This is a genomic window from Kribbella swartbergensis (genome assembly GCF_054784135.1).
Genome location: NZ_BAAGPM010000018.1, coordinates 167,827 through 281,277 on the forward strand (window position 1 = coordinate 167,827; position 113,451 = coordinate 281,277).

Consider the following 113,451-nt stretch of genomic DNA (forward strand, 5'->3'; position numbering starts at 1 on the left):
GCACGGTCACGGGTGTCGTACCTCCTGCGTCAGTACGTCGAGTTCATGAGACAAGGACATCAGCGCTGCGTCGCTGAGTGGTGGAAGACCGTACAAGAGCTCGTAGAGCATGGCCGGGTCGCGTCCGGTGCGCGCGGCAACAGTCGCCACCACCGCGGACGGCTCGGCACGTCGCGGGATCCCGTGGGCCTTGTGGAGCTTGCCGAGAGCAGACTCGCGCAGAGCGGCCGCAGCCCGGTCCCGCGCGCGTGAGCGGCGGTAGAGCCGTGCCCGGCCCTCTGTGGTCTCCGCAGCGTGCACGATGACCGGCAGCCGTTCGGCCACCACAGGGCCGAGGCGGCGACCTCTCCAGAGTGCTACGACGAGTACAGCGAACGCCGCGGCCCAAGCGATGTAGCGGACCTCCGGCGGGATCAGCGGCGGAGCGTCCTCGTCGCGGTCGTCGTACCCGCTGGACTCCCACTGCGGCAGGTACCAGGTCAGCTCCTGGTGTGTGCCGATCAGGTTGAGGGCGAGAGCGGCGTTGCCGTCGTCGGCGAGGAGGTCGTTGGTGAACGAGCGTTGCGAGCCCACGACGTCGACGATGCGGCCGTCGGTCTCCAACCGGATCACCGTGTTCGTGATGCCGTCCCCGTAGCAGGCCTGAGCTGTGGAGGGCGCCGAGTACGTCGACCCGCCGACCGTCACCGTACCGGCCTTGACCGCGGCGGGCAGGTCGCAACCCGGCTGACGACTGCCGGTGGACAAGATCTGCCCGGTGTCCTCCACTCCGGGCGCGAGCACCTCCAGCGCCCGCGAGCCGGGGCGGATGAGGATGACGTGGCTCCAACCCGCGTTGGCGATGCGCTGCCAGTCGGAGCGGTCCAGTTGGCCCATCGGACCGATCAGCAAGGCCTTGCCTTCTCCTGGCTTCACGGCGTCGTCCAGCACCTCGGTGCCCCGCACGGTGACGCCGTGCTTCTCCAGCAGTGCCGCCAGAGCACGTGCTCCGCTGGGCTCGGTCGAGTCGGGGCTGAACGGTCCCGAGGTCCGAGCCGTCGTGGCGATCATGATGACGATCGCGGCCAGCACGATGACACCGGTGACGAGCATCGGTGTCCTCAGCGCTCGCCAGCTCTCGCCCGCGCTGCGGCCTACCGCGGTGGTGCTCACACGAACACCCGGGCGGATCGCGCGGCCTCGTCAGCCCTGACCACGACGGCGTACCGCTCCGGCGTCCCAGGACGGTTGCCGTAGACAACCTCGGTGAAGGCCAGCGCGGCAGGTTGCAGCGGGTCCCGCAACGACGGCACCGCACGCGCGGCGTCGGCCACCACTTCGTACGCCGTCCGGCCCGCCCGCTCGTCCAGGATGGTCCGCTCGGTCAGCTCGGCGACACAGGCACGGAAGCGACTGCGGATGGCAAGCGCGTAGTCGCCGGCTGCGGCCTCCTGCTCGGCCTGGGCCCGGTACTCGGCCGCACGACGCGGTTTGGCGGTGTCGAAGACCACCTGCTTCTCCCGGTGGCTGGTGCGCAGTACACCGGCCCGCCACAGCACCACGACGGCGATGAGCACGATCAGCCCGATCAGCATGGCCAGGCCGGCGCGGCCGTTCGGTGAGGACCCGGACAGGCTGTCCAGCAGATCGCCGATCCACTCCATCACCTTGCCGAGCGCCCGCTCGATGAGCGAGTTGCCGGACTGGCGGTACGCCGGCTTCGACAACTCCTCGGCCGCCTCGGCAGCCGCTTGGTCCCGGCCGATGTCGACCGGTGGCTCGAGGATGATCACCGCATCCCTCCCGGGCCCGGCAGCGCACGCAGGGCCGGCCGCATCCACAGGTCGAGGCCTTCTCGCCGTACCCGGAGATCGAGGTAGATCAGGGCCTGGACGGCGGACATGAAGGCCAGGCTGGCGATCAGCGTCATGGCGGTCGCCAGTCCCGCGGCCACACCGAGCACGATCGCGGCCACCGTCGCGCTGCTGCTGTCGCTGCCGTCGGCCCACGAGCCGACCGTCATCACCAGCGTGGTGACGCCGAACTGCAGGGCGTAGCTGACGATGTTCACCACCAGCCCCGCGAACAGCAGGATGCCGAACACCCGCCAGAACTTGCCCTTCACCAGCTGCCAGGACCGCTTCAGCGCACCCCAGATGCCCACCCTGGCGGGGATGTACAGGCCGATGTCCGGTGAGTGCCGGCCTTCCATCAGCACAACGGTCCCGGCCAGCACCAGCCGGATACCGAAGATCAGCACCAGCACCGCACCGACCAGCATCATCACGATCGCCACCGCACCGGCCACGTCGGACGAGACGGCCGACTCGGCCCCGGACCCGATGCCGAACACGGCCAGGCCCCAGCCGCCGATCAGGATGACGAATGACAGCGACTGCACCAGCCCGACCGCGGCCAGTGCGGGCAGTGCGGGCCGGACCAGGCGCAGCAGCTCCCGTGGGCCGACCCCGTGCGCCAGCTGACTGCGTACGGCGGCCAGCGCGATGATTCCGGCCAGCATGCTCGACACCACGGTGAACAGCACGAGCTGGACGCCGTACGTCAGCAGCAACGCCGCGCCGGCCTGCTGGAACGGGTCATCCGCCCCGAAGAACCCGCTGATCCCACCCGGTACGGCGATTTCCGTCAGCACGGCCTGGACCGCGAGCAGGGCGACGGCGGCCAGCACCGGGAGGCCCAGCATGATCGTCTTGTTCTCGGAGATGGTCCGGGCCGCGTTGTCGAGCAGGTCCGCGGGCAGCCACGGCCGCAGCGGCTCTCCCGCCGGGTCCTCGTGCAGACCGAGGTCGTCCACTGCCACCTCCCCTCCTCGAAGCCCTGGTGAACTGCTGACCGGCCCGGGCCGTGTAGTGCGTAAGTTGTCCCGGGCACGGGCTGTGCACCATGATCACAGCCCAACTCGGGGTCACCCGGCGATCCGGCGTGTGCACTACCCGGGGAATGGGACACTATCCGTAGTGCGTACGGTCAGCATCCGCTGGGCGCACAACGATCGGACGGCAAGGAGCAGGGCGTGGCAGATGGTAACCGGACGACGAGGGGCCGCATCCTCATCGTCGACGACGACACGGCGTTGTCGGAAATGCTCAGCATCGTGCTGCGCAACGAGGGCTACGACACCTATCTGTGCGCGACCGGTGACAAAGCGGTAGCGGCTTTCCGCGAGTTCAAGCCGGACCTGCTGCTGCTCGACCTGATGCTGCCCGGGATGGACGGGATCGACGTCTGCCGGGCGATCCGGGCCGAGTCCGGTGTGCCGATCGTGATGCTGACGGCCAAGAGCGACACCGTGGACGTGGTGCTGGGCCTGGAGTCCGGCGCCGACGACTACGTGGTGAAGCCGTTCAAGCCGAAGGAACTGGTGGCCCGGATCCGGGCCCGGCTGCGCCGGATGGACGAGCCCGGGCCGGAGTCGCTGACCATCGGCGACCTCACCATCGACGTGGCCGGGCACTCCGTGAAGCGGGCCGGTGAGACGATCCAGCTGACCCCGCTGGAGTTCGACCTGCTGGTCTGCCTGGCCTCCAAGCCCTGGCAGGTGTTCACCCGCGAGGTGCTGCTGGAGCAGGTCTGGGGCTACCGGCACGCGGCCGACACCCGGCTGGTCAACGTGCACGTCCAGAGGCTGCGCTCCAAGATCGAGAAAGACCCCGAACACCCCGAGATCGTCGTCACGGTCCGAGGTGTCGGCTACAAGGCGGGTGCGGACTGATCGAGTACGGACGCGACCAAGAGTCGCAGGCGGCCGCCGACGCCCCGGCCGCCACGGCAGGGACCGAGCAGCAGCCGGCCCCGGCCGAGCAGGAGACGGCCGAGAGCCGCGGGACGGAGCTGGAGCTCACCGCCGCCGTGGCGGACTGGCCTGCGTACCCGCAGCCGCTGTGGCGTACGCACCCGAAACACTGGCCGGACATCTGGCGCCGGTCCATCCAGGCCCGGATCGTCACCGGCACCCTGCTGATGTCGACCGTCGTCCTGATCCTGGTCGGCTGGGTGATGATGAGCCAGGTCACCGACGGCGTGCTGGAGTCCCGCCGTACCAGCGCCCAGGCGGAGGCGCTCGCCCAGCTGGCCTCGCTGTCCAACACCATCAACGCCGCCGACCCGAACACGATCAACCAGCGGCTATCCGAGCTGGTCCTGGGCTCCAACCGTCCAGGCCTGTACGACGTCCTGCTGGTGCCGGCGGACTCGTCCACGACCAACGCGATCCGCTACACCGGGCTCGTCGACAGCGACTCGATCCCGACCGAGCTGGCGTCGTCGGTGATGAGCGACGACACCAAGCTGTGGGACACCTACACGGTCATCCACTACCGCGACGGGCCCAGCGTCCCCGGCCTGGTGATCGGGTCCCAGCTCCGGGTCCCGACAGCTCCCACCGAGCGCTACGCCGTCTACTTCCTCTTCCCGCTCACCCCGCAGCAGGAGACGCTGGACGTCGTCCAGCGGGCACTGGTCACCGCCGGTCTGTTGCTGGTCGTCCTGCTCGGTGCGGTGGCCTGGCTGGTCACCCGTCAGGTGGTCACCCCGGTCCGGATGGCGCGGCGGATCGCGGAACGGCTGGCGGCCGGCAAGCTCGAGGAGCGGATGCAGGTCCGTGGTACCGACGACCTGGCCCGGCTGGCGGTCTCCTTCAACAAGATGGCCGGAAACCTGCAACGGCAGATCCGCCGGCTGGAGGAGCTGTCCCGGCTGCAGCGCCGGTTCGTCTCCGACGTCTCGCACGAACTGCGGACGCCGCTGACCACCGTGCGGATGGCGGCCGACCTGCTGCACGAGAGCCGCGACCAGTTCGACCCGATCAGCCGGCGCTCGGTCGAGCTGCTGCAGAACGAGCTCAACCGGTTCGAGGAGCTGCTCGCCGACCTGCTCGAGATCAGCAGGTTCGACGCGGGTGCGGCCGCCCTCGACCTGGAGGACGTGGACCTGCGCGACATCGTCAACCGGGTGCTGGAGAACCACGAGACCTTGCTGCAGCGCAAGGGCTGCGAGGTCCAGCTCGACATGCCCGAGCCCTGCCGGGCGAAGGTTGACTCGCGCCGGATCGAGCGCATCCTGCGCAACCTGATCGGCAACGCGATCGAGCACAGCGAGGGCCTGCCGATCCGGATCAGTACGGCGTTCGACGACGACGCGGCGGCCGTGGCCGTCCGCGACCGCGGTGTCGGCTTCCGGCCGGAGGAGGCCGAGATGGTGTTCAGCCGGTTCTGGCGGGCCGACCCGGCCCGGGCCAGAACCACCGGCGGCACCGGGCTCGGCCTGTCCATCGCCCTCGAGGACGCGCGGCTGCACGGCGGCCGGCTGGACGCCTGGGGCTCGCCGGGTGAGGGCGCCTACTTCCGGCTCACGCTGCCGCGGCGGCCGGACGTCACGTTGTCCGGCTCGCCGTTGCCGGCCCGCCCGCCGGACGCCAGCCGGGTGGTGGCGGAGAAGTCCCTGGTCGACGTCGGAGCGCCGTACCAGAAACTGACCGGTGGTGAGGAGCGGTGAGGCGCAGGCTGTTCGCGGTCGTGCTGGCGGTCCTGCTGCTGGCCACCGGGTGTGCGACCGTGCCGACCAAGGGCACGATCCGCAACGGCAGCCGGGAGGGCCTGGCGCCCAACTTCGGCGGCGTCGGCGTGGAGGCGAAACCGCCGCGGGACGACGCCGAGCCGCTGCAGCTGGTCAACGGGTTCCTGGAGGCGATGTCGGACTCGCGGGCCTTCGACGTGGCACGGCAGTACATGACGCCGGAAGCCTCGGCCGCGTGGAAGCCGGAGTCGCGGACGGTGGTGTACGAGCAGGAGAGCGGCGCCGTCACCAGGCTCGGCGCCGACCGGGTCCAGCTGAAGGCCCGCAAGATCGCGACCATCGACGACCGCGGGTCGTGGATCCCGGCGAGGGTCGACGAGCCGGCCGACTTCGTCTTCCGGCTGGTCAAGCTGGAAGGGCAGTGGCGGATCGCGACGGCGCCGCAAGGGGTGTACCTGGGCAGCAACCAGCTGGACCCGAAGCTTGCCCCGCGCAACCTCTACTTCTTCACCCCCGACCGGGACATGCTCGTGCCCGACCCGGTCTACCTGCCGGTGAACCTCTCGGCCGGACAGGCGGCCACGCAACTGGTCCAGGAGTTGCTCAGAGGCCCGACCCGCCGGCTCGGCAACGGAGTGGTCTCCCTGGCGCCGCCCGGCACCGAGGTCCAGGTGTCGGTGCCGGTCGAGCTGGGCGTGGCCACGGTGGCCCTGAACGACGCCGCCGCCCCGCTGCGGGACACCGAACGCCGGCTGCTCGCGGCCCAGATCGTCTGGACCCTGAACCAGCTCAACCTGCGGGTCAAGATCACCGTCAGCGGCGCGCCGCTGCTACCCGACGATCCCGACGTGCTGCCGTTGACCAACTTCGCCCAGTACGACCCGTCCGTCCCCAATGGGGCGATGAACGAGCTGTACGGCGTACGGCTGGGCAAGGTCCAGCGGATCGAGGGGCTGGACGGGGCCTCCGACATCGCGGCGCGGCCGCTGAAGAACAGCATGCTGTACGAGTACAACGCGGATTCGTTCGCGATGAACCTGCGCGGCGACGCCGGTGCGATCGTCACCACCGACGAAGGCGACAAGGTGGTGGCGTACTCCTGGCTGGACTCCACCGACAAGTCCGACCAGGTCCGCAAGATCCCGGCACAGGGCACAGTGCTGCAGCCGAGCTACGACAACCAGGACAACCTCTGGATCCTCGACCGGGCCGACAGCGCCACGCCGCGGCTGCGGGTCCGCGACCGCGACGGCAACGTCACGGCGGTGGCGACCAGCTTCCACGGCGACACCCCGGTGGTGCTGCGGATGGCACCCGACGGCGTTCGCGCCCTGCTGGTGATGCGGTCCAAGACCACCGGCGAGAACTACGTCCAGACCGGGACCATCCAGACCGCCACCGGCGGCAATCTGATCCTCGGGCAGCTTCGGCAGCTTCAGTTGCCGTTGGAGGACATCACCGACGCGGCGTGGAACAAGCAGGGCATCCTGGTCGCCGGCACCTCGACGACGACGGCGGTCAAGAAGGCACCCTGGCTGGTCAACACCGACGGCTCCCGGCTGCAGCTCCTTCCCGGCGCCCCGGACCGGATCGAAACCGACCGCCTGGCGTCGAACGTGAACCTGGACACGCTTCCGGTGATCACGGACGTCAAGGGCGGCCTCCACTGGCAGACCCGCGACCTCACCTGGCTCACCATGGACGACAGCGCCCCACCCATCAAGCCCACCTACCCAGGCTGACCCCCACACCACGGCTGGGCGCCCGCAGCACCATCCCACTCCCGCCGAGCGGAGCGAGGTGTGGCGGGGCTGGGTTGTCGACGGGACGGTTGCGGCGCGCTTCTACTTCCGCCGAGCGGAGCGAGGCGTGGGGGCGAGTTGTCCACAGGTGGGGGGAGTGGCGGTTGCGGGGGGTGGGGATGTCGCGGAGGGTGGAGCGGTGCCGGTGCGGGACGCGTTCGTGGACCTCGTGCTGGGTGGGCGGTGTGCCGGATGCGACCGGCCCGGCATCACTCTCTGTGCCGGCTGCCGGGAACTACTGACCTCGGTGACTCCGTTCCGTGCCTGGCCGGACCCGCGGCCGGCCGGACTCCCCCCGCCCACCGCGAGTGCGCCGTACGCCGACGAATTCCGGAAGCTGATCGTCGCGCACAAGGAGGACGCCCGGTACGCACTGGCGCGTCCACTCGGCGCCGTCCTGGCCGCCGCCGTACGCACCGCCCTCGACGGCCGCCGCGCCGTCTGGTTGTGCCCGGTCCCGTCGGCCCCGTCCACTGTCCGGCAGCGCGGGCACGACCCACTGCGCCGCATCACGCGCGCCGCCGTCCGTGTCCTGCGGCGGCAGGGAATCGACGCCCGCCCGGCCCGTGCGCTGACCGTCGTACGGCGTCCCGACGACCAGGCCGGGTTGTCCGCGGAGCGCCGAACCGCCAACCTGGCAGGCGCTTTCGCGGCTCGTTCGCGCTGGGCTGAAAGACTGACGGATCAGCCGGTCCTGCTGGTCGACGACGTGATCACCACCGGTTCCACGCTGGCCGAGGCGTGCCGGGCCTTGGAATCCCGGGGAATTCCGGTGCTCGGCTGCGCGGTGATCGCCGCGACCCGGCGGCACCGGCCGTCTGGTTCATGAGAACTTCCCTACCGGTTTTCGCCGAAGCCGACTAGCGTTGGCCTATGACACCCGCTAGGGCTTGTCGGGCAGGGATGTGGTGCAGGGCCGGATCAGCCGGAATCCTCACCACGGAGTCCGACCGGTCCGATGGCGGGTGTTGTCGTTTCGGGCGCCCCAACCGCAATCGACACCACGCGGCAGACAGGAAAGACGGGGGTCCGGAGACGTAACAAGAAGTCGCCGATCGATGGAGGTTTCCGTGGACGTCGTTGTCAAGGGTCATCACTGCGAGGTCAGTGACCGCTTCCGGCAGTACGTCGAGGAAAAACTCGAGCGGATCGAGAAGGTCGATCACCGGGTACTGCGGTGCGAGGTAGAAGTCAGCCAGGAGAAGAACCCGCGACAGCACGATCGGGCGATGCGTGTCGAGCTCACCATGTACACCAAGGGGCCGGTGGTTCGCGCCGAGGCCTCCGGCGAGACCAAGCAGGCGGCGTTCGACGTCTGCCTTGACCGGCTGCGGGCGCAGGTCCGCAAGGCGGCCGACCGTCGCCGGGTGCACCGTGGTGAGCGTACGCCGGAAGGCCTGCGGCACGTGAACGCGAAACAGCCGCTCAACGGCACCACACCAGCAGTGGAGGAGACAGCCGCCGAGGACGAGGTGGCGACGCATAGGTACGGATCTCTCGTGGTCACCGGTGACGGACCGCTGGTGATGCGGGAGAAGACCCACACCGCCAAGCCGATGACCCTGGACCAGGCGCTCTACGAGCTCGAACTGGTCGGGCACGACTTCTACCTGTTCGTCGACGCCGACGAGAACCAGCCGAGTGTCGTCTACCGCCGTCGCGGGTACGACTACGGTGTGATCCGTCTGGCCGTCTGACACCCGCTCCGGACGATCGAACAGCGTGAGGCCGATCGCGAAGCCGGGGAGGAGCACCCACGAGGGGCCGGGCATCAGCCCGGCCCCTCCTCCTTCCCCCTGTGAAGGTTCCGGCTAACTGTTGATCTGCGCCTGTAGAGCTGAGGCGTAGGTGGCGACCTCGGCGTAGACGCCCGGGTTGCCGGGGTCGGCGCAGCCGACGCCCCAGGAGACGACGCCGAACAGGCGGCCGTTCAGGACGAGCGGCCCACCGGAGTCGCCCTGGCAGGAGTCCTTGCCGCCCTCCTCGTACCCGGCGCAGATCTCGCCGTCCGCGGTGTAGCCCTCGCTCGCGTACGCCTTCTCGCAGTACGCGTCACCCAGCACCGGTACGCCGACCTTCTGGAAGGTGTTCGCCGGACCCGTGCCCTCGGTCTCGCCCCAGCCGTAGACCACCGACGCCGCCCCGGCCGCGTCCGCGGCCTTGTCCGTCTCCAGCGCCAGTGTCGGTACGCCGTCGAACGGCGTCGTCAGCGTCATCACCGCGACGTCGTGGCCGGGTTCCTTGCCGTAGGCGGGATCGACCCAGATGCTGCTGATCTTCGACTCCTTGCCGGTCGAGGTGTTGCTCAGCACGTCCCGGCCCTGGATCGCGGTGTAGGTCGAGATCGCCTCCTGCGAGCAGTGCGCCGCGGTGACGATCTTGTTCGGCGCGACCAGCGTCGCGCCGCACCATTCTCCGGTCGGGTCCGGGGAGCCGGTGTTCGACAGCTGGATGGCCCAGGGGGTGTCCGCGGTGTGGGCGACGGTGCCGCCGACGATGCGGGTCTTCGGTGCGTCGGGTGCCTGCGCGGCGGACGCGGAGCCGGCCACGGCCACCGCACCCAGGGACGCCACGGTCAGGATGCCGGCCGCCAGAGCGGCACGGACCATCTGCACTCTTCCTCTCATGCCTCACTCCAGGTTGATAGGGGCCGCCCGGGCGGGGCGGCCTCCGTCGGAGCGTCTCCTGAATACCGTCTGTAGCGCACCTCCCACTTGCGGTAACTCACGAGTTATGGCCTCGGCGCCCACTACAGTGCGGTCGTGCAGCCACCTTTCCCGGTTCCTCAGCCACGGGCCCGCACGGACTGGAAGACGGTGTTCCAGAAGCTGGGTGGCGCGGCGGTGCCGGTGGTGACACTCGGGGCGGGCAGTCCGGTGATGTTCGGCATCCTCGCCGTACGACGCCGCAGCTTCCGGCTGGCGGCGTCCGCCGGCGTCTACCTGGCCACGGCGGTCGGCTTCTGGGGGACCGACTGGAACGACGACGTCGACTCGACGAAAGCCGACGTCGTCATGACGTGCCTCGTGCTCAGCGTGGTGGCGGCCAGCGTTCAGGCGGCCGTGGTGATCGGCGCCCCGCGGGTGGACCGCCGCGCGGCCGGGCGCCGGCTCGAAGCGCGGCGACTGGCGGCCGAGCGACCTGACACCGCGCGCATCCTCGGCATCGGCCGGCCGGATCTGCCGCGGACGTACGACGACGGCGGCCTGGTCGACCTCAACGACGCCCCGGTCGAAGTTCTCTGCGGTGTGCCGGGGCTGAATCCGCAGCTCGCGGCCGCCATCGTGTCCAGCCGGACCCTGTCCGGCCGCTTCCGCCGGGTCGACGAGTTGTGGACCCGCGGCCTGCTGACCGCTCCACCCGGCCCGGACCTGTTCGACCGGCTGATCGTCATCGACGTCCAGGACCGGCGATGAAGATCCTCCTGACCGGGGCGCGGGTGGGGACCGAAAAGTGTCCGAGGCGCCCGGCAGAATTCGGGACGTGACTCTACCGATGCCACACCTCCGGCGCGGCGGATCCTGGAGCTCTGGCTCCCGGCCTTCCCCCGTCGCTCCGCTCCTCAGTCCAGGTCGGGAGGCCGCATGACCGGACAGGTGTTGTCGACGGCCCAGGCGCGGCGGGTGGCGCTGGCCGCGCAGGGCTTCATGGACCCGCGGCCGAAGGGTGTGCCGGACGCGCGGGCGCTGTCGCGGGTGCTCGGCCGGATCGGCCTGATCCAGATCGACTCGGTCAACGTGCTGAGCCGGGCCCAGTACCTGCCGCTGTACTCCCGCCTCGGCCCGTATCCCCGCGACCTGCTCGACCGGGCCGCCGGCAAGGCCCCGCGCCGCCTGGTGGAGTACTGGGCCCATGAGGCCTCCTTCATCCCGGTCGAGACGCACCCGCTGATGCGCTGGCGGATGGCTCGGGCGACGAGCGAGGCGTGGGGCGGCCCGCGGTCGATCGCGAAGGAGCGGCCGGATCTGCTGAAGCAGGTGCTGGCCGACGTCCGCGAGCACGGCCCGCTGACCGCGCGGGAGATCGACGACGACGTCGAGCGGTCCAAGGAGAACTGGGGCTGGAACTGGTCCGACGTGAAGCGGGCGCTGGAGTTCCTCTTCTTCGCCGGCGAGATCACGGTGGCCCGGCGCAACCAGCAGTTCGAGCGGATGTACGACGTCCCCGAGCGGGTGCTGCCGCGCGCCGTACTCGAGACTCCGACGCCGTCGCTGGAGGAGGCGCACCGCGGGCTGGTGTCGATCGCGGCGAGGGCGCACGGGGTGTCGACCGCGCAATGCCTGAAGGACTACTTCCGGACCGCGCCAGAGCCGACCGTCCGGGCGATCCACGAGTTGGTCGAGGACGGTGAGCTGATCCCGGTCCGGATCGACGGGTGGAAGCGGCAGGCGTACCTGCACCGCGACGCGCGGCTGCCGCGGCGGGTGAACGCGCGGGCGCTGGTCAGCCCGTTCGACTCGCTGGTGTTCGAGCGGACCCGGACCGAGGTGCTGTTCGACTTCCGGTACCGGATCGAGATCTACGTCCCGGCCGAGAAGCGCATTTACGGGTACTACGTCCTGCCGTTCCTGCTCGGGGACCGGCTGGTCGCCCGGGTGGACCTGAAGGCGGACCGGATCGCCGGGGTGCTGCTGGTCCAGTCGGCGCATGCGGAGCCGAAGGCGCCGGTGGAGACCGCGGACGAGCTGGCCGCCGAGCTGATCCAGTTGGCCGGCTTCCTCGGCCTGGACCAGGTCCGGGTGGCCGGTGGCGGTGACCTCTCACCTGCGCTGAGTGACGCTCTGCGCGGTTCCTGACTCCGCAGGCAGGTCGGTTCCGGAAGCGGCGGGCGGAACTTTCCCGCGGCCTGGATCGTGGGACGGACAGGCCCTACGGCACGCAGCGGGCGTGGCTTGGCACACCCCGCCCCGTACCATGGGTGGCGCGCGCCTGCCCACGGGTGGCTCGTGCCCCGTCGGCGTCGGCCGCACCAAGGCTTCAGCAGCAAGGAGAGAACTCCCCACCATGAAGGTGATCGACAAGGTCCTGCGGATCGGCGAGGGCAAGATCCTGCGCCAGCTCCAGGGCATCGCGAAGATGGTCAACTCGATCGAGGACGACTTCGTCAAGATGTCCGACGAGGAGCTTCGCGGCCAGACCGCGGAGTTCAAGCAGCGGCACGAGAACGGGGAGTCGCTCGACGCGCTGCTGCCGGAGGCGTTCGCGGTCGTCCGCGAGGCGGCCAAGCGGACCCTGCACCAGCGCCACTACGACGTGCAGATCATGGGTGGCGCCGCGCTGCACCTGGGCAACATCGCCGAGATGAAGACCGGTGAGGGCAAGACGCTGGTCGGCACGCTGCCGACGTACCTGAACGCGCTGTCCGGCAAGGGCGTGCACGTGGTCACGGTGAACGACTACCTGGCCAAGTTCCAGGCCGAGTGGATGGGCCGGGTGTACCACTTCCTCGGCCTCGACTACGGCGTGATCCTGCCGCAGATGACGCCGGCCGAGCGCCGGATCGCCTACGCCAAGGACATCACCTACGGCACCAACAACGAGTTCGGATTCGACTACCTGCGCGACAACATGGCCTCCAACATCGAGGACCTGGTCCAGCGCGAGCACAACTACGCGATCGTGGACGAGGTGGACTCGATCCTGGTCGACGAGGCGCGGACCCCGCTGATCATCTCCGGCCCGGCCGAGGACTCGCAGCGCTGGTACGTCGAGATGGCCCGGATCGCCGCGACGCTGAAGCCGCGACTGGTGGACGACAAGGTGCCCGAGGACCAGCGCCCGGTGGCCGACTACGAGGTGGACGAGAAGAAGCGCACGGTCGCGATCCTCGAGCGCGGTATCGAGAAGGTCGAGGACCGGCTCGGCATCGACAACCTGTACGAGTCGGCCAACACCCCGCTGATCAGCTACCTGAACAACGCGCTGAAGGCGAAGGACCTGTTCAAGCGCGACAAGGACTACGTGGTGGTCGACGGTGAGGTGCTGATCGTCGACGAGCACACCGGCCGCACGCTGCACGGCCGTCGCTACAACGAGGGACTCCACCAGGCGATCGAGGCCAAGGAAGGCGTCGAGATCAAGGAGGAGTACCAGACGCTCGCCACCATCACGCTGCAGAACTACTTCCGGCTCTACGAGAAGCTGGCCGGCATGACCGGTACGGCGATGACCGAGGCGGCCGAGTTCCAGAAGATCTACGGCCTGGGCGTGGTCCCGATCCCGACCAACAAGCCGATGATCCGCGCCGACGAGCGGGACCTGATCTTCCGCACCGAGGACGCCAAGTTCGACGCGGTGGTCAAGGACATCGTCGAGGTGCACAAGAGCGGGCAGCCGATCCTGGTCGGCACCACCAGCGTGGAGAAGTCGGAGCGGCTGTCCGCCCAGCTGCGCAAGGAGAACATCCCGCACGAGGTGCTGAACGCGAAGCAGCACGCGCGGGAGGCGGCGATCATCGCCGAGGCCGGCCGCAAGGGCGCGGTCACGGTGGCCACCAACATGGCCGGCCGTGGGACCGACATCATCCTCGGCGGCAACCCTGAGTTCCTGGCCGACAAGGACCTGCGGGCCCGCGGGATCGACCCGGCCGAGTCGCCGGAGGAGTACGAGGCGGAGTACCCGAAGGTCCTGGAGAAGTTCGAGCAGCAGGTCAAGGAGGAGCAGGAGGAGGTCCGCGCGCTCGGCGGCCTCTACGTGCTCGGCACCGAGCGGCACGAGTCCCGCCGGATCGACAACCAGCTGCGCGGCCGGTCCGGCCGTCAGGGCGACCCGGGCAAGTCCCGGTTCTACCTGTCGCTGGAGGACGACCTGATGCGGCTGTTCAAGCGCGAGATGGTCGACTGGGCGATGTCGCGCAACAACGACGACAGCCAGCCGCTGGAGAACAAGGTCGTCACCAAGGCGATCGCGTCGGCGCAGTCCCAGGTCGAGGCGCAGAACTTCGAGACCCGGAAGAACATCCTCAAGTACGACGACGTGATGAACCGGCAGCGGCACGTCGTGTACGCCGAGCGCCGCCGGGTGCTCGAGGGCGCCGACCTGCGCGACCAGGTGCAGGACATGCTCGAGGAGACCGTCACCGGGTACGTGCAGGGCGCGACCGCCGAGGGCTTCGCCGAGGACTGGGACCTGGACGCCCTGTTCACCGCGATGAAGACGCTGTACTCGACCGAGCTGACCGAGGAGGAGCTGATCGAGCAGGCCGGCGGCGACAAGTCCGGCCTGACCCAGGACTTCCTGATCGAGGCCTTCCTCGCCGACGCCAAGGCGGCGTACGAACGCCGCGAGGAGCTGCTCGGCGCGGACGCGATGCGCGAGCTCGAGCGCCAGGTCGTGCTCAGTGTGCTGGACCGCAAGTGGCGTGAGCACCTGTACGAGATGGACTACCTGCGCGAGGGCATCGGCCTGCGCGCGATGGCGCAGCGCGACCCCCTGGTCGAGTACCAGCGCGAGGGCTACGACATGTTCGCCGCGATGATGGAGTCGATCAAGGAGGAGTCGGTCGGCTTCATCTTCAACGTCGACGTCCAGGTGATGCAGGCCCAGATGGCGCTGCAGGACGAGCCCCAGGCCGCCGACACCGAGGCGCCCGAGGACGTTCTCACCCCGAACGCGCCGGTGGCGGAGTTCCCGGGCCGGGTCCAGGACGAGGTGCGGCCGCGCGACACCCCGCGGGTGCGCGCCAAGGGGCTGACCGGTGACAGCCGTCCGCAGCGGCTGTCGTACTCGGCGCCGACGATCGACGGCGACGAGGAGGTCTCGGTCCGCCAGGACACCGCCGAGGAGGGTGACCTGATGTACGCCGGTACTCCGCGCAACGTGGCCTGCCCGTGCGGCTCGGGCAAGAAGTACAAGCGTTGCCACGGCGACCCGCAGTCGGACGTCTACAAGTTCTGAGTCACGCCTTCTGAGTCACACCGCGAACGGCCGGCCCTTTCGAGGGCCGGCCGTTCGGTGTGTCTGGCGCCATGGCGGCCGGCGGGCCGGGTGTGGTGCCCTGGGTCCATGTGGCTGACGGAGAAGTTCGGGTTGTCCGTTCCGGTGGTGGGCGCGCCGATGGCGAACGTGAGCGGAGGCACGCTGACCGCCGCGATCTCGGCGGCCGGGGGACTGGGCATGCTCGGCGCCGGCTCCGCGGTGAGTGCCGACTGGATCCGGACCGAGGGTGCGGTCGCCGCGGCGAGCGGGAAACCGTACGGCGTCGGCCTGATGGCCTGGTCGGTCAAGGGCCGGCCCGAGCACCTCGACGCGGTGCTCGAACTCAGGCCTGCTCTGGTCGCTCTCAGCTTCGGCGACTATGCGCCGTACGTCGGGACACTGCAGAAGGAAGGCATCGTCGTCGCCACCCAGGCCGGGACGGTCGCCGATGCGCGGGAGGCGATCGACGCCGGTGTCGACGTGATCGTCGCCCGCGGGGCCGAGGCCGGTGGCCACGGCCGGAACGCGGTCGCCACCCTCCCGTTGCTGCAGGCGATCCTCGACCTCACCGATCTCCCGGTACTCGCCGCCGGTGGCATCTCGGGACCGCGCGGGCTGGCCGCCGTACTGGCCGCGGGGGCCGCCGGCGGCTGGATCGGTACGGCGTTCCTGACGTGCGTGGAGGCGATGACGCCGGAGTCGGTGCGGCAGCGGGTGATCGAGGCGGACGAGACCGACACCGTCTACGGGACGGTGTTCGACGCGGCGTCGCGGGCCGGCTGGCCGGACGAGTTCGGCGGGCGGGCGCTGCGGAACGCGTACTTCGATGCGTGGGAAGGCCGCGAGGACGAACTCAAGTCCGATGACGCCGGCCACGCGGATTACGTCGCCGGAGTCCGCGCCGCCGACCCGGCTCGTACCTCGATCTACGCGGGCCAGGGCGTCGGCGAGCTGACCGGCCAACCGACGGCGGCCGAGGTACTCGGCTCCTTCTCCGCCTACCGGACCTACCTCCAGGCAGCCCTCGGCCGGTAGGGCGGCGGTGGTGGCCGGGTCGGCCATCACGGCGTGCAAGTTGCTGACTGAGCAGCGTCTCAGGTCTTGACGGACGAGGTTTTAACCGGTTTAGATGGCGTTTAAACCGGTTTAAACCCTGTCAAGTGAGGTGTCTGTGAGCAAACAGCGGCCGACGATCGCCGATGTGGCGAGCCGGGCGGGTGTGTCCAAGGGCGCGGTCTCGTTCGCGCTGAACGGGCGTCCCGGGCTGGCCCAGTCGACCGTGGACAAGATCCTCGCGGCGGCCGACGAGCTCGGCTGGCGGCCGAGCAACCGGGCCCGGTCGCTGTCGGTGTCGAAGGCGTTCGCCCTCGGCCTGGTGATCACCCGGGATCCGGCCGTGCTGTCGTCGGACCCGTTCTTCCCGGCCTTCATCGCCGGTGTGGAGAGTGTCCTGTCCGCCCGCGGGCAGGCGCTGGTCCTGCAGGTCGTCACCGCCGGTGAGGACGAGGAGGCCGGCTACCGGCGTCTGGCGCAGGACGCCCGCGTGGACGGGGTCTTCCTGTCCGACCTGCGGCACGACGATCCGCGGATCGACCTCCTGGTCGAGCTCGGTCTGCCCGCCGTGACCCTGAACCGCCCCGACGGCGCGTCGCCGTTCCCGGCCGTCGTCCTGGACGACCGGCCCGGCACCGCCGCGGTCGTCGAACATCTGCTGTCGCTCGGTCATCGCCGGATCGCGCATGTCGCCGGTCCGCCGGCGTTCGTGCACGCGACGGCCCGGTCCAACGCCTTCCTGTCGACGCTGTCCGCCGCCGGACTGGAGCCGGTGGCGATCGAGACCAGCGACTTCACCGCCGCCGGCGGGATCGAGGCCACCCGCCGGCTGCTCGCACTGGCCGAGCCGCCGACCGCGATCGTCTACGCGAACGACCGGATGGCGATCGCCGGCCTCGGCGCCGCCCAGGCGGCCGGGTTGGCCGTCCCGGGCGACCTGAGCATCGCCGGCTTCGACGACAGCGAACTGGCCGAGTACGTCCACCCCGGCCTGACCACCGTGCGCGCCGACCCGTTCCGCTTCGGCGAGGCGGCCGCCCGCACTCTCAACCAGGTTGTCGACGGCGAGGCCGACGTACCCGACGTCGAGCTGCCCCCCGCGCAACTCGTCATCCGGCACTCCACCGCCGCACCCCCTGTACAGCTGGAGGAATCATGAAGTTGCAAGCTGGACTGCTGGCCCTGGTGCTGGCCGGCTCACTCGCCGCGTGTGGCGACGGCGGAGGCGGCGCTGGTGACGCCGACGCCGCGCCCAAGGCGACCGGGCCGATCACCGTCTGGTACTCGAACAACGCCGAGGAAGTGGCCTGGGGCAAGCAGATGGTCGCGGCCTGGAACGCGGCGCATCCGGACCAGAAGGTCACCGCCCAGGAGATCCCGACCGGGAAGAGCTCCGAGGAGGTCATCGGTGCCGCGATCACCGCGGGCAACGCGCCGTGCCTGATCTTCAACACCTCGCCGGCCTCGGTCTCGCAGTTCCAGAAGCAGGGCGGTCTGGTGCCGCTCGACTCCTTCGCGGACGGTACGTCGTACATCGAGGACCGCTCGGGTGACGTCGCGAAGCAGTACAAGTCGAACGACGGCAAGTACTACCAGCTGCCGTGGAAGTCGAACCCGGTGATGATCTTCTACAACAAGTCGGCCTTCGCCAAGGCGGGGCTCGACCCCGCGAAGCCGCCGCTGGCGACGTACGACGAGTTCCTGGCCACGTCCCGGAAGCTGGTCGCGGCGAAGGCGGCCAAGTTCGCGATCTACCCGGCGCCGAGCAACGAGTTCTACCAGTCCTGGTTCGACTTCTACCCGCTGTTCGCGGCCGAGACCGGCGGCAAGCAGTTGGTTGCCGACGGCAAGGCCACGTTCAATTCCGACGAGGGCAGGAAGGTCGCGCAATTCTGGCGGACGATGTACGCCGACAAACTGGCGTCGCAGGAGAAGTACACCGGTGACGCGTTCGTCGACGGCACCGCCGCGATGGCGGTCGTGGGCCCGTGGGCAGTCGCGACGTACAAGGGCAAGGTCGACTGGGGCGTCGTACCCGTCCCCACCTCGTCCGGCAAGCCGGCGAACGAGATCCACACCTTCTCCGACGCGAAGAACGTAGCCATGTACTCCGCGTGCAAGAACCGCGGCACCGCGTGGGAGGTGCTGAAGTTCGCCACCAGCCAGGAGCAGGACGGCAAGTTCCTGGAGACGACCGGTCAGATGCCGCTGCGCAAGGACGTGGCCGCGGCGTACCCGGACTACTTCGCCAAGAACCCCGACTACAAGGTGTTCGCGGACCAGGCGGCCCGCACGGTCGAGGTGCCGAACGTGCCGAACTCGATCACCATCTGGCAGACCTTCCGGGACGCGTACTCCAAGTCCGTCATCTTCGGCCAGGAGGACCCGGGCGCGGCGCTGGACGGCGCGGCGCAGAAGGTCGATCAGCTCGCCTCGCAGTCATGAGCCGACTGGCCTCGCCGGAAACCCGCCGGCGGCGTGGCGCTCTCGGCCGGGTCCTCGGTGAGCATCCGGCCGGGACCGCGTTCGTCACGCCGTACGTCGTGTTCCTGGCGGCCGTGTTCGCCTACCCGCTCGGGTTCGCGGTCTACATGTCGTTCCACGACTACTTCTTCACCGCGCCCGGCGCGATCGTGGAACGGCCGTTCGTGGGGTTCGAGAACTACGTCACCGTGCTCTCGGATCCCGCGGTACGGCGGTCCTTCGGGAACGTGCTCGTGTTCCTGGTGATCAACGTGCCGCTGACCGTCGTGCTGGCGCTCGGTCTGGCGACTGCGCTGAACGCCGCGATCCGCTGGCGGACCTTCTTCCGGGTCAGCTACTACGTGCCGTACGTGACGGCGAGTGTCGCGGTCGTGGGCGTCTGGTTGTTCCTGTTCAACTCCAACGGGTTGGTGAACTCGATCCTCGGACCGCTCGCGCCGGATCCGTCCTGGCTGGTCAACTCGACGCTGGCGATGCCGACGGTCGCGATCTACGTGACCTGGAAACAGCTCGGGTTCTTCATCCTGCTGTATCTGGCCGCGCTGCAGAACGTGTCCAAGGATCTGTACGAGGCGGCCGCGATGGACGGCGCCGGACGGTGGAAGTCGTTCCTCAACGTGACCGTTCCCGGCGTCCGGCCGGCGACGACCCTCGTCGTACTGCTCGCGACCGTGACCGGGGCCAACCTGTTCACCGAGCCGTATCTGCTCACCGGTGGTGGCGGACCCGACGGCGCGTCGGCGTCGCCGGTGCTGGTGATGTACCAGAAGGGCATCGAGCAGGGGAACCCGGACATCGGCGCCGCGATCGGGGTGCTGCTGGTGATCGCCGTCCTCGTGCTCGCCTTGATCGAACGCCGGTTCGTGGGGAGGGAAGACTGATGAAACTGCGCTTCGCCGCGTTGCTGGTCGGCGCGTTCGTGTTCTTGTTCCCCTTCTACTACATGCTGATCGGCTCGCTGCAGGCCGAACCCGACCCGTCGGTCGGCGGCGCGTTCCCGTCGCCGGGCAACCTGACCGGCCACAACTACGTCGAGATCAACCGGGCGATCGACCTCGGCCGGTCGCTGATCAACTCCGGCGTCTTCACCGGCGGGGTCATCCTCGGCACGCTGGTGTTCGGCGTGCTCGCCGGCTATGCGCTGGCCCGGCTGCACTTCCGCGGTCGCGGTCTGGTGTTCAACCTGATGCTGCTGGTCCAGGTGGTGCCGTTCCAGTTGCTGACGATTCCGCTGTACGTGCTGATCGTCCGCAGCTACGGGCTGGCCGACTCCTACCTCGGGATGATCCTGCCGTTCGCGATCAACTCGACCGCGGTCTTCGTGTTCCGGCAGTACTTCCTGCAGCTTCCGCAGGAGTTGTTCGACGCGGCCCGGATCGACGGCGCGGGCGAGCTCGGCATCCTGTGGCGGGTGGCCATCCCGTTGGTGAAGCCCGCGCTGCTGACCGGCGTACTGCTGACGTTCATCGGGCCGTGGAACGAGTTCCTCTGGCCGTTCCTGATCACCAAGCAGCAGGACCTGCAGCCGCTCGCGGTGTCCCTGTCGAACTACCTGACCACGGTGTCGGCGCGGGCCGCGAACCCGTTCGGCGCCGTGCTCGCCGGGGCGTGTGTGCTGGCCGCGCCGGCGGTGACGTTGTTCCTGATCTTCCAGCGCCGCTTCATCGCCACGAACCTCGAGTCCGGGGTCAAGGGCTAACTCCTCTGTGTGGAAAGGCTTGTTGTCGTGACTGTTCCCTACACCCTGACCCGTGTCGGCGTACTGATGACGCCGGAGCCCGGTAACGAGTTCGAGGTCGAGGGGGTGCTGAACCCGGCCACCGGCCACACGCCGGACGGACAATTGTACCTGCTCCCGCGCCTGGTTGCCGCAGGCAACGTCTCGCGGGTCGGCCTGGCCGCCGTGGAGGTGAAGGACGGTGTCCCGGTCGGGGTACGGCGGGAGGGCGTCGTCCTGGCTCCGGACGAGGGCTGGGAGCGCGGGCTGAACAACGCCGGCGTCGAGGACCCGCGGGTGACGTGGATCCCGTCGCTCGGCACCCACGTGATGACGTACGTCGCCTACGGTCCGCTCGGCCCCAAACCGGCGCTCGCGGTGTCGTCGGATCTGCGGGACTGGCGGCGGCTCGGGCCACTGCACTTCGAGTACCAACCAGACCTCGACACCGACCTGAACCTCTTCCCCAACAAGGACACGGTGTTCTTCCCGGAGCCGGTGCCCGGTCCCGACGGCGAGCCGTCGTACGCGATGCTGCACCGGCCGATGTGGGACCTCGGCTGGTTCCGCGAAGGCGAAGGCGTTCACCTGCCTGCCGGGATCACCGACGATCGGCCGGGGATCTGGGTGTCGTTCGTGCCGGTCGCCGACGTCGAGCGTGACCTCCGGAATCTGGTCCACCTGCGCCACCACCGGCTGGTTGCCATGTCGGAGTACCCCTTCGAGGAGTTGAAGATCGGGGCCGGGCCGGCGCCGCTGCGGGTGCCCGAGGGCTGGCTGGTGATTCACCACGGCGTCACCGGTGAGCAGCCGAAGGGGTTCGACCCGACCACGCAGAAGGTCAGCTACGCGGCGGGCGCGTTGCTCCTGGACGCCGACGACGTGACGCGGGTGATCGCGCGGACGCCGGAACCGCTCCTGGTGCCCGAGACCGAGGAGGAGCGGATCGGAACCGTCGGGAACGTGGTGTTCCCGACCGCCATCGAGGAGGTCGAAGGAGTGCGGTACGTCTTCTACGGGATGGCCGACGCGGCCATCGGTGTCGCCAGACTGGACCGGCTGTCATGACGAGCGGGGTGAGGCGCCGCGCTTTCCTGGGCGGAGCGGTGGCAGCGGCGGCCGCTTCGACTGTCTCGCTGCCGACGTCGGCATCCGCTTCTCCTTCGGGCAGGTTGAGCAACCTCGCGCACCTCGACTTCCTGCGCACGACGGTCACACCACCTCCCGCCGCCGGTCACAGCACCTACGGCTCCGGCCCACTAGGGGTGCTGTGGACGTATGCGGACCGGCAGCCGGACGGCTCGTACAAGCGCATCGGCGGCGGGGCGTACGACGCTGTCACCAACACCTACGGCCAGGGCGCCTACAACGCGGACGACATCTCGCGTGCTGCCGTCGTCTACCTCCGTGCTGAGCGGCTGGACGTCGCACGGGACCTGTTGCGCGGTCTCACCTACCTGCAATCGCCCAACGGCAACGTAGTGCTGTGGATGCAGCCGGATGGGACCCTCAACCCGAGTGCCGAGCCCGTCGAACTCCCCGACCCGTCCGACTCCGGGCCGTCCTACTGGCTCGCCCGTACTGTGTGGGCGCTGGGGGAGGGGTACGCGGCCTTCCGCGGTGTCGACCGCCGGTTCGCCGAGTTCCTCCGGGATCGACTCGAGTTGGCTCTCGCTGCGCTGGAGCGGCAGGTGCTGGTGCGCTACGGCGACTGGAACGTCGTCGACGGTCGGCGTGTGCCTGCTTGGCTCATCGTGAACGGTGCCGACGCGACATCCGAGGCCGTTCTCGGGTTGGCGGCGTACGTGCGGGCCGGTGGATCGCCGCGGGCTCGACGTGCCTTGACGCAGTTCGCTGAGGGCATCAGCTACCTGGCCTCAGGCTCCAGCCGGGTGTGGCCGTTCCGGGCGTTGCTGCCGTGGGGTGAGTCGATCTCGGTGTGGCACGCGTGGGGTGCGCAGATGCCGTCTGCACTGGCCGCGGCCTCGTCTGTCGTGTCCACTCCACTCGGCGCTGCCGTTGGGGACACCGCCGGTTTCACTCCGTTGCTGATGACCGCAGGTGGGCCTGACAACGGTTGGTTGCCGGCGCCGATCGACCGCACCCAGATCGCGTATGGCGTCGACGCCCGCCTGCAAGGGCTGCTGGCCGTCGGACTGCCTGGCCTGAAGCAGGTCGCCGCTTTCGTCGCGGCCTGGTACTTCGGCGCGAACCGGGCCGGCTCACCGATGTACGACCCGGCCACCGGCCGCACGTACGACGGCATCTCCGGCGACGGCGTGGTGAACCGCAACTCCGGTGCTGAATCCACCATCCACGGCCAACTCTCCATGCTCGCCCTCGACGCGAACCCGGGCCTCGCCCGGCTGGCGCAGCGACTGGGAGCGGGTCCACTGAGCCGCGCCGGCCTGCACATGGTCGAAGGCGAGTCCTCCGTCGGTGGGCAGATCGTGACGCCGCCGTCCGCGTGGACGGGCGAATCCCAATGGAGCAACGGCTCCTACATTTCGCTCAGCGCGGGCGACAGCGCGCAGTGGACCCTGCCCGCGTCGACCCAGCCTCGCCTCGTGCTCCCGGTCGTCAACCTCCACGAACCCGGGCGGACAACCTGGACGACGGGCTCGTTGAGACTGGGCACGATCGACCACACCGCTCCGGGACCGCAAGGTATTTCGGCAGCCCCCGGCGTTCTCCAACCCATCACGTTGCCCACGCCGCTTCCGCCGTACGCGACGAGCCTCAGGGCGGTTGCCACAACGGGCGCGGCCGAGATCGACGCACTCATCCTGATCCCGGCGATCAGCACCCTCACTGTGGGCAGTGGAGTCTTGCTGAGCAGCGTCGACCAGCAGCCACGGACCTTCCGCCTCGCGGTTGCTGACGGGACGACCGCCTACAGCTACACCTCCAACGGCAAGTTGCACTCACGCCGTCGCCTGACTGGTGGAACCTCCGACGTCTTGGTCCAGCCGGGCGGTTTCGCAGTCGTGCTCTGAACTGCGGGCGGCATCAGCTCAGTAGGGTGCGGGGTGGGAGGCCGGTGAGGGCTTTGACGTCTCGGGTGAAATGGGCCTGGTCGGCGTACCCGGTCAGCACGGCGACGTCGGCAAGGGGAAGTCCGGTGCGGGCTCGGTCGAGGGCGGCGTTCATCCGGAGTACCCGGTCGAGCATCTTCGGCCCGTAGCCGAACGCGTGCAGGCACCGGCGATGCAACTGCCGCTCGCTGAGCCCGACGCTGGCGGCAAGCGCGAGCACACCGGCGCCACCCCGCAGCACTCCGCTGCGTACCGCGCGCAGCACCTGCGTGACCAACCGGTCGGGCGGCTCCTCGTTCAGTCCCGCGGCCGCCTTTTCCAGCGCGAGGGCCGGATCCGGCGCCGACCTCACCCGGTCGGCCAGCCGCCGAGCCCGGGCGGGCGACCACACGTCGCTCAGGGGAACGCGCTCGTTCAGCAGTTCACGCGCCGGTACGCCGAGGAATCGCGGCGCCGACCCGGGGGCGAACCGGATCCCGGCGTACCGCATCCCGGCCTCGGACGATCCGACCCACGCCCGGTCGTCGGGGCCGGCGACGACCAGCTCGTCGTCCACCAGCATCAGGTCCATGCAGCCGTCCGGGAGCACCCGGTACTCCCCACGCTCCGCGGTCCGCGTCCACAGCACGGCACCGGGCACCCGGGTGGGACGCTCGCGATACGGTTCGAACTCACTCACCCCATCAGTCTGCAACGCCCCACCGACAATCCCGGCCGCGGTCCGGGCGGGTGGTGGCTCGGGGGTGGAGCAGGTGTTGGTAGCGGGGCGCGTCAGCCGATTTCCAGGGCGGTGCAGACCCAGCGGTTGCGGCGGACCTCGAGGCGGAAGGCGAGGGCGCGGGAACGGTCGCCGTGGCGGACGTGGGCGGAGACCTCGGCGATGTCCTTGGCCGGCGTGCAGACGCGGACCGAGCGGACGGCGCTGCGTTCCTTGGCGCCGCGGGCGGTCGCTGTGGTCGTCAGGCCCAGGAGGCGCACCCGCCGGTTGAGGTCGGCGAACACCGCTTCATCCGTGAACCGCACCAGCTGCGAGATCGGCCGATCGCCGGCCAGCACCTCCGACACGGCCTGAGCCAGCCGCGCACCCCAAGCCCAAGCGTCCGGCAACCGCGGCCCCGCAAACGAACCCGCTGCCGGCGCCCCAGGAGCGGGGTCGGCGGATGCGATGCCAAGGCGGGCCAAGGCTCTGTGTCGGGTGGTCAGGACGTCGGAGGTGAGGGTGGCGGCGTGGCGGAGGGTGGCTGGGACTGTGTGCTGTGATGGCCGGGCGTCGACAGCGCGGAGTCGAGGGGTTGCCGCCTCGGACGGGTCGGAGTGAGGGCCGGCCTCGGGGAGGGGTGGGACGGCGGCCAGGGTCGGGTTCGTCCGGGGTTGGTGCTGGACCGCGGGCAGGTTCTGGCTCATGTCACTTCTCCTGGTGGGTGGGCGGCACGGTGTTGCCGGTCGCGGCTGCCGGGGTTCGCAGCACCTGGCCGGGAAGGATCAGGTCGGGGTCGGGCCCGATCGACTGGCGGTTGGCGGCGTACCAGGCGGGCCAGCGGACGGCGATGTCCTCGGCGGTCGCGTTCGGGCCGAGTTCGGCGGCCGCGATGCTCCAGAGGGTGTCGCCGGGCTTCACGACGACCCGTGCGGGCACTCGCACCGGCTGACCCGACCGCACGTCGGTGTAGCGAGTCGCCGCCCCCGACGTCGGCCGATCCGGCACACCAACCCGGACCCGAGGCGAGGTAGTGCGCGGCCCCGGTACGACGTCCTGCGGGCGAGCGTCCCGTCGTACGTCCTGCGGGCGAGCGTCCTGCGGGCGGTCAACGCGGGTCTCAGCGGTCGCACCGGTGAGGACGGATGACGGCGGCTCCGTCGTGCGCCACGGCGCATCGCCGGGCTGGACGGTGGAGCGAGGCTCGACCTGGGTCCATGGGCGAAGGGTGCTGCCGTCGCCCGGCGACGCGTGAGCCACGCCGACCGTCAGAGGGGTGACCGCCGCGAGGCCCAAAGCAGACCTCAGCAGCGTGCGGGACGTCTGCGAGGTGATCCGACCGGCGACCGCTGACGCGGCTGCCCCGATCACACCCGGGATCTGCTCCAGGACCGTCGCCATCACCGCCAGCGCGAGCCACCCGTACGCCATCCACGCCACGGTCCCGACTGCGAGCACAGCCATCGAGTCCAGGTCCCGGCGGTTCGCCGCGCCGAACGTACCGGCTGTCATCCAACGCAGACCGAGGCCCAGACCGGCCAGGGCCACCAGCGCCAGCGTGCCCTTCAGTCCCCGGATCGTCGCGTTCATCCCGTTGGCCTCTGATCTATGAGTTTGCTTTGGTTTGCTTCGGCTTGATCACTATAGACCCGTACTACGGTCAGTTCGCAAGTGGAAAGTCACGCAGCGTCGGCTTGCCGCACGGAAGGTGAGCAGGATCCGGTAGGTTCGCCGCCATGCGGTGGGATGCGTTGTTCGCGGATCTGGAGTCGCAGTTCGACGCGCTCCAGGAGGGGGATCTGTACGGCGAGGTCGCGGACCGGATCCGCACCGAGGTCGGCAAGATCACCGTGCTCGACCGGCTCCGCGGTGCTGTCGACACCGTCGTACGCGTGGAACTCACCACCGCGGAGCCCGTCCAGGGGCTGCTCACGCGGGTCGGGAAGGACTGCCTGCTGATCGAGGCCGAGCGCTACGAGGAGTGGCTGATCCCGGTGCACGCGCTGGTCGGGGTCCATCGGCTGGGGCCGTGGGCGGAGCCGGCTGTCGGGGCGGTGGCTGGGAAGCTGGGGCTGGGGCACCTGCTGCGCGGGATCGCGCGGGACCGTTCACCGGTGACGCTGTTCTGCGGCGGCGTACCGGTCACCGGGACGATCGATCGGGTCGGTGCGGACTTTCTGGAGATCGCAGAGCACCCGCTGGATGCGCCGCGGCGGCGGACCGAGGTTTACAACGTGCGCCTGGTGCCGACCCAGGCGCTCTGTGCCGTACGGCGCCGCTAGGACACGACCTACTGGCGCACGTCCTCCGGCTGCTCGGCGTCCTCTCCGAACGGGTGGGTCTCGATGAACTCGCGGGTCTCGGTGTAGAGCCGCTCGATGTACTTCTCCAGCTCGGTCGCCTCGACCCGCCACTGCCCGCGTCCGCCGATCTTGACCGCGGGGATGTCGCCGCGGCGAACCAGGGCGTACACCTGGTTCGCGGAGATGTTCAGCACCTCGGCGACGTCGGCGAGCTGGAGGAATCGCGGAGCCGGCATCCGTTCTGCCCCTTCGGGTAGTGGCTGGTTCTTTCAGTTTGCCACGGTTGGTGGCCGGATGAGCTCGTTTGTCCCCAGCCTGACCCCCTGTGGATAGTCGTTCACACGGAGGTACTCCGGCACGGCAGAATGTCGGCTCCGAGAGCGATCGAGTGACTGGAGTTCGACGTGGTCGACACAGCAGTGCGTGGGACCGGGTTCGGGGCACCGTCCGTCCCGGCCCAGCGCAACCGTCGGGCCCGGTGGAAGGACGGGCGGTTGGTGCTCGGCGTATTGCTCGTCGCCGTCACCGCACTGACCGGCGCCAAACTGCTGTCGGCCGCCGACGACACCACCACGATCTGGGCCGCCAAGCACGACATCCCGGCCGGCCGGAAGCTGACGAACGACGACCTGACCACCGCGCGGGTGCGGTTCACCACCACCGAGGACGCCGAGAGGTACGTCGCCGCGGCCGCCGATCTGAACGGGCTCGTTCTCACCCGGGCTGTCGACGCGGGCGAGTTCGTGCCGCGGGACGCGGCGGTCACCGAGGCGGACAACGAACGCACCGAGTTGCCGCTGTCGATCGCCTCCGGCCGCCTGCCGTCGGACATCGCGGCCGGGGACGAGGTCGACATCTGGGTGGTGCCGAAGGACGCGGACCAGCCGGCGAAGTTGCTGTGGGCAGAGGTTCGGGTGCTTCAGGTCGACGCGGTGAAGGGTGTCGCGGGTGGCTCGGCGCGCAGACAGGTCCTGGTCGGCCTGGCGCGCAAGGACGTGCAACGGTTGCCGGCCACGCTGTCGCTGATGAGCGCGGGCGAGCCGGTCCTGGTCCGGCGGGGCAACTGATGTCGGTACCGGTTCTGCTGGCGGTGACCGGGGCGCCGTGGGAGGCGGACGTCGTACGGCGTGCCGAGCGCGCGCCGGGGATCCGGGTGGTACGGCGATGTGTCGACATCGCCGACGTGATGGCGGCCGCCGCGAGCGGGCAGGCGCGGGCGGTGCTGCTCGCCGACGATCTGCCACGGCTGACGTCCGACGCGGTCGCCGCGCTGCACGCGCGCCGGATCGCGGTGGTCGCACTGGTCGACCCGACCGAGAACGGTGAGCCCTTCGGCACCGAGGACCGGCTCAGCCGGATGGGCATCGAGCGGATCCTCCCGGCGGACGTGAGCCCGGAGGACCTCGGCCGGGCCATCACCGACGCGGTCGAGTCCGGTCCGCCGATGTCCGCGTCGCATTTCGCGGGCGGTTTCGTGCCGATGCCGACCGAGGCGACCGGTCAACCGCAGCCGGTCTATACCCAGGGCAGCGGCCGGATGCTCGCGGTCTGGGGTCCGACAGGCGCGCCTGGACGTACGACGGTCGCCGTCGGGCTGGCATGCGAGCTCGCGGTGAAGGGCGTGCCGACGCTGCTGGCCGACGCCGACGTGTACGGCGGGACCGTCGCGCAACACCTCGGCATGCTCGACGAGACCTCGGGCCTGGCCGCCGCGGCGCGATCGGCGGCGAGTGGTGCGCTCGACCTGGCGATGCTCGCGAAGCATGCGCGGCAGGTCGAGCCGCATCTGCTGGTGCTGACCGGGCTCAGCCGCGCGGATCGCTGGACCGAGTTGCGCCCGGCCGCGATCGAGTCGATCTGGTCGACGGCGCGGATGCTCGCGCCGTGCACGGTCGTGGACGTCGGGTTCTGCATCGAGAGCGACGAGGAGATCTCGTTCGACTCGCTGGCGCCGCGCCGCAACGGCGCGACGCTGGCAACGCTCGAGGAGGCCGACGAGGTGATCGTCGTCGGTACAGCGGACCCGGTCGGGCTGACCCGGTTGATCCGCGCGATCCACGAACTGCGGGCGGTCGTGCCGTCGGTCAGCACCCGGGTCGTGGTGAACCGCCTCCGCTCCGGCTCGCTCGGCAGCTCTCCGTCGGACGCGATCGCGGAGGCGCTCGGCCGGTACGCCGGGGTGGAGGCCGCCGCACTGCTGCCGTTCGACCAGGCCGCGGTCGACGCCGCCATGTCCCACGGCCGCAGCCTCGCCGAGTCCGCCAAGTCCAGCAAGCTCCGCAAATCCCTGCAACAGCTGGCCACGACCATCAGCAAGGAGTTCTGAGCCTGTTCGGGTCGGGGTCAGGGTCGGGTCGGTGGGATGTCGGGGAAAACCCCACCGACAGCGGGCCGGGGATATGTCAGGGTGGTCGGTAGTCAACGCGTCCTGAGGGAGAAGGATGTCCGAGGTCCAGGGTCGGCCGCCGAGCACGTTGAGTACGGAGCGGCGGTACGGGATCGCCATCTCCGTCGCGCTCATTCTCGGCGGGGTGTACTGGGCCCTGACCGGTCTGACCGAGGACACGAAGGTCAGTCATGACAGCTACCCGGTGGTCGGGCAGGCGCTGACGATCGAGGTGCGGTCGGCGGATGTCGAAGTACGGTCCGGGGACGGGTCGGAGATCAGGATCGAGCGGCGGTTCGAGCGCAACATCTTCGGGTCGGACCCGAAGGAGAGCTACGAGGACGGGAAGCTGGAGCTGCGGGACACCGCCTGCGGGTTCCTGTCGTTCGGCTGCGACACGAACTACGTCCTCACCGTGCCGAAGGACGTCAAGGTGACGCTCGAGAGCAGCAGCGGGGACCTGAAGGTGTCCGGGGTGCCGGCCGGCGCGGATCTGAAGTCGAGCTCGGGCAGCATCGAGGTGCACGACGTCGGTGGGGCGCTGCAGATGGAGTCCAGCTCGGGTGATCTCGAGGCGCACGGGCTGACCGCGACGACGGTGAGCACGCAGAGCAGTTCGGGCAGTGTGGATCTCGACTTCGCTACCGCGCCGCAGTCCGTCGAATCGGAGTCCAGCTCGGGTGACGTGACGATCCAGGTCCCGTCCGGGCCGGAGTCGTACAAGCTGGAGACCGACACGTCGTCAGGCGACGAGACCACCAACGTCCGCAGCGACCCGGCTGCCACCCGCACCATCAAGGCCAAGACGTCCTCCGGCGACGTCAAGGTCGAGTACACCCACTGACCATCACGGTCGGTGAGGGGGAGGGTGGTGAGGGTTAGGTCGAGTTTGTGCTGAGTAGGCTTGCGCGCATGTCTTTGGAGCCGGGTGTGCCGCGTGGGTTGCTGGTGGACTGGGGCGGCGTGCTGACCTCCGGGCTGGAGGACGCGCTGCGGCGGTGGGCCGAGCTGGACGGGTTCGACTTCGACTCGTACCTGCAGGCCGTGATGGCGTGGCTGCCGGCCGAGGGCCCTGCCGACGCCGCCGCGGAGGCCGAGCTGAACCCGGTCCACGCGCTCGAGCGCGGCCAGCTCGCCGTACCCGACTTCGAGCGCAAACTCGCCTCGATCCTGGTCCGCCGGGACGGTACGCCGGTGCCCGCGGAAGGGCTGATCGAGCGGATGTTCGCGCATTTCGAGCACCAGCCGGCGATGTCCGCGCTGGTCCGGCGGGCCCGCTCGCACGGGGTCCGGACCGCCCTGCTGTCGAACTCCTGGGGCAACACCTACCCCCGGGACACCTGGGACGGCATGTTCGACGACATCGTCATCTCCGGCGAGGTCGGGCTGCGCAAACCGGAGCCGGAGATCTTCCTGCTGGCCGCCCGGCGGCTGGACCTGAAGCCCGAAGACTGCGTCTTCGTCGACGATCTCGAGCTGAACGTGGAGGGTGCCAGGGCCCTCGGCATGACCGGCATCCTGCACACCTCGTACGACGAGACCCGGCGCGCACTGGAATCCCTGTTCGGAGTCGACCTGACGTGACCGTGATGACCTCCACCACCCCTGCCTCCCGCCCCGCCGTTCCCCGCAGGCTCGTCCTCGGCATCCTCGCCTGCGCCGCGCTGGTCGCGCTCGGCGCCTGGGCCTACGGGCTGTTCGGCGGCATGATCGACCTCCGCGTCTACCGGATGGGCGGCTCGGTGCTGCTCGACGGCGGTTCGCTGTACGACGCCAAGCTGCCAGGGTCCGGGTTGCCGTTCACCTACCCGCCGTTCGCCGCGATCGCGATGGTGCCGCTGGCCGCCGTACCGTGGGGTGTCGCGCTGGTCGTGTGGACCACGATCTCGGTGCTGTGCATCGCGGCGTTGTGGCGGACGAGCCTGCCGAAGACCGCCTGGTCGTTCTTCACCCAGCGCAAGCGCACCGCGTTGCTGGTCGCGCTCACCGCGTTGTCGCTGCTGCTCGAGCCGGTCTGGCAGACGATCCAGTTCGGCCAGATCAACCTGTTGCTGACGGCAATGATCCTGTTGGACCTGGTCCGGCCGGCGAACGCGCGGATGCGTGGCTTCTGGCTCGGTGTGACGATCGGCGTCAAACTCACGCCGCTGCCGTTCCTGGCGCTGCTGGTGGTCACCAAGCAGTGGCTGGCGCTGCGCAACGCCGTACTGGGTCTGCTGGCGACGATGGCGATCGGGTTCGTGGTCGTGCCGAACCAGTCCTGGCGGTACTGGACCGAGGTGATCCTGGACGCCAACCGCGTCGGCGGACTCGCGTACACCGGCAACCAGTCCTTCAACGGCTTCCTGCACCGGCTGGGCGACGAGGCGAATTGGGTGCAGCCGACGTGGTTCGCACTCTCGGCTGTCTTCGGCCTGCTGGTGCTGTGGATGGCGCGTCGGTACTGGCTGGCCGGCGAGCGGGTGACTGCGATCTCCGTGATGGCTCTGGCCGTCCTGTACGCCTCACCGGTCACCTGGAGCCACCACTGGGTCTGGGTCATCCCGCTCGGCGTGAGCCTGATCCGCGCGGTCAACCGGGTGTGGGGTCTCAACCCGGCAGTCGCGACCGGAGTGCTCTTCTACGGCCTGTTCGTGCTGCGTTCGATCTGGTGGGTGCCGTACCGCGACGACCGTGAGCTGGACTGGACCTTCTGGCAGTCCATCCCCGGCAACTCACACCTGATCCTCGGCATGATCGCGTTCATCGTCCTGGCGGTCACCAGCCGCAGTCTCCCCAAACCAGCTCCCGCGACGGCCGATCAACCCTGACAGCGAGCTCAGCACATCAGGAAGAGAACAGGAGCAGCAGGCCGCCGGTGGTGTAGCCGACCATGACGACCAGCAAGGGCAGCTGACCGAGGAGAGCCTTCTGGCGCGGGAAGAGTGCGACGGCACGGTCGTGCGCCGAGATGACACCCAGCAGGTGGCCACACACCACGGCCAGCACCTGGATGACTGCGATCGTCCCGCTGTAGTTGGTGATGCCGGTGTTCACCGCCAGCAGCCCGGTGCCGAAGATGTTCGCGCCGTTGCTGAGCGGGTCACTCAGGTAGATGAGCGTCCGTTGCCCCTCGAGGATCAGCAGGGTCAAGTAGTGCGCGACGACGTACCCAAGGACGATGGGGACGACGGAATGCGCGAACAACCCCGGGAGCGCGCGGCGCGAGCTGTGCGACAGCCGCCCGGCCAGCAGCGTGGCACCTGCGTACGTCACCAGCACGAACAGGATGAACACCGTCAGCGCAACTGTGCCGAGCAGCGTCATCGAGTAGTCGGTGTTCTGCGCCCAGCCGATCCACGCCGACGAGTTCGAGAATCCGTCGTACGCCGTCGAGCCGAGCAGCGCGGCGACCATGCCGACGAGCCCCGGCTGCGGTTCGAGGCCGTCCAGGTTCTCCAGCGGCCGGCGTACCACCAACGCTCCGTCGGTCCGGCGGCCCCACGGTGACAGCCGGGCCATCAGGGACGCGTAGACCTCGAACGGGTCGCCGGTCGAGAACCAGCGGTCGCCGAACAGGATCGCGCCGAACAGCGTGATCACGACGTACAGCGCGATCCAGGCCTGCAGCACCGGGATGGTGGCGCGGTCCGGGGCGACGAGTTCGAGCCAGGTGAAGGCGAAGATGCCCAGTGCGGCCGGCCAGAGACCGAGCCAGGGCGGCAGCTCCAGCAAGCCTCTCGACGGAGGTTGGCGGAGCGCCTTGCAGAGCACCAGGTGGATGGTCCGCAGCGGGTTGAGCGTCCGCCAGACCGGGCCGAGGGCGATCGAGATCGGCACCAGCCCGACCCAGACCAGGATGTAGATGAAGCCGAAGATCGGGTTGGTCAGCCGGTCGACGCCGAACAGCAGCGCGACCATCGCGTACAGGAAGATGGCCAGCCCCGCCAGCCGGACGATCCAGCGGAACCAGCCCGCGTCGACCGTCCGGGTGATTGCGGCGGGCAACGGAGTTCCGGACCCGTCGCCGCGGTACTTCGGGTTCCGCCAGGCCAGGCCGAGGACGACGAACGACAGCGCGATCGCGACCGCCGCACCACCGACGGCCAGCCGGAACGGGATCGGCAGGTCCTGCCGTCCACCGATCCCGTGCAGCGGCAGCAGCAGCGGCGCAAGGGTGAGCTGCACGCTCACGACACGACGAGCTTGGCGACCAGCTTGCCGCTCTCGTGGGTCTCGATCTCGAAGGTGCCCTTCATGTTCGCGGTGAACTTCACCGAGCCGGTCTTGCCCGGCACCAGGTCCAGCTCCTTGTCGTAACCGTGGATGTGCAGCTGGTCCGGCGCGTCGCTGACCGCGGTCACCAGCACGGTCTGGCCGGCCTTCACCTTGATCGTCGAGCCGCTCGGGTTGACCTTGCCGTTGGCAACGGTGACGTTGACGGTCACGTCGGCCTGCTCACCGGAGGGGTCCGCGGTGTTCGACGGAGTGCTGGTGTTCGGCTTGCCCGGCGACGGGGTGGTGGCCGGCAGGTCGGACGGCGTACTGGAGGGAGCGGTCGCCGAGGGGGTGGTGCTCGGACTCGCGCCGCCGTCGGATTCGTTCCCGCAGCCGGCCAGGACGAGCATGGCGAGGGCGGGCAGGAGAGCGGTGGCGGTGCCGCGAGTGAGCGTCGAACGCATCGGTCGGAGGGCCTTTCGAAGGTCTTGTGAAGTTCTCGTGGCGCGGACCGCGCCCTCTTGCCTGACGAACACGATTGGCTCAGTGTTCCCGTTGAGCCAGTGTCGCAGCCCACTGTCGGCGGCGGCCGCTAGGGTGACGGGACAAGCTGATCTCCTGAGAGGAAGGTGACCCGATGCCGGACCGGCTGACGTCGCTGGACCTCACCTTTCTCAAGGCCGAGTCGCCGGCCACCCCGATGCACGTCGGGACGGTCGACATCTTCGAGCCGCCGGTGCACGGTGACGACGGGTTCGACTACGAGAGCCTGGTCGCGCTGATCCGGGACCGGATCGCTTTCGTGCCGCGGTACCGGCAGCGGGTCCAGCAGGTGCCCGGCCGGTTCGCCGGGCCGGTCTGGGTGGACGACGAAGAGTTCGACATCACGTTCCACGTACGGCGCTCGGCCCTGCCCCGGCCGGGCACGCACGCCCAGCTGCTCGAGCTGGTCGCCCGGATCATGTCCCGGCGGCTCGACCGGGCCCGGCCGCTGTGGGAGATGTACCTGGTCGAGGGCCTGCAGGGAGACCGGTTCGCGATCATCTCGAAGTCCCATCAAGCGCTTGTCGACGGCAACAGCACGGTCGACATCGGCCAGGTGGTGCTGGACTCGACCGCGCACCCGCGGGACACGCCGACCGATACCTGGCAGCCGGCCCACCCGCCGTCCGCGCTGGAGTTGCTCGCCGGCGTGTTCGCGGACGCGACCCGGCACCCGACCGCCGTCCTCGAGCTGGCCCGGGCCGAGATGGCCAGCCTGACCGGCTCGACCTCGGTCCGGGAGGTGATCGGCGACGTGGTCGGCTCGCTGGTCGCGCAGCGGCACGCGCAGGAGAGCTCACTGCACGTGAAGACGTCCGGTCAGCGCCGGTTCACGACCGTGCAGACCGACCTGGAGGACTACCGGACCGTCCGGGCCATGCACGGCGGCACGGTGAACGACGTGGTCCTGGCCGTGGTCGCGGGTGCGTTCCGGGCCTGGATGATGACGCGCGGCGAAGGTGTCGGGCCGACCCGGAGTGTGCGGGCGGTGGTCCCGGTCAGCATCCGCGACGACGAGGACGAGGAGCCGACGTCGCTCGGGTCCCGGGTGATCGCCTCGACCGTGAACCTGCCGGTCGGGGAGAACTCCCCGGTCATGCGACTGCACCAGATCTCGTACCAGACCAAGGTGCACAAGGACACCGGCCGTGCGGTCAGCGCCCGCTCGCTGGTCGGCATCGCCGGGTTCGCCCCGACCACGCTGCACGCGCTCGCCGCCCGGGTCGCGACGAGTACGGTCCGGCCGATCGACGACGTGGTGATCACCAACGTGCCCGGACCGCAGTTCCCGCTGTACGCGCAGGGTGCGCCGATGCTCGCGTCGTACCCGGTGGTCCCGCTGATGCCCGGACAGGGGTTGTCCGTCGGCGTCACGTCGTACGACGGGAAGGTGTTCTACGGGCTGAACGCGGACCGCACCGCGATGCCCGACCTGGCCGTTTTCGCCCAGTGTGTGACCGATGCCCTGGACGAGTTGCTCGACACCACGAGGGGCAGCCGGAACCGGGCCTCCCGGGGCCGCAGGAAACCCCGCGGCCAGACCGGGGCGGAGGGGCGGGGACGGAAAAGTGGCGAGACCGAGAAGGCGGATTCATGAGGGTCTACATCCCATCCACGCTGCGGTTGCTCGACGAGGCGAGCCACGCCGGCGAGTTCGGCCCGCCCCCGCTGACGGCGTACGCGGTCACCCCGGCGCTGCGGGAGTGGTATGCCGAGGGTGACGACGAGGAGCTCGAGTACGCCGCGATGGCGCAGGCGGCCCGGGCGTCGGTGGGACTGCTCGCGGCCGATCCGGGTACCGCACGGAGACGGGTGGTCGTCGCCTGCGAGGTGAGCGCGGTCCCGCCCGCGGACGGCGCGGTCGAGCTGGGCGACGCCCGGCTGGAGCTGAATGTGGTGGTGCCGTGGAGCACGGTGGCCGCGGTCCATGTGGACGCGGCCGAGGCGGCGGAGGTGATCGGGACGGCGGCGGACCGGTGGGACGCGGCCCAGAACGGCGACGACGACGCCCTGTTCGCCCTCGATTCGTGCGAGGGTGAAGACCTGATGTGGTACGCGACACAGGAGATCCCCGATCTGCTGGCGGCGGAGGGGCCGCGCGGCGGGCTGAACGGCTGACAGGGAGCTGGTGGCGATGCAGGCGATCTGGAAAGGTGCCATCTCGTTCGGGATGGTGACGATCCCCATCAAGGTGTTCTCGGCGACCGAGGAGAAGGACATCTCGTTCCGCCAGGTGCACGTCGCCGACGGGGGCCGGATCCGCTACAAGCGGGTCTGTTCCGAGTGCGGCGAGGAGGTGCCGTACTCCGACATCGGCAAGGGCTACGAGATGGCCGACGGCCGGATGGTGGTGCTGGAGCCGGAGGACTTCGCCGACCTGCCGCTGTCCAGCAAGAAGGTCATCGACGTCCTGGAGTTCGTGCCCGCCGACCAGGTCGACCCGCTGTACCTGGGCAAGTCCTACTACCTGCAGGCCGACGGCGGTCCGGGTGCCAAGCCGTACGTGCTGCTCCGCGACGCCCTCGACGGCTCCGAGCTGTACGCGCTGGTCAAGGTCGCGCTGCGGTCCCGGGAGAGCCTCGGGCTGCTCCGGACGTTCGAGGACGTGCTCGTGCTGCAGGTGATGATGTGGCCGGACGAGGTCCGGGACGCGTCGTTCGCGGCGCCGTCGGAGGACGTGGAGATCCGCTCGCAGGAGAAGGCGATGGCGGCGTCGTACATCGACACGCTGCGTGGCGAGTTCGACCCGGATCAGTACCACGACGAGTACCGGCAGGCGCTCGAACAGGTGGTCGAGGCGAAGGCGGCCGGCGTACCGCTGCCGGAGGCCGAGGAGGAGGAGCCGGAGGGCGCCGAGGTCGTCGACCTGGTCGCCGCGCTGCGCGCCTCGGTCGAGGCCGCCAAGGCGCGCCGGGCCGGTGGTGGTGACGCGGAGGCTCCCGCCAAGAAGGCCGCGGCGAAGACGCCCGCCAAGAAGGCCGCGCCGGCCAAGAAGGCTGCTGCGAAGAAGACCGCGGCCAAGAAGACGGCCAAGAAGGCCGCGAAGAAGTCCGCATGACCGAGCAGAACGAGCCAACGGCATGAGCGAACACCCCCCAGCCGGCGAACCGGACCTCTCCGCCCCCCGCCCGGCGGAGGCGGCGGGCCTGCCGACGCCGCCGCCGACGCAGACCGAGATCCCGAAGGACGCGTCGGAGATCCGGGCTGATCCGACAACGGTGCCGGTCCGGCCCGGTGCCTACCTGCTCGAACTCATCCCGGTGCCGGTGACGGACATCGACCGGGCGAAGCGGTTCTACTCCGAGCAGTGTGGGTTCCACGTCGACGTGGACGTCTCGCCGGCCGACGGCGTCCGCGTCGTCCAGCTGACCCCGCCCGGTTCGTACTGCTCGATCAGCCTGCTCCAGGGCCTCCCGATGGTCGAGATGGAGCCGGGTTCGCTGCGCGGTCTGCACCTGGTCGTCAAGGACATCGAGGCCGCCCGCCAGGAGTTGATCGGCCGCGGCGTCGACGTCGGCGAAACCGAGGATCTCGGCGGCGTCTACTACGCCTGGTTCGAAGACCCCGACGGCAACACCTGGACCCTCCAACACATGCCCTGGCGCGCGTAGCCTGCCCACCGACGCGCCACCAGCGGGCAACTCCGGTTGCCGCCGGCTCTTGCCGGGCCGGTCGAACTCGAGCTCGCGCGGAGCCCGTTCGAGTGAAACGTATGCTACAAATTGTCCGGGGTGCGATGGTTGCTTGCTGACCGGACCAGTCGGCCTCGTGGTCAGGTTTGTGGTCAGGTTCGTCTCCGGTGGTCAGTCATGGCACCATGCTCGTATCACCAGCGAGGCGCGCCGCCCACCCGTACCGGCGTACCAGCACGATCCACAACCCGATCGAGGAGCACCGCACCATGGATGCCGTCACCGCCGTACCCACGCCCGCCAACGAACCCGTCAAGGGATACGCGCCCGGTTCGTCGGAGCGGGCGAGCCTGGAGGCGAAGCTCAAGGAGTTCAACGCGGCCGGCGGGATCGACCTGACCTGCACCATCGGCGGCGAGCAGCGACTCGGCGGCGGTGCCCCGATCCAGGTGGTCCAGCCGCACAAGCACGCGCACGTGCTCGGCACCCTCGGCAACGCGACCGAGGCCGACGGCAAGGCGGCCGTGGACGCGGCCCTCGCCGCCGCCCCGGCCTGGCGGTCGCTGTCCTTCGACGACCGGGCGGCGATCTTCCTGAAGGCGGCCGACCTGCTGTCCGGCCCGTGGCGCGACACCCTGAACGCGGCGACCATGCTCGGCCAGTCGAAGACCGTGCAGCAGGCCGAGATCGACGCCGCGTGTGAGCTGATCGACTTCCTCCGGTTCAACGTGGCGTTCGCGCGGCAGCTCGTCAGCGACCAGCCGATCTCGTCCCCGGGTGTGTGGAACCGGGTCGACTACCGGCCGCTCGAGGGGTTCGTGTACGCGATCACGCCGTTCAACTTCACCGCGATCGCCGGCAACCTGCCGAGCGCGCCGGCGCTGATGGGCAACACCGTGGTGTGGAAGCCGTCGCCGACGCAGCAGTTCGCCGCGCACTGGACGATGCGGCTGTTCGAGGCCGCCGGGCTGCCGCCCGGGGTGATCAACCTGGTCACCGGTGACGGCATCGAGGTGAGCAAGGCCGCGCTGACCCACCCGGACCTGGCCGGCATCCACTTCACCGGGTCCACGAAGACGTTCCAGTCGCTGTGGTCCACGGTCGGGGCGAACATCGCGTCGTACAAGACCTACCCGCGGCTCGTCGGTGAGACCGGTGGTAAGGACTTCATCCTGGCGCACCCGTCGGCCGACCCGGCGGTGCTGAAGACCGCGATGGTGCGCGGCGCGTTCGAGTACCAGGGGCAGAAGTGCTCGGCCGCTTCGCGCGCGTACGTCGCGCGGTCGGTGTGGGACCGGATCCGGGACGACCTGATCGCCGAGACCGAGTCGCTCACCATGGGCGACGTCACCGATCTGTCGAACTTCATCGGCGCGGTGATCGACGACCGTGCGTTCGCCAAGCACAAGGCCGCGGTCGACCGGGCCCAGCAGCACGACGCGATCGAGGTGCTGGCCGGTGGCACGTACGACGACGGCGAGGGGTACTTCGTCCGGCCGACCCTGCTGCTGTCCGCGGATCCGACCGACGAGATCTTCACCACCGAGTACTTCGGGCCGATCCTCGGGGTGCACGTGTACGACGACGCCGACTACGACACCGTGTTGCGGCAGATGGAGAACGCGGCGCCGTACGCGCTGACCGGTGCGGTGATCGCCCAGGACCGGCAGGCGGTCGCGGCGGCCTCGGACTACCTGCGGTTCGCGGCCGGGAACTTCTACGTCAACGACAAGCCGACCGGCGCGGTCGTCGGGCAGCAGCCGTTCGGCGGCTCCCGCGCATCCGGCACCAACGACAAGGCCGGCTCCATGTGGAACCTGATCCGCTGGGTCAGCCCCCGCTCGATGAAGGAAACCTTCGCCCCACCCACCGACTACCACTACCCCCACCAGGGCTGACGAAAGAACCCAGGTAGGTGGGTGACCACGCACCGACTGCCGCTGCCCCACCAGGGCTGACGGAGCTGACGGGTGGGTGGGTGGTCAGAGAGGGCAGGGTGCCGGGCCGTGCGTGCCGCTGTCCGGCCCGCACGTCATGCCCGGCCAGCTGGCTGTTCAGTCCAGGTCGGACATGTCGAGCACGAAGCGGTAGCGGACGTCGTTTCGCCGGAGGCGGTCGAGTGCCGTGTCCACCTGTGACGACGGGAGTACTTCGATATCGGCGGCGATGCCGTTGTCGGCGCAGAATTGGAGCATCTCGGCTGTCGCCAGGCGGCCTCCGCTGCCCGCGGAACTGAGCTTCTTGCGGCCGATGAGCAGGTCCATGGCCTCGACGGTGACGGGGCCCAGGTGCCCGAGGAGGCTGAGGGTGCCGTCCAACGCCACCAGCTTCAGATACGGGGCGAGGTCGTGAGGCGCGGAGATGGTGTCGATGACGACGTCGAAGCTGTCGCGCGCCGCAGCCAGGTGCTGGGTATCGGTGGAGTCGATGATGTCGTGCGCGCCGAGTTTGCGGGCGTCGTCGCGCTTGGCCTGGGTGCGGCTGATGACGGTCGTGGTGGCGCCGAGTGCCACGGCCATCTTGACCGCGAGGTGGCCCAGGCCGCCGAGCCCCGCCACAGCGACGCGACTGCCAGGCCCCACGCCGAGGTGGCGCAGGGGTTCCCAGACGGTGATGCCGGCGCACATCAGCGGGGCGGCTGCCGCCGGGTCGAGGCCGGCGGGGAGCGGGTAGGCGAAGGTGTCGCGCACGACGTACTCGCGGGAGTAGCCGCCCAGGGTGGTGGACCCATCCTGCCTGTCGGTGCCGCCGTAGGTCAGAGTCGGGACGGAACGGCAGAAATTCTCCTGTCCGGCTTCGCACATGGCGCACACGCCGCAAGAGTCGACGATGTTGCCCACCGCGACGCGGTCGCCGACCGAGAAGGTGGTTACCTCCCGTCCGGTCCCGACCACCACGCCGGTGAATTCGTGACCGGGCACCAGGGGTGCTCTCGTGTGCGGGTCGTAGACGTCCAAGGCGTGCAGGTCGCTGTGGCACACCCCGCAGTAGTCGACCTGCACCGCGATGTCGTCTGAGCGAAGGTCGCGGCGCTCGAGCGACGTGCGCCGCAGTGCCGCCGGGCCGATCGCCTGCCATCCGGTGGTCGTTCGCATACTCACTCCCTCAACAGACTGTTCGGTCTGCTGCAGCGTAGAGGCGATCCCATCCCAAAGCAAACCAACTGTTCTGTTTGGTAGTGTGCGGGCATGCCGGCACAGCCCCAGACCTCGCGAGGCGCCGCGACCTACCAGCGCATCCTGGACGCCGCCACCGAAGAGTTCGCCCAGCACGGCATCGCCGGTGCGCGCATCGAACGCATCGTGACGGCAGCGCGCACCAACAAGGCACAGCTCTACGCCTACTTCGGCGACAAGGAGCGACTTTTCGACGCGATCCTCCTCAGCTCGCTGGAGCGCATCACCAACGTCGTGCCCATCGACGCCGACGATCTCGCGGAGTGGGCCGTTCGGCTCTACGACGAATACCTGCGCCGCCCCGACCTCATCCGGCTGGCGACCTGGACACGACTGGAGCGCCGGCCTGCCGGGCACCTCGTCGAGACTCACCAGCACTACGACGACCGCAAGCTCACGGCCATCGCCGAGGCCCAGGCCGCCGGGCGGGTCCGCGCCGGTGACCCGTTCGACATCATGGCCATGGTCATCGCCATGTCCATGGCCTGGTCACCGGTCAGCAATGTCTATGCGGCCAGCAGCCAGGAACCCGATGACGTACATGACCGGCGCCGCGCCCTGCTCCGCGACTGCGTCCGAAGCGCCATCGCGGCCGGCGGCGGCGACGCCTCCCCCTCATGACCGCCGGCAACACCCCGGGTGACGCTCGCGCACGTTGCCTGGGCTTCGGCCAGGACCGGAGCGCGTAGGTGGTGGGAGTTTCGGTTGACTCCTCCCCGGGGTGGTGCTCGGGGGTGGTCGGGGTTTACCCGGGAATTCGTGGCAGCGGGAGTTCGGACGGGGGTTGAGGCGTTTCCCAGGTATGCATGAGACCGATCTGCACCTGGAGCCCAACGAAGCGTCTGATTTGTGCCGGGTGTTCGGGCCGGACGTCCTGGGCCGCCACGGATGGGACCGGGCGTTCGTCACGGTGCTGGACGAGGCCACGGCCGAGGATGCCCTCGCCCTGCTCGTCCACACCGCCGGCGCACCGCTCGACGAGGACTGGGGCGCGATGCGGATTCAGGCCGACGCCGGGCCGAACGCGGGCAAGACCGAGGACGCCGAGGCCTGCGCCTCACGTGACGGCTACGTCTACCTCGTCGGCTCGCAGTTCGGGAAGAAGGCCGGTCCGCTGGCCGCGAAGCGCTCCTGGATCGCCCGCGTCAGCGAGCAGTCGATCGCCGACTCCCTCGAGCACGGCCGGCCCGCCACGCTGGACGTCGTACGGCTGCGCTTCGGCCTGCACCGGGCGATCAACGACGCCCTGGCCGGCATCGAACTCCTCCCACTGGGCGCGCTGGAACGACAGGCGTACGTCGACGCCACCATCGCGATCGGTCAGCAGAAGGCCAAGCGCTGGGCCGGGACCGTCCACCCGGCGGACCACCCGGTCAACATCGAGGCGGCCGAGTTCCGTGCGGACGGGCGGTTGCTGCTCGGCCTGCGCTACCCGGTGACCGCCGACGGCCACCCGCTGCTGGTGGAACTCGACAACGTCGAGGAGTTGTTCGACGACCCGAACGCCGTACCGCGATGTGGCAAGGTCTGGGTGCTCGGCGACGTCGGCAGTGTGGAGGCGCCGGCCGGACTGCGCGGTCTCGACACCCGAGGCCTCGACCGCTTCGACGCCGTGATCGGTGATCTCGACGCGTCCGGCAAGTCGGCCACCGTGCTCGCGGACCACCCCGAGGGCGCCCGCGCCGCCTCCGAACACGTCCGCTTCGAGTTGCCGTCGGACACCGACGGCGGTGTCGTGAGCGCCAAGGTCGTCCACCACTTCGGCGACATCCGCCGCGTCGAAGGCGTCGCCGTGGATCACGAGGGCCACGCCCATTACGTCATCGACGAGGAAGGCCATGTAGCCCTCCGGACCCTCGTGTTCGACTGACCCCAGGCCGGCGTCAGGCGGTGCGGTGCAGCTGCTGGAGCGGGGGATCGACCAGGAGGGCGGAGCCGCACTGGACGCAGATCCACTCGTCCGGTTCGTCGATCAGGTGATCGGCGGCCTCGATCCGTTCGAACGGCATCACCGTGGCGCAGAAGACGCAGTACTGCGAATCCTCGCCGGCCTGGTCAATCCGCTGACGTTTCCTTCGCACGACGGGATCACCTCCGAAGAGCAGTTCGCCCTTCAGATTGCCACCCGGCCGGAGCCGGTCCCGGTAGCGACACACGAGTCCGCCGCGACGGTCGCCGTACCGGACACACGAGTCCCCCGCGACGGTCGTCGCGGGGGACCGGGATCAGTTGCTGCCGTCGTGCCAGTCGCGGCCGAGTTCGTGCTCCTTCTGCAGGCCGGCCCGGATCGCGTCCACCACGAACGGCTCGATCTTCTTGCCGATCAGCGGGACCGCGACCTTCACGTCGAGGTCGATCGCCTGCACGGCGCCCGACCCGGTGGCGGTGATCGAGGCGGTGCCCTTCAGCGTCACCGGGGTGTTGCTGATCTCTCCGGTGACGTCGGCGTCGCGGGACCCGTCCGGCTTCGCCGGGTGCCAGGTCTCGGTCTGCACGATGGTCAGCGTCTGGCCGACGAACTTCCGCGCGATGTCCGGTACCTGGTCCGACGGCATCTCCCGCTGGACCCTGACGACGGTGTCGTTGCCGGACTCGGTCACCTCGACGGAGTACGCCAGCGCCTTGGTCTTCTGGCACGCCTGCTCGCGGAAGGTGGCGTCGGTGACGATCGCGAACACTTCCTCGGGTGTGGCGTCGTACGACGCCGACAGCTTCAGCTCCATGCCGGACATCATGGCATTACCGCTCGGTCACAACACCAACTCACCGCCGGTCGCGGCCCTAGAGGCCTCCCGGCGGACGGGCCGGGCGGGCTGGGACAGCAGGAGGCGTACGTCGTCGGCGGCGGGCATGCCGTGGGTTGTGAGGATGTCCAGGGCGAGCTGCCAATGTTCACGGGCGTCCGCGGGCCGGTCGAGTTCGGCGTAGGTGCGGCCGAGGCCGGTACGGATGCGGGCTTCGCGGTCCCAGTGCTGGTGGTCGAGGGCGATGTCGAGCCCGGTGAGATAGGCATCGGCGGCCTGCCGGTACCGGGCGAGCTCGTAGTACGCGGTGCCGAGTTCGTCCAGCGCCTCGCCTTCGCTGCCGCGAGTGTCGTGCTCGCGCAGGACCGCCAGACTTTCGGTCAGCACAGGGACCGCCTTCGCCGGCTGGCCGCACTCGCGGAAGGAGGCGCCGGCGCTGACGAGAACCCGGGCCAGGACCGCAGGATGCCGATCGCGCGCCAGTGAGATCGCCTGCTCGAACGCCGCCGCCTGCAGGGCGGGTTCGCCGTTCTTGCCCTGCAGCATTCCGAGGGTGAGGTATGCCCACGGGCTGCACGCCGCGGCCTCACCGTCATGCTCGGCCAGGTCGAGGGCTTCCCGTATGTAGCTGAAGGCCTCGGGAACGCGGCCGGCTCGTTCGAGCATGTGAGCGAGGTTCACCAGTCCGCTGGCCAGGAACGACGGGTTGCCGATCTCGCGAGCCGCGTCGACAGCGTGCGCGAGGTGCTCGGACGCGGCAGGGAAGTCGTCGAGTTCGCCGTACGCGAGGCCGAGATCGAAGTGGACCAGCGCCGCCGCGATCGGATCGGACCGCGCGTCGACCAGACCGGCCGCGATCCGATTGATGTCACGCCACTCCAGCCATCGCTTCCGCGCCGGACCGAAGACGTTCATGCCGACGGCGATCCGTACGGCGTTCAGCCGGTCCTCCGCCGTGCCCTGCGCAGCCCGTCGTACCAGCCGGACCAGTGTTGCCCGTTCGGCGTCGAGCCAGTCGAAGATCTCCTCGAGATCGTCGAGGTCACGAGCCCCGGCTGCCCAGGCGGTGTCCTTCCACTGCGCACTCAGCGGGCCTTCCTGATCCAGTTCGTCGGCTCGCCAGATCATCGCGCGGTAGCAGTCGAGCACGCGTTCCCACACCGCTCGCTCGTCCGCTGCGCTCGCCCCTTCACGGCCGACCGCCCTGACCAGGTCGTGCAGCCGGTACCGGTGCAGCGCCGGTGCCTCCAGGAGGTGTACGTCGACCAGCCGGTCCAGCACGGCCTCCGTCTCGTCGATCGGCAGTTCCAACGCGGCAGCCGCTGCCCGCAGCGGAAAGTCACCCGGCTCGAGCAGTGCCAGCACCGGGAACGCGGCCGCCACGGCGCGATCTTCCGGTACGACGGTCAGATCGTGGATCGACAGCGCGATCGACGCCCGTACGCCGGTCTCACCGTCCGTCAGTTCACCAAGTCGTGTGCTCTCGTCCGCCAGTCGGGCCGCCAACTCGGAGACCGGCCGGCGCGATGGAAGTCGCATGCCCGCAATGCGGATCGCGAGCGGAAGATGGCCGCACCTGTGCACGACTTCCGCGGCGGCGACGGGGTCCGTCTCGACACGCGAAGTGCCGATCACTTCACCCAGTAGTCGCAGACCTTCGTGGTCGGTCAACACATCCAGCCGCAGGTGCTCCGCGCCGGCGAGACCGTCGAGCAGACGACGGCTGGTGACGACCGCGGCCGAGCCAGGTGTCCCAGGGATCAACGGGGTGACCTGGTCGGCGTCCGCGGCGTCGTCGAGCACGACCAGGATCCGCCGACCGGAGACCACCGTCCGGTACCTGGCCGCGGCCAAGTCGAGGTCGTCCGGGATCTCCTGCGGTGGGACGCCGAGAGTGCGCAGCAGGGTCCCCAGTGCGTGCAGTGGAGCGATCGGCTCCGTCGCGCCGCGCAGATTCACGTAGATCCGCCCGTCGGGGAACTCCGCCGCGGTGAGGTGACCGACGTGCAACGCGAGCGTGGTCTTGCCGATACCGCCCATCCCGGTGACGGCCGAGATTACCACGCTCGTCGGTCGTGCCGATCCGGTTGTCCGGGTGAGCAGGCCGGTCAGTCGGCGTACCTGCTGCTCCCGGCCGACGAAGTCGCTGACGCTTGCGGGCAGGCGGTGGGAGTCGTCGGCGCCTGATCGGCGGGCGGCCTGGGCGAGCCGATCGCGGTCGGCCTGGCCGAGGTCCAGGGCCTCGGCCAGGCGGCTGACGGTGAGTGCCCGCGGGTGCCGGCGGCGGCCGATCTCAAGGGTGCGGATCGCTTCCACGCTCAGGCCGGATCGTTCGGCCAACTGCTCCTGCGTCAGCCCCGCGTCGCTTCGGAACTGCCGCAGCAGTTCGTCCACCCCGGTCAAGGCGCGCCCACCAGGCGGCGCCGCTGGGCGTTCAGCCATCCGGCGAGATCGGCAGGTGACCACGAGGGCCGGCCGACCAACCGTGCCGCGGCTCTGCGCAAGGCAGCGGGCAGGCCCTCGCACAACTCGATGACCTCGAGGGTGCCGGCCGGGTCGCGGCGCCAGCGATCGGCACCGCTGATGCGTTGCAGCAGCCGCAGTGCGTCCGGCGTGGGCAGGCCGGTCAGCGCGATGTGGTTGTCAGCGGCAACCTGACCGAAAGGCTCACGGCTGGTGACGATCACCGTGGCATCGGTTGCTCGAGGCACCTGTTCCGCGTCGGTCGCGTCGTCGAGCACCAGCAGAGTCCCGGGCCCGGCGGCCACCCGACCAGTGGATCCGCGAAGGTTCACGAAGAGCTCGCCGCCGGGGAAGTGGACCTGACGGGCGGCATGGACGGCCAAGGCGGTCTTGCCCGATCCGGCCGGGCCGGTGACGACGGTGACTCCCGGCGACTTCAGGGCCTGGAGCAACCGCCGTACCTCGGCGGCCCGTCCCGTGAAGTCCTGGACGTCGGCCGGGAGCTCGCGTGGCACCTGCGTCGCCGCCGTACAGAACGTGGCTCGTTCGGCCCCGGCAAGACCCAGTGCGTCCGCGAGCAGTCGCACCGTCTCAGGGCGTGGGCTGCGCCGGCGGCCGGTCTCGAGGCTGCGAATCGCTTCCATGCCGACGCCGGACCGTTCGGCCAGCGCTGCCTGGGTCAGCTCGGCCTCGCCGCGGAACCGCCGCAGCAACTCCCCGAACGCCCGCTCCCCCATCCGGCCTCCCTGATCGGTTGCACTACGCAACAAACAATCTACCCGGCGTGACGGTCACCGCTGTACCGGTTTGTCCCTGTTCGCCGCGACAGCACCCGGCCACTCTGAGTGATGTCAGGAGCGCGATTGCTCACCGACCGTGTCCCAAGGAGATCTGATGAAGAAGCCGTCCCCACGCCGCGCCGTCGCCGGTACGGCGGGCCTGCTGTTCCTCGCCTCCGGGCTGGCCACCGCGGTCCCGGCCTCGGCCGCGACGACGGCCTGCCCGAAGGAACCCCCGCGCTACTCCTTCGCCAACGTGAAGGTGTCGATCCGGCCGACCAACCTCTACAGCGCCTACATCACCGGGCCCGGCACCATCACCTACAGCGAGACCAAGACCGCGACCGCCAGCGCGAGCATGACCGCCACGGTGGCGGCCGAGGCCGGCGTCGTGTTCGCCAAGGCGAGCGCTTCCCTGGGCGTGACCGTCGGCGCCAGTTACGCGGCCAGCGGCGGGTTCTCCTACACCAAGCCGGTGCCGTCAGGACAGCGCCGCCGGCTGCGGCTGTACCAGCAGTCGCGGTACTTCGTGGTGACGAAGAAGTACTTCAGCACCGGCGCGTGCAAGTGGTACACGTCCTACTCCTCCGCGGCGAACGCCCCGAAGAAGGTCCGTGACGACGAGTGGCGCCTCGAGGCCTGAGCCACCGAATCACCCAAGGAGGACGAACCATGCGCAGTCGCAGTCTCGCCGTCGTACTCGTCGCGTCCGGCGCCGTACTAGGTGCTTGCAGCAACCAAGCCGCCGAGCAGGCGCCCGCACCGCAGCAGCCGGTGCAGAGCGAACCCGCGGTACGGGAAGCCGCGGCGCCCCAGCCCGGGCAGCCGGTCATCGGTCCACCCGCCGTCCGGGTGCTGACGGTGTCGGCCGGTACGACGGACGGGCTGCGGCTGAGCGTGGTCGGCCCGGGCCAGACGACGTACCGGCTCCGGATCGGCAAGGCGATCACGTCCTGCCGCCAGTCCAACGGTCCGAAGGCGCGAGCCGCGCTGCCCGGGCTCCCGCCGAACGCGGTCAACTCCGCGGTGCTCAGTTGTTCGGCCGGTCCGACCCGGCAGGCTGTCGTCCGGGACGGCGTACTGCTGGTCAGGACCGACGTCGGTGAAGGGTTCCAGTACGACTACGAAGTGCCGGTCGGCCGCGATCTCTGAACCCCGGGCGGCGGACGGGAAGCGTTTGCCGCATAAGGTGGGTGGGGTGAGGCTGAAGGAGCGGTGGGCGAGGGTGCCCGGGCGCGAGCAGGCGGTGAGGGCGGCTCGGGCCAGGGTCGGGGTGCCGGATCTGACGCGGCGGGAGGTGTGGGGACGCCGCGATCCAGAAGCGGTTCGGGCGATTCTGGCCGAGGCGGAGGCTGACCGCGGTCGGCCGTGGCCGCGGACGTTGTTGTCGGACTATGCGCGGTACTGGCGGGACGGCGTACGTACGGCGTACGAGGACCCGGCCGGCGAAGTGCGGCGCCGGACCTCGGCCGCCGTGCTCGCGGCCGCGCTCACAGCCGATCAGGCGTACGTCGACGAGGCCGCCGACGGACTGATGCAGCTGTGCGAGCAGACCACCTGGTGCTGGGCCGCTCACGAATCCTTCGCCACCGCCCGCGGTGAAGTGACCGGCGATCCCGATCAGCCGTACCTGGACCTCGGCGCGGCGGAGACGGCCGACATCCTGGCGTGGGCGGATCTCGTGCTCGGGCCGGCGCTCGACGACCGGGTCCCGGGACTGCGCCGGCGGATGCGGCGCGAGGTGAGGCAGCGCGTCATCCAGCCGTTCCGGACCGATCGCCGCTGGCACTGGCTCGGGCTCGACGGCCACCTGCACAACTGGAATCCCTGGATCCACGGCCATGTGCTCGCTGCCGCGCTGTTCCTCGAAGACGACCCGCAAATCCAGGCGGAGGTCACCGACCTGGTCGTCGACGGACTGAGCCGCTACCTCGACGCGATGCCTGCCGACGGCGGCTGTGACGAGGGCTATGCGTACTGGTGGAACGGCCCGGCCCGGCTCGCTCAGGCACTCGACGTACTCGACCGTGTCACCGAGGGCGCCTTCGACCCATGGTCCTGTACGCCGTTCGCCGAGTTGGCCCGGTATCCGCAACGTGTCGCGCTCGGGAACGGCTGGTACGTGAACGTCGCCGACGGCTCCGCCCGCCCGGACCCGAACCAGCCGTGGCACGTCCTCCACCGCTGGGGCCGACGTCACGACGCCCCCGACGTGATGGCCCAGGCCGCCGCCCATCGCGACCGGCCGATCGCGCCGGCCGCCGGTCTCGGACGCGCCGTCCTCGGGCTGACCGACGACGCCTGGTGGGACGCGGGCAAGGCCGAACTCCCACTCCCGAGGTCGACCTGGTTGCCGGACGTCCAGTTGTTCGTCGCTCGTGACGACACCGGCCTGACTCTCGCGGTCAAGGGCGGACACAACGACGAGAACCACAACCACAACGACGTCGGTTCGTTCATCGCGGCGCTCGACTCGACACCGGTGCTGATCGACCTCGGCCAGCCGACGTACACGGCGCTGTCCTTCTCCGACCGCCGCTACGAGCAGTGGGTGGTGCAGAGCGGCTGGCACAACGTCCCGGTCATCGACGGCCAGGAACAGCAACAGGGCTCGCAGTACAAAGCTGCGGACCTGGTCGTGCAGAAGAAGTCGCTGTCGATGCAGATTGCCGGCGCGTATCCCGAGGCGACCAGTTATCGGCGGGTGGCCACGCTCGACGGCGAGATCACCATCGCCGACGAGTGGGAAGGCTCGGCCACCCAGCACTTCGTGATCGCCGGTACGCCGATCGGCCACGAAGCCGGCCGGTTACTGGTCGAGACATTGGCCGAGGGATACGCGGAACTGACCTGGGATGCCGGCCTGGGTACCGGGCGGCTGGAGAGACGAGCCGTCGACGACGCGTTGCTGGAAGGTGTCTGGGGACCGACCGTGCACCGGCTGGCCATCGACTGCACCGGTGACTCGTTCCGCCTGACCGTTCGCAGAGGAGAGCGACCGTGACCGACGCGCCGTACACGGGCCTGAGCCGAGACAACTGGGTGGCGACCGCCGACGGCCTGCTGCTCGCCCTCCGACCCTGGGCCTCGCCCGACCACGCCCGCATCGAACTGCCCGGCCAACCGAGTGCGTACGGTCCGGACAGCGACTCGCTGGAGGCGTTCGCCCGTTCGTTCCTGCTGGCCGCGATCCGGCTGCACGGTGACCACGGCAACGATCCGCACGGAGTCGCCGAGTGGTACGCCGAGGGCCTCCGAGCCGGCACCGATCCGTCGTCCCCGCACGCGTGGCCGCGTCCTGACCGGCTCGGCCAGGCGAAGGTGGAAGCCTGCTCGATCGCACTCGGTCTGCATCTCAGCCGTCCGTACCTCTGGGACCGGCTCGACGACTTGGACCGCGAGCGGATCGTCGGGTGGCTGGCGACGGTGGTCGGCGAGGAGTACCCGCCGATCAACTGGGTGTGGTTCCAGATCGTCGTCGAGACGTTCCTCAAGTCGGTCGGCGGCCCGTGGTCCAATGCCGACATCGAGAGCGGATTGGCCGTGCACGAGTCGCTCTACCGCGACCACGGCTGGTACGCCGACGGGCCCGAGCGAGCCTTCGACCACTACAACGGCTGGGCGCTGCACGTCTATCCGTTGCTCTGGGCAAGCATGGAGCCCTCGGCCGACGCCAAGCTGGTGAGCGCGTGGCGTGAACGACTTGCGCAGTACCTCCGGACCGCCGTCCACCTGATCGGCGGCAACGGCGCGCCGTTGATCCAGGGGCGCAGCCTCACCTACCGGTTCGCCGCCGCGGCGCCCTTGTGGATGGGGGCGGTGACCGGTGCGACCGACGTACCACCCGGCGTGCTCCGGCGGGCCGCGTCCGGCATGCTCGCGTACTTCCTCGACCACGGAGTGCCCGACGACCGCGGTCTGCTGAACCTCGGCTGGTACGGCGAATGGCCGCGGATCGCCCAGTCGTACTCCGGCCCGGGATCGCCGTACTGGGCGGTGAAGGGCATGCTCGGCCTGATGCTTCCGGCCGACCACCCGGTGTGGACCGCGACCGAGGAGCCGCTGCCGGTCGAGACCGGGGACTTCACGCTGGAGATCGCCGAGCCGGGCTGGATCGTCAGCGGGACCAAGGCCGACGGTGTGGTCCGGATCGTCAACCACGGCACGGATCACTCGGTGCCGGGTGACCGGCGTGCCGACTCGCCGCTGTACGCGCGGCTCGGCTACTCGACGCACACGATGCCGCCGCTCGACCGGGAGGCGTGGTCGGCGGCGGTCGAGAACAGCGTGGCGATCGTGCATCCGGAGTTCGGTCCGAGCCATCGCAACGGGTTCACCACCGCACGCACCGGCGTCTCGGTGAGCTCGGCGCACTGGGTGCGCACCGACGAGGACCAGGGCGCGGAGCACGGATCGGGTCGCGGCGGCAGCGTGGTCGAGGGGCCGCGCGTGGTTGTCGGCTCAGCCCTGCGGGGGAGTCACGAGGTGCGCGCCGTGGTGGTCGAGGGCGAGCTCGACCCGTCCTGGCAACTGGAGATCAGCGGCTGGCCGCTGTCCGCGGACGAACCGCCGGCCGAGACCGAGGACGGTCACAAGGCGAAGGTCACAGCCGACGGGCTCGTCTCATCCGTTGCCGTCGGCACCGATTTCGAGTACGACGTACGCCGGGTGACCGACGCCAGTCCGATCGGTAACCACACCGCGATCCCGTGTGCCAGAACGCATCCCGAACCCGGCGCGATCTACGTGGCCGTCGTCACCCTCGGCGGATCACCCGAACGCCCACCCACCGTGTCGCACGAATCCCGCACGATCCGCATCACCTGGCCGGACGGCCACGTGGAGCACCTTCACCTGGACGCATGACCTCAGCTACACCTGGACACGGGCGGCCGACGGGATCGACGAGTCGCGGATCATCAGCTCCGGGGTGATCAGGATTCGCTGGGACGGGCGCCGCCGGCCTTCGACCAGGCGGGCGACCATCAGCTCGACCGCGGTCCGCCCGACCATCGGTTTCGGTGGCCGGATCGCGGTCAGCGCGGGCTCCGCGAGCCGGGCGACCTCGTCGTCGTAGGCAACGATCGCGAGATCGTCCGGGATCGCGATCCCGCGTTCGGTGCAGTACTGCGCGACCGACATCGCGTCCGGATCGGAGTGCACGACGAGTGCCGTCGTACCGGCCGCGCGGCAGCGTTCCAGCAGCTGGCCGATCGTCTCGCGGTAACTGGGCTCCTCCATCCGGACCGACTCGCGCACGATCAGGTCGGGGGAGAGGCCGAGATCCGCGCAGACCAGCTCCCACCCGCGCTCGAGGTGCGCCGAGGTCGGGCTGCCCTTGGACAGCACCAGGCCGATGCTGCGGTGACCGTGCTGGTACAGGTGCCGTACGCCGATCTCCAGGCCGAGCGCGTGGTCGCTGCGGACCCATTCCAGCTGGTTCTTGGTCGGTGTCCAGCGTGGCGGTTGCCGTTCGACCAGGATCACCGGGACCGGCAGGTCGCCGATCCACTGGATCATCTCGGGTACGTCGTCGCCGTCCAGGTTCGGCGCGAGCAGCAACCCCTGCACCTGCTGGGCCTCGATCAGCCGGGTGATCTGGCGCTGGTCCTCGGCCCAGTCGTACGTCGATCCGCGCAGCTGGATCTGGACGTCCTGGGCGACCGCGGCCGAGCGGGCGCCGGTGACGATGGCCGGCCAGTAGTAGTCCAGCGACGGGACCACCATCCCGATGGTGAACCGCGGCGGGCCGGTGCCGCGGCGCCGGATCTGGGTGGCCGGCCCGAGGTCGGTCGGCAGCGTCGCGCCGCCGTGCACCTTGGTGAGCAGATTCTGTGCCGCGAGAGCCGCGATGTCGCGGCGCACGGTCAACTCGCTGACCCCGAGCAGCGCGGCGAACTCCCGCACCCGGATCGACCCGTTCCGCCGCAGTTCGTCCATCAACCGCTCCTGCCGCTGCGGCCCGAACAACCGCTCGTCAGTCACTGGAGGCCTCCTGTACGAATCTGAACGTTTCGGGATGTTTGTGAACCAGCTATGGATGAGCTGAACGAAAGCGTCATCTGATGTTCACATGACGGATACGGTAACCGCTTGCCGAGGGCTTGTCGTGATGAGCGACGAGTCTTTCCGGGCGCACTTCGACCAGAGGCGCCTGGATCGGCTCGCCACCCTCGTCACCCTGCCGGACCCGGTCTGGGTCGACGAACTCGACTCCCCCGCGGCCCGGGCGCTGCTGGCCGAGGCCGAGGTGCTGATCACCTCGTGGGGAGTTCCGCGACTGTCCGGCGAACGCCTGGCGGCCGCGCCCGGGCTGCGAGCGGTCTTCCACGCGGCCGGCAGCGTCCGCGGGTTCGCCGCCGACGAACTCTGGGACCGCGAGATCGTCGTCACCAGCGCGGCCGACGCCAACGCGATCCCGGTCGCCGAGTACACGCTGGCGGCGATCATCTTCGCCGGGAAGAAGGCCCCGTTCCTGGCCGCGGACACGCGGACGGCGTACCGCGGCTGGGGTCACCTGACCGGCTTCGGCGACCTGTCGAACTTCCGCCGGACGATCGGCATCGTCGGCTTCTCCCGGACCGGCCGCCGGGTGGTCGAGATGCTGCGGACCCTCGACGGCCCGACCGTCCTGGTCGCCGATCCGTACGCCGACGCGGCCGCCGTGGCCGCGGCGGGCGCCAAGTTGGTCGGCCTCGACGAGTTGCTGCCGCTGGTCGACGTACTGTCGCTGCACGCGCCGGCCCTGCCCAGCACCCACCGCATGATCGGCGGGGCGGAACTCGCCCGTCTGCCCGACCACGCAACCGTCGTGAACACCGCCCGCGGCAGCCTGATCGACTCGGCGGCGCTGGCCGCGGAATGCCGGTCCGGACGGCTGTTCGCGATCCTCGACGTCACCGACCCCGAACCGCTGCCCGCCGACTCGGCCCTGCGCTCGGTGCCGAACGTGATGATCACCCCGCACATCGCCGGCTCGCTCGGCTCCGAGATCCACCGGCTCACCGACCACGCCCTGGACGAGCTCACCCGCTGGCTGGCGGGCGAGCCCCTCCTGGGACGCATCACCGCCGAAACCTTTCCGCTCACAGCATGAGGAGACCCGTCGTGAAGCGACGCCTAGCAGCAACCATCGCCGCCACCGCCGCGGCACTCGCCCTGACCGCCTGCGGCGGGGGCTCGTCCGACGAGCCGGCCGCCGGCGGCAAGACGACCGTCAAGCTCGCGCTCTGGAACTACGCGACCACTCCCGAGTTCAAGGCGCTCATCGACGGCTTCGAGAAGGCGAATCCGGACATCGACGTCGAGCCGGTCGACATCCTGTCCGACGACTACAACGAGAAGCTCACCACGATGCTCGCCGGCGGTGACAGCACCGACATCCTGACCATGAAGAACGTCATCGGGTACGCCCAGTACGCCAACCGCGGCCAGTTGCTGCCGCTGACCGACGAGGCGGGCAAGCTCGACCCGGCCAAGCAGTCCGGCCTCGACGCCTACAAGATCGAGGACAAGTACTTCGCGCTCCCGTACCGCCAGGACTTCTGGGTGCTCTACTACAACAAGGCGCTGCTGCAGCAGGCCGGCGTACCGGAGAGCAAGCTCGAGAACCTGACCTGGTCCGACTACGCCGCTCTCGCCAAGAGCCTCAGCAAGGGTGACGGCGGAACCAAGGTGTACGGCGCCTACCAGCACACCTGGCGTTCCGTCGTCCAGGCCACCGCCGCCGCTCAGAGCGGCGGGGACCTGCTCGGCGGCGACTACGGGTTCTTCAAGGACCAGTACGCGATGACGCTCGACCTGCAGCAGGCCGGCGCTCTGTTGCCCTGGGCAACCGCATCCAGCCAGAAGGTCAGCTACAACTCGATGTTCTCCACCGGCAAGGCCGCGATGATGCCGATGGGCACCTGGTACGCCGCCCAGTTGCTGGCCGACACCAAGGCGAGCAAGACCAAGATCGAGTGGGGTGTCGCACCGCTGCCGCAGCGCGAGACCGGCAAGGTGACCACGTTCGGGTCACCGACCGCGTTCGCGGTGAACAAGAACTCCAAGCACGCCGACGCGGCGAAGAAGTTCGTCACCTGGGCCGCGAGCGAGGAGGGCGCCACCGCGATCGCCAAGGCCGGTGTCACGCCGTCGCTGCAGAGCCAGGCGATTCTCGACACATACTTCGCGCTGCCCGGCGTACCGCAGGACGCGGTGTCGAAGAAGGCGTTCAAGCCCGACCAGGTGGTGCTGGAGATGCCGGTCACCGACAAGACCGCCGATGTCGACACGATCCTGACCGAGGAGCACGAGCTGATCATGACCGGGGAGAAGTCGCTCGACGCCGGTCTGGCCGAGATGTCCAAGCGGGTCAAGAACGAGGTCGGCTGATCCCTGTGACGAGCACAGTCGCCCCGCCGAGCGAGGCGAGCAGGAGGTGGCGGAGCATCCGGCTCGGCTGGAGCTTCATCCTGCCGAACTTCCTCGGCTTCGCCACCTTGACCCTGGTTCCGGTGATCGCGTCGCTGGCGCTGTCCTTCCTGGACTGGGACTCCTACAGCACCCCGAAGTGGGTCGGCCTGGCCAATTTCGAGCGGATGATCCACAACGAGACGTTCTGGACGGCGCTGCGCAACACGGCGTACTACGCCGTCGGCCACGTGCCGTTGACGTTGTGCGCGGCCCTCGGCTTCGCCGTCCTGCTGAACCAGCGGCTGCGCGGGGTCCGGTTCTTCCGGACCGCGCTGTTCTTCCCCTACATCACCTCGCTGGTCGCGGTGGCGGTGGTGTGGAACATGCTGCTCAGCCCCGAACTCGGGCCGGTCAACCAGTTCCTCCGGGCGATCGGGATCGACAACCCGCCGGGCTGGACCACGTCGACCACCTGGGCGATGCCGGCGGTGATCCTGGCCAGCGTCTGGCGGGATCTCGGCTACTACATGATCCTCTACCTGGCCGGTCTGCAGACGATCCCCGGCGAGCTGTACGAGGCGGCGCAGGTCGACGGTGCGAGCGCGTGGCAGCGGTTCTGGAACATCACCGTGCCGTCGCTGCGGCCGACGACGTTCTTCGTGCTGATCATGCTGACCATCTCCAGTTTCAAGGTGTTCGACCTGGTCCAGGTGATGACCGAGGGCGGCCCGGGCCGCTCGACGCTGGTGCTGTCCCAGGTGATCTTCCGCGAGGGCATCACGCAGGGCCGGTTCGGCTACTCGTCGGCGGTGTCGATGGTGCTGTTCGTCATCGTGCTGACGATCACGCTGGTGCAGTTCCGGCTGCAGCGAAGGAGTGAGCGATGACCATCACCACGACCCGGCCACCGATCCCGGACGTCGTACCGGAGGCTCCGCCGGCCCCGCCGCGGCGGAACCTGTCTCCGGTACGGCGCGGACTGGCGTACCTGCTGCTCGTCGTTCTGTCGGTCGCCGTCCTGGTGCCGTTCGCCTGGATGGTGTCGTCGTCGCTGAAGCTGGACAACGAGGTGTTCAGCGTGCCGATCCGGTGGATCCCGGCCGAGTTCCACTGGGACAACTTCAGCAAGATCTGGGAGCGGATCCCGCTGCTCACGTATCTGCGCAACTCGGTGTTCCTCAGCCTCACCATCACCGCGCTGCAGGTGCTGACCGGGAGCTTCGCGGCGTACGGGTTCGCCAAGGTGCGGTTCCCCGGCCGGGACGCGCTGTTCCTGGCGTACATCGCGACGATCGCGGTGCCGTGGCAGGCGTACATGGTGCCGCAGTACATCATCATGCAGAAGGCCGGACTGGTGAACACGCACCTGTCGCTGATCCTGCTGCAGGCGTTCAGCGCGTTCGGTGTCTTCCTGATGCGGCAGTACTACCTGACCATCCCGGACGAGCTGAGCGAGGCGGCGCGGCTGGACGGGCTGAGCGAGTACGGCATCTGGGCGCGGATCATCCTGCCGCTGTCCAAGCCGGCGTTGGCGAGTCTCGCGCTGCTGACGTTCGTGAACACCTGGAACGACTACATGGGCCCGTTCATCTACCTGACCGACAACAAGCTGTGGACGATCCAGCTCGGCCTGCGCTCGTTCATCGGCCTGTACGACGCGGAGTTCGCGATGATCATGACCGGTTCGGTGCTGTCCGTGCTGCCGATCCTGGTGATCTTCCTGCTCGGCCAGAAGTACTTCGTCCGCGGTATCGCCACGAGTGGACTGAAGTGATGGGTTCGCCACTCGCCCGCGTCAACGTCCGCGCCGACGCCTGGGACCTCATCTGGTCCTTCGTCCATCGCGTCCTGGTGGTGAACGGGGGTTTGGCCGTCGGGTGTGCGCCACTCCTGGGTGCGCTCGCCGTGGTTGCGGAGCCGTTGAGGTATCCGGTGTTCTTCTGGGTGCTGGCGCTCTGCGTCGGGCCTGCGCTGGCGGCGTCCTTCGCCTATCTCGACGACCAGGGTTCGTTCTTCCGGTGCTACCGGCGCGTCGCCCGTCGAGCCTTGTTGCCCTGGGCACTCACCGTCGCGGTGCTGGGAATCCTGGTGACCGACATCGTCATCCTGCACGACGACCGGCCCGGTGCCGCGTTGGTCCCGCTGCTGGTCGTCGTCGCGATCTTGACCCTCGGCATCGGCCTCGTGCGGATGGCCGACACCCAAGTGTCGTTGCGCACCGCGGTCTATGCGACCGTACGGCGACCACACCTGACCTTGCTGAGTCTCGTCGTACTGGCGGCCGCGATCGTCATCGTCAACCAGGTGCCGCTGGCGGGCCTGGCCACGGTGCCCGGCTGTGCGCTGTGGGTCGTGCTGGTCAACGCCCGGATCCAGCTCAGTCGTTGATCCAGCTCCACACGCTGGTGGTGGCCGGCACCCCGGCGACCTCGAAGCCTTCGAGCACGCGGCGCTGGCTCCCCTTCAGGCCGAGCCGGTCGCCGTCCTGGACCACCACCTTGAGCGCGTCGACGAGGCGGTCCTCCGGGGTCCCGTCCGCGTCCGGCGCGTAGTGGTCCGCCAGGGTTTCCAGGGCGTCGTACGGCGCATGGACGCTGTAGCCGTATTCGCGGCCGGGATCGTCACTGGCCGGCCCGTAGTCGTAGAACTCGGTGAACGTGATGCCACGGTCGCCGCCCTCGGGGTCGAGGAGCAGCGTCAACGTGAAGATGCAACCGTTCTCCCGATGAACGCGGAGCAACGTCTCCCGTCGCGTCATGTCACGGACGGTACCTCGCTCACGGCGTCGCAGTCAGCAGGTAGGCCAGGATGAGAGCCACGGTGAGGGCGGTGACGCCGATCGCGAACCGGCGCCCGCGCCGGACCCGACGGGGGATGGCGGCCGGATCGAGGTCCCTCGGGCACGGGGTGAAGTCCGCTGCGTCCGACGGCGCGAACAGGCTGCCCAGCCGGCACAACGCCGTACGGCGGGACGCCTGGCGGGCCGCCTCCTGGACGACCCGCCGCCGGAGGAACTCGCGCGAGCACGAACCCTCGGCCGGCAGGACCCGCTGTACGACGGCATGCGCCGCGGCGACCCGTCGCTGCCGGCTGACCGACGGTGGCAGGATCAGATACGCCAGGTGAACCAGGAACGCGTAGTCGTCGGGCAGCAACGCCTCGATCAGCGGTTCCTCACGGGTGGGCCCCTGGATTGGTCCCGGGACGAGCCCAGGATCGGACCGGGTCTGGACCGTGGCGGACATGCAACTCCTCGGATCGGCGTACCCCACACCCAACGAGCGAATCCCTGACCGGTCACGGACTCAGCCTCATCCGTGGATCCTGCCGCGGATGGAGGCTTGGGCTACCCTCGGCCTCATGAGCACTGGTGACGGCGTGGCCGGGCGGTGGGACGGGGTCGACATCCACTTCGGCGAGGAGGGTGGCCGGCTCACGTACGGCAGTTACCTGCGGCTGGCCGAGCTGCTCGATCAGCAGCGGCTGGAGTCGGACCCCCCGGCGCACGACGAGCTGCTGTTCATCACCGTCCACCAGGTGTACGAGCTGTGGTTCAAGCAGATCCTGCACGAGCTGACCGCGTCCCGGGACGCGCTGCTCACCGGCGAGCTGTGGCTGGCCGAGCACCTGCTCCGGCGGGTGCACACGATCGAACGGACCTTGACGCAGCAGATCGACATCCTGGAGACGATGACGCCGCAGGACTTCGGCGAGTTCCGGCATCGGTTGTCGCCGGCCAGCGGCTTCCAGTCGGTGCAGTTCCGCGAGATCGAGTTCCTGTCCGGCGCGAAGGACCCGTCGTTCGTCCGGCGGTTCCGCGGCCTGACCGAGGCCGAGACGGCCCGGCTCGAGCGCCGGCTCGCGGAGCCGACGCTGTGGGACGCGTTCCTCGTCGTCCTGGGGAATGCGGGCTTCGGCACCGACTCGGACGACGCCGTCCGCGACGCCCTGCGCAAGGTCGCCGGCGACCGCGGCCACTACGCCGCCGTCTGGGAGATCGCCGAGTCCCTGCTCCAGCACGACGAGCTCGGCGCCGCCTGGCGAGCCCGCCACGTCGTCATGGTCGAGCGCATGATCGGCACCAAGCCGGGCACCGGCGGCTCGTCCGGAGCCGGCTATCTCCGGAGCCGTCTCGACCTCCGTTACTACCCGTTGCTGTGGGATCTGCGCACGACCCTCTAGTCTCACCGGCCACGGGACCCTCTGCCGGGAAGGAATGTGGCTGGTGAAGCTCTACTCCGATGTGGGGTCGCAGCGGTTCGGTCAGGTCGTGGGCGATCTGATGCTGGTGGGGTGGATCTGGCTGTGTGTCGAGCTGGGCCAGGTGGTCTTCCGGATCACCAACGCGTTGGGTGCGCCGGGCCGGAAGGCCGCCGAGGCGGGGGACGGGCTGGCCGGCGACCTGCGGAGACTGTCCGAGCCGATCGGGAAGGTGCCGGCAGTCGGGGACCAGTTGCGGTCGCCGGTCGACGGAGCCGCGTCGGCCGCGGGGAAGCTGGCGCAGGCCGGCCGGGACCAGGCCGAGGCCGTGGAGCAGTTGGCGTACGTACTGGCCGGGGTGACGATCGGACTGCCGGTGCTGTTCGCGCTGCTGCTCTGGCTGCCGCGGCGGATCCGGTTCTCGCGGCGCGCGACGGCGGCACAGAAGTTCATCGACAGCGCCGCCGACCTGGACCTGTTCGCGCTCCGGGCGATGGCCAACCAGCCGATGCACCGGCTGGCCAGGATCTCCGGCGACCCCGTCTCGGCCTGGCGGAACGGCGACACCGAGGTCATCGCCAAGCTCGCCGACCTCGAACTCCGCAGCACCGGCCTGAAAGCCCCATCCTGAGGACCCTCGGTACGGCAGCTCGCGTCGCCGCGGTCTCCGGTCTGCTCGGGAGCATCGACGTACCTTTGCGGCGATAGGGAGGCTCGTCCTCACGGCCGCCGTTCAGCGGGTGGTGGTCTGCGGCGCGCCCCGGTTGGCCTGGAGCCGCTTGCGGCGGGAACCGTCGTTGATCAGCCAGCTGTGCGAACCGGGCTTGTCCGCCTCCTCCGCCAGCTGCTTGAGCGGACTCCTGCACGCCGCCTCCTTGAGCTTCGCGCCGAGCCGCCCGTTGAGGTGCAATCTCATGGCGACGTCGTTGCGGTGGGCAAACTGGAAGACGCCGGCCTGACGCCCCAGGCTGATGCACATGGCGGCAATCCCCTTGCCGAAGTCCGCGGGTCGTTCGCCCGCGATCCGGCTGAGCACTGTGTCGGCGGCGTGCGAGCCCAGCGGCAGGGCGGCCTGGCAACTCATCCGCAACGGCGCATCGGAAGGCGCCGCGGCGTCCCCGGTCGCGACGATGCGGTCGTCGTCCACGCTGGTCAGCGTCTCGTCGGTACGCAGCCGCCCGACGGCGTCGGTGCTCAACCCGCTGCGGGCGGCCAGGTCCGGAGCGCCGAAGCCCGCGGTCCAGATCGTCACCGTGCTCGGGAGTTCGCGACCGTCGGCAAGGTGTACGGCGTCCCGCGTCACAGCCGTGACCTTCGAGTGAGGCCCGTCGAGCACGTTCACACCGAGCTTGGACAATCCCTTGCGCACCGAGCGCCTGCCCCGGGGATGCAGGTACGGACCGAGTTGCCCGCCGCAGATCAAAGTCACGGTGCCGCCCAGTTCGGCGAGCTCCGCGGCCGTCTCGATGCCGAGCGGGCCGCCACCGACCACCGTCACCGAGGCAGTCGCAGGTGCTGCGTCGACCACGGAACGCAGGCGCTGCGCCTCCTCCAGGCTCCCGGTCGGATAGGCGAACTCAGCCGCGCCGGGCACGCTCGGCTCGGCGCTGCGACTGCCGACGGCGTAGACGAGGTAGTCGTAGCCGGCCGTCGCCCCTGTTGCCAGCTCGACCTTGCGCCCGGGAGCGTCGATCCGGGTCACGGTGTCGACGACCAGCCGTACGCCGTCGGCCAGCACCTCCTTGTAGTCCACCACCGCGTCGTCGGATCCGCCCACGAGCTGGTGCAGGCGGATCCGCTCGACGAAGGCCGGCCGCGGGTTGATCAGGGTCACCTTCACGTCGTCGCGCTGCGTCAGGCGATTGGCCGCCATCACGCCGGCGTACCCGCCGCCGATCACGATCACCTCGGTGTATCCGGTCATGCTGTCTCCTTCGGACCAGGGTTCGGTCACAAGACACCGGGTGATCGATCGCTGTGACAGGTGTGTGAGACAGGTCACCCCGTCACGCTTGAGCTCGGCGTGAGCGCCCGGCTCAGGCGAGGGTGAAGGTGGCGGCGACCGGGAGGTGGTCGGACGCCAAGGTGCTCGGGACGTACGCCGCCTTCGGCGTCAGCTGGGCGCTGTGCAGCTGGTAGTCGATCCGGCGGACCGGGAGCAGGGCCGGGCTGGTCAGACCGAGTCCCAGCCCGACCTGCGGCCAGGTGTCGCTCCAGTGCGTCGTAAGCGTCTTCAGCTCAGTGGAGGCCGGGATCGCGTTCATGTCGCCGACCAGGATCGTCGGCTCGGCGGCGTCCTTCAGCAGTCCGACGATCGCGTTGACCTGTTGCAGCCGCTCCCCGTCGTTGCTCGTCGTCAGGTGGGTGTCGGCGAACCGCAACGGCGTACCGTCGACGTCGATCACGGCCTCCAGCAGACCGCGCTGCTCGCGCCCGGGCGTCAGCGGCAGCAGGGTGTTACGGGAGTCGACGATCGGGTACTTCGACAGCACGAGCGTGCCGTACTGGCGGCGCGGCTTGCCCGGCTCCAGCGGATCCCAGTCCAGGTTGGGGGCGAACACGTAGTTCATCCGCAGCCGCGCCGCCAGCCAGGCCGGCTGGTCCATCCAGTTGCTGCGGGCATCGAAGAACTTGTCGACCTCCTGCAGCCCGACCACCGAGGCCCCCGTTGACTCGATCACCCTGGCGACCCGCTCGAGATCGAGCCGGCCGTCGGTGCCTTGTCCGTGATGGATGTTGAAGGTGAGGGTCTTGACGTCGCGGGTGCGCACGCCGGCTTCCGCGGTCAGAGGAGTCAGCACGAGCAGTACACAACCAGCCAGAGCAGTCCAGATCAACGAACGACGCATGCGTGGGATTCTCCTGTCGAAGGGTTCGCCGCCAGGCGCGTCCAGCCGGCGCCGCCACCATGACAGCCCAGCCCGCTTTCATTTCCCTTTCACGCAGCTGTAACGGATCGACGGGGTGCGGCGATGTAGCGGGCGGACAGGCGCTTGTGTCTTCCCGTCGGGATCCGACAGCGCGCTGGACGATTTGCCCGTGTTGAGAACACAGCACGGGGGTCACCTGATAGCCCGCCGTCCATCACCCTGAGCGACTGCTCGAGCGACGAGCGGGTACCGGTAGTCCCGCGGGCCCGGCTCCAGCCCCCCGAGCTGGCCGCGAAGGCGGTCCCCAGGCGCCCCCCAAGCGCCGGGGACCGCCGCTCAGGACCGAGGTGTAACACCCCGGGTTGGCTCACGGATAGTACGGGTGAGTCCGTCGTACCGGATCTGCCCTGAGGCGGTCCGGAGGACGGGGTCACGGTGCGCCGGGAAGCCTGGTCGGCAACGGAGTTCGTCGACGAAAGGCTCGACTCACATGCACATGAGCATGGTGAAAGTACTGCGCGGTCCGATCACCTTCGGCGGGTGGAAGGCTCAGCTGATCCTCGACGGTGACCTGATGACGATCGACGGCGCCGAGACCGGGCGAAGCATGGTCGTCAGTCTGGACGAGGTGAAGCGGGCGTCGTTCAACTCGACCAACGGTCTGTGGTCGTTCCGGCTGCGCGACGGCAGGCGGCTGTGGATCCAGTCGTCAGGCAGTCTGCTGTCCGCCGACCGTACGCCGGCGGGCCGGCAGGCCAACGAGCTGATCACCGACCGCCTGACCCACCACCGCGTCCGCGTACTCGGCACATGAAGAACATCCACCCGGAGCCCCATCCACGTGGAGCCCGCATGTTCGCAGAGCGCAGACTCAGCGGGGCGTGTGGTCGAGCCCAGGTGCCCGCCGGTATCGCGGGGGCACTGCCGACGGCCCAGCTTCCCCAGGCCCGGCCGCGAAACGAACGATGGGGATGAACCTGGTGCAGCGGTGGGCGTCGGCGGTTGGCGTCTTTGCGCTGCTCGTTGCGGGGCTCGGAGTGGTGGTTCTCCTCGACGTACGCCATCAGAAGGCTGTCGCGCAGGACTTTCTGAGCACGGGCGTACCGACGATGGCCAGCACCGTCCAATTGCATGTCGACACGGGCAGGGGCGGTGACTACATCGACGAGGTCCACGTCGTCTTCTCCGTGGCAACCGACATTCACATAGCGACATTGACGAACAGCCTTGGGGATCCCGAAGGTAACGAGGTCGGCCGGCACCCGCCCGCAGCAGGAACGCGCTACGCACCGCCGCTGGCGATTCTCTACAAATCCGACGACCCGGATCAGGTGATCGCACTCGCGGATGCAGAGTACTTCGCGGCCGATTCCGCGACCTCCACCGTGGCGGCCGGCATGATCTCGGTTGGTGGAACCATCGTGCTCGCCGCCGGCGCCAGCGTGCTCCTGACTGCTCGTCTTCGCCGACGAGGCTTCGGTCGGCATGCTTCCGTGGACCGGGGCGACTGATGGACGCGGGTAGGCATCGCCGTCCCGTTCCGCCCGATGACGGGCCGTGGCTCGAGCGTGCCGTACTGGGCACTCCCGTTGGCGAGTGGTCCACGCTCGGTCTGGTGCTGGGTCTGGTGTGGATCGCGGTCATGGCCGGTCTGTCGATGTCCTTCGCGTACGACGATCTGGTCCTCAATCGACGCGCGGAGCTGGTACCGGCCCAGGTGATCCGGACGAATTACGACCAGCGCGGTCCGACCTTCAACGCCGAACTCCAAGCACCGTTCCAAGGAGTTCACGTCCTCGTGGAGGACATCGATCAACGGCCGGCGACCGGTGACGTGATAGCACTGGAGGTCGATCCGCAGAAACCGACGAGAGTTCGGGACCCGGGGTCGTCCCGCTGGAACCCGTTCGACTTCGGGTTCATCGCCCTTGTCCCGATCGGTCTGCTGACCGCGTGGGCTCGCGCGAACCGGTGGTTGCGCACCTTCCGACGCCGGCACGCGTAGCCACATTGACGGTGCCTCCACAGTGCGGTCTCCGGGGGGCCGCTCAGCGGAAACCTTCGGTTTGGGTTTCCTCGGCGGCGACGCGGACGCCGTAGTGGTAGGCGAGCATGCCGCCCAACCAGCCGGACACGCCGAGCAGTGCCAGCGCGATCAGGCTGAGGATGAACCCGCCCATGCTCGTCTCCTCGTAGCCTTGCGAGGCTCGGACCGCGAAGCCGACGGCGAACAGGATGACGACGACGAGGTTGAGCGTCATGTGAATCAGCCCGGTACGGAACGCCTTGGTGCCGCGGGGGATGGCGACCAGGTCCATCAGCCCGAACACGGCGGCAAGCACGGCTCCGATGATGCCGATGCCGATGAGCCAGTAGGCGCCTTCGGCAAAGGTGCCCTCTTTCCCGGAGCTGACCAGGGCGACGACGTCGAACACCACGCTGGCGACCCAGGCACCGATCGGCACTGTCACCATGACCGGATGGAACGGGTGGCCGTAGGGCCCGGCGAGAATCGTCTTGGGGTGTTTCGCTCGATGCAGCGGGCCGGTCTGCGCGGTGTGGTCCATGGGTTCCTCCTTCGAAACGATCACGCTGATGACGCCGTCGCGGCCCGTTGGGCTGGGCGTGGGTGATTGCGGTCGAGGTGGGCGGCGAGCCGTACGGCGAGCGCCATGATCGTCTGCGACGGCTGTGCGCCGCCGGACGTGACGAAGACGCTGGCGTCACAGATGAACAGGTTGCGGTGGTCCCACGTCTTCAGGTCGCGGTCGACGACAGAGGTCGCGGGGTCGTCGCCCATCCGGCAGCCGCCCATGGTGTGGTCGTTGCCGGTACTGATCTCCACGCGGGTCGCGGCGGCCGCCTCGAGGATCTCCCGGCCGATGCGGTGTATTTCTTCGCGCATGGCGTTCTCGTTGTCGCCGTACGAGAACGTGATCAGCGGCCTCGGAACGCCGTACTCGTCGATGTCGTCGGACAGCTCGACCCGGTTGTCAGGCGACGGCAGGCACTCGCCCTCGGTGCCGAGCACGGTGTACTGCGGGTAGGCCTGAAGTTCTTCGACGAGCCGCCGGCCCCACCAACCGTCGCCGGCGCGGGCGAGCGTGATCGCGAACTCGGCCGGGAACAGGCACGACGTCATCCAGCTCCAGCCCCCGGCGAACCCGCGGCCGGTCTGGGTGCCGTAGTGCTCCTGGCTGAGCAGGGTGCCGGGAGCGGTGGACCACTGGTGGATCGGCTGGTCGAACCGGGCGAGGTGGCTGTCGGCGACGTGGGCGAGCAGGTAGCGGCCGACGGTGCCGGAAGAATTCGCCAAGCCGTCGGGGTAGCGCGATGTTGCCGAATGCAACAGAAGGCGGGGGTCCTCGACGCAGAACGCCGACAGCGCGTAGACATCGGCGTACTGGCGGTGCGTCGTACCGTCCTGGTGGTAGATCACGCCGTTGATGTCGCCGGTGCGGTCGTCGACCTCCAGCTGCACCGCACGGGCCTGGGGGCGGATCTCGGCGCCGGCGAGGATCGCCTTGGGCGCGTAGCTGACGTGCATCGAGCTCTTCGCGCGGCTCTTGCAGCCCCATTGGCAGTAGCCGTAGTTCATGCACGGCGAACGGCCCTCGTGGCGACCGGTCAGGATCGCGAGCGCGTTCTCGGTCCACCGGATCCCGAGGCGCTCCATGCCCCGGGCAACCACCGTGTCACGTGCGGTCAGCCGATGGGGTGGCTGCGGATAGGCGTGCGGATGCGGGCCCCAGGGCATGTGGTGCGGCCCGGACAGCGCGAGCTCTTGCTCCACGGTGTCGTAGAACGGCTCGAGCTCGGCGTAGCTGATCGGCCAATCGGCGCCGACGCCGTCGCGGGTGTACCGCTGGAAGTCTTCGGGCCACAGTCGCAGCGCGACACCGCCGAAGTGGATCGTCCCGCCGCCGACACCGCGCCCGTCGCGGCGGTGCCCGAGCTCCAGTTCCTCGCTCCCGGCCAGCCAGCGGCGGTCGTCCCAGTCGAACCGCCCGAGCATGTGCAGCTCGTCTTGGCGCAGATCGTCCTCGGTGGACAGCCAGTCACCGGCCTCCAGCACAACGACGCGCCAGCCACGCTCGGCCAGTTCCTTGGCCAGCACCGATCCGCCGGCACCGCAGCCGACGATGCAGACATCCGCGCGGTCGTGGGACTGGGCCATCGGCATGCTGCGGGCGCGCGTCTCGAGCGGGATCACAGCCACAGGTACCCCCGCCGCCGGGCCGCCCGGGCGGCAACCTCCTGCTCGTCCAGCCAGACGTAGCCGGACCGGTAGCTGGGGCCGGGGAAACCCATGAACACCATGCCGCGTGGATCCGACCCCAGGCCCAGCAGCGCGAGGGCGCGGATTCTGCGGAACCAGACCGACCAGTCGAACCGGTCCGGGGTCTGCAGCCGGCCGCGCTCGGCCCGGCGCAGCAGATCGTCCTGGGCTGTTTCGTCCAGCTCGGCAAAGCTGACACCCGCCAGCCCCCTCGCCTGCTCATCCAGCAACCGCAGCCCCGCTGGTATGAGCTCCGCGCGCGGCGCCAGACCGGCCTTGTCGTCGGCCCGGCCGAGCTGCTGGTCAAAGCGGTCGTCGATGAACGCCGCTAGCGCTTCAGGCGGAATCGTGCCCGGCACCAGCCGCGCCACCACGGCCACCAGCGCAGCGGCTGGCAGCCGCAACACCCCTTGCTCTTCGCGGCGGGTCCGCTCGCGCAGTTCCGCCTGCAGGTCGGGTTCGACCTGACGCTCATCCAGCCTGCGCCAAAACTCGTCGTGGGTCGGATAGCGGGACTCAGGCATCCCACATCACCCCGACCAGCCCGAGCACTCCGATCAGCGCATACGCGACCGGTAGCACGGGTGGCGGCCCGGCGAGCAGGTTCCGCAGACTCCAGCCTCCGATCTGCCGGACAACACCTTTCAGGTGGAATACCAGGCCGCCGAGGCCCTCCAGCACCGCCGCTGCGAACAGCGCCGCCAGCACCCAGCCGAACCAGCCGCTGCGGGTCACGGCGCCGGCCGCCGCGGCGGCGATGAACAGCGGCGTCGCCACGACGGGACCCCACATCGCGACGTGCTTGAAACCGCCCGCCCAGTGCATCAGCGACACCTGCACCCAGATGCCGGCGAACAGCACCGTGGTCAGGACCAGCACCACGCGCCCCAGTTCCCAGCCCGCCCAGTCGGACATGTATCGCCAGTACCCGTTGGCGATAGATTCGAACGTCGCCGTTATTGGGAGCTACGGTCGCGCACCGACGCCGGTCGCGAACTCGCGCCAGCGCAATGGCCCGCCGGAGTGCGCCGCGAGTGGGGGAGTCGGTCCGCCCTCACCCGAGCGCAGGCCGTCGAGAAAGTCCTCCACGGCCGAGATGCTCGAGACTTTGGGTTCCCACTCCAGCTCCTCGCGGGCACGGTCGGTGGCCATCACGGGCAGAGCGCGGACCAGATCCAGCAATCCGGGTGCGGCCGGAACCAGATGTGCACCCCACGCCACCGACATCGCGGCCCGTACGGCGCGGAACGGCACGGGTACCGCCCGGCTCTTGAGCAACCGACTTATGCGTTCCATGTCGAGCACCGGCTCGGAAGCCACGTTGAAAGCGCCGCGCACTGGCCGCAACACAGCCGTCCCGTACGCCCGCGCCGCATCCGTCGCGTGCAACGCCTGCAGCACGAGTCCGCCGCCGGGATCAGGCAAGAACGGAATCCGGCCGTGGCGCAACACGAGCGAAGCAGGCACCAGCGGCCCGAGGAAGATCCGGCGCTGTTCGACCGCCGCGACCCGCTGAAAGACGAAGGCTGTTCGCATCCGCACCACCCGCGTCCCGGGTCGCTCATGCTCGAAGCTGTCGAGCAGGCGCTCGACGTACGCCTTCTCGCGGCTGTACGCGGCCGTCGGTACGCCGTCGGTCGGCCACGTCTCGTCGACCGGGGTCGCCGACCGGCGAGCGGAGTACGCACCGACGGACGACGCCACCACCACCGTCGCAACACCGCTCTCGGCGGCCGCGCGCAGTACGCGAGCAGTGCCCTCCACATTGGTCCGCCAGGTGACTTCCGGCTGATGCGTCGGCTGAAACAGCCAAGCCAGATGGACGACCGCATCCGCGCCGCGAAGCAGTGGCAGCAGGTCGTCAGCGGCGACGTCGGCTCGATGCCACTCGACCTGGTCGAGATAGCCGTGAGGCACGGGCCGGCGCGCGATGCCGGCCACCGAGTCGATCCCGGACAGCGTGAGGAGCTCTGTCATCACCGCCGTACCGACGTTGCCGGTGGCCCCGGTCACCACGATCCGCATACGAATCCGCCGCCCTCAGTGGCTGCGAGTGGAGCTGGAACCAGGTGCCCGTCCGGAACCTCCTGCAAACCCTCCCGTCAACAGCACGCTGCGAGGCAGCTGGTTGTTTGAGCTTTCCGCTGTGGGTAACGAACACGAGCGTGAGATCGGAAGACACCCGGGTGCATGCCGACGAACTGCGCGACCATTGGTGGTGGCGACCTGGATGGCGGCGCGGGACCCGGTACTACACCTGGTACGTCACGTTCCAGCACCAAACCGGGCTTCACCGGCTGGTTGATCGCTATCAGTCCGTCGTGGCGAAGTTCTCCGGCTTCCGGCTGGTCCCGCGCCGATGGCTCCACCTGACGGTGCAGGGTGTTGACCATGTCCACGCTGTCGACACGCCTGAAGTGGATGCGGTGATCACCGCAACCCGGGCCCGGTTGGCAGCGATGCGCCCGATCACGGTCGAGTTCGAGCGCGCCGTCGTATGGCCCGAGGCGATCGTCCTCCCGGCGCAGCCTTCTGCACGGATCGAGCCCGTGACCTCTGCGATCCGGTCGGCCGTCAGGGACGTCCTCGGGGATGAGCGGTTCGCCGACTTCCCCGATGGCTCACGTCCCCATGTCAGTCTCGCCTACTCCTGTGCGTCCGGTTCGGCGGATGCCGTCGCAGCCGCCGTCGATCGTGTCTCAGCGCCTCCGATCTCCGTCGACATCGAATCGGTTGCTCTGACAGAGCTGAACCGCGATCACGGCATGTACCGGTGGCGAACGATCGCCACCGCGTCGATCTCCAGCGCACATCGCTGAATCCGCATCACCGGAGGTTCTTGGTCAGTTCTGCGCTGCTTTGAGCTGGTCCTTGTGCTTGGCGAGCCAGTCGGGGAACGACTGGAGCGACGGGTTCAGCTCGCGGACCCTGTCCAGGTCGCGGTCGCCGGTGAAGCGCTCGTGGTTCTCGGCGTAGAACTGGAACATGTTGGCGAACTCGACGGCGAAGGGGAAGTCGAGGGCGCGGTACTGGTCCCAGGGGAGCGGACGGTAGACGACCGTCTCGCCCAGGGCTTCGGTGAGCGCGGCGGCGTACTGGTCGCCGGTGAGGTGGTCGCCGGCGATGCTGAGCGTGGTGCCGATCAGGTCGGGGCGCTTGAAGACGGCGAGGGCGGTGCGGCCGATGTCGTCGGAGGCGATACCGGACAGCGGCTTGTCGGCCATCGGCATGGTGATGGTCAGCGTGCCGTCCTCGGCCCGGACCGGGCCCATCCCGCTGACGAAGGCGTCGAAGTAGAACGCCGTCCGCAGGTTCGTCGTCGGTACGCCGTACTGCGTGAAGGTCTCGTCCGCCTCGCCCTTGGCGTCGAAGTGCGGGACCTTGTAGCGGCCGTCGTCCAGGCTGGGTACGTCGTCCCGGTCACCGAAGAACTCCCGGGTGTCCTCGAGTGTCGACCAGATCACGTGGCTGACACCGGCGTCACGAGCGGCCCGGGCGGCGGTCTCGGCGTGGGCCAGTTCCATCTCGGCGGGTGTGCGCGCGGCCGCGTCTTCGGGCGGCCGCGGAGCCCAGTAGTTCGTCACGACGAAGGCGCCGTACGCACCCTCGAAGGCGGCCCGGATGCTCGCCTCGTCGTCGAGATCGGCGGCGACCACCTCGGCGCCGGCCGCCGCGAGGGCCTTGGCCTTAGCGGACTCCGGGTCCCTGGTCAGCGCGCGGACGGCGAACTCCCCGGACGGGTCCTCGAGGATCGCGCGGACCAGCCCGCCGCCCTGCGCTCCGGTGGCTCCGACGACCGCGATCAGTTTCCTGCTCATCTGCACGAACTCCTTCTGAGTTGATGTGTCAACTCCCGAAGCATAGCGCGCTGAGTTGATACGTCAACCAGGGCGAGTAGGATGGGCGCGTGGGCAAGGGACCGTGGCTCGACGACGACGAGCAGACCGCGTGGCGCAGCTATCTGCTGATGAACAAGACGCTGACGACGCACCTCGAGCGTCACCTGCAGCGTGAGTTCGGTCTGTCCACCTCGGACTTCGAGATCCTGGTCAACCTGTCCGAGTCGGAGTCCGGCCGGATGCGCGCCTTCGAGCTGGGCCGGGCGACGCAGTGGGAGAAGAGCCGGATGTCGCACCACCTGACCCGGATGGAGAAGCGCGGCCTGATCCGGCGGGAGGCCTGCGACTCCCGCTATCCCGAGATCGCCATCACCGACGAGGGGATGGCCGCGATCAAGGCCTGTGCGCCGGTGCATGCCGCCCGGGTCCGCCAGTTCTTCGTCGACGTCCTCGGCCCGGACCGGATGATCGCGCTCGGCGAGGCGTCCGACGAGATCATCGAGACCATCGGCAAGCACTGCGAGAGCGAATGCCCGCCGGAGGTCAGCGGTCAGGCCTGACCCTGCTGCGCGACCCTTCGACCGGGCGATGCGGCAGTCGGCACGTGGTCCTCGGAGGCCGTCCGGATCACGCCCGGTGAGCTGTCGCATGCGCGCCGCGCAGTCCTTGCCCGCCGGCTTGGCACCGGGCCTCGGCGCACGTGTCGAAGGTGACTGATCAGGCTCTCGACAGGCTCGTCCCGACATCACACCAGTGACGAAGGTGGACTAGTCTCTGAGTGACCGCACAATGTCGTGCGGCCCGGCGCGAACCGCGCCGATGTCACGCGTTGGAGACGGTGGGGAATGCAGAGCAAGCTGGACGTCCAGAAGGCGGAAGTGCTCGCCAAGGCGGTCGCAGCGGGAACACACGGGCACGACAAGTCGATCGATCCGGCCAAGCTGAAAACCTTCCTCGAGCGGTACTACCGCCATGTCGCCGCCGAGGACGTCGCCGAGCGTGAGCCGACCGACTGCCTGGGCGCCGCGAAGCACCACTACAAGTCCGCGATGTCGCGTCCGCAGGGTACGGCGAAGGTGCACGTCTTCACCCCGACCCCGGAGGAACACGGCTGGTCGGCGAACGGCCGGACCGTGGTGGAGATCGTCATCGACGATATGCCGTTCCTGGTGGACAGCGCGTCGATGGCGATCAACGAGCGCAACCTCGAACTGCAGCTGCTGGTGCACCCCCAGTTCGTCGTACGGCGGGACATCGCCGGGACCCTGCAGGAAGTGCTGGACGACACCACCACCTCGGACGAGCACGACCTGGTCCGTGAGAGCTGGATGCACCTGGAGATCGAGCGGATCCCCGACGTCGCCGACCAGCGGGCGCTCGAGGACAAACTGCAGCAGGTGCTGCAGGACGTCCGGGTGGCGGTCGAGGACTGGCCGAAGATGCACGAGAAGGCCGTCACCATCGCCGCCGGCCTCGACGCGTCTGAGCTGCCGGTCGGCGAGAACGAGGTCGAAGATGCCCGCGAACTGCTGGAGTGGCTCGCCGACGAGCACTTCACCTTCCTCGGCTACCGCGAATACGACTTCAGCATGGAGGGCACGCAGGGCATCCTGCGCGGCCGGCCGGGCTCCGGCCTGGGCATCCTGCGGGCCGACCCGAAACCGGACTCGGGCAAGCTGCCGCCCGAGGTGAGCGCGAAGGCGCAGGAGCGCAAGCTGCTGATCCTGACCAAGGCGAACTCACGCTCCACCGTGCACCGGTCGGCGTACCTGGACTACGTCGGCATCAAGCAGTTCGACGAGACCGGTGAGCCGGTCGCGGAGTCCCGGTTCATCGGTCTGCTGTCGTCGACGGCGTACACCGAGAGCGTCATGCAGGTGCCGGTGTTGCGGCGCAAGGCGCTGGAGCTGTTCCGGATGACCGGGTTCGACCCGAACAGCCACAGCGGCAAGGGCTTGCTCGACGTTCTGGAGACGTACCCGCGCGACGAGCTGCTGCAGGCGCCGGTGGAGGACCTGCTGCCGATCGTCCAGTCGGTGCTGCACCTGCAGGAGCGCCGCGCCGTCAAGCTGTTCGTACGGCGTGACGTCTACAACCGCTACCTGTCCTGCCTGGTCTACCTGCCGCGCGACCGCTACACCACCGCGGTCCGGCTGAGGATGCAGCAGATCCTCAAGGACGCGATCGGCGCCGAGACGGTCACCTACGCCGCCTATGTGACCGAGTCGGTGCTGGCCCGGGTGCACTTCGTCGTCCGGATGAAGCAGGGCGAGACGGTCGGTGAGTACGACGCCGAGCTGCTCGAGCAGAAGGTGGTCGAGGCGACCCGGGCCTGGGCCGACGACTTCGTCGCCGCACTGCACTCCAAGGGCGGCGACGGTGCGGTCACGCAACTGGCCCGCAAGTACGCCGACGCGTTCCCGGAGGCGTACAAGGAGGACTTCGACGCCCGCGTCGCGGTCAACGACGTCACCGTGCTGGAGAGCCTGCCGCCGGAGAACGGTCTGGGCATGTCGCTCTACACCCCGATGGACGAGGAGTGGGCGGGCGAGCGCCGGTTCAAGGTCTTCCGGACCGGCTCGGCGCTGTCGCTGTCGCAGGTGCTGCCGCATCTGACCCACATGGGCGTCGAGGTGATCGACGAGCGGCCGTACGAGATCCGGCTCGGCGACTCCACGGCGTACATCTACGACTTCGGGCTCAAGGTGCCGAGCGACGTGGAGGAGCGGCCCGAGCTGCGCAAGCTGTTCTCCGACACGTTCCAGGCGGTGTGGGAGGGCCGGGCCGAGTCCGACAAGCTCAACGCGCTGGTCCTGCGGGGCAACCTGAGCTGGCGTCAGGTGTCGATCCTGCGGGCCTACCAGCGGTACATCCGGCAAGGCGGTACGCCGTTCAGCCAGGACTACATCGAGAACACCTTCCTCAACCACGTGGACGTGGCGAGCCTGCTGGTCCAGCTGTTCGAGACCAGCTTCGACCCGGCCCGCGGACCCGCCGACGACCCGGAGCGGGTGTCGCTCGCGGGCCAGTTGGAGAAGGAGATCCTGGCCGCGCTGGACACCGTCAAGAGCCTGGACGAGGACCGGATCCTGCGGTCCTACCTGACCGTGATCAAGGCGACGCTGCGGACCAACTACTTCCAGCTGAACCTCGCCGACGGCTCACCGCGTCCGTACATCTCGCTGAAGCTGGACCCGAAGGCGATCCCGGACCTGCCGCAGCCGCGGCCGGCGTACGAGATCTTCGTGTACTCGCCGCAGGTCGAAGGTGTGCACCTGCGCTTCGGCGCCGTCGCCCGTGGCGGTCTGCGCTGGTCGGACCGGCGGGAGGACTTCCGCACCGAGGTGCTCGGCCTGGTGAAGGCGCAGATGGTGAAGAACTCGGTGATCGTGCCGGTGGGCGCGAAGGGCGGGTTCTACGCCAAGCAGCTGCCGGACCCGGCCGTCGACCGCGACGCGTGGCTGGCCGAGGGCATCGCGTCGTACAAGACGTTCATCTCCGGGCTGCTCGACATCACCGACAACATCGTTGCCGGTGACGTCGTTCCGCCGCGGGACGTGGTCCGGTACGACGGTGACGACGCCTACCTGGTCGTTGCCGCGGACAAGGGCACGGCGACGTTCTCGGACATCGCGAACGGGGTCGCCAAGGAGTACGGGTTCTGGCTCGGCGACGCGTTCGCCTCGGGTGGCTCGGTGGGATACGACCACAAGGCGATGGGGATCACCGCGCGTGGTGCCTGGGAGTCGGTCAAGCGGCACTTCCGCGAGCTCGGGCATGACTGCCAGAGCCAGGACTTCACCGTCGTCGGGGTCGGCGACATGTCCGGTGACGTGTTCGGCAACGGGATGCTGTTGTCGGAGCACATCCGGCTGGTCGCGGCGTTCGACCACCGGCACATCTTCCTGGATCCGTCACCGGACGCGGCCAAGAGCTTCGCCGAGCGGCGCCGGCTGTTCGAGCTGCCCCGCTCGTCGTGGGCGGACTACGACCCGTCGCTGATCTCGGCCGGCGGCGGCGTGTACGCGCGGACGGACAAGGCGATCCCGATCTCGCCCGAGGTGCGTGAGGTGCTCGGGATCGAGGGCACGCCGGCCACGCTGACGCCTGCGGAGCTGATGAACGCGATTTTGAAGGCGCCGGTCGACCTGTTCTGGAACGGCGGCATCGGCACCTACGTGAAGTCGTCGGCCGAGACCAACGCCGACGTCGGCGACAAGGCGAACGACGCGATCCGGATCAACGGTTCGGAGCTGCGCGCCCGCGCGGTGGGCGAGGGCGGCAACCTCGGCTTCACCCAGCTGGGCCGGATCGAGTACGCGATGCACGGCGGCCGGATCAACACCGACTTCATCGACAACGTGGCCGGCGTGGACACCTCCGACCACGAGGTGAACATCAAGATCCTGCTGGACAAGGTGGTCGCCGACGGCGACCTGACCGAGAAGCAGCGCAACGACATCATCGCGTCGATGACCGACGAGGTGGCCGGGCTGGTGCTGAAGAGCAACTACCGGCAGAACATCGCGCTGGCGAACGCGGCCGCGCAGGCGCCCGCCTTGATGCACGTCCACCAGGACTGGGTACGGCGGCTGGAGAAGCAGGGACACCTCGACCGCGAACTGGAATTCCTGCCGAGCGTGGCCGAGTTCAAGCGGCGCAAGGCCGAGGGCCGTGGCCTGACGTCGCCGGAGCTGTCCGTGCTGATCGCGTACACCAAGATCGTGCTCGAGTCCGAGCTGCTGAAGACGTCGCTGCCGGACGACCCGTTCCTGGCGCACAAGCTGGCCAGCTACTTCCCGAAGGCGATCCAGCAACGGTTCGCCGACCAGATTCAGAGCCACCAGCTGCGCCGGGAGATCATCACCACCCAGGTGGTGAACGAGTTCGTGAACACGTCCGGTATCACGGCGTACCACCGGTTGTCCCTGGAGACCGGCGGCACCATCGAGGATGTCGTCCGGGCCAACCTGGCCGCCAGCCGGATCTTCCAGCAGCCGGAGCTGCTGACCCGCAACGCGGAGCTGGACAACGTCGTCGACGCCATGACCCAGACGCACATGCGGCTGGAGACGCGCACACTGGTCGAGCGGGCGACCCGCTGGCTGGTCAGCAACCGGCGCCCGCCGGTCGACATCGAGGAACTGATCGAGTTCTTCGCGCCGGGGATCGCCAAGCTCACCGCGGCGCTGCCCGACGTCCTGCGCGGACGCGAGCTGGCGTTGTTCGAGCAACGCCGGGAAGCCCTGGTGAGCAAGGGGGTTCCGGCCGACTTCGCGACCCGGATCGCCGTGCTGCCCCCGGCGTACGCCGGCCTCGGCATCGTCGAGACCGCGTCACACGGCGACCTCGACATCCACGAGGTCTCCAAGGTCCACTTCGCCCTCGGCGAGCGCCTGCAACTCGGCCGTTTCCTGGAGCGCATCATCGGTCTGCCGCGCAGTGACCGCTGGCAGACGATGGCGCGGGCGGCGCTGCGCGACGACCTGCACGCGGTGCACGCCCGTCTCACCGCGCAGGTGCTGGAAACCACCGACGCCACGGCCGAGCCGGAGGAACGCGTCATCGCCTGGCAGGACCAGAACGAGGCTGCCCTGTCGCGAGCCGCCACGATGCTCGAGGAGATCGTCGAAACCGAAGGCCCCGAGCTGGCGCACCTGTCCGTCGGCCTCCGCCTGGTCCGCACCCTGCTGGCCAACCAGGCCTGAGTGGTTGCCCGGCGTTGGCGTCACCCGGGTGACGCCAACGCCGCGGCGCGCCGGTCAGCGTTCGGAGACCACCACCTCGACGGAGTACTGGTCGGCGCGGTAGCAGTGGTCGCCGAACTCGACGGGCGAGCCGTCGGCGGCGTAGGCGGAGCGGGTCATGGTGACGAGCGGCTCGGCCTTGGTCATGTGCAGGGTACGGCGTTCCTCGGCGCTCGCGTTGCGGGCGCCGATCCGCTGCCGGGCGACCGTCGGTCGGATCCCGCGGGCCCGGAGTACGGCGTACAGGCCGGTGCTGGTGAGTTCGTCCAGGGTCAGGTCGTCGAGTGCCGGAGGCAACCAGTTGCGCATGATCGCGAGCGGCATGCCGTCGGCGTAGCGGAGCCGGACGATCGCCACCAGCGGGGTCCCGGCCGGCAGTTCGAGAACGGCGGCGGCGCGGTCGTCGTGGGCCTCGCAGTCGAGTGAGAGCACCTCGGTCCGCGGTGTCCGGCCCTCACGTTCGAGGTCGTCGTACAGGCTGGTCAGCTCGGCCCTGCGGTGCACCATCTGGTTCGCGACCGTGGTTCCGATCCCGCGCCGGCGGACCAGCAGGCCCTGGTTGACCAGCTCGGAGATGGCCCGGCGCACGGTCGGCCGGGACAGGTTCAGCCGGTCGGACATGCCGATCTCGTTCTCGAACTGGTCGCCGGGACGCAGTTTGCCCTCGGTGATGGCGGCGGTCAGCTGCTCGGCGAGCTGGTGGTAGAGCGGCACCGGGCTCGACCGATCGAGCTGAATCGGCAACGCGGCGGTCATCGGGAGACCAGGCCCCGTGACCCGCCGCGCCGGAGGCGTGGCATCAGTACCGTCATGAGCGGATGTTACAACAGCAAGGTATGTATGTCTCTACGTGAAAATGTGTTAACAAACTATTGACACCTTCTGCCCGGGCCGGAAAGCTGGCGGTCAGTCAGCGCGCCGCCCTCCGGGCCCCGGCGCGCCCGTTCGGGTGATCGAGGAGAGGCTGCGCGGATGCGGATCGGGTTGGTCGGGGTCGGGCGGATCGGCGCGTTCCACGCCGCGACCCTCAAGGGGTTGCCGGCGGTGGACCAGGTGGTGGTCGCGGACGCCGACGCGAACCGCGCCGAACTGGTCGCCAAGGACCTCGGGCTGGAGTACGCGCCGGACGTGGACGCGCTGCTGGCGAGCCGGCTGGACGGGTTCGTCGTCGCCGCCGCGACGTCGGCGCACGCTGACCTGATCGAAGCCGGTGTTGCCGCCCAGCTCCCGACGTTCTGCGAGAAGCCGGTCGCCATCGACCTGGCTGAGACCCTGCGTGTCGTCGAGGTGGTCGAGTCGTCCGGCGTACCGGTGCACATCGGTTTCCAGCGCCGGTTCGACGCCGGCTACCAGGCGGCCGCCGCGGCGGTGCGCTCCGGCGAGCTCGGGTACGTCCACCACATCCGGGCGAACACCAACGACGCGTTCCCGCCGCCGGCCGAGTACATCCCGACCAGCGGCGGCTTCTTCCGCGACTGCACCGTGCACGACTTCGACATCATCCGGTACGTCACCGGCCGCGAGGTGGTCAGCGTGTTCGCCACCGGAGCCAACCGCGGCGAGTCCTTCTTCGGCGAGTACGGCGACGTCGACGCGGCGGCCGCGCTGCTCACCCTCGACGACAACACCTTCGTCTCGGTCAGCGGCACCCGGTACAACGCCGCTGGCCACGACGTCCGGATGGAGGTGCTCGGCAGCCTCGGGTCGATCGCGGTCGGCCTGGACGAGCACACCGCGCTGCGTTCGGCCGAGCCCGGGGTCGCATTCCCCGGCGGTCAGCCGCACGCTACCTTCATGGACCGTTTCCGGCCGGCGTACGTCGCCGAACTCACCGCCTTCACCGAGGTCGTCGCCGGAACCCGCGACGTGCCCTGCACGGTCCGGGACGCCTACCAGGCCTTCCGGATCGCCGACGCCTGCGAACTGTCCCGCCGCGAGAACCGCCTCGTCAACCTGTGACGCCAACGACCGCAGAGGAGATCGGCCCGATGACTGACCTTGTACTCCGGATCGCCGGAGCCCCGATCTCGTGGGGCGTCTGCGAGGTCCCCGGTTGGGGCTGGCAGTACGACCCGGAGACCGTGCTCACCGAGATGCGCGACGTCGGCATCGCGGCGACCGAGTTCGGTCCGGACGGCTTCCTCCCCGGCGACCCGGCCGAGAAGGCGAAGACCCTGGCCGACGTCGGGCTCCGCGCCGTCGGAGGGTTCGTCCCAGTGGTCCTGCATGATCCGTCGCACGACCCGGCACCTGAGGTGGCCACGGCACTCGAAGGTTTCGTCGCCGCCGGTGCGACCACGCTGGTGCTTGCCGCCGCGACCGGCCAGGACGGGTACGACGACCGCCCGGTGCTGGACGACGACGACTGGAACACACTGCTCGGCAACCTGGACCGACTGTCCACGCTCGCGGCCGAACGCGGTGTGCTGGCCACGATCCACCCGCACGTCGGGACGATGGTCGAGAACGCCGACGACGTCGACCGGGTACTGCGCGGGTCGTCGATCGGTCTCACGCTCGACACGGGACACCTGCTGATCGGCGGCGTCGACCCGGTCGCGCTGACCGTGCAGCACACCGCGCGGATCAAGCACACGCACCTGAAGGATGTCGACGCCGGGTGGGCCGCGAAGGTGCAATCCGGTGAGGTCTCCTACACGGACGCCGTACGCGAAGGCATGTACCGCCCGCTGGGTGACGGCGACATCGACCTCACCACGATCGTCGCCACCCTGGAGAACTCCGGCTACCGCGGCTGGTACGTCCTCGAACAGGACACCATCCTCCGGTCCCGCCCCACCGACGAAGGCCCCGTCCGAGACGTCCGCACCAGCATCACCCACCTCCACCACATCGCGGAGACCCTCCGATGACCCCCGACGCTGTAGGCGCGGCGGGCGACGGCGCGGGCGCGGGAACTCCGGACACCGGCTTGTCGGCCGCTGGTGCTGCGCCGATCGCGGCCGGCAACCTGCCCGAGGCCGGCGCTGGGCCGCTCGGCTCGGCGACTCGGGGTGCCGGACCTGATGAGGTGTTGACGATTGGTCGGATCGGGGTGGATCTGTATCCGTTGCAGGTGGGGACTCGTCTGGAGGATGTGGAGAGCTTCGGGAAGTTCCTGGGTGGGAGTGCGACGAACGTCGCGGTGGCGGCGGCGCGGCACGGGCGGCGGTCCGCGGTGATCAGCCGGACCGGCAACGACCCGTTCGGCACCTTCATCCACCGCACGCTGCGCGAACTCGGCGTGGACGACCGGTACGTGACCCCGGTCGACGGCCTGCCGACCCCGATCACCTTCTGCGAGATCTTCCCGCCGGACAACTTCCCGCTGTACTTCTACCGGTTTCCCAAGGCCCCGGACCTCGAGATCTTCCCGTCCGAGCTGGACCTGACCGCGATCCGGGACGCGAGCATCTACTGGTCCACCGTCACGGGCCTGTCCGCCGAACCGAGCCGCTCGGCCCACTTCGTCGCCTGGGAAGCCCGCGGACGCCGCCCGCTCACCGTGCTCGACCTCGACTACCGGCCGATGTTCTGGGCCGATCCGAGCGAGGCACACGAGCAGGTCAGCCGGGCGCTCGAGTACTGCACCGTTGCCGTCGGCAACCGTGAGGAGTGTGAGGTGGCGGTCGGCGAAACCGACCCGGACAAGGCCGCCCAGGCCCTGCTCGACCGCGGTCTCGACCTGGCGATCGTCAAACAGGGCCCGAAGGGAACCCTGGCTCGTACCCGCGACGAACGCGTCGAAGTCCCGCCGTTCCCGGTCGAGGTGGTCAACGGACTCGGTGCCGGCGACGGCTTCGGCGGCGCGCTCTGTCACGGCCTGCTCGCGGGCTGGTCGCTGGAGAAGGTGATCCGGTTCGCCAACACGGCCGGCGCGATCGTCGCCTCCCGGCTCGAGTGCTCGACCGCGATGCCGACCGAGGCCGAGGTCCTGACCCGGTTGGGTGAGCAAGCATGAGCAACACCACCGGACAGGTCCCGAGTCAGTGGGGTGGGCGAGTATGAGCGACACCACCGGACAGCGCCTGGACCTCACCGACCTGCGGGTGCACCACCCGGAGCGGATCACCGAGGCGTGGCAGCAGCGACGACGCCGCGAACTCGTCGGTGCCGACGGTCGCCTGCTGATCGTCGCGGCGGACCACCCGGCCCGCGGTGCGCTCGGTGTCCGCGACGACCGGATGGCGATGGCGAGCCGGCCGGACCTGATCGACCGCCTGATGACCGCGCTGGCCCGGCCCGGCGTCGACGGTGTCCTCGCGACTCCCGACGTACTGGAAGACCTGCTGCTGCTCGGCGCCCTCGAGGGCAAGGTCGTGATCGGCTCGATGAACCGCGGCGGCCTGCAGGGCGCGGCCTTCGAACTCGACGACCGTTTCACGGCGTACCGCACGGCCGACGAGATCGCCGCACGCCGCCTCGACGGCGGCAAGATGCTGACCAGGATCGACCTGGACGACCCGGGCACGGTCACAACACTGGAGAGCAGCGCGGCCGCGGTCACCGGGCTGGCGGAGCACAAGCTGATGGCGATGGTCGAGCCGTTCTGGTCGACGCGCAAGGACGGGCGGGTCACCAACCTGCTCGACCCCGACTCGGTGATCAAGTCGATCCACATCGCGTCCGGACTCGGTGCGACCAGTGCGTACACCTGGCTCAAGCTCCCGGTCGTCGACGACCTCGAGCGAGTCATGGAAGCGACCACGCTGCCGACGTTGCTGCTCGGTGGCGACCCGACGACCTCGCCCGAGGAGACCTACGCCTCGTGGGGGAAGGCGCTCAGTCTGTCCTCCGTCCGTGGCCTCGTCGTCGGCCGCGCTCTGCTCTTCCCGCCCGATGGGGATGTAGCCGCGGCGGTCGACCAGGCCGCCACTCTCGTCCACGGAGGTACCGCATGACCGTGCATCCACAGCCCGAGGTGTGCCGCATCGGAGAGCGAGGACGTCCGTGACCGAATGGTTCAGGCCCGCGGGTACGACGGCGCGCGACGGCTTCGAGGTGCTCGTCCGGCCGGGGGAGCCGGACTGGCATCACACCGGCCTGGCGATCCGCACGCTGTTGCCGGGCCAGTCGGTCCAGATCGACACCGGCGACTGCGAGTACCTGGTGCTGCCGTTGAGCGGCTCCGCCGAGGTGATCGTGGACGGCGAGACCGTCCCGCTCGGCGGTCGCGCCGACGTCTTCGCCGGACCGACCGATGTCGCCTACGTTCCCCGCCGTACGACGGTTGCGGTGGTGAGTGCGGGTGGTGCGCGGATCGCGTTCCCGCACGCCAAGGCGGCGAGTGACTACCCGTTCCGGCGGATCGGGGTCGAGCAGGTCGAGACCGAGTTGCGTGGTGCCGGTGTCGCGTCCCGGCAGGTGCGGAACTTCGGTACGCCGGCCGTCCTCGACGCCGACTCGATCATCGCCTGTGAGGTGCTCACGCCGGCCGGCAACTGGTCGTCGTACCCGCCGCACAAGCACGACGAGCACAAGCCGGGTGAGGAGACCGAGCTCGAGGAGATCTACTACTTCGAGCTGCAGCTCTCCGACGACGCCCCGGAAGATGCCAAGGGCAACGACCCGATCGGGTACCAGCGGGTCTACGGGACCGAGGACCGGCCGATCGACGTCCTGGCCGAGGTCCGCAGCGGCGATCTGGTCCTGGTCCCGCACGGGTGGCACGGGCCGGCGATGGCGCCGCCCGGGTACGACATGTACTACCTCAACGTGATGGCCGGTCCCGGCACCGAGCGCGCGTGGCTGATCAGCGACGACCCTCGCCACGCCTGGGTCCGCGACCTGTGGACCACCCAGCCCATCGACCCCCGCCTCCCGCTCGGAGCACACCCATGACAGGCAAGGCCGCTGTGCAGCCAAGCACGCCGGCGACACGCGAGGCAGTTGTGCACCCGAGCACACGCATGACGGGCGAGCCGGTTGCGCAGCGGAGCACACCCATGACAGGCGAGGCAGTCGGTCAGCGGAGCACGCGGACGACGGGCGAGCCGGCTGGGCAGGGGAGCACACCCATGACAGGCGAGGCAGTCGGTCAGCGGAGCACACCCATCACGGTCGAGGCGGTCGGGCAGCGGAGCACACCCGTGACGGGCGAGGGGGCTGGGCGGTGGGGTGCGCTGGTGAGTGGTGGGGTGGCCGGGGAGTTGGGGGCAGCGGTGACGGGTGGGGTGGCAGGGGAGCAGGTGGAGCGGGGTGTGGGTAGCGAGTGTCGAGTGATGGTTCGTGGAGGAGGACAGCGATGACGGTACGTCTCACGGTCGCGCAGGCGTTGGTGCGATTCCTGAGCGTCCAGTACTCGGAGCGCGACGGGCAGCGGCAGCGGCTGTTCGCCGGGTGCCTGGGCATCTTCGGGCACGGCAACGTGGCCGGCGTCGGCCAGGCGCTGTTGCAGGCCGAGCTCGAGGACCCGCAGGCACTGCCGTACATCCTGGCCCGCAACGAGCAGGCCATGGTGCACACCGCCTCCGCGTTCGCCCGCACCCGCGACCGGCTCCAGACCTATGCGTGCACGGCAAGCATCGGCCCGGGCTCGACCAACATGTTGACAGGCGCGGCCCTGGCCACGATCAACCGGCTGCCCGTTCTCATCCTCCCTTCCGATGTGTTCGCGACCCGCGTGGCGACACCTGTACTGCAGGAGCTGGAGAGCTTCTCCGCCGGCGACGTGTCCGTCAACGACGCGTTCCGCCCCGTCTCCAAGTACTTCGACCGCGTCTGGCGCCCCGAACAGTTGCCCTCGGCACTGCTCAACGCCATGCGCGTCCTGACCGACCCGGTCGAGACCGGCGCGGTGACGCTGGCCTTGCCGCAGGACGTCCAGGCCGAGGCCTACGACTGGCCCGAGGAGCTCTTCACCGAGCGCACCTGGTACGTCGCAAGGCCGTTGCCCGAAGCATCAATTGTCGACAAGGCGGTAGATCTCCTACGGTCCGCGCAACGGCCGCTGATCGTCGCCGGCGGCGGCGTGCACTACTCCGGCGCCGAGGACGCGCTCCGCGAGTTCGCCGAGGCGACCGGCATCCCGGTGGCCGAATCCCAGGCAGGCAAGGGATCGCTGCGCTACGACCACCCGCAGTCGGTCGGCGCGGTCGGCTCGACCGGAACCACGGCGGCCAACGCGCTGGCCCGCGACGCCGACCTGGTGATCGGCATCGGCACCCGCTACAGCGACTTCACGACGGCCTCCAGGACGGCCTTCCAGAACCCGGACGTGCGGTTCGTCAACATCAACGTGGCGCGCTTCGACGGTGGCAAACATGCCGGCCTTCCTCTCGTCGCGGATGCTCGGGAGGCCCTTGTTTCCTTGCGATCCGCGGTCGGTGACTGGTCTGTGAGCGACCAGTACAGATCGTTGACGGCCCGGCTCGCAACCCAGTGGGACGAGATTGTGGACAACGCCTACAACCCGCCCGCCGAGGTGACGTCGAAACTGGCCGACGGCCTGCTGACCCAGGGTCAGGTGCTCGGTGCGGTCAACGAATTGTCGGCGCCGTCTGATGTGGTGGTCTGCGCAGCCGGTTCGATGCCGGGTGACCTGCACAAACTGTGGCGGACGCGCGACCCGAAGGGATACCACGTCGAATATGGCTACTCCTGCATGGGCTACGAGATCGCCGGCGGTATCGGCGTCCGCCTCGGCGCGCCCGAGCGCGACGTGTTCGTCCTGGTCGGCGACGGGTCGTACCTGATGATGTCCACCGAGCTCGTCACCGCGGTCCAGGAGAACGTGAAGATCATCGTCGTCCTGGTCCAGAACCACGGCTTCGCCTCGATCGGCGCACTGTCGGAGTCCCTGGGGTCCCAGCGTTTCGGTACGGCGTACCGGCGCCGGAGCAGCGACGGACGCCTCGACGGCGACTACCTGCCGGTCGACCTGGCCGCGAACATCCGCAGTCTCGGCGTCGACGTGATCGAGGTGCGCGACCGCGCCGAGCTGGAGAAGGCGATCGGTACGGCGAAGGCCGCGGACGGGCCGATCGCGATCCACGTGACGACGGATCCGCTGATCGGCGGTCCGGACAGCGAGTCGTGGTGGGACGTGCCGGTCAGCGAGGTCTCCGTGCTCGACTCGACGCAGGCCGCGTCGGCGTCGTACCAGGAGTCCAAGAAGGCGCAGCGGCCGTATCTGGCGCCGGCCGAGGGAGACCGCTGACATGGGCACGATCAGCGTCGGCAGCGCGCCGGACTCGTGGGGTGTGTGGTTCGCCGACGACCCGCGGCAGACGCCGTGGGAGAGGTTCCTCGACGAGGTCGCCGGGGCCGGGTACACCCGGATCGAGCTCGGGCCGTACGGCTACCTGCCGACCGACCCTTCCCGGTTGAAGGAGGAGCTGGACAAGCGCGGCCTGACGATGACGGCCGGTACGACGTTCGAGCAGCTGCATCGGCCGGACGGGTGGGAGTCGACCTGGCGAGACGTGTCGAGGGTGGCCGAACTGACCGCCGCGATGGGCGCGCGGCACCTGGTCGTGATGCCGTCGATGTGGCGAGACTCGGTGACCGGCCGGCCGACAGAGGACCGGCTCGATCACGAGGGTCAGGCTCGGCACGGTCGGCAGGTGACGGAGCTGGGCCGGCGGATCGCCGAGGAGTACGGGCTGAAGACCCAGTACCACCCGCATGCGGACGGCCACGTCGACACCCAGGACACCGTCGAGCGCTTCCTCGCGGAGACCGACGGCGACTACGTGAACCTCTGTCTCGATACGGGGCACATCAGCTACTGCCGCGGTGACAACCTCGAACTGATCCGGAAGTATCCGGACCGGATCGGCTACGTCCATCTCAAGCAGGTCGATCCCGAGGTCCTGGCGGCGGTGGAGGCCGATGGGGCCGGGTTCGACGAGGCGGTCAGGCGTGGCGTGATGTGTGAGCCTACCCACGGCGTACCCGAACTGCCGCCGGTGCTGGATGCGCTGGCGGGACTCCAGGTGGACCTGTTCGCGATCGTCGAACAGGACATGTATCCGTGCCCACCCGACGTACCGCTGCCGATCGCGGAGCGAACGTTGGCCTATCTGAGATCCCACGGGGGTGGCGTATCGATCTGACGGCCAGCAGAGTGTGCACTCTCTGGTCCCTCGCAACACCGCGGGGCGACCCGCGGATCGTCTGAAAGGCTGGTTGTAGTCATGGTTCGGTGGCAGAAGAAGGTTGCGGCCGCGGGGGCGGCACTCGCCGTGGTCGTGGCGCTCGCCGCGTGCAGTTCGTCCGGCGGCAAGCAGGAGGAGCAGAACGCCGGTTCCGGCTCCGGGAACGTCGCGGACACCCCGCGGATGAAGGTCGCACTGATCACCCACTCGGGTCCCGGCGACACCTTCTGGGACATCGTCCGCCGCGGCGCGGAGGTGGCCGCGAAGAAGGACAACATCGAGCTGCAGTACTCCTCCGATCCGGACGGAGCCGCTCAGGCGAACCTCGTGCAGACCGCGATCGACTCCAAGGTCGACGGTATCGCGGTGACCCTGAACAAGCCGGACGCGGTGATCCCGAACGTGAAGAAGGCGATCGCGGCCGGCATCCCGGTGACCGTCCTCAACGGCGGCCTGGACGTCTGGAAGACCACCGGCGCACTCGGGTACTTCGGCCAGGACGAGCGGATCGCGGGTCAGGCGACCGGTGACAAACTGAAGCAACTCGGCGCGAAGAAGGTCATCTGCGTCATCCACGAGCAGGGCAACGTCAGCCTCGAGGCGCGCTGCCAGGGCATCAAGGACAGGTTCCCCGCCGTCGAGAACGTGAACGTCAACGGCACCGACCAGCCGGGCACCCAGGCGACGCTCACGTCCAAGCTGCAGCAGGACAAGACGGCCGACTTCGTGGTCGCGCTGAACGCCGGTATCGCCCTGACCGCGGTTCAGGCGGCCAAGGACGCCGGGTCGTCGGCCAAGATCGGCAGCTTCGACATGAGCAAGGAGATGGCCAAGGCGGTCAAGGACGGCACGGTGCAGTTCGCGGTCGACCAGCAGCCGTACCTGCAGGGCTACCTGGCGATCGATGCGATCTGGCTCTACAAGACCAACGGCGACACGATCGGCGGCGGTGAGGCGACGCTGACCGGGCCGGCCTTCATCGACAAGTCGAACATCGAGGCGGTCGAGAAGTTCGCCGCCGCCGGGACGCGCTGAGGTAGCGCCATGGCATCGACCATCACGTCACCTGTGGCCGCCGACGACCGCGTCTCCGCGCGGTCGATCGGTGCCCGCCTGCTGAGCCGTCCCGAGATCGGGTCGCTCGTCGGAGCGGCAGTGATCCTGGTGTTCTTCCTGGTCACGGCGGCACCGTTCCGGGACGTCAACAACACGGGCACGATCCTGTACCAGGCCGCGCTGATCGGCGTGATGGCGGTGCCGGTGTCGCTGCTCATGATCGGCGGCGAGTTCGACCTGTCGGCGGGGGTCGCGGTGACCACCTCAGGGCTGACGGCCGGCATCTTCGCCTACCAGCTCAGCCTGAACGTGTGGGTGGGGGTGGTGGTCGCGCTCGTGCTGTCGCTGCTGATCGGCCTGTTCAATGGCTGGCTGCTGATGCGGACCGGCCTGCCCAGCTTCCTGGTGACGCTGGGCACCTTCTTCATCCTGCAGGGCCTGAACATCGCGGTGACCCGGCTGACCTCCGGCGCGGTGGCGTCGAACTCGATCAGCGACATGGACGGGTTCAGCTCCGCCAGGGCGTTGTTCGCGTCGGAGTTCAAGCTGGGCGGGATCACCGTCAAGATCGTCATCGTCTGGTGGATCCTGTTCGTCGCCATCGCCGCCTGGGTGCTGCTGCGAACGAAGGTCGGGAACTGGATCTTCGCGGTCGGCGGCGACGCGGCGGCGGCCCGGGCGGTCGGCGTACCGGTGAAGAAGGTCAAGATCGGCCTGTTCATGACCGTCGGCTTCTTCGCCTGGTTCACTGGCATGCAACTGCTGTTCGTGCAGAACGGTGTGGTGCAGTCGGGTGAGGGAGTCGGCAAGGAGTTCCTCTACATCATCGCGGCTGTCGTCGGCGGCTGCCTGCTCACCGGCGGCTACGGCTCGGTCGTCGGCGGGGCGATCGGCGCGCTGATCTTCGGCATGGTCCAGCTCGGCGTCGTGTACGCCGGCTGGAACCCGGACTGGTTCAAGGCCTTCCTCGGTGCGATGTTGCTGCTGGCAACCATCGTGAACCTCGTCGTCAAGAACAAGGCGGAAGCGCGATGACCACGACGAGGAGCTTCGCCAGCGAGGCGACCACCAGCCCGACCACGCCGATCGTGCACCTGGAGAACGTCGGCAAGAACTACGGCAACATCCAGGCGCTCCGGGGTGTGTCGCTGTCGGTCCGGCAGGGCGAGATCACCTGCGTGCTGGGCGACAACGGCGCGGGCAAGTCGACGCTGATCAAGATCATCGCCGGCCTGCACGACTACACCTCCGGCACCATGTCGGTGAACGGCGAGGAGCGGCACTTCTCGTCGCCGCGCGAGTCGCTCGACAGCGGCATCGCCACCGTCTACCAGGACCTCGCGCTGGCGCCGCTGATGTCGGTCTGGCGCAACTTCTTCCTCGGCAACGAGATCACCAAGGGCCCGTTCGGCCTGCTCGACTCGGCCAGGATGAAGCGGATCGCGCAGGAGGAGCTGACCAAGATGGGGATCTCCATCCCCAACCTGGAGCAGCCCGTCGGCAAGCTGTCCGGCGGTCAACGGCAGTGCGTCGCGATCGCCCGGGCGATCTACTTCGGCGCGAAGGTGCTGATCCTCGACGAGCCCACGGCGGCGCTGGGCGTGAACCAGTCCGGCGTGGTGCTCAAGTACGTCGTCAAGGCGCGGGACGCGGGCATCGGCGTCATCTTCATCACCCACAACCCGCACCACGCCTACCTGGTCGGCAACCACTTCGTCGTACTGAAACTCGGCCGGGTCGCGCTGGACGTCCATCGGGCCGACATCACGCTGGAGCAGCTGACCACCGAGATGGCCGGTGGGTCGGAGCTGGAGGCGCTCAGCCACGAGCTCCGGGGTATCGACGCCGGCGCCGTCGTCGATCCGGCTCAGGTCGCGAATTCCGCCGTACGGGATGGACAGGCCGAGCCGGCCGAGGACACTGAACAGGAGAAGAAGGAGGACGCATGACAGTACTCATGACCGGGCCTCCGGCGCGGGCGGGGTCCTGGGGCTCTTGCTCCCAGCCTTCCCTCGTCGCTCCAGTCGCTGTGCTGACTGCCGCGCCGTCCGGCGCGGCGGGTCCTGGGGCCTTGGTTCCCGGCCTTCCCTCGTCGCTTCGGTCGCTTCGCTCCCTCCGCTCCTCAGTCCAGGCCGGGGGGCCCATGACCGGGCTCCCTCCGCTCCTCAGTCCAGGCCGGGAGGCCCCATGACCGATCTGCGGATCGGGATCGTCGGCGTCGGGGTGATGGGCGCCGACCATGCCGAGCGGGTCGCCCGCCGCACCGCCGGGGCGCGCCTGGTCGCGGTGTCCGATCCGGACGCCGCGCGGGCGACGGCCGTGGCGGAGGCGATCGGCGGCGTCCAGGTGTTCGCGGACCCGCTGGCGCTGATCGCCGACGGCGCGGTGGACGCGGTGATCCTCGCCTCACCCGGGTTCGCCCACGCCGAGCAGCTCTTCGCCTGCCTCGAACACGGGAAGCCGGTGTTGTGCGAGAAGCCGCTGACCATGGACGCGGCGTCGTCGCTCGGCGTGGTCGAGGCCGAGCACAAGCTCGGCCGGCCGCTCATCCAGGTCGGTTTCATGCGCCGGTTCGATCCGGAGTACGCCGCTCTGAAGCAGCTGCTCGACTCGGGGGAACTGGGCCGCACGCTGCTGCTGCACAACGTCCACCGGAACAAGTCGGTCCCGGAGACGTTCCGCAGCGAGATGATCGTGCGTGACTCCCTCGTGCACGAGGTCGACGTCGCCCGCTGGCTGTTCGCCGACGAGATCACCCGGATCACCGTGCACACACCGACGCCGAGCAGCCTGGTCGGCGAAGGGGTGCTGGATCCGCAGCTCGCGGTGTTCGAGCTGGCGAGCGGCGCGATCGCCGACGTCGAGGTGTTCGTCAACTTCCAGGTCGGCTACGAGGTCCGGTGCGAGGCAGTCGCCGAGCGCGGCAGCGCCACCATCGGTCTCGGCTCGGGCCTCTTCACCCGCGCCGGCGGTCGGTGGGGCGGCGCGCTACCGGCCGACTTCCGGGTCCGCTTCGAGCAGGCGTACGACATCGAGGTGCAGCGCTGGGTCGACGCCGCGGGACGCGGTGAGATCGACGGTCCGAGTGCCTGGGACGGCTATGCGGCGGCCGCTGTCTGCGAGGCGGGCCTGGAGTCCCTCAGCACCGGCCGCCCTGTCGACGTCGACCTCGCCGACCGCCGGAAGGTCCTCGGATGACCCGGACCACCTGCCACCCCGTCACCAACGCAGTAAGGACGCATCGTGAGTACTGACATCAAGCGCATCACCCATCTGGTCGGCGGCAGCTACTGGACCGGCGTCGCCGAGCGGACCAGCAAGGTCTACAACCCCGCGACGGGCGCGGTGACCGGCGAGCTCGACCTGGCCTCGGCCGCCACCGTCGACGAGGTCGTGAAGGTCGCCCACGAGGCGTCCAAGGCGTGGGCGCAGACCTCGCTCACCAAGCGGACCCAGGTGCTGTTCGCCTTCCGCGAGCTGGTGAACCAGCGCAAGGAACAGATCGCCGAGCTGATCACCGCCGAGCACGGCAAGGTGCTGTCCGACGCGGTGGGCGAGGTGACCCGCGGCCTCGAGGTGATCGAGTTCGCCTGCGGCATCCCGCACCTGCTGAAGGGCGGGTACAGCGAGGGGGTCTCGACGAAGGTCGACGTGTACTCGATCCGCCAGCCCCTCGGCGTCTGCGCGGTCATCTCGCCGTTCAACTTCCCGGCGATGGTGCCGATGTGGTTCGTCCCGATCGCGGTCGCCTGCGGCAACAGTGTGGTGATCAAGCCGTCCGAGAAGGACCCGTCGGCCGCGAACGCGATGGCCGAGCTCTGGAAGGAGGCCGGGCTGCCGGACGGTGTGGTCAACGTCGTCCACGGCGACAAGGAGGCCGTCGACCGGCTGCTCGAGCACCCCGACATCAAGGCGGTGTCGTTCGTCGGGTCGACCCCGATCGCGAGGTACGTCTACGAGAACGGCACCAAGCACGGCAAGCGCGTCCAGGCGCTCGGCGGTGCGAAGAACCACATGGTCGTGCTGCCGGACGCCGATCTGGACCTGGCCGCCGACGCCGCGGTGAACGCCGGCTTCGGTTCGGCGGGCGAGCGGTGCATGGCGATCTCGGCGCTGGTCGCGGTCGAGCCGATCGCCGACGAACTGGTCGGCAAGATCAAGGAGCGGATGGCGACGCTGCGGACCGGTGACGGCACCCGCGGCTGCGACATGGGCCCGCTCGTCACCGGCGCGCACCGCGACAAGGTCGCCGGGTACGTCGCGGCCGGCGTCGAGGAAGGTGCGGACCTGGTCGTCGACGGCCGCAACGGCGAGTTCGACGGAGCCGACGACGGGTTCTGGCTGGGCCCGACGCTGTTCGACAAGGTGACGCCGGAGATGTCGATCTACACCGACGAGATCTTCGGGCCGGTGCTGTCCGTCGTCCGCCTCCCGTCGTACGACGCCGCCCTCGACCTGGTGAACTCCAACCCGTACGGCAACGGCACCGCCATCTTCACCAACGACGGTGGAGCGGCGCGCCGGTTCCAGAACGAGGTCGAGGTCGGGATGGTCGGCATCAACGTGCCGATCCCGGTGCCGATGGCGTACTACTCGTTCGGCGGCTGGAAGAACTCGCTCTTCGGCGACAGCCACGCCCACGGCACCGAGGGCGTCCACTTCTTCACCCGCGGCAAAGTCGTCACGTCCCGCTGGCTCGACCCGTCCCACGGCGGCCTGAACCTGGGCTTCCCCACCCACGACTAGCCCGGGCTTTTGGGGCTGGTTGGGTGTAGCGTCGAGGGCAACCCCCGGGGCATGAGGAGTACCGCGGCGTACGAAGGCCGTTGGCCTGTCCGCAGTCGTCGAGCCGGCCACTGAGCCCGCCGTCAAGCCCAGGAGTGCGTGATGTCGAAGAACAAAGGCGGACGCGAGGTCCGCAAGCCCAAGCAACCCAAGAAGCCCAAGGCCCCGCCCAGCGACAGCGCCATCATCCCGCCCACCAAACAGGCGCGGAAGTAGCCGCCGACCGTCCCGGCCGTCGTCGTACCGGACTGAAGTCAACTGGTACGACGGTTCGCCGGGGCGGTGAGTGCGGCGGCGAGATCGGCGGCTCGAGGTCCGTCGAGGTGGCCGTACAGGAGTTCCGTCCGGTGCACGAGCCGAGGTGCGCCGACGGGAACCTTGGTGACACCTGCCGGGACGTCGATCGTGACCGGCAGTACGGCGAGGCCGTGGCCTGCGGCAACCAGGTCGAGCAGGGTGAGCAGGTCCGCGCCGGTGTACACGAGCGCCGGCCGGAGAGCATCGGTTTCGACAGCCGCCCGCAACTCCTCCAGCGACGCACTCACCATAGGTGCGTCGATCCATCGGGCGTCGACCAACGCCGACAACCCGAGCCGCTTGCGGCGGGCCATCGGGTGATCGTCCGGCAGTACGACGGCCAGCGGCTCCTGGGCGACCGCGGACGTGCGGAGCAACCCGACGTCGGGGAGCTTCAACGGATCGCTCGGCGCGGCGATCCCGTCGACCAGGCCGAGGTGGTACGCGCCGGACGCCACGCCGCGCGCGACCTCGTCGCGGCGAGCCACCTCGAAGGTCACCGCGATCCCCGGCCTGGACTGCCTGAGTTGCGTCAGTGCCCGGGCCACCCGGGTCGCACCGGCCAGCGGAGTGGAGGCGAAGACGATCTCACCGGGAGGTTCGCCGACCACCCGCCGTACGTCGGCCTGGGCGGCCTCGATGCGGAGCAGGATCGCTCCGGCGTGCTCGAGCAGGCGCTGGCCCGCCGGAGTCGGAGCGACCGGCCGACGGGTGAGGAGCGCGGCGCCGAGCGAGTTCTCGAGGGTGGCGATGTGCTGTGAGACCGCCGACTGGGTGTAGCCGAGGTCGGATGCCGCGGCGGAGAAGGAACCGTTCGTCGCCACCGCGATGAAGGTGCGGAGCAGATGCGGATCCACGCCGATCAGTATCGCTTATCGAGGATGCAGAGATCATCGTTGGTGCTGATCCGGGTACGCCGCGCAGGATGAGCCCATGACGACTCACGCGTACTCCGCCCGGATCGCCTTGGTCGGCGACCGTTCGCCGCAGGTCCGCTCACATCACCGGGTGCCGCAACTGCTCGACCGGTTGCGCGAGCGGGAAGGCCTCGACCTGGACGTGTACTGGATCCCCACCGACGAGGTGGACGCGATGGACGCCTTCGACGGGATCTGGGTGCTTCCGGGAAGTCCGTACCGCAGCGAGGCCGGCGCCATCAGCGCGATCCAGACGGCGCGTGAGCGGGGGATCGCGTTCCTGGGGACCTGCGGCGGGTTCCAGCACGCGATGCTTGAGTATGCGCGCAACGTCTGCGGTGCGACCGGCGTACAGCATGCCGAGAACACGCCTGACGGCGACGACCTCCTGATCGTCCCGCTCGCGTGCTCCCTCGACGGTCACGAGGCCACGGTCGAGGTGCGGGCCGGCACACTGGCCGGGCGGCTGCTCGGCGGGGAGCGTTCCACCGAGCGCTACCACTGCTCGTACGGGCTCGATCCCGCGCGGCAGAGCATGCTCGAGGACCACGGCGTGGTCTTCAGCGCGTACGACGCCGACGGTGCGCCCCGGATCGCCGAGCTACCGGGGCACCCGTTCTTCCTGGCGACGCTGTTCCAGCCCGAGTTGTCCGGCGACGGCACCCGGCCGCACCCGTTCGTCCAGGCGTTCGCTCACGCGGCCGCCGTACGTGCTCAGAGCGTGGAGACCGGCCGCGGCAACATCCCGGCGTCCCGGTAGCAGGCGTCGATCAGCTCCATCGTCGCCAGCGCGTCGTCCGCGTCGGTGAGCACGGACGCGCCGTCGCGGACCGCCGCTGCGAACGCCTCCAGCTGGTACGTGTACGACGTCCGCGTGCCGAGGTGCTCGACCCAGGTGTCCTCCTTGGTCGTCACGATCACCCGGTCGTCGTTCTGCGGCAGCACGAAGAACGGCGCGAACGCCTCACCACGCGTGCCGACGACCTTGAGGCTGAACTCGACGTTCTCGGCGGCCATGCTGGTCCGGACCGCACCGGTCGCGCCGCTCGGGAACTCGAGATCCGCGTTCAGCCACTCGTCGACCCCCGGCAGCCGCTTGCGTTCACCGGCGCGTGCGCTGACGAGCTTGGGCGCACCACCGGCGTACGGCGCGAGCATCCGCTGCGCGTGGATCGCGTAGCAGCCGACGTCCATCACGGCACCACCGGCGAGTGGCAGCGACCAGCGCGGGTCGGTGTCCGGCGGCGGAGGCATCACCATGGTTGCCTCGACGTGCTGCAGGTCGCCGAGCTCACCCTTGGCGAGCAGGTCCTGCAGCCGGCGCATCACCGGGTGGTACGCGTAGTGGAAGCCCTCCATGAACACCACACCGCGCTCACGGGCGGCGTCGCGCACCTCGGCCGCCTCGGTGGCGTTGCTGGCCGACGGCTTCTCGGTCAGCACATGCTTGCCTGCGGCAATCGCCCGCAGGTTCCACGGTCCGTGCAGGCCGTTGGCCAGCGGGTTGTAGATCGCCTCGACCTCGGGGTCGTCCAACACGTCCTGGTAGGACGCGTGCACCCGTTCGACCTGGTGTTCCGCCGCGAACGCCCCGGCGCGGCCGGCGTCCGGGGCCGCCACCGCGACCAGCCGGGCTCCGGTCACCCGGGCCGGCTCCACGATCGCCCGGCCGGCGATCCGGGCAGCCCCGAGAATCCCGATACGCAGCGGTTCCATGCCTTCTCCTTCGATGGACGGCCGTACGGGCGGCGTACGGCGGGTCGTCTGAGTGGGCGCGTTCCGCCGGTAAGGGTAGTGCGTGGCCCCGGGGCCGAACGCGCCATCCTGCCTGACGGGCACCCGCTCGCGACACCGGCTGCCCGTGATCCGGACTTGATCAAATCCATCCGGTGGGTCGACGGATCCGGGTCGAGGCTTCAGGATGTGCGCATGAGTACCGTGCAGGTCCGGGTCGATCGGAACAGCCGTACGCCGTTGCACGTGCAGTTGGCGCAGCAGCTGGAAGCGGCGATTCAGGGCGGCGAGTTGCCGGTCGGCTCGCGGCTGAGCAACGAGGTGGACCTGGCGGAGGCGTACGGGCTGAGCCGGCCGACGGTGCGGCAGGCGATCGCGCGCCTGGTCGACCAGGGGCTGCTGGTCCGCAAGCGCGGCGTCGGCACCCAGGTGGTCGGGAATTCGGGCCAGGTACGGCGCTCGCTCGAACTCACCAGCTTGTACGACGACCTGGCGGCGGCGCACCGGAAGCCGGAGACCGACGTACTACGGTTCGGGATCAGTCCGGCGTCTGCGGAGGTGGCCGCCGCTCTGCAGTGCGAGCAGGGCGACCGAGTGCTCAAACTGGAGCGGTTGCGCCGGGCGGACGGAGAGCCGCTGGCGATCATGCGCAACTGGCTGCCACCTGAACTGCTCGACACGGACCCAGCCACCTTGGCCGAGCGAGGGCTCTACGAGCTGTTGCGGGCGGCGGGTGTTCGTCTGAAGGTCGCGCACCAGACGATCTCCGCCGTACCCGCAACGCCGGAGCAGGCCGGTCTGCTGTCCGAGGAGCCGGGCTGCCCGTTGCTGGCCACCACCCGGATCACGTACGACGACCACGGGCAGCCTGTCGAGTACGGCTCGCACCTCTACCGGGCCAGCCGCTATTCGTTCGAACACACCCTCGTCCACCGCTGACCCACCCCTCAGAGGACCAGCGGCGGACGAGGGCGAGCATCCCTACTTGCCGGTGCCGGGGAACTTCCAGCTCTTGCTGCCGGCCATCGTGAGCAGTTGGTCGACGCTGAACGCCGGTTTCGGCCGGGTGTGCTTGGCGCCCTTCTGCTGCGGGCCGTTGTAGCTCGTCATGCTGATCGAACGGCCGTCCGGGTAGCGGATCTGAACCAGGTTGCTGACGACACCTTCGGCCGCCTGCCTGGCGTCGGTGTACTCGGGGGCCTCCTTCGTCCAGCTGACCACCGAACCGTCCGACCGCACCGTGCACGACGTGGTTGCGGCCTCGGCCGGGCACTTGGTCACCGGAGCCTCGATCGTGACGAACGCATCGATCCGGGACAGGCCCTTGCCGTCGTTGACGACGAAGGCGGCGCCGTTGTAGCCGTTGGAGCCGCCGCCCCAGGTCTCCGGACTGGTGACCTGCAGGTTCTTCGGCAGCACCTTCTTCAGGGTCTGCAGCGTCTGCTGCACCGGGACCGCCGGCTTCCCGGCGCCGGGCGACTTGAGGTCCGGCTTGCTGGGGCCGGTGGTCGGGATCGGCTGCTTGGGCGGGAAACGCCAGAGCTTGCTGTCCACGATTTTGGTCAGCTCGGCCACCGACAGCACCGGAGCGGGCCGGCTGTGTTCGACCCCCTTCTCCTCGGGGGCGTTGAAGCTGATCAGACTGATGGCGGTGCCGTCCGCACGGTTGACCGTGACCGAGTTGCTGAGCACACCGCCCGGGTTGCCCTGGCCGTAGGTGGGTTCGTTCGCGCGGACGGTGATCTTCGAGCCGTCCGGTCGCGATGTGCACGTACCCGGCTCGGGCTGATGGCACGTTCCGTCCAGGCCTGGCCCGCTGACTCCGAGAGAGAGCTTGGCGGCGCCTTTGCCGTCGTCGACGACGACCGCGGCGCCGTTGAACCCCGGGTCACCCCAGGTGTCGGTCGTCTTGACCTTCAGGTGCGGCGGCAGGAGTTCGACGAGTGTCTGCAGTGTCTCCTTCTGCGTGACCGGTGCCTTGACCGTCGTACTCGCGGTTGTGGCAGCAGCCCCCGCCGTCGGAGGCTGCTGCTGGGCGTCGTTGCCGAACAACTGGGTTCCGGTGACGACCACGGCGGCGGTCGCCAAGGCCGCGGTGGCGCCGGTGGCGGACCGCAGCAGGGTGCGGCGGCGGCGCAGTGCGGCCCCTCGTCGCATGCCGCGCTCGACCAGGTCGGTGGATTCCGGCTCGAGGTTCTCGGTGGCCCGGCGCATCAGGTCGGGCAGGGTGTCGTTGAGGTTGTTCATCGGTGTCCTTCGGTCAGAGAGCGATCAGGTGGACGGCGTCGTCGCCCAGGACGGCGCGCAGACGCTCGAGCGCCCGGGACGTCCTGGTCCTGATCGCGCCGGCGTTCTTGCCGAGATCGAGCGCGACCTGTTCGACGCTGCGATCTTCGAAGAACCGCAGCACCAGCACCGCACGATCCAGGGGAGCCAGTTCGGCCAGCGCGTTCTGCAGCGCCACCCGCAGGTCGGCGTCGCCCGCGCGTTCGGCCCGCTCGGGCACCGTCGAGGTCGGCTGCTCGGTCCAGCTGCGCCGCCGCCGTTGCGACACGAACGTCCGCACCAGCACCGTCTGCGCGTAGGCGGGCGGATTGTCGATCCGCCGCAGCCCTCGCCAGGCGCGGAACATCTTGGCGAGCGTCTCCTGGACCAGGTCCTCGGCATGATGCCGATCGCCGGCCAGCAACCACGCCGTCCGGTACAGATGAGGTGTCCGCGCCCGGGCGAACTCCTCGAAATCCTCCGTCGTCGATCCCATCACTGCCTTTCCGTCGTGGCCTCATCCTCTTCGACGCCACGTCCCTGCGGCCGCGTTACACCCGCCGTTGTCAAGGCCCACTGCAACAAGTTGCAATCCGGTGGACCCCGGGTGAGAGTGCGGATACGCTCGGTGAGCCCTCGGTGTGGCACGGTATCCACAGGCCGCTGAGAGCGGGTGGCAGCGGCGGCATCAGGGTTGAAAGGATGGTCGCGCATGGTGACCGGGTGGTCGCCAGACGGGACACACACGGGGAGACCGATGACTACCGACAGACTCGCCGCGCGCCGGGCGGGTTGGGACGGTGCCGTCGAGATCATCGACGCCCAGGTCCGCGACGTCGTACGCCGCGAAGGGATCGATCCGCTCCGTGACCCGACCGCGGTCAGCGCGATCGTCGCGACGGTCGTCCGGGAGTACGACGAGCGCAGCCTGACCGGTCTGGTGCCGCCGATCGGCGACCTCGAGGCGGTCAGCCGGGAGGTGCACGACCGGGTCGCCGGCTTCGGCCCGCTGCAGCGCTACCTCGACGACCCGGCGGTCGAGGAGATCTGGATCAACGAGCCGAGCCGGGTGTTCATCGCCCGCGACGGCCGGCACGAGCTCACCACGACGGTGCTGACCGAGGAGGAGGTCAGCGACCTGGTCGAGCGGATGCTGAAGACGACCGGCCGGCGGATCGACGTGTCGCAGCCGTTCACGGACGCGCGGCTGCCGGACGGCAGCCGGGTGCACATCGTGCTCGGCGGGATCACCCAGAAGCACGCGGCGATCAACATCCGCAAGTTCACCGTGCGCGCGACCCGGCTGAGCGACCTCGTCGCGCTCGGATCGCTGACGCCGCACGCGGCCGCGGTGCTGGACGCCGCGGTCCGGGTCGGGCTGAACATCCTGGTCTCCGGGGGGACGCAGGCCGGCAAGACCACGATGCTGAACGCTTTGGCCGGGTCGATCCCCGGCAGCGAGCGGGTGATCAGCTGCGAAGAGGTCTTCGAGATCAAGTTGCCGATCCCCGACTGGGTGTCGATGCAGACCCGGCAGGCCGGTCTCGAAGGAACCGGCGAGGTCCGGTTGCGCGACCTGGTCAAGGAGTCGCTGCGGATGCGGCCGTCGCGGGTGATCGTCGGCGAGGTCCGGGGCGAGGAGTGCCTTGATCTGCTGCTGGCGTTGAACAGCGGGTTGCCCGGCATGTGCACGATCCATGCGAACTCCGCGCGTGAAGCCTTGACGAAGATGTGCACGCTGCCGCTGCTCGCGGGCGAGAACATCGGTTCCCGGTTCGTGCTGCCGACCGTGGCCGGATGCGTGGATCTGGTCGTCCATCTGGGCATCGGGGCGGACGGGCAGCGGCGGGTGCGGGAGATCGTGGCGGTCAGCGGACGGATCGAGGAGCAGGCGATCGAGACCGAGACGGTGTTCGGCACGTACGACGGGCAGTTGCGGCGGGCGGAGGGGCAACTGCCGCATCCGGAGCGGTTCCAGCAGGCCGGGTACTCGGTGGCGGGTCTGCTCACCGAGTTGCCGGGAGGGGTGCGCTGATGGGGCTCCTGCTGGGACTGTTCTTCGGGATCGGTCTGCTGCTGATCATCTGGACGTTCGTGACGCCTGCCGATGAGCGGCCGATGGGTGACGGGCGGCTGGTGGCGCGGAGCCGCGATCTGCTGGCGAGTGCGGGGGTCGAGGGCGTGACGCCGGGTGCGTTCATCGGTGCGTGCGCGATCACGGGTGTGGTCGGGGCCGTGCTGATGTTCGTGGTGTCGGGAGCCTGGCCTGTTGGTGTGGTGTTCGGGTTGATGGCCGGTGGGCTGCCGGTCGCGGTGCTGCGGAGCCGGGCACGGAAGCGGCTCGCCGAGTTCCGGGAGTTGTGGCCGGACGTGGTGGACAACATCGCGTCGGCGGTGCGGGCCGGGTTGTCGCTGTCGGAGGCGCTGGCCCAGGTGGGTGAGCGCGGCCCGTTGCCGTTGCGCGAGCCGTTCCGGCGGTTCGGGGCGGATTACGCGTCGACGGGGCGGTTCGCGGATTCGCTCGACCGGTTGAAGGCGCGGCTCGCGGATCCCGTCGGCGACCGGGTGGTCGAGGCGCTGCGGATCGCCCGCGAGGTGGGCGGTGGCGATCTCGGCCGGTTGTTGCGGTCGCTGTCGATGTTCCTGCGTGACGACGCCCGGACCAGGTCCGAGCTCGAGTCCCGCCAGTCCTGGTCCGTCAACGGCGCCCGGGTGGCCGTGGCCGCCCCTTGGCTGGTCCTCGCCCTGCTGTCGTTCCAGGGCGACGTCATCCAGCGCTACAACTCCCCGATGGGCGCCCTCATCATCGCCATCGGCGCCGTCGTCTGCGTCATCGCCTACCGCCTGATGCTCCGCATAGGCCGCCTCCCCGAACCCGAACGAGTCCTCCGATGAACACCCACCCGACACCCCCAGCCGTCCCACTACGCCGGCCCACCGGCGAGGCGCCGTACGCCGGGCCTGCACCGAGTGGGAGGCGGCGGTGAGTCCGATGGTGTTGGGAGCGGTGGTTGGTGCGGCGTTCGGGGCCAGTCTGCTGCTGGTGGTGCGCCGGTTGCCGTTCCTTCGCAAGCCGTCCGTGGACGAGCGCGTCGGCCCCTACCTGCGGGACCTCGGCGGGGCGGATGTGTTTCTGGGCGTGGCCGACTCCGGGTCGCCGTTCTACGCGATCCTGCGGCTGTTCGGGCCGACCCTGCGGGCCGGTGCGACCCGGCTCGAGCGGTTGCTCGGCGGCGCCGGCTCGATCCGCCGCCGGTTGTCACGGGCCGGGATCGAGCGAACGGTCGAGGAGTTCCGGATCGAGCAGTTGCTCTGGGGCGCGGCGTGCTTCGGGCTCGCGCTCGTCGTCTCGATCGTCGCGTTGTCGTTCGGCGTCGGGAACCCGGTCGGCATGCTGCTGTTCTGCGGTCTGCTCGGCGTCGTCGGAGTACTTGCCCGCGACACCTATCTGACCTCGCAGGTACGACGTCGCGAACGGCGACTCCTCGCGGAGCTGCCGACCGTCGCGGAGTTGCTGGCGTTGTCGGTGGCGGCGGGTGAAGGTCCGGCCGCCGCGCTCGACCGGGTCGCGCGGTCGTGCCGAGGCGAGCTCGCCGAGGAACTGAAGCGGGTGCTGGGTGAGACCCGCGCCGGTGAGACGCTCGTCCGCGCACTCGACGGGCTGGCCGACCGGACGGGCCTGCTCGCGTTGTCGCGGTTCGCGGACGGCCTGGCGGTCGCCCTCGAACGCGGTACGCCACTGGCCGACGTACTGCGAGCTCAAGCGGGTGACATTCGTGAGGCCGGGCGGCGGGAACTGATCGAATCCGGCGCGCGCCGGGAGGTCGCCATGATGATCCCGGTGGTGTTCCTGGTGCTTCCGGTGACCATCGCTTTCGCCTTCTATCCAGGCGCTGTCGGAATCCGGCTGATCGCCGGATGAACTGAGGAGAGTTCATGCCTTCACTGCTGACCAAACTGTTCGTGGCGCTGGTCCTGGCCCCCCGCCCGGCACGAAAGGAACGCGGCGACGTCCCCGGCTGGGTGCTCATCACCGTGATGACCGCCGGCCTGGTCGTCGCCATCTGGGCAGTCGCCGGCCCGCAGCTGTCCAGAATGCTCCAGGACGCCCTGAACTCCGTCACCAACAAGTGACCCCTCGGCACCACTCAGCATCCCGCCTTGCGGCGCTGCGCTCCGCGGTGGTAAGACGCCTGCCGCTAGGACGTTCCCTGCGAAGGCGCGGAGAGCATGGGTCGGCGGTGGTCGACTTTGTGCTGGTGTCGATGCTTGTGGTGCCTTTGTTCCTGGGCATTCTGCAGGTGGGGTTGTACCTGTACGTGCGGAACACCGTGGCGGCTGCGGCGTCGGAGGGGGCGCATTACGCCGCGGTGCTGAATCGGGGACCGGCCGACGGTGAGGCACGGACCCGCGAACTCGTCGACGGGGTGGTGAACGACCACCTGATCGATTCCGTGTCGGCCGAGGAGATCGACATCGACGGTCAGCCCGGAGTACAGGTCGTGGTGAAAGCACACATGCCACCACTCGGCCTGTGGGGACCCGGCATCGACTTCACCATCGAAGGCCACGCCGTCAAGGAGACCGGCGAATGAGATCACCCGCCGCCGACCGCCGCCGCCGCTTGCGTTGCGGCCAGGGCCGCATGCCTCGTGCGGCAAGCGTGTTGGTGTGTCACCTGCGTCGTGCCGGGTGGATCTTCCGGCCCGCGGATGAGCGGGGGAGTGCAGTGGTGGAGTTTTCCTGGTTGGCGTTGTTGTTGATGGTGCCGTTGGTTTACGTGATGTTGGCGGTGTTCGACGTGCAGCGGGCGTCGTACGGGGCTACGGCGGCGACACGAGCGGCCGGGCGGGCGTTCATCATCGTGCCCGCCGGATTGTCTGAGGACGAGGCGCGGGCGCGGGCGTTCGAGGCGGCGCGACTGGCGATGAAGGACCAGGGGATGGAGTTGAGCTCCGGCGAACTCAGCATCACCTGTGATCCCGCATGCCTCGAGCCGGGTTCGACTGTCACCGTCACGCTCGAGACCGCCGTACCGCTGCCTCTCATCCCCGACGCCCTCGGCGGCGAACCCCCGGCGGTCCACATCAGCGCGTCCCACACCGAGCCGTACGGCGACTATCGCGAAGCCAAGGGCAACGGATGAGCAGACGGACCCGGCGGGCCGGCGAGCAGGGTCAGATGACCGTTCTGGTCATCGGGTTCATGGCGATCATCCTGCTGATGATCGTCGTGGTGACGGACATCTCGAAGGTCTTCCTGGTACGGCGGGACCTCGACGCGACCGCGGACGGCGCCGTACTCGCCGCGGCGAACGGCCTCGCGGCGATCTACGCCCAGCCCGCGGCCGACGGGAACGCCGAGATCGACCCGGACGAGGCTCGCCGGCTGACCGCCGAGTACCTCGACCAGGTTGCCGCCGGCAACAGGTTCGACGCCCTCGACTGGTCGGCGGACGTCAACGGTACGACGGTCACCGTCCGCCTCACCGCGACCGTCGACCTCCCCTTCGAACCGCCCGGCTGGCAAGGCTCCACCGACATCTCCGCCGAAGCCGCCGCCGTCGTCCCCATCCGCTGAAACCTTGTGGTGACTACAGAGCGTGTTCAATCACTTCCCGACGAGGCCGGCGGTACGGGCCGGATTTAACGGCAACCACGCACAAGCAGGTACGCTGCTTGGTTGTGGCTGGACTGGATTTTGACGCCGAACTCAAGCAGCTCGACGCGACGATGACCTCGATCGAGAAGGTGCTCGATCTCCCTGCGCTGCGCAAGGAGATCGCCGACCTCGGCGAGCAGGTCGCCGCGCCCGACCTGTGGGACGACCAGGCGAACGCGCAGAAGGTGACGTCGCGGCTGTCCAGCCTGCAGGCCGACGTGGAGCGGGTGACCGCGCTGCGCGGCCGGATCGACGACCTCGGCGCCCTGATCGAGCTGGGCCGCGAGGAGAACGACGCCGACAGCCTGGCCGAGGCGGAGAAGGAGATCGCGTCGCTCGGCAAGGCCATCCAGTCCCTCGAGGTCCGCACCCTGCTGTCGGGCGAGTACGACGAGCGTGAGGCGCTGGTCACGATCCGTTCGGGCGCCGGCGGTGTCGACGCCGCCGACTTCGCCGAGATGCTGCAGCGGATGTACCTGCGCTGGGCCGAGCGGCACGGCTACGCCACCGAGGTCTACGACACGTCGTACGCCGAGGAGGCCGGGCTCAAGTCCACCACGTTCGCGGTCAAGGCGCCGTATGCGTACGGGACCTTGAGCGTGGAGTCGGGCACGCACCGGCTGGTCCGGATCTCGCCGTTCGACAACCAGGGCCGCCGGCAGACGTCGTTCGCCGCGGTCGAGGTGGTCCCGGTGCTGGAGCAGACCGACGAGATCGACGTCCCCGAGGAAGAGCTGCGGATCGACGTGTACCGGTCGTCGGGACCGGGTGGTCAGAGCGTCAACACGACCGACTCCGCGGTCCGGATCACGCACATCCCGACCGGCACCGTGGTGTCCTGCCAGAACGAGAAGTCGCAGCTGCAGAACAAGGCCAGCGCGATGGTGATCCTGAAGGCGAAGCTGCTCGCGCTGAAGAAGGCCGAGGAGCGGGCCCAGTTGGACGCGCTGCGCGGTGACGTGCAGGGGTCGTGGGGTGACCAGATGCGGTCGTACGTGCTGCACCCGTACCAGATGGTGAAGGACCTGCGCACGCAATACGAGTCCGGCAACACCTCCGGCGTGTTCGACGGTGAGATCGACGACTTCATCGAGGCCGGCATCCGCTGGCGCCGCACCGGCCAGACGGTTGCCGAACAGAACTGACAGTGACCCGTTGTCGCGCAGAGCCGACCTTCGCGCGGACTGCGGCAGTTGCTTCGGCCTGTGCTGTGTCGCGCTGACGTTCAGCCGGTCGGCGGACTTCGCGATCGACAAGGCCGTCGGCGACCCCTGTCCGAATCTCAGTGACGAGTTCCGCTGCACGATCCACAGCAGGTTGCGTTCCAGCGGGTTTGCGGGCTGCACCGTCTATGACTGCTTCGGCGCCGGTCAGGAGATCTCCCGCCGGGCGGGCAAGAGCTGGCGGGAGCAGCCGGGGCAGCAGATGTTCGCGGCTCTGCCCGTCCTGCGACAGCTACACGAGTTGCTCTGGTATCTGACCGAAGCCCTCGAGTACAAGGCGGCCCGGCCGATCCACGCGGGCCTTCGTAATGCGCTCGACCGGGTCGAGCGGGTCAGTCGTACGGCGGACCTCACCACCGTGGACGTGGACGCGGAACGCGCGGCGGTCAACGAGTTGCTGCTGGAGACCAGCCGGCTCGTCCGTGGCAGGCAACCCAAGAAGAAGGAACGACGGGGAGCCGACCTGATCGGTGCGAACCTCCGCGGCGCCGACCTCCACGCGGCCAACCTGCGCGGTGCCTACCTGATCGCCGCCGACCTCCGCGACGCCGACCTCCGCCGGGCGGATCTGATCGGTGCCGACCTGCGTGACACCAACCTTGCGGCCGCCGACCTCACCGGCGCCCTCTTCCTCACCCAGGCGCAGCTCAATGCGGCCCAGGGCGACGCGCGCACCAAGCTCCCGGCCGCCCTGGCCCGTCCGTCGCACTGGTCAGGTGAATGACACCTCGAGGCGATCGCCGGCGGCCAGTACCACCGGGTCCTGGAGGGTGATCGTAGCCTTCGTGCCGTCAGTCCGGAGCTCCGCCGGAACGGTACGACGGCCGAGCCGCACACGGGCCGCTCGCGCCGGGGCAGCCGTTTCGAAGGTCAGCGTGGTCAGCCGCAGCCGCCCGTAGCGGAGGTCGATCAAACTGACCTGCTTCGACCCGGATCGGATCTGCCGGTACGAGCCCCAGCCTTCGGCGACGGTGAACGCCGCCTGGAACTTGTCGGGCGTCAACTTCGGCGCGAAACCGAGACGACCGAGTGGACCGTGGTAGTCGTAGCCGAGGGCGGCCAGGTAGACCGCGTGGCTCATCATGGCCCGGGCGTAGTGGTCGCTGCACTCGATCTCGTTGTACGGGTTGCGCTTCGTGGCGTCGTACCGGTCGAAGACAGCCCGGGTCAGCACCAGCGCCTCGTCGACCAGCCCCTCCGCGAACAGCCCGGCCGCGACCTGGTACTCCTGTCCCGTCCACACTTCGTTGAGGTAGGCAACGAATCCGGGATCGCCACCGCCCGGCGCCTCGGCGTCGCCGCCGAACGGCCAGGTGCACATCAGCAACCCGGCTTCGCCCTGCTCGGCGTACCACCGGCCGCCGGGAATCTTCACCCCGGCCCGGAACGCCTCGTGGTCGGAGACGAAGTTGTTCCGGAACACCGCAGTCAGCGCGGACCGGGCCTTCGCGGCCGGTACGACGGCCGGCAGCCCGAGCTGGTGCGCGTACGTCTGCCCGTAGAGCTGGTCCGCGAAGCACCCGCGGTTGGAGTTGGTCGACGTAGGATGGGACGGATCGAGCTTGTGGAAGAAGTAGCCGTACTCGTCGCTCCACAGGTGACTGACCAGGTACGCCGATCCGGCCTCGGCGAGCTGCGTGCACCGGGTGGCGAAGGCCGTGTCACCCATCTCGGTCGCCATCGCCGCGCCCGCGTGCAGGCAGGCGATGTACAACCCGGTGATCCAGGGGATCTCGCCGTACCAGGAAGCGTCGAGGGTGTTGTACTGCTCGGCCTCCAGAACGCCGTTCGGCGGCGTACCGTCGCGGCCGATCAGATGCTCGATCGCGAGCTTGATCCGCGGCCAGGTGCGCTGCAGGAAGGAGGAGTCGGCGCTCATCTGGTGCTCGCGGAAGATCCGCAGAACGGTCCCGGCCTGGCCGTCGACGGCCACCACGTTGCGCGCGTACTCGCCGCGGTAGTCCATCGCGCCGGTGTCGGGGTGGAACGCGATCCCGAGGTCGACGCGTTCCCGCACGTCGCGCTCCAGTTCGGGGAAGATGCGCGCGACGGACTGGGCGTAGTTCCACACGTGCTGGCAGGTCCCCTCGCAGCAGTACTCGCCTTCCATGGCGTAGAAGCGGCCGTTGGAGAAGCGGTAGCACGTGGTAGTGGCGACGGTCGACGCCGGCGCAAACGTCCGCTCGAGGAACCAGTGCGGCAGCGTCGAGTCGTCGTACCACGTCTCCACCCAGCGACGCGTGGCCGCTTCGAGGCGGCGATGGTTGCGGCGGACGTGGTCCACCACCTCGGCGGCGGAGCCGAACCTGGTGGCGTAGTGGTGCCGCAGGTCCGCCGCGCCATCGAGTGCGGCGAACTGCCCGTCGCGCGGCACCGGGAAGTACCAGGCCACGACGAAGTCGACGGTGGCGGACTCACCCGGCCGGAGGACGAGTGGCACCCGAACGGCGCCGGTGATCGTGCCGTCCGCGGCATCGACCTGACCGGACCCCGCCGCACTGTCGAAGATCGCGTCGACTGTGTCTGCCGAGGCCAGCGACGGTACGACGTCGGCCCGGCGCGCGAGCGTGGACAGCGCGAACGTGCCGTGGTCCGGGAAGGACTCGATCGGCCGCACCGGCGGGCGGTCGGTGAACACGATGTGGTCGCAGTTGATGTGGCCCCAGCCGCCGGTGTTCGCGTCGACGATCTGGATCCGCGCCCGCTTCCCGCGCCAGCGCCGTACGTCGAACACCCGCAGGCTCAGCGGTTCCATGTCCTTGCCCGAGGCCGACGCGACCACCTGACCGTCCACAACGACGTCGACCGACGTCTCGCCACTCCAGTGGCCGCCACCGACCCCGGCGGTAATGTAGCCGCGCTCGATGGTGAACTCGCGGCTGGTCAGCTTCCCGGTCGGCGCGTCGTAACCGCCCCCGGGCCAGAAAGCGTACGACGTGACGAACCGGGTGCCGTGGATCTTCAGGTCGCCGAATCGGCGGAAGTGCTCCGGAGTCGACTCCGGCGTCACCGGGCCCGGTCCGAATGCGGTTCCTTCGACCGTCCAGCCGTCGTACGAGGTCCCTTCGAAGTCCTCGAACAGGATGTCCGGCTGCGGATCGGGATCGAGTTCGCCGGGCGCCGCGGAGAACTGGACACCGTTCGGGACGGCGGCGGAACGCAGCAGGGTGGGTTGCTCACGGCGTGACTCGAGGCAGACCGGATTCTCGCTCCAGCCCGCGAGAGTCGCCTCGACGGTGCTCTTGGACGTGTTGCGCACGGTGTAGCTGAGGACGGTCGCCGGCAGGGACGAGTCGTCGAGGTTGGTCGGGACGAACGGGGAGTAGACGCGTAGGTCGACCCGCAGTTGGTCGTCCGCGTAGGTGACATCGCCGTGGGGGTAAGGGCCGGTGAACGTCACGTCGTCGAACCCGGTGGAGTCGAGGGCGCGGGTGCGGGTCCGGCCGCGGGACGTGGTGCGGATCGCGAAACCTTGGCGGAACGGCGAGGTGGGCTCTAGTGGGTCGCTGTAGGTGCCGCCGACCCAGCCGGACGACACCGCGGCCGCCGGGTTGTTGACGTCCCACAGCCATAGCCGGCCGTCGCCGCCGAGGTAGACGCGGCCTGCGGTCGCGCCGCCGACCGGCATCCCGATGTGCTTCAGCGCGGCCCCGCTGTACCGGGTGGGCGCCCCGCGCCTGGCGAGGGAGCTGAGCTGCTCGGCCGTCAGGCCCTTGTCGGCCGGTACGACGCCGATCTGGTCCACCGGCACGCCCATCGCGGCGGCTGCCTGACCGCGCAGGCCGAGCATGCCGCCGGCCGTGGCGATGGTCGAGAGGGCCAGGAACCGGCGTCGGTCGAGGCCGGTGGGCGAGCAGCAGCCGTCGCCTCCGCAGCAGTGGTCGATCGGCTGCACATCCGGTTCGGTCGTCATCGGTCGGCCCCTTCGGCGGCGGGCGGCGGTCCGCGGCGAGGGACCGGCCGGTGAGGGAAATCGATTTCTGATTCCTGAGACCGTGCCATGACAAGGCGCCCCGGTCAAGACCGGGGCGCCGGGCCACCTCAAACCAGTCAGCCTCGCGAGGACCGGAGTCCGTGGGTGATCGGAGTCATCAGCAGGGACACGGCGGTGATGGACAGCGCCACCGCGGCGAGTGCCCCGCCCTGGCCCCACGACGTGCCTGCCAGCGCGAGGTACGCCGTACCGACGGTGGCCGCACCGAGTGCGAGGCAGGTCTGCTGACTGGTGAGGAGGATGCCGCTGCCCAGTCCCGCCTGGGCCGGTGGGACCTGGCTGACCACGACGCCCATGAGCGGCACCATGACCAGTCCGCTGCCGAAGCCGGCGATCAGCATCGGGACGGCGAGCGTCCACGGATTCACGTCCGGCCACAGGGTGAGGGCGACGACGGCGAGTACGCCGTACCCGGCTGCCTGGATGATCCAGCCGCGGACGATGAGGCCGGCGCCGTACTGCTGCTGCAGGCGGGGACCGTAGATCGAGGTGATCAGGAAGCCGATCGCCATCGGCAGCAGGCTCAGACCGCCTTCCAGCGGGGACATGCGAGCCTCGCCCTGAGTGGCGAGCGCGAAGACGAACATGAAGCCGCCGAAGGTGGTGAAGAACGCGACGGCCAGCAGCAGACCGATCCGCATCGCCCGGAGGCGCAGGACTGTCGGCGGGATCAGTGGCGCCTGGCCGGACCGCTCGGCCCGGTGTTGGTGTGCACCGAGCACCGCGACGGCGGGAACTGTCGCTGCGAGGCAGAGCCACGTCCACAGCGGCCAGCCGAGCGGTCGGCCTTCGGTGAGTGGCAGGAGCAGCAGCACCAAGGTCAGTGCGAGAAGCGTGGCGCCGACGAGATCGACGCGGTGTGCCTGGTCTGCCTTGGTCTCGGGGATGAGCCGGACCGCGGCAGCGAGGGCCAGGAGGCCGACCGGCACGTTGACGAGGAACACCGCCCGCCAGCCGAGCCCGAAGACATCAGCCTCGACCAGTACGCCGCCGAGGATCTGGCCCAGCGCGGCCGCCGCCCCGCCCGCAACGCCGTACATGGCCATGGCGCGGGCGCGATGCTCGCCGGTCAGCAGGCTGGTGATGGAGGCGATGACCTGCGGGGTCATTGCGGCGGCAGCCGCACCTTGGACGATGCGCGCCGCCAGCAGGACGCCGATGGTGGGAGCGATCGCACAGACGAGCGACATGATCGTGAAGCCGCTCAGGCCGATCAGGAACAGCCGTTTGCGGCCGAACCCGTCGCCGAGGCGGCCTCCGACTACGAGCAGCGTCGCGACCGCGATGCCGTAGCTGCCGACCACGAGTTGCAGCTCACCGGACGTCGCGTGAAGGTCCGAGCCGATCGCCGGCAGCGCGACGTTGATGATGAAGAACGAGAGCATCGGCAGGAAGGCGCCGAAGAGCAAGGTGGTGAGTGCCACCGGCCCCAACGGCGACGCGGCGGCACGCCGCCGGCCGGTGGCCGGGGTGGTGGTGGCCTGGAGCTGGTCTGTCATGCCTCCACCCTGCGCGCTGCGGCATCCTGGTGGTGAGAGCCTGGTTATCCTGGTATTCACACCACCTGGCACCAGCATGCGGTCCGGCGCAGTATGGAACCATGACCACTGTTCCAGCCACCGCCGACAGTTCTCGTCCGACGGGTCGCCGCGTGGCCGGAGAGAGCGAGCCGGCTGAGCCCCAGGCGTGGAGCGCGGGTGCTGTCGACAAGGGTGAGCAGCGGCGGGCGCTCGGGTTGTTCCTGCGGACGCGGCGGGAGCGGATCCAGCCGGAGGAGGTCGGCTTCGCACCCGGCGGGCGTCGACGGACGCCGGGGCTGCGCCGGGAGGAGGTCGCGCTGCTGGCCGGCGTCGGCGTCACCTGGTACACGTGGCTCGAGCAGGGGCGCGACATCAACGTGTCCGCGCAGGTGCTCGAGGCGGTGGCGAACACCCTGAAACTGGACCGGCAGGAGCGCAACCACCTCTACACGTTGGCCGGCCTGCGGCTCGGCCCGCCCAGAGGCGAGTCCGACGCTCTCCCCGCGTCGGTCCGGAAGATGCTCGAGGCCGTCTCGCCGTACCCCGCTCTGGTCCTGAACGCGCGTTACGACGTCCTCGCCTTCAACCAGGCGTACTGCGACGTGGTCCTGGACATCCGGGCGGTCCCGGTCGAGGAGCGGAACATGCTCTGGCTGACGTTCGTCTCGCACGAGTGGCGGTGCAGCTTCGTGGAGTCGGACTTGCTGAAGGTGCACATGGTCGCCGGCTACCGCGCCGCGCTGGCCGACCACCTGGGGGAGCCGGAGTGGCAGGACCTGACACGGCGGCTGCTGGCGAGCTCGAAGCTGTTCGCGGAGCTGTGGGAGAGGTACGAAGTGGCCGCGCCGAGCACTCGGGTCAAGGTGCTGGAGCATGCGAAGGCCGGCCTGCTGCGGGTCGAGCCGGTCAACCTGTGGTTGTCACAGCTCGGCCAGGTCCGCACCATCGTCTACACCGCCGCCGACGAGGACACCGAAGCCAAGCTCCGGGTCCTCGTCGGGGCCAGCTGATGGGCGGTCAGCTGATCGGGATGCCGGGGTTGGTCAGGGCGCGGCCCCCGGTCACGGTGTTGGTGCGGTCGATGGTGACCTTGCAGTTGGACGGGTGGTAGTTGGTGATGTTGAACGCGTACCGCCCACTTCCGGTCGCGCCGGTCAGGTCGGACCTGTTGCCGCGGAACACCGTCCCGCAGCCCCAGCCGGACTGCTGGGTGTGCGTCTCGAACCCGTTGTTCGTGGTGTTCCTGCCGGTGTTGTTCTCGATCACATAGTTGTTGCCTTTGACATCGACCCAGCTGTCGTCGTAGTTCGCGCCGGTCAGCCCGCGTCCGTCGAAGCGGTTGCCGGCGACCCGTCCGCCGGTGGTGCCCTCCTTGAGGTCGATCGCCTCACCGCCGACCTCCGGCCCGATCGTGTTGTCGAGGATCTGAACATGGTCGGACTTGTCCGAGGTGCCGCCGGCGCTGCCGACGTACACCCCTTCGCCCATCCCGCGGCCGTCGTTGCCCGTGTCGTAGATGCGCGAGTTGCGGATCACGCCGTACGTGCTGCTGTTGCGGAAGTGCACACCCTCCATGTCGAGGCCGTGCACGGTGACGCCGTCGATGGTGACCCGGGTGGCGCGGTCGATCATGATGCCCTTCTGGCCGCCCGTCACGGTGATACCGCGGACGTTCCAGTACGACGAGCCGTTCAGGTGCAGCCCGTAGCCGCCACCGGCCTTCAGTACGGCGTTCGGCGAGCCGGTCAGCGTGATCGGAGCGGACGAGGTGCCGGACACGGTGGTCCTGAAGTTGCCGGTGTAGGTGCCGTCGGCAAGCTTGATCGTGTCACCCGGCTTGGCGTTCGCCAGCGCCGCCTTCAGCTGGGCCGCCGTACTGACATCGACGGTGGCGCCCGGGGTGGCGCCGCCGGTCGGGAAGTTGTCGGGTGTGCGGATCCGGTCGCGGACCCAGACGCCGGCCGGTTTCAGGACCGACGTACCGGTGAAGCTGTTGCCCGCGCAGACGTTCTGCTTGAAGACCGCACCGGAGCGGAAGTCGTCGGAGAAGTTCCAGTTGGTCCAGCCGATCTTCTTGCCGGCCAGGAAGTCCAGGTACTTCTGCGACCAGGTGAAGTCGTTGCCGCCGTCACCGGTGTAGGTCTGGGTGCCGAACTCGGTGACGAACAGCGGGATCTTGTCCGCGGCCCGCGACAGCGCGTCGAAGTACTCCTGCTTGTGGGATGCGGCGTAGAAGTGGAACGTGTACATCAGGTTCGACGCCCGGACCGGATTGTTGACGATGTCGGACTCGCTCCGGCCGTCGGAGACGCCGAGCGAGGCCCAGCCGTGGGTGCCGACGAAGATCACGCCGTCGGGGTCCTTGGCCCGGATCACCGGCACCATCTGCTCGGCGTACGACTTGATCCCTGCCCAGCTGACGTTGTTCGGCTCGTTGGCGATGTCGTAGATGATGTTCTTCTTGTCCTTGTGCCGGTCGGCGATTTCGGTGAAGAACGTCTTGGCCCGGGACAGGTTGTAGTTCGGGTCCCCCGGGTCGAGTTGGTGCCAGTCGACCAGCGCGTACATGCCGCGCCGGGTCGCCTCCTCGATGTAGTTGTGCACCATGTCGGTGAACTTGCGCGGGTTGGTCTCGTAGCCGCCCTCCTGCACGTACAGCGAGATGCGCAGGATGTCGGCGTTCCAGTCGTAGGCGAGCGCGTCGAGCGAGGCGGTCTTGAGGCACTGGGAGTACCACTGGATCCCGTGCGTGCTCATCCCGCGCAACTGGACCGGCTGGTTGTACTGGTTGCAGAGTTTGGTGCCGCAGACGCGCAACTGGCCGTTGATCGAGACCGGAGTGGCGGCGGCGGGTGTGGCGGCGGCCTCCGGTACGACGGGGGACGCGGACGCCGGCGTGGCCGGCAGGAGAGTCGATGCGGCCAGCAGGGCGCCGGCCGCCAGGGAGCGGATCATGAACTGCCTCCTACTGCGTCGGGGCGGGGACGAAGTTGGGGACCACCAATGATGGTTAGGAAGGTTTCCTATTAGTCATCGGAACCTAGCGACGATGCGCAGCGCTGTCAACCGGTCGCACGAAGTGATCACAGTCGATCATGCCGTGTCGCGATCCGCCCAGGCGGACTCGAGCGTCGAGAGCGTGACGGCGATCGCCGGGCGGCGTGCGGTCGTCGTACGCCAGACGGCGTAGAGACGGCGGCTCGGTGCCGGTTGCAGTGGTACGACGACCACCTCGTCCGGGACCGGTCCGCGGCCCAGCCGGGGGAGCAGCCCGATGCCGATGCCGCGGGCAAGCATCGCCAGCTGGGTCTGGTACTCGGCAACCGAGTAGGCCACCTCCGGCTCGACGCCGGCCCGGCGCATCGTCCGGATCAGCCACTCGTGGCAGATGGAGCCGGCCGGCTGGCAGATCCAGCGTTCGCCGACCAGATCCTCGGCGCGGACGAACTCCTTGCCGGCCAGGCGATGGGTCGCCGGGACGAGGACGTCGGCCGGATCGGAGCCGAGCTTCACCCGGGACAGCCCTTCGGGCAGGCTCAGTGGTGTGTTGTGCCAGTCGTGCACGACCGCGACGTGGATCTCCCCACGGTTGACCGCGGCAACGGCCTCGAACGGGTCGATCTCGTTGACCCGGACGTCGAGACCGGGGTGCTCGTCGATCAGCCGGGCCAGCACGCCGGGCAGCAGTCCGCGCGCGGCGGTCGGGAAGGCCGCGATCGTCAGCGTCCCGATCGCCTGACCCCGCTGCTCCTCCAGCGTCAGCTCGGCGTCCTCGACCAGCTCGAGCACCCGGGCCGCGGTCGCCGCCAGCTGCTGCGCGGCGTCCGTGAGCACGATCCCCCGGCCGCGCCGCTCGACCAGGACCGTGCGGGTCTCCCGCTCGAGCTTGGCCAGCTGCTGTGACACCGCCGAGGGCGTGTAGCCGAGTACCTCGGCCGCGCGGTTGACCGACCCGTACAGCGAGACGGCGTGCAGGGCGCGCAGCCGGCCGAGATCGATCATGTAGCACCCCTACATCGAAGGCGGTAGAAACCAGTGCTGGTCCTTAAGTGTAGGCCCGCTCAGACTGGATCGCATGAAGCCTCGTGACCTGCTGCTCGCGCTCGCCGTCGTCGTCGCCTGGGGCGTGAACTTCGTCGTCATCGAGGTCGGCCTGGAGGACTTCCCGCCGCTGCTGTTCTCCGCGCTGCGCTTCTTCTTCGCCGCAGTCCCGGCGATCTTCCTCCTCGGCCGGCCGCGGGTCGCGTGGCGGTACGTGATCGCCGTCGGCCTCGCGCTCGGCGTGGCCAAGTTCGGCCTCCTGTTCATCGCGATGGACCGCGGTGTCCCGGCCGGTCTGGCGTCGCTGGTGCTGCAGAGTCAGGTCGTCTTCACGGTCGTGTTCGCGATCGCCGTACTGCGGGAACGGCCGCGGCCGACGCAGGTGGCCGGCATCACGATCGCGTGCCTCGGGATGGTGCTGATCATGCTGGATCGCGGGCTGTCCGCACCGCTCGGAGCACTCGCCCTGGTGATCGCGGCGGGCGCGTGCTGGGGTGTTTCCAACACGATCACGCGGCATGCGAAACCCCAGGACACGTTGCGGTTCATGGTCTGGGTCAGCGCGGTGGCCGTCGTTCCGCTGCTCCTTCTGTCGCTGGTCACCGAAGGACCGCGGGCGGATGTCGACGCACTCCGGGGGATCGACCTGACCGGGATCGGTGCCCTCGGCTTCCTGGCCTTCGTCGCGACCCTGTTCGGTTTCGGCGTCTGGGGTTATCTGTTGCGTCAGTACGACGCGAGCACCGTCGCGCCGTTCTCGCTGCTGGTCCCCGTGGTGGGCATGGGCGCCGCCTGGCTGCTGCGCGGGGAGGCGATCGGGATCCAGCAGGCCGTCGCCGCCGTGCTGATCATCGGCGGCATGGCGTGCACGGTCGCCCGCCGGACCCCGCGTGCGACGGGGTCCGGCGAGCCGCTCACCCCGGACCTAGTGGGCCGGTAACGGCATCGGCGGCATCTGCCAACCGCGGGCCAAGGACGACGCGTACGCCGGCGAGCCGCCGGCGAAGTACTCGGTGAACTTCATGATCAGCGGGTCCCAGCGCAGCGGATCGATGTAGCGGTCGTCGTTCATCAGCAGGTCCTCCC

At 69.3% G+C, this 113,451-nt stretch carries 106 protein-coding genes (1 of these 106 only partly in view); 70 read left to right on the plus strand and 36 right to left on the minus strand.

The window, feature by feature from the left end:
• Positions 1–6: 6 nt before the first annotated feature.
• From ACYVOK_RS16150 to ACYVOK_RS16160, 3 genes are read right to left on the minus strand one after another with little or no spacing between them, the layout of a single operon-like run.
• Positions 7–1,152, minus strand: a complete 1,146-nt coding sequence (locus tag ACYVOK_RS16150) for a DUF4350 domain-containing protein (protein ID WP_460663235.1) — start codon at positions 1,150–1,152, stop codon at positions 7–9.
• The gene (locus tag ACYVOK_RS16155) at positions 1,149–1,772 is read right to left on the minus strand and encodes a DUF4129 domain-containing protein (RefSeq protein WP_460663236.1); all 624 of its coding nucleotides are present in this window, start codon (positions 1,770–1,772) and stop codon (positions 1,149–1,151) included. The genes ACYVOK_RS16150 and ACYVOK_RS16155 overlap by 4 nt, the downstream gene beginning before the upstream one ends.
• Positions 1,769–2,800: a hypothetical protein gene (locus ACYVOK_RS16160; RefSeq protein ID WP_460663237.1), complete on the minus strand. Its 1,032-nt coding sequence runs from the start codon at positions 2,798–2,800 to the stop codon at positions 1,769–1,771. Before ACYVOK_RS16160 ends, ACYVOK_RS16155 begins: the two co-directional genes overlap by 4 nt.
• Positions 2,801–3,013: 213 nt before the next feature.
• Between ACYVOK_RS16160 and mtrA the strand changes: the two genes are divergently transcribed.
• The 5 genes from mtrA (at position 3,014) to hpf (ending at position 9,013) form a co-directional block, all read left to right on the plus strand.
• Positions 3,014–3,712, plus strand: a complete 699-nt coding sequence (gene mtrA, locus ACYVOK_RS16165; protein WP_460663238.1) for an MtrAB system response regulator MtrA — start codon at positions 3,014–3,016, stop codon at positions 3,710–3,712.
• A 137-nt stretch (positions 3,713–3,849) separates the two neighbouring features.
• A complete protein-coding gene (gene mtrB / locus ACYVOK_RS16170) occupies positions 3,850–5,493 on the plus strand; it encodes an MtrAB system histidine kinase MtrB (RefSeq protein WP_460663239.1) in 1,644 nt (547 codons plus the stop codon).
• Positions 5,490–7,256: an LpqB family beta-propeller domain-containing protein gene (locus tag ACYVOK_RS16175; protein ID WP_460663240.1), complete on the plus strand. Its 1,767-nt coding sequence runs from the start codon at positions 5,490–5,492 to the stop codon at positions 7,254–7,256. Before mtrB ends, ACYVOK_RS16175 begins: the two co-directional genes overlap by 4 nt.
• A 157-nt stretch (positions 7,257–7,413) precedes the next feature.
• Positions 7,414–8,145 (plus strand): ComF family protein, encoded by a 732-nt coding sequence (locus ACYVOK_RS16180; protein WP_460663241.1) that lies wholly within the window; start codon positions 7,414–7,416, stop codon positions 8,143–8,145.
• A gap of 241 nt (positions 8,146–8,386) precedes the next feature.
• On the plus strand, positions 8,387–9,013 hold the full coding sequence (gene hpf, locus ACYVOK_RS16185; protein ID WP_460663242.1) for a ribosome hibernation-promoting factor, HPF/YfiA family: 627 nt from the start codon (positions 8,387–8,389) through the stop codon (positions 9,011–9,013).
• A 114-nt stretch (positions 9,014–9,127) separates the two neighbouring features.
• Here the strand turns inward: hpf and ACYVOK_RS16190 are convergent, their stop codons facing one another.
• A complete protein-coding gene (locus ACYVOK_RS16190; protein WP_460663243.1) occupies positions 9,128–9,943 on the minus strand; it encodes a S1 family peptidase in 816 nt (271 codons plus the stop codon).
• A gap of 135 nt (positions 9,944–10,078) precedes the next feature.
• Between ACYVOK_RS16190 and ACYVOK_RS16195 the strand changes: the two genes are divergently transcribed.
• The 10 genes from ACYVOK_RS16195 (at position 10,079) to ACYVOK_RS16240 (ending at position 23,483) form a co-directional block, all read left to right on the plus strand.
• Positions 10,079–10,732 carry a ComEA family DNA-binding protein gene (locus ACYVOK_RS16195; protein WP_460663244.1) on the plus strand — a complete coding sequence of 218 codons (654 nt, stop codon included), beginning with the start codon at positions 10,079–10,081 and terminating at the stop codon, positions 10,730–10,732.
• Positions 10,733–10,900: 168 nt separating this feature from the next.
• Positions 10,901–12,112 carry a winged helix-turn-helix domain-containing protein gene (locus ACYVOK_RS16200; protein ID WP_460663245.1) on the plus strand — a complete coding sequence of 404 codons (1,212 nt, stop codon included), beginning with the start codon at positions 10,901–10,903 and terminating at the stop codon, positions 12,110–12,112.
• A 208-nt stretch (positions 12,113–12,320) separates the two neighbouring features.
• Positions 12,321–15,212, plus strand: a complete 2,892-nt coding sequence (gene secA / locus ACYVOK_RS16205) for a preprotein translocase subunit SecA (protein WP_460663246.1) — start codon at positions 12,321–12,323, stop codon at positions 15,210–15,212.
• A gap of 108 nt (positions 15,213–15,320) precedes the next feature.
• A complete protein-coding gene (locus tag ACYVOK_RS16210; RefSeq protein ID WP_460663247.1) occupies positions 15,321–16,268 on the plus strand; it encodes an NAD(P)H-dependent flavin oxidoreductase in 948 nt (315 codons plus the stop codon).
• A 136-nt stretch (positions 16,269–16,404) separates the two neighbouring features.
• The gene (locus tag ACYVOK_RS16215; protein WP_460663248.1) at positions 16,405–17,445 is read left to right on the plus strand and encodes a LacI family DNA-binding transcriptional regulator; all 1,041 of its coding nucleotides are present in this window, start codon (positions 16,405–16,407) and stop codon (positions 17,443–17,445) included.
• Positions 17,442–18,731: an ABC transporter substrate-binding protein gene (locus tag ACYVOK_RS16220; RefSeq protein ID WP_460663249.1), complete on the plus strand. Its 1,290-nt coding sequence runs from the start codon at positions 17,442–17,444 to the stop codon at positions 18,729–18,731. Before ACYVOK_RS16215 ends, ACYVOK_RS16220 begins: the two co-directional genes overlap by 4 nt.
• A complete protein-coding gene (locus tag ACYVOK_RS16225) occupies positions 18,728–19,651 on the plus strand; it encodes a carbohydrate ABC transporter permease (protein WP_460663250.1) in 924 nt (307 codons plus the stop codon). The genes ACYVOK_RS16220 and ACYVOK_RS16225 overlap by 4 nt, the downstream gene beginning before the upstream one ends.
• Complete coding sequence (locus ACYVOK_RS16230; protein WP_460663251.1) at positions 19,651–20,469, plus strand: carbohydrate ABC transporter permease; 819 nt, start codon at positions 19,651–19,653, stop codon at positions 20,467–20,469. The genes ACYVOK_RS16225 and ACYVOK_RS16230 overlap by 1 nt, the downstream gene beginning before the upstream one ends.
• 27 nt (positions 20,470–20,496) lie before the next feature.
• The gene (locus tag ACYVOK_RS16235) at positions 20,497–21,555 is read left to right on the plus strand and encodes a glycoside hydrolase family 130 protein (RefSeq protein WP_460663252.1); all 1,059 of its coding nucleotides are present in this window, start codon (positions 20,497–20,499) and stop codon (positions 21,553–21,555) included.
• Positions 21,556–21,659: 104 nt separating this feature from the next.
• Complete coding sequence (locus tag ACYVOK_RS16240) at positions 21,660–23,483, plus strand: hypothetical protein (protein ID WP_460663253.1); 1,824 nt, start codon at positions 21,660–21,662, stop codon at positions 23,481–23,483.
• Between the two features lie 13 nt (positions 23,484–23,496).
• Here the strand turns inward: ACYVOK_RS16240 and ACYVOK_RS16245 are convergent, their stop codons facing one another.
• The 3 genes from ACYVOK_RS16245 to ACYVOK_RS16255 all read right to left on the minus strand — a co-directional run bounded on the left by ACYVOK_RS16245 (position 23,497) and on the right by ACYVOK_RS16255 (position 25,809).
• Positions 23,497–24,201: an AraC family transcriptional regulator gene (locus ACYVOK_RS16245; protein ID WP_460663254.1), complete on the minus strand. Its 705-nt coding sequence runs from the start codon at positions 24,199–24,201 to the stop codon at positions 23,497–23,499.
• 92 nt (positions 24,202–24,293) lie between these two features.
• On the minus strand, positions 24,294–24,926 hold the full coding sequence (locus ACYVOK_RS16250; protein ID WP_460663255.1) for an Rv3235 family protein: 633 nt from the start codon (positions 24,924–24,926) through the stop codon (positions 24,294–24,296).
• A gap of 1 nt (position 24,927) precedes the next feature.
• On the minus strand, positions 24,928–25,809 hold the full coding sequence (locus ACYVOK_RS16255; protein WP_460663256.1) for a LysM peptidoglycan-binding domain-containing protein: 882 nt from the start codon (positions 25,807–25,809) through the stop codon (positions 24,928–24,930).
• Positions 25,810–25,955: 146 nt separating this feature from the next.
• Here ACYVOK_RS16255 and ACYVOK_RS16260 point away from each other — a divergent pair, with 146 nt between their 5' ends.
• A complete protein-coding gene (locus ACYVOK_RS16260) occupies positions 25,956–26,501 on the plus strand; it encodes a hypothetical protein (protein WP_460663257.1) in 546 nt (181 codons plus the stop codon).
• Between the two features lie 8 nt (positions 26,502–26,509).
• Here ACYVOK_RS16260 and ACYVOK_RS16265 read toward each other — a convergent pair whose 3' ends face one another.
• Positions 26,510–26,758 (minus strand): helix-turn-helix domain-containing protein, encoded by a 249-nt coding sequence (locus ACYVOK_RS16265; protein WP_460663258.1) that lies wholly within the window; start codon positions 26,756–26,758, stop codon positions 26,510–26,512.
• Between the two features lie 168 nt (positions 26,759–26,926).
• Here ACYVOK_RS16265 and ACYVOK_RS16270 point away from each other — a divergent pair, with 168 nt between their 5' ends.
• The 5 genes from ACYVOK_RS16270 to ACYVOK_RS16290 all read left to right on the plus strand — a co-directional run bounded on the left by ACYVOK_RS16270 (position 26,927) and on the right by ACYVOK_RS16290 (position 31,718).
• Complete coding sequence (locus ACYVOK_RS16270; protein ID WP_460663259.1) at positions 26,927–27,589, plus strand: SAF domain-containing protein; 663 nt, start codon at positions 26,927–26,929, stop codon at positions 27,587–27,589.
• Complete coding sequence (locus ACYVOK_RS16275; protein WP_460663260.1) at positions 27,589–28,848, plus strand: AAA family ATPase; 1,260 nt, start codon at positions 27,589–27,591, stop codon at positions 28,846–28,848. The genes ACYVOK_RS16270 and ACYVOK_RS16275 overlap by 1 nt, the downstream gene beginning before the upstream one ends.
• Positions 28,849–28,963: 115 nt before the next feature.
• Positions 28,964–29,752 (plus strand): DUF4097 family beta strand repeat-containing protein, encoded by a 789-nt coding sequence (locus ACYVOK_RS16280; protein WP_460663261.1) that lies wholly within the window; start codon positions 28,964–28,966, stop codon positions 29,750–29,752.
• A 68-nt stretch (positions 29,753–29,820) separates the two neighbouring features.
• On the plus strand, positions 29,821–30,492 hold the full coding sequence (locus ACYVOK_RS16285; RefSeq protein ID WP_460663262.1) for an HAD family hydrolase: 672 nt from the start codon (positions 29,821–29,823) through the stop codon (positions 30,490–30,492).
• Between the two features lie 5 nt (positions 30,493–30,497).
• A complete protein-coding gene (locus ACYVOK_RS16290) occupies positions 30,498–31,718 on the plus strand; it encodes a glycosyltransferase 87 family protein (RefSeq protein ID WP_460663263.1) in 1,221 nt (406 codons plus the stop codon).
• 16 nt (positions 31,719–31,734) lie between these two features.
• Here the strand turns inward: ACYVOK_RS16290 and ACYVOK_RS16295 are convergent, their stop codons facing one another.
• Entirely contained in the window at positions 31,735–33,081 is a 1,347-nt protein-coding gene (locus ACYVOK_RS16295) for a hypothetical protein (protein ID WP_460663264.1), read from the minus strand.
• A complete protein-coding gene (locus ACYVOK_RS16300) occupies positions 33,078–33,569 on the minus strand; it encodes a cupredoxin domain-containing protein (RefSeq protein WP_460663265.1) in 492 nt (163 codons plus the stop codon). Before ACYVOK_RS16300 ends, ACYVOK_RS16295 begins: the two co-directional genes overlap by 4 nt.
• 173 nt (positions 33,570–33,742) lie before the next feature.
• On the opposite strand from ACYVOK_RS16300, the gene ACYVOK_RS16305 reads away from it, so the two are divergent.
• The 5 genes from ACYVOK_RS16305 (at position 33,743) to pruA (ending at position 39,178) form a co-directional block, all read left to right on the plus strand.
• Complete coding sequence (locus ACYVOK_RS16305) at positions 33,743–35,245, plus strand: WS/DGAT/MGAT family O-acyltransferase (RefSeq protein ID WP_460663266.1); 1,503 nt, start codon at positions 33,743–33,745, stop codon at positions 35,243–35,245.
• Entirely contained in the window at positions 35,242–35,766 is a 525-nt protein-coding gene (locus ACYVOK_RS16310; RefSeq protein WP_460663267.1) for a DUF6912 family protein, read from the plus strand. Before ACYVOK_RS16305 ends, ACYVOK_RS16310 begins: the two co-directional genes overlap by 4 nt.
• Before the next feature lie 16 nt (positions 35,767–35,782).
• Entirely contained in the window at positions 35,783–36,706 is a 924-nt protein-coding gene (ku, locus tag ACYVOK_RS16315; RefSeq protein ID WP_460663268.1) for a non-homologous end joining protein Ku, read from the plus strand.
• 22 nt (positions 36,707–36,728) lie between these two features.
• Positions 36,729–37,259, plus strand: coding sequence for a VOC family protein (locus ACYVOK_RS16320; RefSeq protein ID WP_460663269.1), 531 nt, complete (start codon positions 36,729–36,731; stop codon positions 37,257–37,259).
• A gap of 206 nt (positions 37,260–37,465) precedes the next feature.
• A complete protein-coding gene (pruA, locus tag ACYVOK_RS16325; RefSeq protein ID WP_460663270.1) occupies positions 37,466–39,178 on the plus strand; it encodes an L-glutamate gamma-semialdehyde dehydrogenase in 1,713 nt (570 codons plus the stop codon).
• A 156-nt stretch (positions 39,179–39,334) separates the two neighbouring features.
• Here pruA and ACYVOK_RS16330 read toward each other — a convergent pair whose 3' ends face one another.
• Positions 39,335–40,375 carry an NAD(P)-dependent alcohol dehydrogenase gene (locus ACYVOK_RS16330; RefSeq protein ID WP_460663271.1) on the minus strand — a complete coding sequence of 347 codons (1,041 nt, stop codon included), beginning with the start codon at positions 40,373–40,375 and terminating at the stop codon, positions 39,335–39,337.
• Positions 40,376–40,468: 93 nt separating this feature from the next.
• Here ACYVOK_RS16330 and ACYVOK_RS16335 point away from each other — a divergent pair, with 93 nt between their 5' ends.
• On the plus strand, positions 40,469–41,077 hold the full coding sequence (locus tag ACYVOK_RS16335) for a TetR family transcriptional regulator (RefSeq protein WP_460663272.1): 609 nt from the start codon (positions 40,469–40,471) through the stop codon (positions 41,075–41,077).
• A 181-nt stretch (positions 41,078–41,258) separates the two neighbouring features.
• Entirely contained in the window at positions 41,259–42,326 is a 1,068-nt protein-coding gene (locus tag ACYVOK_RS16340; protein WP_460663273.1) for a hypothetical protein, read from the plus strand.
• 13 nt (positions 42,327–42,339) lie between these two features.
• On the opposite strand, the gene ACYVOK_RS16345 is transcribed toward ACYVOK_RS16340, so the two are convergent.
• From ACYVOK_RS16345 to ACYVOK_RS16360, 4 genes are all read right to left on the minus strand, one after another.
• Positions 42,340–42,537: a hypothetical protein gene (locus ACYVOK_RS16345; RefSeq protein WP_460663274.1), complete on the minus strand. Its 198-nt coding sequence runs from the start codon at positions 42,535–42,537 to the stop codon at positions 42,340–42,342.
• A 144-nt stretch (positions 42,538–42,681) separates the two neighbouring features.
• Positions 42,682–43,179: a DUF2505 domain-containing protein gene (locus tag ACYVOK_RS16350; protein WP_460663275.1), complete on the minus strand. Its 498-nt coding sequence runs from the start codon at positions 43,177–43,179 to the stop codon at positions 42,682–42,684.
• A gap of 27 nt (positions 43,180–43,206) precedes the next feature.
• The gene (locus ACYVOK_RS16355; RefSeq protein ID WP_460663276.1) at positions 43,207–45,642 is read right to left on the minus strand and encodes an ATP-binding protein; all 2,436 of its coding nucleotides are present in this window, start codon (positions 45,640–45,642) and stop codon (positions 43,207–43,209) included.
• Positions 45,600–46,400: a helix-turn-helix domain-containing protein gene (locus ACYVOK_RS16360; protein ID WP_460663277.1), complete on the minus strand. Its 801-nt coding sequence runs from the start codon at positions 46,398–46,400 to the stop codon at positions 45,600–45,602. The genes ACYVOK_RS16355 and ACYVOK_RS16360 overlap by 43 nt, the downstream gene beginning before the upstream one ends.
• Positions 46,401–46,557: 157 nt before the next feature.
• Here ACYVOK_RS16360 and ACYVOK_RS16365 point away from each other — a divergent pair, with 157 nt between their 5' ends.
• Genes ACYVOK_RS16365 through ACYVOK_RS16380 form a run of 4 tightly spaced genes read left to right on the plus strand, consistent with a single transcriptional unit; the run spans position 46,558 to position 51,308 of the window.
• Positions 46,558–47,085, plus strand: a complete 528-nt coding sequence (locus ACYVOK_RS16365) for a hypothetical protein (RefSeq protein WP_460663278.1) — start codon at positions 46,558–46,560, stop codon at positions 47,083–47,085.
• A 29-nt stretch (positions 47,086–47,114) separates the two neighbouring features.
• Positions 47,115–47,594 carry a hypothetical protein gene (locus ACYVOK_RS16370; protein WP_460663279.1) on the plus strand — a complete coding sequence of 160 codons (480 nt, stop codon included), beginning with the start codon at positions 47,115–47,117 and terminating at the stop codon, positions 47,592–47,594.
• A gap of 46 nt (positions 47,595–47,640) precedes the next feature.
• Complete coding sequence (locus tag ACYVOK_RS16375; RefSeq protein WP_460663280.1) at positions 47,641–49,446, plus strand: heparinase II/III domain-containing protein; 1,806 nt, start codon at positions 47,641–47,643, stop codon at positions 49,444–49,446.
• Positions 49,443–51,308 (plus strand): DUF2264 domain-containing protein, encoded by a 1,866-nt coding sequence (locus ACYVOK_RS16380; RefSeq protein ID WP_460663281.1) that lies wholly within the window; start codon positions 49,443–49,445, stop codon positions 51,306–51,308. Before ACYVOK_RS16375 ends, ACYVOK_RS16380 begins: the two co-directional genes overlap by 4 nt.
• A 6-nt stretch (positions 51,309–51,314) precedes the next feature.
• Here ACYVOK_RS16380 and ACYVOK_RS16385 read toward each other — a convergent pair whose 3' ends face one another.
• Entirely contained in the window at positions 51,315–52,427 is a 1,113-nt protein-coding gene (locus ACYVOK_RS16385) for a LacI family DNA-binding transcriptional regulator (RefSeq protein ID WP_460663282.1), read from the minus strand.
• A gap of 127 nt (positions 52,428–52,554) precedes the next feature.
• On the opposite strand from ACYVOK_RS16385, the gene ACYVOK_RS16390 reads away from it, so the two are divergent.
• From ACYVOK_RS16390 to ACYVOK_RS16410, 5 genes are read left to right on the plus strand one after another with little or no spacing between them, the layout of a single operon-like run.
• The gene (locus ACYVOK_RS16390) at positions 52,555–53,538 is read left to right on the plus strand and encodes a hydroxyacid dehydrogenase (protein WP_460663283.1); all 984 of its coding nucleotides are present in this window, start codon (positions 52,555–52,557) and stop codon (positions 53,536–53,538) included.
• An 11-nt stretch (positions 53,539–53,549) separates the two neighbouring features.
• A complete protein-coding gene (locus tag ACYVOK_RS16395) occupies positions 53,550–54,818 on the plus strand; it encodes an ABC transporter substrate-binding protein (protein WP_460663284.1) in 1,269 nt (422 codons plus the stop codon).
• A gap of 5 nt (positions 54,819–54,823) precedes the next feature.
• The gene (locus tag ACYVOK_RS16400) at positions 54,824–55,726 is read left to right on the plus strand and encodes a carbohydrate ABC transporter permease (RefSeq protein WP_460663285.1); all 903 of its coding nucleotides are present in this window, start codon (positions 54,824–54,826) and stop codon (positions 55,724–55,726) included.
• Positions 55,723–56,613 (plus strand): carbohydrate ABC transporter permease, encoded by an 891-nt coding sequence (locus tag ACYVOK_RS16405; RefSeq protein ID WP_460663286.1) that lies wholly within the window; start codon positions 55,723–55,725, stop codon positions 56,611–56,613. Before ACYVOK_RS16400 ends, ACYVOK_RS16405 begins: the two co-directional genes overlap by 4 nt.
• Entirely contained in the window at positions 56,613–57,227 is a 615-nt protein-coding gene (locus ACYVOK_RS16410; RefSeq protein ID WP_460663287.1) for a YesL family protein, read from the plus strand. Before ACYVOK_RS16405 ends, ACYVOK_RS16410 begins: the two co-directional genes overlap by 1 nt.
• On the opposite strand, the gene ACYVOK_RS16415 is transcribed toward ACYVOK_RS16410, so the two are convergent.
• Positions 57,217–57,597 carry a hypothetical protein gene (locus ACYVOK_RS16415; protein ID WP_460663288.1) on the minus strand — a complete coding sequence of 127 codons (381 nt, stop codon included), beginning with the start codon at positions 57,595–57,597 and terminating at the stop codon, positions 57,217–57,219. The two genes, ACYVOK_RS16410 and ACYVOK_RS16415, sit on opposite strands and share 11 nt — an antisense overlap.
• A gap of 19 nt (positions 57,598–57,616) precedes the next feature.
• Positions 57,617–58,084, minus strand: a complete 468-nt coding sequence (locus ACYVOK_RS16420) for a hypothetical protein (protein WP_460663289.1) — start codon at positions 58,082–58,084, stop codon at positions 57,617–57,619.
• A gap of 115 nt (positions 58,085–58,199) precedes the next feature.
• On the opposite strand from ACYVOK_RS16420, the gene ACYVOK_RS16425 reads away from it, so the two are divergent.
• Entirely contained in the window at positions 58,200–59,021 is an 822-nt protein-coding gene (locus ACYVOK_RS16425) for a tryptophan 2,3-dioxygenase (protein WP_460663290.1), read from the plus strand.
• 43 nt (positions 59,022–59,064) lie between these two features.
• On the plus strand, positions 59,065–59,670 hold the full coding sequence (locus ACYVOK_RS16430) for a hypothetical protein (protein ID WP_460663291.1): 606 nt from the start codon (positions 59,065–59,067) through the stop codon (positions 59,668–59,670).
• Positions 59,671–59,772: 102 nt separating this feature from the next.
• Here the strand turns inward: ACYVOK_RS16430 and ACYVOK_RS16435 are convergent, their stop codons facing one another.
• A complete protein-coding gene (locus tag ACYVOK_RS16435; RefSeq protein ID WP_460663292.1) occupies positions 59,773–60,963 on the minus strand; it encodes an NAD(P)/FAD-dependent oxidoreductase in 1,191 nt (396 codons plus the stop codon).
• A gap of 112 nt (positions 60,964–61,075) precedes the next feature.
• Positions 61,076–61,888, minus strand: a complete 813-nt coding sequence (locus tag ACYVOK_RS16440; RefSeq protein ID WP_460663293.1) for an endonuclease/exonuclease/phosphatase family protein — start codon at positions 61,886–61,888, stop codon at positions 61,076–61,078.
• Between the two features lie 517 nt (positions 61,889–62,405).
• On the opposite strand from ACYVOK_RS16440, the gene ACYVOK_RS16445 reads away from it, so the two are divergent.
• From ACYVOK_RS16445 to ACYVOK_RS16455, 3 genes are all read left to right on the plus strand, one after another.
• Positions 62,406–62,723 (plus strand): hypothetical protein, encoded by a 318-nt coding sequence (locus ACYVOK_RS16445; RefSeq protein ID WP_460663294.1) that lies wholly within the window; start codon positions 62,406–62,408, stop codon positions 62,721–62,723.
• 157 nt (positions 62,724–62,880) lie between these two features.
• The gene (locus ACYVOK_RS16450) at positions 62,881–63,420 is read left to right on the plus strand and encodes a hypothetical protein (RefSeq protein ID WP_460663295.1); all 540 of its coding nucleotides are present in this window, start codon (positions 62,881–62,883) and stop codon (positions 63,418–63,420) included.
• Positions 63,420–63,914 carry a hypothetical protein gene (locus ACYVOK_RS16455; protein ID WP_460663296.1) on the plus strand — a complete coding sequence of 165 codons (495 nt, stop codon included), beginning with the start codon at positions 63,420–63,422 and terminating at the stop codon, positions 63,912–63,914. Before ACYVOK_RS16450 ends, ACYVOK_RS16455 begins: the two co-directional genes overlap by 1 nt.
• A 43-nt stretch (positions 63,915–63,957) precedes the next feature.
• Here the strand turns inward: ACYVOK_RS16455 and ACYVOK_RS16460 are convergent, their stop codons facing one another.
• The 5 genes from ACYVOK_RS16460 to ACYVOK_RS16480 are packed head-to-tail and all read right to left on the minus strand — an operon-like array spanning position 63,958 to position 68,213.
• Complete coding sequence (locus ACYVOK_RS16460) at positions 63,958–64,476, minus strand: DUF2231 domain-containing protein (protein ID WP_460663297.1); 519 nt, start codon at positions 64,474–64,476, stop codon at positions 63,958–63,960.
• Between the two features lie 20 nt (positions 64,477–64,496).
• Positions 64,497–66,128: a GMC family oxidoreductase gene (locus ACYVOK_RS16465; protein ID WP_460663298.1), complete on the minus strand. Its 1,632-nt coding sequence runs from the start codon at positions 66,126–66,128 to the stop codon at positions 64,497–64,499.
• The gene (locus ACYVOK_RS16470; RefSeq protein ID WP_460663299.1) at positions 66,119–66,712 is read right to left on the minus strand and encodes a gluconate 2-dehydrogenase subunit 3 family protein; all 594 of its coding nucleotides are present in this window, start codon (positions 66,710–66,712) and stop codon (positions 66,119–66,121) included. Before ACYVOK_RS16470 ends, ACYVOK_RS16465 begins: the two co-directional genes overlap by 10 nt.
• Positions 66,705–67,103: a hypothetical protein gene (locus ACYVOK_RS16475; RefSeq protein WP_460663300.1), complete on the minus strand. Its 399-nt coding sequence runs from the start codon at positions 67,101–67,103 to the stop codon at positions 66,705–66,707. The genes ACYVOK_RS16470 and ACYVOK_RS16475 overlap by 8 nt, the downstream gene beginning before the upstream one ends.
• A 51-nt stretch (positions 67,104–67,154) precedes the next feature.
• Positions 67,155–68,213, minus strand: a complete 1,059-nt coding sequence (locus ACYVOK_RS16480) for an NAD-dependent epimerase/dehydratase family protein (RefSeq protein ID WP_460663301.1) — start codon at positions 68,211–68,213, stop codon at positions 67,155–67,157.
• A 140-nt stretch (positions 68,214–68,353) separates the two neighbouring features.
• Between ACYVOK_RS16480 and ACYVOK_RS16485 the strand changes: the two genes are divergently transcribed.
• Positions 68,354–69,007: a 2'-5' RNA ligase family protein gene (locus ACYVOK_RS16485; RefSeq protein WP_460663302.1), complete on the plus strand. Its 654-nt coding sequence runs from the start codon at positions 68,354–68,356 to the stop codon at positions 69,005–69,007.
• A gap of 24 nt (positions 69,008–69,031) precedes the next feature.
• On the opposite strand, the gene ACYVOK_RS16490 is transcribed toward ACYVOK_RS16485, so the two are convergent.
• Positions 69,032–70,006 (minus strand): NmrA/HSCARG family protein, encoded by a 975-nt coding sequence (locus ACYVOK_RS16490; protein ID WP_460663303.1) that lies wholly within the window; start codon positions 70,004–70,006, stop codon positions 69,032–69,034.
• 89 nt (positions 70,007–70,095) lie between these two features.
• Here ACYVOK_RS16490 and ACYVOK_RS16495 point away from each other — a divergent pair, with 89 nt between their 5' ends.
• Together ACYVOK_RS16495 and ACYVOK_RS16500 are read left to right on the plus strand one after the other, a co-directional pair.
• Positions 70,096–70,587, plus strand: a complete 492-nt coding sequence (locus tag ACYVOK_RS16495) for a MarR family winged helix-turn-helix transcriptional regulator (RefSeq protein WP_460663304.1) — start codon at positions 70,096–70,098, stop codon at positions 70,585–70,587.
• A 285-nt stretch (positions 70,588–70,872) separates the two neighbouring features.
• Positions 70,873–75,735, plus strand: a complete 4,863-nt coding sequence (locus tag ACYVOK_RS16500) for an NAD-glutamate dehydrogenase (protein ID WP_460663305.1) — start codon at positions 70,873–70,875, stop codon at positions 75,733–75,735.
• 54 nt (positions 75,736–75,789) lie between these two features.
• On the opposite strand, the gene ACYVOK_RS16505 is transcribed toward ACYVOK_RS16500, so the two are convergent.
• Complete coding sequence (locus tag ACYVOK_RS16505; protein WP_460663306.1) at positions 75,790–76,530, minus strand: GntR family transcriptional regulator; 741 nt, start codon at positions 76,528–76,530, stop codon at positions 75,790–75,792.
• A gap of 216 nt (positions 76,531–76,746) precedes the next feature.
• On the opposite strand from ACYVOK_RS16505, the gene ACYVOK_RS16510 reads away from it, so the two are divergent.
• The 12 genes from ACYVOK_RS16510 (at position 76,747) to ACYVOK_RS16565 (ending at position 90,674) form a co-directional block, all read left to right on the plus strand.
• On the plus strand, positions 76,747–77,733 hold the full coding sequence (locus tag ACYVOK_RS16510) for a Gfo/Idh/MocA family protein (protein ID WP_460663307.1): 987 nt from the start codon (positions 76,747–76,749) through the stop codon (positions 77,731–77,733).
• Positions 77,734–77,762: 29 nt separating this feature from the next.
• Positions 77,763–78,647, plus strand: coding sequence for a sugar phosphate isomerase/epimerase family protein (locus tag ACYVOK_RS16515; protein WP_460663308.1), 885 nt, complete (start codon positions 77,763–77,765; stop codon positions 78,645–78,647).
• Entirely contained in the window at positions 78,644–79,735 is a 1,092-nt protein-coding gene (iolC, locus tag ACYVOK_RS16520) for a 5-dehydro-2-deoxygluconokinase (RefSeq protein WP_460663309.1), read from the plus strand. The genes ACYVOK_RS16515 and iolC overlap by 4 nt, the downstream gene beginning before the upstream one ends.
• Before the next feature lie 43 nt (positions 79,736–79,778).
• Positions 79,779–80,675 (plus strand): Cgl0159 family (beta/alpha)8-fold protein, encoded by an 897-nt coding sequence (locus ACYVOK_RS16525; protein WP_460663310.1) that lies wholly within the window; start codon positions 79,779–79,781, stop codon positions 80,673–80,675.
• 49 nt (positions 80,676–80,724) lie between these two features.
• Positions 80,725–81,615, plus strand: coding sequence for a 5-deoxy-glucuronate isomerase (gene iolB / locus ACYVOK_RS16530; protein ID WP_460663311.1), 891 nt, complete (start codon positions 80,725–80,727; stop codon positions 81,613–81,615).
• 403 nt (positions 81,616–82,018) lie between these two features.
• The gene (iolD, locus tag ACYVOK_RS16535) at positions 82,019–83,932 is read left to right on the plus strand and encodes a 3D-(3,5/4)-trihydroxycyclohexane-1,2-dione acylhydrolase (decyclizing) (protein WP_460663312.1); all 1,914 of its coding nucleotides are present in this window, start codon (positions 82,019–82,021) and stop codon (positions 83,930–83,932) included.
• 1 nt (position 83,933) lies between these two features.
• Positions 83,934–84,830 (plus strand): sugar phosphate isomerase/epimerase family protein, encoded by an 897-nt coding sequence (locus ACYVOK_RS16540; RefSeq protein WP_460663313.1) that lies wholly within the window; start codon positions 83,934–83,936, stop codon positions 84,828–84,830.
• 81 nt (positions 84,831–84,911) lie between these two features.
• A complete protein-coding gene (locus tag ACYVOK_RS16545; RefSeq protein ID WP_460663314.1) occupies positions 84,912–85,907 on the plus strand; it encodes a substrate-binding domain-containing protein in 996 nt (331 codons plus the stop codon).
• A gap of 9 nt (positions 85,908–85,916) precedes the next feature.
• Positions 85,917–86,963: an ABC transporter permease gene (locus tag ACYVOK_RS16550; protein ID WP_460663315.1), complete on the plus strand. Its 1,047-nt coding sequence runs from the start codon at positions 85,917–85,919 to the stop codon at positions 86,961–86,963.
• Positions 86,960–87,877 carry an ATP-binding cassette domain-containing protein gene (locus ACYVOK_RS16555; RefSeq protein ID WP_460663316.1) on the plus strand — a complete coding sequence of 306 codons (918 nt, stop codon included), beginning with the start codon at positions 86,960–86,962 and terminating at the stop codon, positions 87,875–87,877. The genes ACYVOK_RS16550 and ACYVOK_RS16555 overlap by 4 nt, the downstream gene beginning before the upstream one ends.
• 238 nt (positions 87,878–88,115) lie before the next feature.
• Entirely contained in the window at positions 88,116–89,126 is a 1,011-nt protein-coding gene (locus tag ACYVOK_RS16560; protein WP_460663317.1) for a Gfo/Idh/MocA family protein, read from the plus strand.
• A 45-nt stretch (positions 89,127–89,171) separates the two neighbouring features.
• Positions 89,172–90,674 carry a CoA-acylating methylmalonate-semialdehyde dehydrogenase gene (locus tag ACYVOK_RS16565; protein WP_460663318.1) on the plus strand — a complete coding sequence of 501 codons (1,503 nt, stop codon included), beginning with the start codon at positions 89,172–89,174 and terminating at the stop codon, positions 90,672–90,674.
• Positions 90,675–90,967: 293 nt separating this feature from the next.
• Here the strand turns inward: ACYVOK_RS16565 and ACYVOK_RS16570 are convergent, their stop codons facing one another.
• Positions 90,968–91,867 (minus strand): LysR family transcriptional regulator, encoded by a 900-nt coding sequence (locus tag ACYVOK_RS16570; RefSeq protein ID WP_460663319.1) that lies wholly within the window; start codon positions 91,865–91,867, stop codon positions 90,968–90,970.
• Positions 91,868–91,943: 76 nt separating this feature from the next.
• Here ACYVOK_RS16570 and ACYVOK_RS16575 point away from each other — a divergent pair, with 76 nt between their 5' ends.
• Entirely contained in the window at positions 91,944–92,687 is a 744-nt protein-coding gene (locus tag ACYVOK_RS16575; protein WP_460663320.1) for a CTP synthase C-terminal region-related (seleno)protein, read from the plus strand.
• Here ACYVOK_RS16575 and ACYVOK_RS16580 read toward each other — a convergent pair.
• Positions 92,642–93,643, minus strand: coding sequence for a Gfo/Idh/MocA family protein (locus ACYVOK_RS16580; RefSeq protein ID WP_460663321.1), 1,002 nt, complete (start codon positions 93,641–93,643; stop codon positions 92,642–92,644). The two genes, ACYVOK_RS16575 and ACYVOK_RS16580, sit on opposite strands and share 46 nt — an antisense overlap.
• 213 nt (positions 93,644–93,856) lie before the next feature.
• On the opposite strand from ACYVOK_RS16580, the gene ACYVOK_RS16585 reads away from it, so the two are divergent.
• Complete coding sequence (locus ACYVOK_RS16585) at positions 93,857–94,600, plus strand: GntR family transcriptional regulator (RefSeq protein WP_460663322.1); 744 nt, start codon at positions 93,857–93,859, stop codon at positions 94,598–94,600.
• Positions 94,601–94,642: 42 nt separating this feature from the next.
• On the opposite strand, the gene ACYVOK_RS16590 is transcribed toward ACYVOK_RS16585, so the two are convergent.
• Both ACYVOK_RS16590 and ACYVOK_RS16595 read right to left on the minus strand, forming a co-directional pair.
• Positions 94,643–95,908, minus strand: coding sequence for a hypothetical protein (locus tag ACYVOK_RS16590; RefSeq protein ID WP_460663323.1), 1,266 nt, complete (start codon positions 95,906–95,908; stop codon positions 94,643–94,645).
• 13 nt (positions 95,909–95,921) lie between these two features.
• A complete protein-coding gene (locus ACYVOK_RS16595; protein ID WP_460663324.1) occupies positions 95,922–96,422 on the minus strand; it encodes a SigE family RNA polymerase sigma factor in 501 nt (166 codons plus the stop codon).
• A 261-nt stretch (positions 96,423–96,683) separates the two neighbouring features.
• Between ACYVOK_RS16595 and ACYVOK_RS16600 the strand changes: the two genes are divergently transcribed.
• The 9 genes from ACYVOK_RS16600 (at position 96,684) to ACYVOK_RS16640 (ending at position 103,534) form a co-directional block, all read left to right on the plus strand.
• Complete coding sequence (locus ACYVOK_RS16600) at positions 96,684–97,961, plus strand: CpaF family protein (protein ID WP_460663325.1); 1,278 nt, start codon at positions 96,684–96,686, stop codon at positions 97,959–97,961.
• Positions 97,961–98,821, plus strand: a complete 861-nt coding sequence (locus tag ACYVOK_RS16605) for a type II secretion system F family protein (protein ID WP_460663326.1) — start codon at positions 97,961–97,963, stop codon at positions 98,819–98,821. Before ACYVOK_RS16600 ends, ACYVOK_RS16605 begins: the two co-directional genes overlap by 1 nt.
• A 97-nt stretch (positions 98,822–98,918) precedes the next feature.
• On the plus strand, positions 98,919–99,848 hold the full coding sequence (locus ACYVOK_RS16610; protein WP_460663708.1) for a type II secretion system F family protein: 930 nt from the start codon (positions 98,919–98,921) through the stop codon (positions 99,846–99,848).
• 14 nt (positions 99,849–99,862) lie between these two features.
• Positions 99,863–100,060: a hypothetical protein gene (locus ACYVOK_RS16615; RefSeq protein ID WP_460663327.1), complete on the plus strand. Its 198-nt coding sequence runs from the start codon at positions 99,863–99,865 to the stop codon at positions 100,058–100,060.
• A gap of 107 nt (positions 100,061–100,167) precedes the next feature.
• Positions 100,168–100,521 carry a TadE family protein gene (locus tag ACYVOK_RS16620; RefSeq protein ID WP_460663328.1) on the plus strand — a complete coding sequence of 118 codons (354 nt, stop codon included), beginning with the start codon at positions 100,168–100,170 and terminating at the stop codon, positions 100,519–100,521.
• A 137-nt stretch (positions 100,522–100,658) separates the two neighbouring features.
• Complete coding sequence (locus ACYVOK_RS16625) at positions 100,659–101,072, plus strand: hypothetical protein (protein ID WP_460663329.1); 414 nt, start codon at positions 100,659–100,661, stop codon at positions 101,070–101,072.
• Positions 101,069–101,506: a pilus assembly protein TadG-related protein gene (locus ACYVOK_RS16630; protein WP_460663330.1), complete on the plus strand. Its 438-nt coding sequence runs from the start codon at positions 101,069–101,071 to the stop codon at positions 101,504–101,506. The genes ACYVOK_RS16625 and ACYVOK_RS16630 overlap by 4 nt, the downstream gene beginning before the upstream one ends.
• Before the next feature lie 104 nt (positions 101,507–101,610).
• Complete coding sequence (gene prfB, locus ACYVOK_RS16635; protein WP_460663331.1) at positions 101,611–102,732, plus strand: peptide chain release factor 2; 1,122 nt, start codon at positions 101,611–101,613, stop codon at positions 102,730–102,732.
• A 10-nt stretch (positions 102,733–102,742) separates the two neighbouring features.
• On the plus strand, positions 102,743–103,534 hold the full coding sequence (locus tag ACYVOK_RS16640) for a pentapeptide repeat-containing protein (RefSeq protein ID WP_460663332.1): 792 nt from the start codon (positions 102,743–102,745) through the stop codon (positions 103,532–103,534).
• Here the strand turns inward: ACYVOK_RS16640 and ACYVOK_RS16645 are convergent.
• Together ACYVOK_RS16645 and ACYVOK_RS16650 are read right to left on the minus strand one after the other, a co-directional pair.
• Entirely contained in the window at positions 103,523–106,723 is a 3,201-nt protein-coding gene (locus ACYVOK_RS16645; RefSeq protein ID WP_460663333.1) for a GH116 family glycosyl hydrolase, read from the minus strand. The two genes, ACYVOK_RS16640 and ACYVOK_RS16645, sit on opposite strands and share 12 nt — an antisense overlap.
• A 137-nt stretch (positions 106,724–106,860) precedes the next feature.
• A complete protein-coding gene (locus ACYVOK_RS16650; RefSeq protein ID WP_460663334.1) occupies positions 106,861–108,303 on the minus strand; it encodes an MFS transporter in 1,443 nt (480 codons plus the stop codon).
• 101 nt (positions 108,304–108,404) lie between these two features.
• On the opposite strand from ACYVOK_RS16650, the gene ACYVOK_RS16655 reads away from it, so the two are divergent.
• Positions 108,405–109,334 carry a helix-turn-helix transcriptional regulator gene (locus ACYVOK_RS16655; RefSeq protein WP_460663335.1) on the plus strand — a complete coding sequence of 310 codons (930 nt, stop codon included), beginning with the start codon at positions 108,405–108,407 and terminating at the stop codon, positions 109,332–109,334.
• Between the two features lie 7 nt (positions 109,335–109,341).
• On the opposite strand, the gene ACYVOK_RS16660 is transcribed toward ACYVOK_RS16655, so the two are convergent.
• Complete coding sequence (locus ACYVOK_RS16660) at positions 109,342–111,279, minus strand: cellulase family glycosylhydrolase (RefSeq protein WP_460663336.1); 1,938 nt, start codon at positions 111,277–111,279, stop codon at positions 109,342–109,344.
• A 138-nt stretch (positions 111,280–111,417) separates the two neighbouring features.
• Positions 111,418–112,326, minus strand: coding sequence for a LysR family transcriptional regulator (locus ACYVOK_RS16665; RefSeq protein WP_460663337.1), 909 nt, complete (start codon positions 112,324–112,326; stop codon positions 111,418–111,420).
• A 73-nt stretch (positions 112,327–112,399) separates the two neighbouring features.
• Between ACYVOK_RS16665 and ACYVOK_RS16670 the strand changes: the two genes are divergently transcribed.
• Entirely contained in the window at positions 112,400–113,305 is a 906-nt protein-coding gene (locus tag ACYVOK_RS16670) for an EamA family transporter (RefSeq protein ID WP_460663338.1), read from the plus strand.
• On the opposite strand, the gene ACYVOK_RS16675 is transcribed toward ACYVOK_RS16670, so the two are convergent.
• Positions 113,291–113,451, minus strand: the 3' portion of a protein-coding gene (locus tag ACYVOK_RS16675) for a flavin reductase family protein (protein ID WP_460663339.1). Its footprint extends 475 nt past the window's final position; 161 of the gene's 636 nt are visible here — the last part of the coding sequence; the start codon falls outside the window, past its right edge; its stop codon occupies positions 113,291–113,293. The genes ACYVOK_RS16670 and ACYVOK_RS16675 overlap by 15 nt on opposite strands.

Excerpts from the sequence above, each read along its gene's own strand:
- ACYVOK_RS16190 (WP_460663243.1), bottom strand. The coding sequence starts at position 9,943 with ATGAGAGGAAGAGTGCAGATGGTCCGTGCCGCTCTGGCGGCCGGCATC.
- ACYVOK_RS16200 (WP_460663245.1), top strand. The coding sequence starts at position 10,901 with ATGACCGGACAGGTGTTGTCGACGGCCCAGGCGCGGCGGGTGGCGCTG.
- secA (WP_460663246.1), top strand. The coding sequence starts at position 12,321 with ATGAAGGTGATCGACAAGGTCCTGCGGATCGGCGAGGGCAAGATCCTG.
- ACYVOK_RS16210 (WP_460663247.1), top strand. The coding sequence starts at position 15,321 with ATGTGGCTGACGGAGAAGTTCGGGTTGTCCGTTCCGGTGGTGGGCGCG.
- ACYVOK_RS16220 (WP_460663249.1), top strand. The coding sequence starts at position 17,442 with ATGAAGTTGCAAGCTGGACTGCTGGCCCTGGTGCTGGCCGGCTCACTC.
- ACYVOK_RS16225 (WP_460663250.1), top strand. The coding sequence starts at position 18,728 with ATGAGCCGACTGGCCTCGCCGGAAACCCGCCGGCGGCGTGGCGCTCTC.
- ACYVOK_RS16230 (WP_460663251.1), top strand. The coding sequence starts at position 19,651 with ATGAAACTGCGCTTCGCCGCGTTGCTGGTCGGCGCGTTCGTGTTCTTG.
- ACYVOK_RS16250 (WP_460663255.1), bottom strand. The coding sequence starts at position 24,926 with ATGAGCCAGAACCTGCCCGCGGTCCAGCACCAACCCCGGACGAACCCG.
- ACYVOK_RS16255 (WP_460663256.1), bottom strand. The coding sequence starts at position 25,809 with ATGAACGCGACGATCCGGGGACTGAAGGGCACGCTGGCGCTGGTGGCC.
- ACYVOK_RS16260 (WP_460663257.1), top strand. The coding sequence starts at position 25,956 with ATGCGGTGGGATGCGTTGTTCGCGGATCTGGAGTCGCAGTTCGACGCG.
- ACYVOK_RS16265 (WP_460663258.1), bottom strand. The coding sequence starts at position 26,758 with ATGCCGGCTCCGCGATTCCTCCAGCTCGCCGACGTCGCCGAGGTGCTG.
- ACYVOK_RS16275 (WP_460663260.1), top strand. The coding sequence starts at position 27,589 with ATGTCGGTACCGGTTCTGCTGGCGGTGACCGGGGCGCCGTGGGAGGCG.
- ACYVOK_RS16280 (WP_460663261.1), top strand. The coding sequence starts at position 28,964 with ATGTCCGAGGTCCAGGGTCGGCCGCCGAGCACGTTGAGTACGGAGCGG.
- ACYVOK_RS16285 (WP_460663262.1), top strand. The coding sequence starts at position 29,821 with ATGTCTTTGGAGCCGGGTGTGCCGCGTGGGTTGCTGGTGGACTGGGGC.
- ACYVOK_RS16290 (WP_460663263.1), top strand. The coding sequence starts at position 30,498 with ATGACCTCCACCACCCCTGCCTCCCGCCCCGCCGTTCCCCGCAGGCTC.
- ACYVOK_RS16300 (WP_460663265.1), bottom strand. The coding sequence starts at position 33,569 with ATGCGTTCGACGCTCACTCGCGGCACCGCCACCGCTCTCCTGCCCGCC.
- ACYVOK_RS16305 (WP_460663266.1), top strand. The coding sequence starts at position 33,743 with ATGCCGGACCGGCTGACGTCGCTGGACCTCACCTTTCTCAAGGCCGAG.
- ACYVOK_RS16310 (WP_460663267.1), top strand. The coding sequence starts at position 35,242 with ATGAGGGTCTACATCCCATCCACGCTGCGGTTGCTCGACGAGGCGAGC.
- ku (WP_460663268.1), top strand. The coding sequence starts at position 35,783 with ATGCAGGCGATCTGGAAAGGTGCCATCTCGTTCGGGATGGTGACGATC.
- ACYVOK_RS16320 (WP_460663269.1), top strand. The coding sequence starts at position 36,729 with ATGAGCGAACACCCCCCAGCCGGCGAACCGGACCTCTCCGCCCCCCGC.
- pruA (WP_460663270.1), top strand. The coding sequence starts at position 37,466 with ATGCTCGTATCACCAGCGAGGCGCGCCGCCCACCCGTACCGGCGTACC.
- ACYVOK_RS16330 (WP_460663271.1), bottom strand. The coding sequence starts at position 40,375 with ATGCGAACGACCACCGGATGGCAGGCGATCGGCCCGGCGGCACTGCGG.
- ACYVOK_RS16335 (WP_460663272.1), top strand. The coding sequence starts at position 40,469 with ATGCCGGCACAGCCCCAGACCTCGCGAGGCGCCGCGACCTACCAGCGC.
- ACYVOK_RS16340 (WP_460663273.1), top strand. The coding sequence starts at position 41,259 with ATGCATGAGACCGATCTGCACCTGGAGCCCAACGAAGCGTCTGATTTG.
- ACYVOK_RS16350 (WP_460663275.1), bottom strand. The coding sequence starts at position 43,179 with ATGGAGCTGAAGCTGTCGGCGTCGTACGACGCCACACCCGAGGAAGTG.
- ACYVOK_RS16355 (WP_460663276.1), bottom strand. The coding sequence starts at position 45,642 with ATGGCTGAACGCCCAGCGGCGCCGCCTGGTGGGCGCGCCTTGACCGGG.
- ACYVOK_RS16360 (WP_460663277.1), bottom strand. The coding sequence starts at position 46,400 with ATGGGGGAGCGGGCGTTCGGGGAGTTGCTGCGGCGGTTCCGCGGCGAG.
- ACYVOK_RS16365 (WP_460663278.1), top strand. The coding sequence starts at position 46,558 with ATGAAGAAGCCGTCCCCACGCCGCGCCGTCGCCGGTACGGCGGGCCTG.
- ACYVOK_RS16370 (WP_460663279.1), top strand. The coding sequence starts at position 47,115 with ATGCGCAGTCGCAGTCTCGCCGTCGTACTCGTCGCGTCCGGCGCCGTA.
- ACYVOK_RS16390 (WP_460663283.1), top strand. The coding sequence starts at position 52,555 with ATGAGCGACGAGTCTTTCCGGGCGCACTTCGACCAGAGGCGCCTGGAT.
- ACYVOK_RS16405 (WP_460663286.1), top strand. The coding sequence starts at position 55,723 with ATGACCATCACCACGACCCGGCCACCGATCCCGGACGTCGTACCGGAG.
- ACYVOK_RS16410 (WP_460663287.1), top strand. The coding sequence starts at position 56,613 with ATGGGTTCGCCACTCGCCCGCGTCAACGTCCGCGCCGACGCCTGGGAC.
- ACYVOK_RS16415 (WP_460663288.1), bottom strand. The coding sequence starts at position 57,597 with ATGACGCGACGGGAGACGTTGCTCCGCGTTCATCGGGAGAACGGTTGC.
- ACYVOK_RS16420 (WP_460663289.1), bottom strand. The coding sequence starts at position 58,084 with ATGTCCGCCACGGTCCAGACCCGGTCCGATCCTGGGCTCGTCCCGGGA.
- ACYVOK_RS16425 (WP_460663290.1), top strand. The coding sequence starts at position 58,200 with ATGAGCACTGGTGACGGCGTGGCCGGGCGGTGGGACGGGGTCGACATC.
- ACYVOK_RS16435 (WP_460663292.1), bottom strand. The coding sequence starts at position 60,963 with ATGACCGGATACACCGAGGTGATCGTGATCGGCGGCGGGTACGCCGGC.
- ACYVOK_RS16440 (WP_460663293.1), bottom strand. The coding sequence starts at position 61,888 with ATGCGTCGTTCGTTGATCTGGACTGCTCTGGCTGGTTGTGTACTGCTC.
- ACYVOK_RS16445 (WP_460663294.1), top strand. The coding sequence starts at position 62,406 with ATGAGCATGGTGAAAGTACTGCGCGGTCCGATCACCTTCGGCGGGTGG.
- ACYVOK_RS16450 (WP_460663295.1), top strand. The coding sequence starts at position 62,881 with ATGAACCTGGTGCAGCGGTGGGCGTCGGCGGTTGGCGTCTTTGCGCTG.
- ACYVOK_RS16455 (WP_460663296.1), top strand. The coding sequence starts at position 63,420 with ATGGACGCGGGTAGGCATCGCCGTCCCGTTCCGCCCGATGACGGGCCG.
- ACYVOK_RS16460 (WP_460663297.1), bottom strand. The coding sequence starts at position 64,476 with ATGGACCACACCGCGCAGACCGGCCCGCTGCATCGAGCGAAACACCCC.
- ACYVOK_RS16470 (WP_460663299.1), bottom strand. The coding sequence starts at position 66,712 with ATGCCTGAGTCCCGCTATCCGACCCACGACGAGTTTTGGCGCAGGCTG.
- ACYVOK_RS16475 (WP_460663300.1), bottom strand. The coding sequence starts at position 67,103 with ATGTCCGACTGGGCGGGCTGGGAACTGGGGCGCGTGGTGCTGGTCCTG.
- ACYVOK_RS16480 (WP_460663301.1), bottom strand. The coding sequence starts at position 68,213 with ATGCGGATCGTGGTGACCGGGGCCACCGGCAACGTCGGTACGGCGGTG.
- ACYVOK_RS16490 (WP_460663303.1), bottom strand. The coding sequence starts at position 70,006 with ATGAGCAGGAAACTGATCGCGGTCGTCGGAGCCACCGGAGCGCAGGGC.
- ACYVOK_RS16500 (WP_460663305.1), top strand. The coding sequence starts at position 70,873 with ATGCAGAGCAAGCTGGACGTCCAGAAGGCGGAAGTGCTCGCCAAGGCG.
- ACYVOK_RS16505 (WP_460663306.1), bottom strand. The coding sequence starts at position 76,530 with ATGACCGCCGCGTTGCCGATTCAGCTCGATCGGTCGAGCCCGGTGCCG.
- ACYVOK_RS16510 (WP_460663307.1), top strand. The coding sequence starts at position 76,747 with ATGCGGATCGGGTTGGTCGGGGTCGGGCGGATCGGCGCGTTCCACGCC.
- ACYVOK_RS16515 (WP_460663308.1), top strand. The coding sequence starts at position 77,763 with ATGACTGACCTTGTACTCCGGATCGCCGGAGCCCCGATCTCGTGGGGC.
- iolC (WP_460663309.1), top strand. The coding sequence starts at position 78,644 with ATGACCCCCGACGCTGTAGGCGCGGCGGGCGACGGCGCGGGCGCGGGA.
- ACYVOK_RS16525 (WP_460663310.1), top strand. The coding sequence starts at position 79,779 with ATGAGCGACACCACCGGACAGCGCCTGGACCTCACCGACCTGCGGGTG.
- iolD (WP_460663312.1), top strand. The coding sequence starts at position 82,019 with ATGACGGTACGTCTCACGGTCGCGCAGGCGTTGGTGCGATTCCTGAGC.
- ACYVOK_RS16540 (WP_460663313.1), top strand. The coding sequence starts at position 83,934 with ATGGGCACGATCAGCGTCGGCAGCGCGCCGGACTCGTGGGGTGTGTGG.
- ACYVOK_RS16545 (WP_460663314.1), top strand. The coding sequence starts at position 84,912 with ATGGTTCGGTGGCAGAAGAAGGTTGCGGCCGCGGGGGCGGCACTCGCC.
- ACYVOK_RS16550 (WP_460663315.1), top strand. The coding sequence starts at position 85,917 with ATGGCATCGACCATCACGTCACCTGTGGCCGCCGACGACCGCGTCTCC.
- ACYVOK_RS16555 (WP_460663316.1), top strand. The coding sequence starts at position 86,960 with ATGACCACGACGAGGAGCTTCGCCAGCGAGGCGACCACCAGCCCGACC.
- ACYVOK_RS16560 (WP_460663317.1), top strand. The coding sequence starts at position 88,116 with ATGACCGATCTGCGGATCGGGATCGTCGGCGTCGGGGTGATGGGCGCC.
- ACYVOK_RS16575 (WP_460663320.1), top strand. The coding sequence starts at position 91,944 with ATGACGACTCACGCGTACTCCGCCCGGATCGCCTTGGTCGGCGACCGT.
- ACYVOK_RS16580 (WP_460663321.1), bottom strand. The coding sequence starts at position 93,643 with ATGGAACCGCTGCGTATCGGGATTCTCGGGGCTGCCCGGATCGCCGGC.
- ACYVOK_RS16585 (WP_460663322.1), top strand. The coding sequence starts at position 93,857 with ATGAGTACCGTGCAGGTCCGGGTCGATCGGAACAGCCGTACGCCGTTG.
- ACYVOK_RS16590 (WP_460663323.1), bottom strand. The coding sequence starts at position 95,908 with ATGAACAACCTCAACGACACCCTGCCCGACCTGATGCGCCGGGCCACC.
- ACYVOK_RS16595 (WP_460663324.1), bottom strand. The coding sequence starts at position 96,422 with ATGGGATCGACGACGGAGGATTTCGAGGAGTTCGCCCGGGCGCGGACA.
- ACYVOK_RS16600 (WP_460663325.1), top strand. The coding sequence starts at position 96,684 with ATGACTACCGACAGACTCGCCGCGCGCCGGGCGGGTTGGGACGGTGCC.
- ACYVOK_RS16605 (WP_460663326.1), top strand. The coding sequence starts at position 97,961 with ATGGGGCTCCTGCTGGGACTGTTCTTCGGGATCGGTCTGCTGCTGATC.
- ACYVOK_RS16610 (WP_460663708.1), top strand. The coding sequence starts at position 98,919 with ATGGTGTTGGGAGCGGTGGTTGGTGCGGCGTTCGGGGCCAGTCTGCTG.
- ACYVOK_RS16615 (WP_460663327.1), top strand. The coding sequence starts at position 99,863 with ATGCCTTCACTGCTGACCAAACTGTTCGTGGCGCTGGTCCTGGCCCCC.
- ACYVOK_RS16630 (WP_460663330.1), top strand. The coding sequence starts at position 101,069 with ATGAGCAGACGGACCCGGCGGGCCGGCGAGCAGGGTCAGATGACCGTT.
- ACYVOK_RS16645 (WP_460663333.1), bottom strand. The coding sequence starts at position 106,723 with ATGACGACCGAACCGGATGTGCAGCCGATCGACCACTGCTGCGGAGGC.
- ACYVOK_RS16650 (WP_460663334.1), bottom strand. The coding sequence starts at position 108,303 with ATGACAGACCAGCTCCAGGCCACCACCACCCCGGCCACCGGCCGGCGG.
- ACYVOK_RS16655 (WP_460663335.1), top strand. The coding sequence starts at position 108,405 with ATGACCACTGTTCCAGCCACCGCCGACAGTTCTCGTCCGACGGGTCGC.
- ACYVOK_RS16660 (WP_460663336.1), bottom strand. The coding sequence starts at position 111,279 with ATGATCCGCTCCCTGGCGGCCGGCGCCCTGCTGGCCGCATCGACTCTC.
- ACYVOK_RS16665 (WP_460663337.1), bottom strand. The coding sequence starts at position 112,326 with ATGATCGATCTCGGCCGGCTGCGCGCCCTGCACGCCGTCTCGCTGTAC.
- ACYVOK_RS16670 (WP_460663338.1), top strand. The coding sequence starts at position 112,400 with ATGAAGCCTCGTGACCTGCTGCTCGCGCTCGCCGTCGTCGTCGCCTGG.